The sequence below is a fragment of the Paenibacillus violae genome (genome assembly GCF_032461945.1).
GTDB classification, from domain to species: Bacteria; Bacillota; Bacilli; order Paenibacillales; family NBRC-103111; genus Paenibacillus_E; species Paenibacillus_E violae.
Map to the genome: position 1 here is coordinate 115343 of NZ_JAWCUD010000002.1, position 115343 is coordinate 230685.

General features: G+C 44.3%; 115 protein-coding genes and 5 pseudogenes (2 of these 120 running past the window's edge). 21 read left to right on the forward strand and 99 right to left on the reverse strand.

What is annotated here, in order from left to right:
• The 9 genes and pseudogenes from RQP52_RS07485 to RQP52_RS07525 form a co-directional block, all read right to left on the reverse strand.
• Positions 1–462 carry the 5' portion of a GyrI-like domain-containing protein gene (locus RQP52_RS07485; protein WP_315950567.1) on the reverse strand. 21 nt of this gene lie to the left of the window's left edge, so the window shows 462 of its 483 coding nt (coding positions 1–462); the start codon lies at positions 460–462; its stop codon lies off the left edge, out of view.
• Between the two features lie 56 nt (positions 463–518).
• Positions 519–1466: a helix-turn-helix transcriptional regulator gene (locus RQP52_RS07490; RefSeq protein WP_315950569.1), complete on the reverse strand. Its 948-nt coding sequence runs from the start codon at positions 1464–1466 to the stop codon at positions 519–521.
• 18 nt (positions 1467–1484) lie between these two features.
• Positions 1485–2867, reverse strand: coding sequence for an FAD-binding oxidoreductase (locus RQP52_RS07495; RefSeq protein WP_315950571.1), 1383 nt, complete (start codon positions 2865–2867; stop codon positions 1485–1487).
• Positions 2868–3015: 148 nt separating this feature from the next.
• A complete protein-coding gene (locus tag RQP52_RS07500; RefSeq protein ID WP_315950573.1) occupies positions 3016–3435 on the reverse strand; it encodes an HIT family protein in 420 nt (139 codons plus the stop codon).
• A gap of 123 nt (positions 3436–3558) precedes the next feature.
• On the reverse strand, positions 3559–4353 hold the full coding sequence (locus RQP52_RS07505; protein WP_315950574.1) for an SDR family NAD(P)-dependent oxidoreductase: 795 nt from the start codon (positions 4351–4353) through the stop codon (positions 3559–3561).
• 50 nt (positions 4354–4403) lie between these two features.
• Positions 4404–5435: a helix-turn-helix transcriptional regulator gene (locus RQP52_RS07510; protein ID WP_315950575.1), complete on the reverse strand. Its 1032-nt coding sequence runs from the start codon at positions 5433–5435 to the stop codon at positions 4404–4406.
• Between the two features lie 78 nt (positions 5436–5513).
• Positions 5514–6029 carry a nucleoside deaminase gene (locus tag RQP52_RS07515; RefSeq protein ID WP_315950576.1) on the reverse strand — a complete coding sequence of 172 codons (516 nt, stop codon included), beginning with the start codon at positions 6027–6029 and terminating at the stop codon, positions 5514–5516.
• 435 nt (positions 6030–6464) lie between these two features.
• A pseudogene (locus RQP52_RS07520) lies at positions 6465–6978 on the reverse strand (alcohol dehydrogenase); the annotation flags it as partial.
• 82 nt (positions 6979–7060) lie between these two features.
• Positions 7061–7999 carry an aldo/keto reductase family protein gene (locus tag RQP52_RS07525; protein ID WP_315950578.1) on the reverse strand — a complete coding sequence of 313 codons (939 nt, stop codon included), beginning with the start codon at positions 7997–7999 and terminating at the stop codon, positions 7061–7063.
• Between the two features lie 204 nt (positions 8000–8203).
• Between RQP52_RS07525 and RQP52_RS07530 the strand changes: the two genes are divergently transcribed.
• Positions 8204–8821 carry a TVP38/TMEM64 family protein gene (locus RQP52_RS07530; RefSeq protein ID WP_315950580.1) on the forward strand — a complete coding sequence of 206 codons (618 nt, stop codon included), beginning with the start codon at positions 8204–8206 and terminating at the stop codon, positions 8819–8821.
• A 62-nt stretch (positions 8822–8883) separates the two neighbouring features.
• On the opposite strand, the gene RQP52_RS07535 is transcribed toward RQP52_RS07530, so the two are convergent.
• The 3 genes from RQP52_RS07535 to RQP52_RS07545 form a co-directional block, all read right to left on the reverse strand.
• The gene (locus RQP52_RS07535) at positions 8884–9096 is read right to left on the reverse strand and encodes a helix-turn-helix domain-containing protein (RefSeq protein ID WP_315950582.1); all 213 of its coding nucleotides are present in this window, start codon (positions 9094–9096) and stop codon (positions 8884–8886) included.
• Between the two features lie 10 nt (positions 9097–9106).
• Positions 9107–9589, reverse strand: a complete 483-nt coding sequence (locus RQP52_RS07540) for a DUF2975 domain-containing protein (RefSeq protein WP_315950584.1) — start codon at positions 9587–9589, stop codon at positions 9107–9109.
• A 249-nt stretch (positions 9590–9838) separates the two neighbouring features.
• Positions 9839–11119, reverse strand: a complete 1281-nt coding sequence (locus RQP52_RS07545; protein ID WP_315950586.1) for an adenylosuccinate synthase — start codon at positions 11117–11119, stop codon at positions 9839–9841.
• A 122-nt stretch (positions 11120–11241) separates the two neighbouring features.
• On the opposite strand from RQP52_RS07545, the gene RQP52_RS07550 reads away from it, so the two are divergent.
• Positions 11242–12108 (forward strand): LysR family transcriptional regulator, encoded by an 867-nt coding sequence (locus RQP52_RS07550; protein WP_315950588.1) that lies wholly within the window; start codon positions 11242–11244, stop codon positions 12106–12108.
• A 79-nt stretch (positions 12109–12187) separates the two neighbouring features.
• Here the strand turns inward: RQP52_RS07550 and RQP52_RS07555 are convergent, their stop codons facing one another.
• A complete protein-coding gene (locus tag RQP52_RS07555) occupies positions 12188–12547 on the reverse strand; it encodes a hypothetical protein (protein ID WP_315950589.1) in 360 nt (119 codons plus the stop codon).
• A 36-nt stretch (positions 12548–12583) separates the two neighbouring features.
• A complete protein-coding gene (locus tag RQP52_RS07560) occupies positions 12584–12748 on the reverse strand; it encodes a VanZ family protein (RefSeq protein ID WP_315950590.1) in 165 nt (54 codons plus the stop codon).
• A gap of 167 nt (positions 12749–12915) precedes the next feature.
• Here RQP52_RS07560 and RQP52_RS07565 point away from each other — a divergent pair, with 167 nt between their 5' ends.
• The gene (locus RQP52_RS07565; RefSeq protein WP_315950591.1) at positions 12916–13599 is read left to right on the forward strand and encodes a FadR/GntR family transcriptional regulator; all 684 of its coding nucleotides are present in this window, start codon (positions 12916–12918) and stop codon (positions 13597–13599) included.
• 6 nt (positions 13600–13605) lie between these two features.
• Positions 13606–14859, forward strand: a complete 1254-nt coding sequence (locus RQP52_RS07570) for a CynX/NimT family MFS transporter (protein ID WP_315951478.1) — start codon at positions 13606–13608, stop codon at positions 14857–14859.
• A 104-nt stretch (positions 14860–14963) separates the two neighbouring features.
• On the opposite strand, the gene RQP52_RS07575 is transcribed toward RQP52_RS07570, so the two are convergent.
• The 8 genes from RQP52_RS07575 to RQP52_RS07605 form a co-directional block, all read right to left on the reverse strand.
• Positions 14964–16061, reverse strand: coding sequence for an FAD-dependent monooxygenase (locus tag RQP52_RS07575; RefSeq protein ID WP_315950592.1), 1098 nt, complete (start codon positions 16059–16061; stop codon positions 14964–14966).
• A gap of 186 nt (positions 16062–16247) precedes the next feature.
• A complete protein-coding gene (locus RQP52_RS07580) occupies positions 16248–17057 on the reverse strand; it encodes a VOC family protein (protein WP_315950593.1) in 810 nt (269 codons plus the stop codon).
• Between the two features lie 58 nt (positions 17058–17115).
• Positions 17116–17901 carry a DUF4362 domain-containing protein gene (locus RQP52_RS07585; RefSeq protein WP_315950594.1) on the reverse strand — a complete coding sequence of 262 codons (786 nt, stop codon included), beginning with the start codon at positions 17899–17901 and terminating at the stop codon, positions 17116–17118.
• A 161-nt stretch (positions 17902–18062) separates the two neighbouring features.
• Positions 18063–19193, reverse strand: a complete 1131-nt coding sequence (locus tag RQP52_RS07590) for an alpha-hydroxy-acid oxidizing protein (protein ID WP_315950596.1) — start codon at positions 19191–19193, stop codon at positions 18063–18065.
• A gap of 64 nt (positions 19194–19257) precedes the next feature.
• Positions 19258–20019, reverse strand: a complete 762-nt coding sequence (locus RQP52_RS36440) for a DUF4184 family protein (RefSeq protein WP_379174510.1) — start codon at positions 20017–20019, stop codon at positions 19258–19260.
• 73 nt (positions 20020–20092) lie between these two features.
• A complete protein-coding gene (locus RQP52_RS07595) occupies positions 20093–20290 on the reverse strand; it encodes a hypothetical protein (protein WP_315950597.1) in 198 nt (65 codons plus the stop codon).
• A gap of 1 nt (position 20291) precedes the next feature.
• Positions 20292–20894, reverse strand: coding sequence for a DUF5984 family protein (locus RQP52_RS07600; protein ID WP_315950598.1), 603 nt, complete (start codon positions 20892–20894; stop codon positions 20292–20294).
• Positions 20895–20983: 89 nt separating this feature from the next.
• Entirely contained in the window at positions 20984–21679 is a 696-nt protein-coding gene (locus tag RQP52_RS07605) for an RDD family protein (RefSeq protein ID WP_315950599.1), read from the reverse strand.
• A 307-nt stretch (positions 21680–21986) separates the two neighbouring features.
• Between RQP52_RS07605 and RQP52_RS07610 the strand changes: the two genes are divergently transcribed.
• Entirely contained in the window at positions 21987–23792 is a 1806-nt protein-coding gene (locus tag RQP52_RS07610; protein ID WP_315950600.1) for an SgrR family transcriptional regulator, read from the forward strand.
• Positions 23793–24388: 596 nt separating this feature from the next.
• Here the strand turns inward: RQP52_RS07610 and RQP52_RS07615 are convergent.
• Both RQP52_RS07615 and RQP52_RS07620 read right to left on the reverse strand, forming a co-directional pair.
• Positions 24389–24577, reverse strand: coding sequence for a DUF5808 domain-containing protein (locus RQP52_RS07615; protein WP_315950602.1), 189 nt, complete (start codon positions 24575–24577; stop codon positions 24389–24391).
• Positions 24578–24603: 26 nt separating this feature from the next.
• Positions 24604–25683: a DUF4037 domain-containing protein gene (locus RQP52_RS07620; RefSeq protein WP_315950604.1), complete on the reverse strand. Its 1080-nt coding sequence runs from the start codon at positions 25681–25683 to the stop codon at positions 24604–24606.
• A 200-nt stretch (positions 25684–25883) separates the two neighbouring features.
• On the opposite strand from RQP52_RS07620, the gene RQP52_RS07625 reads away from it, so the two are divergent.
• Both RQP52_RS07625 and RQP52_RS07630 read left to right on the forward strand, forming a co-directional pair.
• A complete protein-coding gene (locus RQP52_RS07625) occupies positions 25884–26090 on the forward strand; it encodes a helix-turn-helix transcriptional regulator (protein WP_315951481.1) in 207 nt (68 codons plus the stop codon).
• Positions 26087–26518 carry a hypothetical protein gene (locus tag RQP52_RS07630; RefSeq protein ID WP_315950605.1) on the forward strand — a complete coding sequence of 144 codons (432 nt, stop codon included), beginning with the start codon at positions 26087–26089 and terminating at the stop codon, positions 26516–26518. Before RQP52_RS07625 ends, RQP52_RS07630 begins: the two co-directional genes overlap by 4 nt.
• A gap of 93 nt (positions 26519–26611) precedes the next feature.
• Here RQP52_RS07630 and RQP52_RS07635 read toward each other — a convergent pair whose 3' ends face one another.
• The 27 genes from RQP52_RS07635 to RQP52_RS07765 all read right to left on the reverse strand — a co-directional run bounded on the left by RQP52_RS07635 (position 26612) and on the right by RQP52_RS07765 (position 58278).
• Positions 26612–26986 carry a YciI family protein gene (locus RQP52_RS07635; protein WP_315950606.1) on the reverse strand — a complete coding sequence of 125 codons (375 nt, stop codon included), beginning with the start codon at positions 26984–26986 and terminating at the stop codon, positions 26612–26614.
• Between the two features lie 97 nt (positions 26987–27083).
• Positions 27084–27464, reverse strand: a complete 381-nt coding sequence (locus tag RQP52_RS07640) for an NUDIX hydrolase (protein ID WP_315950607.1) — start codon at positions 27462–27464, stop codon at positions 27084–27086.
• 53 nt (positions 27465–27517) lie between these two features.
• Positions 27518–27871 carry a VOC family protein gene (locus RQP52_RS07645; protein ID WP_315950608.1) on the reverse strand — a complete coding sequence of 118 codons (354 nt, stop codon included), beginning with the start codon at positions 27869–27871 and terminating at the stop codon, positions 27518–27520.
• Positions 27872–28016: 145 nt separating this feature from the next.
• Complete coding sequence (locus RQP52_RS07650; protein ID WP_315950610.1) at positions 28017–28460, reverse strand: cell wall hydrolase; 444 nt, start codon at positions 28458–28460, stop codon at positions 28017–28019.
• 134 nt (positions 28461–28594) lie between these two features.
• Complete coding sequence (locus tag RQP52_RS07655) at positions 28595–29587, reverse strand: Gfo/Idh/MocA family protein (RefSeq protein WP_315950611.1); 993 nt, start codon at positions 29585–29587, stop codon at positions 28595–28597.
• Positions 29588–29635: 48 nt separating this feature from the next.
• A complete protein-coding gene (locus RQP52_RS07660; protein WP_315950612.1) occupies positions 29636–30709 on the reverse strand; it encodes a lactonase family protein in 1074 nt (357 codons plus the stop codon).
• A gap of 25 nt (positions 30710–30734) precedes the next feature.
• Positions 30735–31556, reverse strand: coding sequence for an SDR family NAD(P)-dependent oxidoreductase (locus RQP52_RS07665; RefSeq protein ID WP_315950613.1), 822 nt, complete (start codon positions 31554–31556; stop codon positions 30735–30737).
• A gap of 50 nt (positions 31557–31606) precedes the next feature.
• A complete protein-coding gene (locus RQP52_RS07670) occupies positions 31607–33133 on the reverse strand; it encodes an extracellular solute-binding protein (protein WP_315950614.1) in 1527 nt (508 codons plus the stop codon).
• Between the two features lie 25 nt (positions 33134–33158).
• Positions 33159–34040: a carbohydrate ABC transporter permease gene (locus RQP52_RS07675; RefSeq protein WP_315950615.1), complete on the reverse strand. Its 882-nt coding sequence runs from the start codon at positions 34038–34040 to the stop codon at positions 33159–33161.
• Positions 34040–34942, reverse strand: coding sequence for an ABC transporter permease (locus tag RQP52_RS07680; protein WP_315951482.1), 903 nt, complete (start codon positions 34940–34942; stop codon positions 34040–34042). Before RQP52_RS07680 ends, RQP52_RS07675 begins: the two co-directional genes overlap by 1 nt.
• A 350-nt stretch (positions 34943–35292) precedes the next feature.
• Entirely contained in the window at positions 35293–37632 is a 2340-nt protein-coding gene (locus tag RQP52_RS07685) for a helix-turn-helix domain-containing protein (RefSeq protein WP_315950616.1), read from the reverse strand.
• 14 nt (positions 37633–37646) lie between these two features.
• On the reverse strand, positions 37647–38042 hold the full coding sequence (locus RQP52_RS07690; RefSeq protein WP_315950617.1) for a Rieske (2Fe-2S) protein: 396 nt from the start codon (positions 38040–38042) through the stop codon (positions 37647–37649).
• Between the two features lie 17 nt (positions 38043–38059).
• Positions 38060–38422, reverse strand: a complete 363-nt coding sequence (locus RQP52_RS07695) for an amidohydrolase family protein (protein WP_315950618.1) — start codon at positions 38420–38422, stop codon at positions 38060–38062.
• Between the two features lie 14 nt (positions 38423–38436).
• Positions 38437–39117, reverse strand: a complete 681-nt coding sequence (locus RQP52_RS07700; RefSeq protein ID WP_315950619.1) for an amidohydrolase family protein — start codon at positions 39115–39117, stop codon at positions 38437–38439.
• 91 nt (positions 39118–39208) lie between these two features.
• The gene (locus RQP52_RS07705) at positions 39209–41860 is read right to left on the reverse strand and encodes a hypothetical protein (RefSeq protein WP_315950620.1); all 2652 of its coding nucleotides are present in this window, start codon (positions 41858–41860) and stop codon (positions 39209–39211) included.
• A 40-nt stretch (positions 41861–41900) separates the two neighbouring features.
• Positions 41901–42731 carry a carbohydrate ABC transporter permease gene (locus tag RQP52_RS07710; RefSeq protein WP_315950621.1) on the reverse strand — a complete coding sequence of 277 codons (831 nt, stop codon included), beginning with the start codon at positions 42729–42731 and terminating at the stop codon, positions 41901–41903.
• Positions 42732–42749: 18 nt separating this feature from the next.
• Positions 42750–43691: a carbohydrate ABC transporter permease gene (locus tag RQP52_RS07715; RefSeq protein WP_315950622.1), complete on the reverse strand. Its 942-nt coding sequence runs from the start codon at positions 43689–43691 to the stop codon at positions 42750–42752.
• 22 nt (positions 43692–43713) lie between these two features.
• The gene (locus RQP52_RS07720) at positions 43714–45093 is read right to left on the reverse strand and encodes an ABC transporter substrate-binding protein (RefSeq protein ID WP_315950623.1); all 1380 of its coding nucleotides are present in this window, start codon (positions 45091–45093) and stop codon (positions 43714–43716) included.
• A 242-nt stretch (positions 45094–45335) separates the two neighbouring features.
• A complete protein-coding gene (locus tag RQP52_RS07725) occupies positions 45336–46934 on the reverse strand; it encodes a response regulator (RefSeq protein WP_315950624.1) in 1599 nt (532 codons plus the stop codon).
• Positions 46931–48739 (reverse strand): sensor histidine kinase, encoded by a 1809-nt coding sequence (locus RQP52_RS07730; protein WP_315950625.1) that lies wholly within the window; start codon positions 48737–48739, stop codon positions 46931–46933. Before RQP52_RS07730 ends, RQP52_RS07725 begins: the two co-directional genes overlap by 4 nt.
• Positions 48740–48791: 52 nt before the next feature.
• The gene (locus tag RQP52_RS07735) at positions 48792–50174 is read right to left on the reverse strand and encodes an ABC transporter substrate-binding protein (RefSeq protein ID WP_315950626.1); all 1383 of its coding nucleotides are present in this window, start codon (positions 50172–50174) and stop codon (positions 48792–48794) included.
• Between the two features lie 44 nt (positions 50175–50218).
• The gene (locus tag RQP52_RS07740; RefSeq protein WP_315950627.1) at positions 50219–51451 is read right to left on the reverse strand and encodes a mandelate racemase/muconate lactonizing enzyme family protein; all 1233 of its coding nucleotides are present in this window, start codon (positions 51449–51451) and stop codon (positions 50219–50221) included.
• A gap of 162 nt (positions 51452–51613) precedes the next feature.
• On the reverse strand, positions 51614–53377 hold the full coding sequence (locus tag RQP52_RS07745) for a glycoside hydrolase family 2 protein (RefSeq protein ID WP_315950628.1): 1764 nt from the start codon (positions 53375–53377) through the stop codon (positions 51614–51616).
• Between the two features lie 284 nt (positions 53378–53661).
• Positions 53662–54009, reverse strand: coding sequence for a YrdB family protein (locus RQP52_RS07750; RefSeq protein ID WP_315950629.1), 348 nt, complete (start codon positions 54007–54009; stop codon positions 53662–53664).
• 211 nt (positions 54010–54220) lie between these two features.
• Positions 54221–55042, reverse strand: coding sequence for an SDR family oxidoreductase (locus tag RQP52_RS07755; RefSeq protein WP_315950630.1), 822 nt, complete (start codon positions 55040–55042; stop codon positions 54221–54223).
• Positions 55043–55474: 432 nt separating this feature from the next.
• A complete protein-coding gene (locus tag RQP52_RS07760; RefSeq protein WP_315950632.1) occupies positions 55475–56128 on the reverse strand; it encodes a response regulator transcription factor in 654 nt (217 codons plus the stop codon).
• A complete protein-coding gene (locus RQP52_RS07765) occupies positions 56125–58278 on the reverse strand; it encodes a sensor histidine kinase (protein WP_315950635.1) in 2154 nt (717 codons plus the stop codon). The genes RQP52_RS07760 and RQP52_RS07765 overlap by 4 nt, the downstream gene beginning before the upstream one ends.
• Before the next feature lie 201 nt (positions 58279–58479).
• Here RQP52_RS07765 and RQP52_RS07770 point away from each other — a divergent pair, with 201 nt between their 5' ends.
• Positions 58480–59040 (forward strand): hypothetical protein, encoded by a 561-nt coding sequence (locus RQP52_RS07770; RefSeq protein WP_315950636.1) that lies wholly within the window; start codon positions 58480–58482, stop codon positions 59038–59040.
• Between the two features lie 120 nt (positions 59041–59160).
• Here RQP52_RS07770 and RQP52_RS07775 read toward each other — a convergent pair whose 3' ends face one another.
• The 3 genes from RQP52_RS07775 to RQP52_RS07785 all read right to left on the reverse strand — a co-directional run bounded on the left by RQP52_RS07775 (position 59161) and on the right by RQP52_RS07785 (position 62254).
• Complete coding sequence (locus RQP52_RS07775; protein WP_315950637.1) at positions 59161–60945, reverse strand: copper amine oxidase N-terminal domain-containing protein; 1785 nt, start codon at positions 60943–60945, stop codon at positions 59161–59163.
• A gap of 64 nt (positions 60946–61009) precedes the next feature.
• Positions 61010–61180, reverse strand: coding sequence for a hypothetical protein (locus tag RQP52_RS07780; protein ID WP_315950639.1), 171 nt, complete (start codon positions 61178–61180; stop codon positions 61010–61012).
• Between the two features lie 231 nt (positions 61181–61411).
• Positions 61412–62254, reverse strand: a complete 843-nt coding sequence (locus RQP52_RS07785) for a metallophosphoesterase (protein WP_315950641.1) — start codon at positions 62252–62254, stop codon at positions 61412–61414.
• Positions 62255–62371: 117 nt separating this feature from the next.
• Between RQP52_RS07785 and RQP52_RS07790 the strand changes: the two genes are divergently transcribed.
• Positions 62372–63592 carry an MFS transporter gene (locus tag RQP52_RS07790; protein WP_315950643.1) on the forward strand — a complete coding sequence of 407 codons (1221 nt, stop codon included), beginning with the start codon at positions 62372–62374 and terminating at the stop codon, positions 63590–63592.
• A gap of 77 nt (positions 63593–63669) precedes the next feature.
• Positions 63670–64071, forward strand: a complete 402-nt coding sequence (locus RQP52_RS07795; RefSeq protein ID WP_315950645.1) for a VOC family protein — start codon at positions 63670–63672, stop codon at positions 64069–64071.
• A 49-nt stretch (positions 64072–64120) separates the two neighbouring features.
• On the opposite strand, the gene ytxJ is transcribed toward RQP52_RS07795, so the two are convergent.
• From ytxJ to RQP52_RS07815, 4 genes are all read right to left on the reverse strand, one after another.
• Positions 64121–64459: a bacillithiol system redox-active protein YtxJ gene (gene ytxJ, locus RQP52_RS07800; protein WP_315950647.1), complete on the reverse strand. Its 339-nt coding sequence runs from the start codon at positions 64457–64459 to the stop codon at positions 64121–64123.
• Positions 64460–64492: 33 nt separating this feature from the next.
• Entirely contained in the window at positions 64493–64972 is a 480-nt protein-coding gene (locus tag RQP52_RS07805) for a DinB family protein (protein ID WP_315950648.1), read from the reverse strand.
• 171 nt (positions 64973–65143) lie between these two features.
• A complete protein-coding gene (locus RQP52_RS07810; protein WP_315950649.1) occupies positions 65144–65704 on the reverse strand; it encodes a TetR/AcrR family transcriptional regulator in 561 nt (186 codons plus the stop codon).
• Between the two features lie 80 nt (positions 65705–65784).
• Positions 65785–66282 (reverse strand): TetR/AcrR family transcriptional regulator, encoded by a 498-nt coding sequence (locus tag RQP52_RS07815; protein WP_315950651.1) that lies wholly within the window; start codon positions 66280–66282, stop codon positions 65785–65787.
• Position 66283: 1 nt separating this feature from the next.
• Here RQP52_RS07815 and RQP52_RS07820 point away from each other — a divergent pair, with 1 nt between their 5' ends.
• The 3 genes from RQP52_RS07820 to RQP52_RS07830 all read left to right on the forward strand — a co-directional run bounded on the left by RQP52_RS07820 (position 66284) and on the right by RQP52_RS07830 (position 68609).
• Positions 66284–66958 (forward strand): MBL fold metallo-hydrolase, encoded by a 675-nt coding sequence (locus RQP52_RS07820; protein ID WP_315951485.1) that lies wholly within the window; start codon positions 66284–66286, stop codon positions 66956–66958.
• A gap of 41 nt (positions 66959–66999) precedes the next feature.
• Positions 67000–68052 (forward strand): phospho-N-acetylmuramoyl-pentapeptide-transferase, encoded by a 1053-nt coding sequence (gene mraY, locus RQP52_RS07825; protein WP_315950652.1) that lies wholly within the window; start codon positions 67000–67002, stop codon positions 68050–68052.
• 152 nt (positions 68053–68204) lie between these two features.
• Entirely contained in the window at positions 68205–68609 is a 405-nt protein-coding gene (locus tag RQP52_RS07830; protein ID WP_315950654.1) for a VOC family protein, read from the forward strand.
• A gap of 174 nt (positions 68610–68783) precedes the next feature.
• On the opposite strand, the pseudogene RQP52_RS07835 reads toward RQP52_RS07830, so the two are convergent.
• Positions 68784–69305, reverse strand: a pseudogene (locus tag RQP52_RS07835) (SMI1/KNR4 family protein); the annotation flags it as partial.
• A gap of 101 nt (positions 69306–69406) precedes the next feature.
• Positions 69407–69715 carry a hypothetical protein gene (locus tag RQP52_RS07840; protein WP_315950656.1) on the reverse strand — a complete coding sequence of 103 codons (309 nt, stop codon included), beginning with the start codon at positions 69713–69715 and terminating at the stop codon, positions 69407–69409.
• Between the two features lie 252 nt (positions 69716–69967).
• Between RQP52_RS07840 and RQP52_RS07845 the strand changes: the two genes are divergently transcribed.
• Positions 69968–71629 (forward strand): histidine kinase N-terminal 7TM domain-containing diguanylate cyclase, encoded by a 1662-nt coding sequence (locus tag RQP52_RS07845; protein ID WP_315950657.1) that lies wholly within the window; start codon positions 69968–69970, stop codon positions 71627–71629.
• Positions 71630–71991: 362 nt separating this feature from the next.
• Here the strand turns inward: RQP52_RS07845 and RQP52_RS07850 are convergent, their stop codons facing one another.
• The 4 genes from RQP52_RS07850 to RQP52_RS07865 all read right to left on the reverse strand — a co-directional run bounded on the left by RQP52_RS07850 (position 71992) and on the right by RQP52_RS07865 (position 76361).
• A complete protein-coding gene (locus tag RQP52_RS07850; protein WP_315950658.1) occupies positions 71992–73365 on the reverse strand; it encodes a TrkH family potassium uptake protein in 1374 nt (457 codons plus the stop codon).
• Between the two features lie 144 nt (positions 73366–73509).
• The gene (locus tag RQP52_RS07855) at positions 73510–74616 is read right to left on the reverse strand and encodes a glucuronyl esterase domain-containing protein (protein ID WP_315950659.1); all 1107 of its coding nucleotides are present in this window, start codon (positions 74614–74616) and stop codon (positions 73510–73512) included.
• A 275-nt stretch (positions 74617–74891) separates the two neighbouring features.
• The gene (locus RQP52_RS07860) at positions 74892–75494 is read right to left on the reverse strand and encodes a histidine phosphatase family protein (protein WP_315950660.1); all 603 of its coding nucleotides are present in this window, start codon (positions 75492–75494) and stop codon (positions 74892–74894) included.
• 162 nt (positions 75495–75656) lie between these two features.
• Positions 75657–76361 carry an SDR family NAD(P)-dependent oxidoreductase gene (locus RQP52_RS07865; protein WP_315950661.1) on the reverse strand — a complete coding sequence of 235 codons (705 nt, stop codon included), beginning with the start codon at positions 76359–76361 and terminating at the stop codon, positions 75657–75659.
• A 213-nt stretch (positions 76362–76574) separates the two neighbouring features.
• Between RQP52_RS07865 and RQP52_RS07870 the strand changes: the two genes are divergently transcribed.
• Positions 76575–77471, forward strand: a complete 897-nt coding sequence (locus RQP52_RS07870) for a LysR family transcriptional regulator (RefSeq protein WP_315950662.1) — start codon at positions 76575–76577, stop codon at positions 77469–77471.
• 149 nt (positions 77472–77620) lie between these two features.
• On the opposite strand, the gene RQP52_RS07875 is transcribed toward RQP52_RS07870, so the two are convergent.
• The 4 genes and pseudogenes from RQP52_RS07875 to RQP52_RS07890 all read right to left on the reverse strand — a co-directional run bounded on the left by RQP52_RS07875 (position 77621) and on the right by RQP52_RS07890 (position 80003).
• Positions 77621–78106 carry a DUF1572 family protein gene (locus tag RQP52_RS07875; protein WP_315950663.1) on the reverse strand — a complete coding sequence of 162 codons (486 nt, stop codon included), beginning with the start codon at positions 78104–78106 and terminating at the stop codon, positions 77621–77623.
• 38 nt (positions 78107–78144) lie between these two features.
• Positions 78145–78426 (reverse strand): annotated as a pseudogene (locus RQP52_RS07880) (aldo/keto reductase); the annotation flags it as partial.
• Positions 78427–78726: 300 nt separating this feature from the next.
• Entirely contained in the window at positions 78727–78987 is a 261-nt protein-coding gene (locus tag RQP52_RS07885; RefSeq protein WP_315950664.1) for a hypothetical protein, read from the reverse strand.
• 32 nt (positions 78988–79019) lie between these two features.
• Positions 79020–80003 carry an oxidoreductase gene (locus tag RQP52_RS07890; RefSeq protein WP_315950665.1) on the reverse strand — a complete coding sequence of 328 codons (984 nt, stop codon included), beginning with the start codon at positions 80001–80003 and terminating at the stop codon, positions 79020–79022.
• A gap of 195 nt (positions 80004–80198) precedes the next feature.
• Here RQP52_RS07890 and RQP52_RS07895 point away from each other — a divergent pair, with 195 nt between their 5' ends.
• Together RQP52_RS07895 and RQP52_RS07900 are read left to right on the forward strand one after the other, a co-directional pair.
• Positions 80199–81101 (forward strand): AraC family transcriptional regulator, encoded by a 903-nt coding sequence (locus RQP52_RS07895; protein ID WP_315950667.1) that lies wholly within the window; start codon positions 80199–80201, stop codon positions 81099–81101.
• Positions 81102–81199: 98 nt separating this feature from the next.
• On the forward strand, positions 81200–82288 hold the full coding sequence (locus RQP52_RS07900) for a M24 family metallopeptidase (RefSeq protein WP_315950668.1): 1089 nt from the start codon (positions 81200–81202) through the stop codon (positions 82286–82288).
• A 109-nt stretch (positions 82289–82397) separates the two neighbouring features.
• Here the strand turns inward: RQP52_RS07900 and RQP52_RS07905 are convergent, their stop codons facing one another.
• Positions 82398–83108 (reverse strand): SDR family NAD(P)-dependent oxidoreductase, encoded by a 711-nt coding sequence (locus RQP52_RS07905; protein ID WP_315950669.1) that lies wholly within the window; start codon positions 83106–83108, stop codon positions 82398–82400.
• Between the two features lie 104 nt (positions 83109–83212).
• Here RQP52_RS07905 and RQP52_RS07910 point away from each other — a divergent pair.
• Positions 83213–83572, forward strand: a pseudogene (locus RQP52_RS07910) (MerR family transcriptional regulator).
• 84 nt (positions 83573–83656) lie between these two features.
• Here RQP52_RS07910 and bshB2 read toward each other — a convergent pair.
• The 11 genes and pseudogenes from bshB2 to RQP52_RS07965 form a co-directional block, all read right to left on the reverse strand.
• Positions 83657–84313: a bacillithiol biosynthesis deacetylase BshB2 gene (gene bshB2, locus RQP52_RS07915; protein WP_315950671.1), complete on the reverse strand. Its 657-nt coding sequence runs from the start codon at positions 84311–84313 to the stop codon at positions 83657–83659.
• Between the two features lie 22 nt (positions 84314–84335).
• Positions 84336–84680, reverse strand: coding sequence for a YojF family protein (locus RQP52_RS07920; RefSeq protein WP_315950673.1), 345 nt, complete (start codon positions 84678–84680; stop codon positions 84336–84338).
• A 165-nt stretch (positions 84681–84845) separates the two neighbouring features.
• Positions 84846–85190 carry a hypothetical protein gene (locus tag RQP52_RS07925; RefSeq protein WP_315950674.1) on the reverse strand — a complete coding sequence of 115 codons (345 nt, stop codon included), beginning with the start codon at positions 85188–85190 and terminating at the stop codon, positions 84846–84848.
• Between the two features lie 6 nt (positions 85191–85196).
• A complete protein-coding gene (locus RQP52_RS07930) occupies positions 85197–85628 on the reverse strand; it encodes a hypothetical protein (RefSeq protein ID WP_315950675.1) in 432 nt (143 codons plus the stop codon).
• A gap of 12 nt (positions 85629–85640) precedes the next feature.
• Positions 85641–86006 (reverse strand): DUF2089 domain-containing protein, encoded by a 366-nt coding sequence (locus RQP52_RS07935; RefSeq protein WP_315950676.1) that lies wholly within the window; start codon positions 86004–86006, stop codon positions 85641–85643.
• A 231-nt stretch (positions 86007–86237) separates the two neighbouring features.
• A pseudogene (locus RQP52_RS07940) lies at positions 86238–86627 on the reverse strand (SDR family oxidoreductase); the annotation flags it as partial.
• A gap of 135 nt (positions 86628–86762) precedes the next feature.
• Positions 86763–88418, reverse strand: a complete 1656-nt coding sequence (locus tag RQP52_RS07945; protein WP_315950678.1) for a stalk domain-containing protein — start codon at positions 88416–88418, stop codon at positions 86763–86765.
• Positions 88419–88556: 138 nt separating this feature from the next.
• Complete coding sequence (locus RQP52_RS07950) at positions 88557–89285, reverse strand: PIG-L family deacetylase (protein ID WP_315950679.1); 729 nt, start codon at positions 89283–89285, stop codon at positions 88557–88559.
• Positions 89282–89593 carry a DUF1806 family protein gene (locus tag RQP52_RS07955; RefSeq protein WP_315950681.1) on the reverse strand — a complete coding sequence of 104 codons (312 nt, stop codon included), beginning with the start codon at positions 89591–89593 and terminating at the stop codon, positions 89282–89284. Before RQP52_RS07955 ends, RQP52_RS07950 begins: the two co-directional genes overlap by 4 nt.
• A gap of 99 nt (positions 89594–89692) precedes the next feature.
• Positions 89693–90862, reverse strand: coding sequence for an MFS transporter (locus RQP52_RS07960; protein ID WP_315950683.1), 1170 nt, complete (start codon positions 90860–90862; stop codon positions 89693–89695).
• A gap of 218 nt (positions 90863–91080) precedes the next feature.
• On the reverse strand, positions 91081–91239 hold the full coding sequence (locus RQP52_RS07965; RefSeq protein WP_315950685.1) for a hypothetical protein: 159 nt from the start codon (positions 91237–91239) through the stop codon (positions 91081–91083).
• A 194-nt stretch (positions 91240–91433) separates the two neighbouring features.
• Here RQP52_RS07965 and RQP52_RS07970 point away from each other — a divergent pair, with 194 nt between their 5' ends.
• Positions 91434–92318 (forward strand): AraC family transcriptional regulator, encoded by an 885-nt coding sequence (locus RQP52_RS07970; RefSeq protein WP_315950686.1) that lies wholly within the window; start codon positions 91434–91436, stop codon positions 92316–92318.
• A gap of 65 nt (positions 92319–92383) precedes the next feature.
• Here the strand turns inward: RQP52_RS07970 and RQP52_RS07975 are convergent, their stop codons facing one another.
• From RQP52_RS07975 to RQP52_RS08035, 13 genes are all read right to left on the reverse strand, one after another.
• Positions 92384–93613: an RNA polymerase sigma factor gene (locus RQP52_RS07975; RefSeq protein WP_315950687.1), complete on the reverse strand. Its 1230-nt coding sequence runs from the start codon at positions 93611–93613 to the stop codon at positions 92384–92386.
• A complete protein-coding gene (locus RQP52_RS07980; protein ID WP_315950688.1) occupies positions 93610–93960 on the reverse strand; it encodes a YciI family protein in 351 nt (116 codons plus the stop codon). The genes RQP52_RS07975 and RQP52_RS07980 overlap by 4 nt, the downstream gene beginning before the upstream one ends.
• Positions 93961–94075: 115 nt before the next feature.
• Positions 94076–94588 (reverse strand): DinB family protein, encoded by a 513-nt coding sequence (locus RQP52_RS07985; RefSeq protein ID WP_315950689.1) that lies wholly within the window; start codon positions 94586–94588, stop codon positions 94076–94078.
• Between the two features lie 214 nt (positions 94589–94802).
• Positions 94803–96992, reverse strand: coding sequence for a catalase/peroxidase HPI (katG, locus tag RQP52_RS07990; RefSeq protein WP_315950690.1), 2190 nt, complete (start codon positions 96990–96992; stop codon positions 94803–94805).
• A 276-nt stretch (positions 96993–97268) separates the two neighbouring features.
• Positions 97269–98801, reverse strand: a complete 1533-nt coding sequence (locus tag RQP52_RS07995; RefSeq protein WP_315950691.1) for a peptidase G2 autoproteolytic cleavage domain-containing protein — start codon at positions 98799–98801, stop codon at positions 97269–97271.
• Between the two features lie 348 nt (positions 98802–99149).
• Positions 99150–99905, reverse strand: coding sequence for a cyclase family protein (locus RQP52_RS08000; RefSeq protein ID WP_315950693.1), 756 nt, complete (start codon positions 99903–99905; stop codon positions 99150–99152).
• 39 nt (positions 99906–99944) lie between these two features.
• On the reverse strand, positions 99945–101189 hold the full coding sequence (locus RQP52_RS08005) for a serine hydrolase domain-containing protein (RefSeq protein ID WP_315950695.1): 1245 nt from the start codon (positions 101187–101189) through the stop codon (positions 99945–99947).
• A gap of 13 nt (positions 101190–101202) precedes the next feature.
• Entirely contained in the window at positions 101203–102069 is an 867-nt protein-coding gene (locus tag RQP52_RS08010) for a pentapeptide repeat-containing protein (RefSeq protein ID WP_315951486.1), read from the reverse strand.
• A 16-nt stretch (positions 102070–102085) separates the two neighbouring features.
• Positions 102086–102415 (reverse strand): PadR family transcriptional regulator, encoded by a 330-nt coding sequence (locus RQP52_RS08015; protein WP_157320653.1) that lies wholly within the window; start codon positions 102413–102415, stop codon positions 102086–102088.
• A 609-nt stretch (positions 102416–103024) separates the two neighbouring features.
• Positions 103025–103450, reverse strand: coding sequence for an NUDIX hydrolase (locus tag RQP52_RS08020; RefSeq protein WP_315950699.1), 426 nt, complete (start codon positions 103448–103450; stop codon positions 103025–103027).
• Between the two features lie 13 nt (positions 103451–103463).
• Positions 103464–106151 (reverse strand): phosphoenolpyruvate synthase, encoded by a 2688-nt coding sequence (locus RQP52_RS08025; RefSeq protein WP_315950700.1) that lies wholly within the window; start codon positions 106149–106151, stop codon positions 103464–103466.
• Positions 106148–106741: a TetR/AcrR family transcriptional regulator gene (locus RQP52_RS08030; RefSeq protein ID WP_315950702.1), complete on the reverse strand. Its 594-nt coding sequence runs from the start codon at positions 106739–106741 to the stop codon at positions 106148–106150. Before RQP52_RS08030 ends, RQP52_RS08025 begins: the two co-directional genes overlap by 4 nt.
• Before the next feature lie 97 nt (positions 106742–106838).
• On the reverse strand, positions 106839–107819 hold the full coding sequence (locus RQP52_RS08035; RefSeq protein ID WP_315950704.1) for an AEC family transporter: 981 nt from the start codon (positions 107817–107819) through the stop codon (positions 106839–106841).
• 172 nt (positions 107820–107991) lie between these two features.
• On the opposite strand from RQP52_RS08035, the gene RQP52_RS08040 reads away from it, so the two are divergent.
• Positions 107992–108264, forward strand: coding sequence for a hypothetical protein (locus RQP52_RS08040; protein ID WP_315950705.1), 273 nt, complete (start codon positions 107992–107994; stop codon positions 108262–108264).
• A gap of 64 nt (positions 108265–108328) precedes the next feature.
• Here the strand turns inward: RQP52_RS08040 and RQP52_RS08045 are convergent, their stop codons facing one another.
• The 5 genes from RQP52_RS08045 to RQP52_RS08065 form a co-directional block, all read right to left on the reverse strand.
• Positions 108329–109018 carry a YjgB family protein gene (locus tag RQP52_RS08045; RefSeq protein ID WP_315950706.1) on the reverse strand — a complete coding sequence of 230 codons (690 nt, stop codon included), beginning with the start codon at positions 109016–109018 and terminating at the stop codon, positions 108329–108331.
• A 131-nt stretch (positions 109019–109149) separates the two neighbouring features.
• Complete coding sequence (locus tag RQP52_RS08050) at positions 109150–110202, reverse strand: Ger(x)C family spore germination protein (protein WP_315950707.1); 1053 nt, start codon at positions 110200–110202, stop codon at positions 109150–109152.
• A complete protein-coding gene (locus RQP52_RS08055) occupies positions 110189–111268 on the reverse strand; it encodes a GerAB/ArcD/ProY family transporter (protein ID WP_315950708.1) in 1080 nt (359 codons plus the stop codon). The genes RQP52_RS08050 and RQP52_RS08055 overlap by 14 nt, the downstream gene beginning before the upstream one ends.
• Positions 111265–112578, reverse strand: coding sequence for a spore germination protein (locus RQP52_RS08060; protein ID WP_315950709.1), 1314 nt, complete (start codon positions 112576–112578; stop codon positions 111265–111267). Before RQP52_RS08060 ends, RQP52_RS08055 begins: the two co-directional genes overlap by 4 nt.
• 134 nt (positions 112579–112712) lie before the next feature.
• On the reverse strand, positions 112713–113474 hold the full coding sequence (locus tag RQP52_RS08065; protein ID WP_315950710.1) for an SDR family oxidoreductase: 762 nt from the start codon (positions 113472–113474) through the stop codon (positions 112713–112715).
• 110 nt (positions 113475–113584) lie between these two features.
• On the opposite strand from RQP52_RS08065, the gene RQP52_RS08070 reads away from it, so the two are divergent.
• On the forward strand, positions 113585–115015 hold the full coding sequence (locus RQP52_RS08070; protein WP_315950711.1) for a hypothetical protein: 1431 nt from the start codon (positions 113585–113587) through the stop codon (positions 115013–115015).
• A 21-nt stretch (positions 115016–115036) separates the two neighbouring features.
• Here the strand turns inward: RQP52_RS08070 and RQP52_RS08075 are convergent, their stop codons facing one another.
• Positions 115037–115343 carry the 3' portion of an NAD(P)H-dependent oxidoreductase gene (locus RQP52_RS08075; RefSeq protein WP_315950712.1) on the reverse strand. The gene runs 281 nt beyond the window's last position, so the window shows 307 of its 588 coding nt (coding positions 282–588); its start codon lies off the right edge, out of view; it ends in the stop codon at positions 115037–115039.

The following is a 115343-nucleotide window of genomic DNA, read 5'->3' on the forward strand; positions in this document are numbered from 1 at the left end:
CTGCAACTGTGTTTGCTCGGGATCTAAATTTCTGGCGTCATACAGCTCATAATCTCCCGTAAATGCCCTTACTTCCTCTGATTCCTTAAAATATTCCCAAATTTTCCCCCACGCCTGTGCAACCACTTCATAAACAGGGCCCTTTTCTGTTGTAAATACCAAGTATTTGCTCGCTGGCACTTCAACGGTATGGAACTTGTCCTCATCCCGCAACTTAACGCTGGCTACTTCGTGCCCGATCAGTGTGGTATACGCGCCTGTAGCATCACTTTCATAATCCGTATAGAGCGCATAGATCAAATGGGAATTGATTGTCGGGGTTTGTGACGTGATTTGACTTTGAAAATATGTTTCCCATAGTTTCGGCAATCGCCGATTTGGGCCCGCTTCCTCCGCGTTTGTTGTTCGTACTTGAACACCTGTTAGTGTTATTGCTGGTTGCTCGGATATATATGTACGCATAAATTCAACCTCGTCTCCTTGTATTTATCATCAATATACAGGGAGAACGTGGACACCTATCTGTCCAGTTTCTGATAGAGCTCCATAATTTTTCGTGCCCGATTTACCATTTCTTCGGCTACGTGGATCGGTGCTTCGACTCTGACATGTTCACCGTAACTCAGCAGCATGCTGTAAAGCCATTCATCTTCGGCGAAGCGCCCTTTTACCTGTAAGGAACCATCCTCCTGTCTTTTAACTTGTCCCGGATCGAAGGAATCCCCCACACGATGCCGAACTTTCGAATGGAATAGAAATGTCATCTCTTCCATATTCGTATTCGACCAATCCGACTCCCACGCATAGCCCTCTAGCGAAGGGGCTTGTTTTCTAACAAAGGTTTGCTCCAACACCCGCAACTCCTGTATACGAGATAATCGAAACACTCGAAATTCACTTCGAAGTGTGCAATAAGCCTGTACATACCATAGGTATCCTTTTAAAATTAATGCGGCAGGCTCGACGACTCTCTCACTTTCCATACCGTTCATGTTCAAGTACTTGAAACTAACCTTGCGTGTATGCTCAATCGCCTGCCTCAAGCTGTTCACTTTATCCCGTGCACCAGGTCCTTGCCCCCACGGATTGAAATCGAAAACAAGTCCTGTTCCCTGCTGCTCCATTTGAAGGCGATCTACTCGACTGAGCAGCGCCTTTACTTTATCCAGCAGAGTATCAAATATACGATCATCCACGGCGGTATGTATCCCTTTTACCGCCGCGACGATCGCTTCAATTTCACCGAGCGTTAAGAATTGCCGAGCCATGGCGTAAGGTTCCATGATTTCAAATCCACCGGAAATGCCTTGATAAGCCACAATTGGAATACCCGATTGATTCAGGGTCTCCATATCACGATAAATCGTCTTTGTCGAAACTTCAAAACGATCAGCCAATTCTTTGGCACTGACACGCCCGCGATTCAAAAGCAGCACCGTCATGGCCAGCAAGCGGTCAATTTTCATACGAAAAACCTCACTAGATTATTGTTTTCTTACCTTACTACCTACCGGTATACTCTGAGCAAAACGAAACACATTATGAGGATCATACTTTCGTTTCACCTGCTTCAATCTGCCTAAGTTCACACCATAATACGCCTTTGGCCAGTTTTTCATCTGCAAATCGGGAAAGTTCACATAATCCCCCTTAACAAAAGGACGTAACGCTCTGCGGAATCTTTCCACCCATTGAATATTCCGTTGCTGCTCGCGGTTATTCCTCCAGCGAGCTGACAGTTCATAAATGGTCTCCGCTTTTCGATGCGGATAGGCCGTTGCAGTAGGCGATATTCGACTCACCGCGCTTCCTGCACCACCTAAGCTTTGACTCCACACGGTAGAATTCCTATTGGGTGCTTTGGACAAAAAGTCACGAATGATTCGCACTCCTTCACGAGGCAATGGTTGAAACCCGTAAGCCCCGCTTATTTTAAATTTCGGCTCCAAATGTAAGTCCGATTCGGCAAAAAATTTAGTTGCTTCAATGAAAGGCACTGTCTTCACCAGCACTTTCACCGGATTGCCTGCACGCAAGAGCGGTCTAATCAAGCTGCGCAACTCCTCAGCACCTCCAAGTAATTGCCCGGTTGATACAATAGTACCTACCTGCTTGGCAGACACCTCGATGGTTGAGGTTAAGCGGTTCGTGACGGATGGGGCCCAACGCTGCCAAACCGGTAACACCTTCTCCAAATCGCTCCAATTCCATGTGACGCTGTATATAGAAACCTTTGAAATAGGTCTAACCCGAAACGTATAGGCTGTAGCAACGCCAAAGTTTCCTCCCCCGCCTCCTTGTGATGCCCACAACAGATCGGCATACTGCCTCCTGTTTGCCACAATGGTCTTTGCTCCATACCGCCCCGAAGCTACGACCATCTTCACTTGTTTCAAGTTATCGCACGTAAGTCCATATTTCCGGGACAAAAGTCCAATGCCGCCGCCCAGTGTAAGCCCGGCTACGCCTACGTCAGGCGCAGTCCCAGCCGGCAGCGCGACACGCTTAATCCACAGCTTTTTGTAAACACGAGCAAGTGGATTTCCCGTTTGAACAATGGCTACCCTATTTTTCCGATCAACCTTAACTTTATCCATCTCGCTCACATCGATAATAATTCCGCCATTGACAGCCGAAAACGCTTCATAGCTGTGCCGGCCGCTGCGCACTCGCAGCCGTACGCCCCGCTCGCGAGCCCATTTGACTGCGTTGATCACATCCTGAGTTCGCCTGCAAAAAACAATGACCTTTGGAAATTTGGAAAAGCGTCTATTGAACTCCATTCTGGCTGCATGGTATGTCGGATTCCCCGGAAATACGAGCCTTCCGGTTAATCGTGTACCTGCTTTTTTCCGGCTTTGGGTCATCTATTTTACACCATCCCTGTTCATGGCATATACCTTTCTCATCAGCATATGTCTATGTAGGGACACCTGTCCTAGTAACGGCAAATACCTTGTTTAAATCGTAATATTCCGAAAAATAAAAAATCCGCAATTTCTGCGGATCGAACATTTAGAGATGGCTTTTGATTTGATCAATAAGTGCCCCGTATTGTTCCTCAGTTAGAAGAAGATTTCCCGCTGGGTTCATTTCAAACATTTTTCCCCAGGTGTAGCCATCTTTATATTTCGGTACGATGTGAAAATGTACATGCGGCATTGTATCACCAAATGCACCGTAGTTAATTTTATCCGGTTGGAACGCTTTTTCAATCGCTGCTGCCACTTGCGCTACATCACGCATATAAGCGTCTTGCTTCTCCTGTGGCAGATGAAAAAACTCTGTTTCATGCTCGTTCAGCGCGACAATACAGCGCCCCCGGTACGTCTGTTCCTTAAATAAATACAAGGTTGATACACGTAACTGGCCGATTTCGATCATAAGATTGTTCAGTGCTTCGTTTTTACTGCAGTAATTGCAAATTGAACTCATGTCTGACACTCCTGTTCGATAGAAATGGAATAAAAGGATAACGATATTATACCAATCCTATATTCCCATGTATATAATTTCCATGTCTACGACAGGCTTGTCTACTTACACAGAGTTTGTTCATTAAAATATTGTCGGTACCATTCCCCCATCCATTCGGATAGGCGAGCCTTTGAACGCGGAGGCATACGGACTACAGATAAATGTAGCTAGTCTACCTATCTCTATCGGTCGTATGAACCGCTGGATTTCGGATTGCGGCAAATTCTTCGCCATAAAATCCTTCTCTTTCGCCTCGAAGGTCATCTCTTCGTTCGAATACATGCTTTCGATGATCATTTGTACATTCTCGGAGAGCGTCGGCCCGGGCATGATCGTATTCACGGTGACTTCTGATCCATTGGTCAGCTTTGACAGACTTTTGGACAACGAGAGGAGCATCGATTTGGTCATAGCGTAATGAGGCATCAATCCCGAAGGCATGATGGCTTCCTCACTTGCGATAAAGAGGACGCGCCCATAATCGCCGCTTAACATGGAAGGCAGATACAACTTCGTCAAACTGTTCGCGACAAGCACGTTCGTGCGGAAGTACTTCTCCCACTCGGCATCATCTAAATCATCATAGGACTTAATTTCGTAGATGCCCATATTATTGACCAAGATATCGACTTGGGGGAACCTCGTGAATAAAGCTTCTCTTTGCTGCGCATCTACAAGATCGGCTGCGGCACTTTTAGGCTGAGTGTTAGGAAATTTCGCCTGAATCTCCTTCACTGTAAGCTCAACCTCTTCATTGCTCCTGCCATTTATGAGAACATGAACACCTTCATTGGCAAGTTCTAAAGCAATCGCCTTACCGATTCCCTTGGTAGAGCCCGTCACTAATGCCGTTTTATTTCTTAAACCCATATCCATCTGTCTACACTCCTTATGTTGTGAATACAGATTATGATAGCTGGTTTCGTCTATTCGGTAACTAGCGAGGAACGCCAATGTTCTTGCGCAATACGCCAATTGGCGGGAGTTTCTCCTTCCCACGAACGGAAAGCCCGGTAGAATGAATTCTGATCCTCGTAGCCGACGAGAAAAGCGATCTCTTTGATCTCCAGCGACGGGTCTACCAAATAATTGAGTGCCTGCTCATGCCTGGTTTGCACCAACAACTGCTTAAAGCTTGTTCCTTCTTCTGTCAAACGTCGCTGCAAGCTGCGATCACTCATTCCCAACTCATTAGCTACGGTTTGAATGTCGATACGCCCTCGCGAAAGGCAGCGCGACAGAATCCATTTTACTTTATTGCTGATCTTACGTTTGCTCTGATGTTCATCCAAATGACGATCCAAAGTAGGAGTTAGAATCTCGAGAAGTTCTGCATTATAAGAAACAAAAGGACGTTCCAGATCACTACCGTATAGCGTAAGCCGGTTGCCAGAGGCATCTACCCGAACAGAGCAGCCGAAAAAATCTTCGAGAACTTTCGAGTTGCCTATATCATGGACGAGCTCAACAGAATGAGCTTGGAGAGGACGTCCGGTTCCTCGTCGTCCGAGTTCCAGGAGATAAGCAAGTGTAATGCCTACCAGTACCGGCGGTCCAGGCTCAACGGCATGCTGCCAATCCAGTTCGACGACAACATGTTCTCCTTCTTCACGCAAACACAAGTTTTCGGGAGGACACATTTGTTTGTAACGAGACATTCGCGTAAGAGCATCTCGGAAATCTCGGGCATGGAAGGTTGCTAAAGCGGCCGGTGGATATTGCGCTGTCTCGAATGCAGTGGCCAATTTGACGATAGACGTGGCGGCATCGCCAACAAGTTCGGCATAAGCTTGCCAGATCGCATAGTATTGGGCCGTCGTAATGACGGGGTCATTGATAATAGTCAGAGGTAGACGGGCATGCCGAGCTACTTCTTGAGGGGATATCCCTATGAAGAGCAGACTGGACCAGAACCCTGGCGCGAGCTTCACTCGATCGGCTGCAGTAACTTTCTTCATGGTTCACCTCCAGGGTGGTATGCAATGTGCGGTTTTACCTCCTATAATAAAATAGGGTTAAAATAATTACCATGACTTCTAATCATCATTATCATGTTGCCAGTGGGTATCTATATACCCTCTTTTTATAGACCACTCAGCAAGCATTTTGGTCTGACGAATCTCTAAATCCCTGTAAGGTGCTGCTTCAATAGAAATTTTGCTAAAACGGTCTTGAAAATGCGGTCCTTCTACAAACTTTCTCATCGCCCCCATGTCTCGATCATTTGCAGCCCAAACGACCCGATTAATACTGAAAGTTAACAGAATTGTGCAACTGCACATGGGACAAGGCTCACAAGTAGTGTACAGGGTATAGCTTTTTTTTAGAAATTTCTTGGTCTCAGCATCGAGCATTCTTGCTCCAGCGTTTCTAATGGCATCGACCTCAGCGTGAGCGGTTGTATCTATTAGCGTAAAGACCTTATTATGTCCCCTGCTAATCATCTTACCGTCAGAATCCACGATTACTGCTCCAATCGGATAGGTACCTGCCTCTTTGGCTTTCTCAGCTTCAAGAAATGCCTCCAATAAAAATTTACGATCATCCAGCATGAGCTAGTCCCCTTTTAAAAACAATTGTATTTTAAACTTTCGATATGCATCCAGCAATTCCTGTCTATACAATCATTCAGTAAAAAAATGAAAGGTGTGTGAAATGATGGTAATAGATATGAAGATTATCATTGCTGTGGGAATGCTATTCACAGGACTGGCTTGGCGCGGGGAGTAAGCAAATGCAATAAAAGCGCTATCTTTTGAAAAGTGGATTTCTCCTCAGGGTGTCAATTGGTACCTATTTCAACTTACAGAGGCATCGTGTGGGTTTCTGATACCAATGGAAGCCAATAATCTCTGCTCTGCACCACATCGAACGCAAACTCAAATCGTAATGAGAATCAGTCCCCATAAGTTTTATTTTTTTCTCAATTAGTAACGTGATCAAACGATTGAATGTCTCTTTCCAAGTTTCTGTCGATACTTTCTGGTTCCTCCTATAGAATCAATGGCTGCATCAGCACCCTGTCCATTCGTTAAATCCATAAGGGTCTTCTGTAAGGGGACTTCAGAGGTCTTAATGACAGAAGCGGCACCAAGACTAAGTAAAGCTTCCGTATACTTATGATTTCTCGTAACCGCAAAAATGTGCCCGATCGCAGAGCCGCACGCATTAACTACCAATACATCGTCCGGTTCTAATGCCAACTCTTCCGTACAAATAACCCATGCTGTAATTGGATTTATATATAGCTGGGCAGCAGTAAAATGATCAATGGAGCTAGGAATGGGCACGGCGAAGCCAGCTGATGTTTTAACAAATTCTTGCCACGTTCCTTCTCCCCGCAATTGAGTAAGAACCTCTAATCGGTATCAAATCAGATGGATTAATCGGTCGTGCCAACATTCGCACAAGGACTTCGTTATCCTCTGGGGGCCGTATGTTTTTATAAGCGACTTTCAACACGTCTTTAGGGCTGCTTTCAAAGCCATGCTTCTCCTCGATATCAAATAATCAATTAAAAACAAAAAGCCGGCCATTGAGGCCGGTTTCAAGTTTCTTTCATATTGTACCAAAAGTTTATTTTTTAAGCCAAAATAGCTTCAATTTTATCGAGTACATCCGATGAAAGCTCGATACCAGATGCCTTCGCATTTTCCTCTACCTGCTCTGGACGGCTTGCACCCACGAGCGCACTCGCAACATTAGGCTGTCTCAAAATCCAAGCTAATGCGAGTTGGGCTACAGAGATTCCCAGCTCCTTAGCAATGCCATTGAGCTGTCCGACTTTGGCGATTTTCTCCTCTGTGATCCCGTTTCTCATACCTTCCAGTTTGGCGGCACGGCTATCTGCAGGAATTTCGGAGATCGAAGTATACTTCCCGCTGAGAAGACCTTGCGCAAGTGGCGAGAATACGACTTGGCCGATGCCTTTCTGTTCGCCAAGCGGAATTACCTCTTTTTCGATATAGCGGTTGAACATGTTATAGACTGGTTGATTGACGACGATGCGATCAAGCAAATATTTATCTGCTACTGCTAGTGCTTCCGCCATTTGTACAGCTGTCCATTCGCTGACTCCAGCATACAAAATTTTGCCTTGTCTCACCATATCATCAATGGTGCGAAGCGTTTCCTCTACAGGAGTTTCTGGATCAAAGCGGTGGCAATAATAGATATCGACATAATCCGTATTCAGACGCTTAAGGCTGGCATGCAATTGCTCGTAAACATGCTTACGGGACAATCCCCGGTCATTGGGACCAGACCCCATAGGCCAAAACACTTTTGTCGCAAGTACATAGGAATCGCGGGAGTAACCGCTGAGCGCCTCTCCTACCACTTTCTCAGCTTCTCCACGTTCATACACATTAGCTGTATCGAAAAAGTTGATACCGAGATCGTATGCGCTGTGAATGGAATCTACTGCGTTTTTCTTTTCAACGTAACCGCCATATGTAAGCCAACTGCCTAAGCTAACCTCACTAACCTTTAGTCCCGATTTGCCTAATTTCCGGTATTTCATGTGCCCAATCCCTCCATTGTGATCTGCTGACTTGTCCCCCTAATGATAAAACACTCCGTATCCTTTTAAAAGTACTGAAATTTTATTTACATACTTTACGACAGTATAGTAAGTAAACTCTTTGAAAATGGGATGGTTGTGTTACACTAAGTATAATTAGCAAGGCAAGATGAAAGATTCAGACCAAGGGAGACACCTCACCAAATGAAGAAATGGTTGACCATCTGCATGTACCTCGTGCTCATATTCACTACTTATGTATTCAAGGACGAAATTTTGAATTGGATGCAGCATGGAGATGCGCCCGTTCTGCTTATTTTTTTGGCCGCGCTCGGTTTTATTATCGTACCTATCATCCCTTACAAAATAGTTATCGGCTTGCTCGGGTTTATGTACGGTCCATTGATGGGCGCTTTGATCAGTTGGACTGCTGCCTCAGTCGCGTCTGTCATTGTATTTTGGCTCACACGCTACTTATTTCAAAAACAGGGTCGTGCTTACTTGTCCAAGTATGAAAAGCTGGAAAAGCTCCAAGTTGCGATAGAAAAAAATCCGTTCCTGACGATTTTGCTAGCACGACTGATCCCGGTTATCCCTCAGGCTGTCGTGAATGTCATTCCTGCCATTACTTCCATTCCCGTCGTTACATTCGCCGTAGCCTCCGCATTGGGCAAAATTCCTGCAATGCTATTGTTTGCGTTCATCGGCAGCAATCTATTTGCTGGCACCAGCAAGCTCGTTTTGTCCGTCGGCGTGTATGTCCTTTTTTTGGTATCCGTCTATGTCATATACCGCGTCTGGCTCAAGAAACGATGGGTTTAAGCAACCATGTTTCAGGTAGTAAATAAGAAAACGGCGGCCCCAACGGCTGCCGTTTCTTAATTTCAGTTTTTCTCGCTTTTGTACTCCAAAATATCTCCTGGCTGACAATCCAAAGTCTTACATATCGCTTCTAATGTTGAAAAACGAACCGCTTTTGCTTTCCCATTTTTCAGGATGGAAAGATTAGCCATCGTAATTCCGACCCTCTCCGCAAGCTCCGTTACGCTCATTTTCCGTTTTGCTAACATCACATCAATATTGATGACAATCGCCATGTTATTCACCTCAGATTGTTAAATCATTTTCAGATTTTATATGAATTGCTTCCTGTAAAAGTTTTTGAAGAACTGCAGCGAAAACGGCAATCACGATAGAAGCGAAAATAATGACCCACCCGGTGACTGTGATTATTGGAGGGTCAACTCTCCTCGCAATGAGATAGTAAAGTGGCATACCTAGTAGATACAAAGCACTGATTGTAATGGCACAGTATTTTATATTCTTTAAAGCCGTTACGGATAATTCCGAGAACGCTTGGTTCTTATCAATATAACTTAACAGTTTAAAAGCCTGATACAGAGCAATGTAAAATGGTATCGCTGCCGCGTACATATCGGTTAATACGAGTGGTTTCATATAAGCGAAATCTGGATATAATCCTCCAGCAAAATTCCCGAACTTAGGCACTAAAAATATGCACAAAGCAAGAATAGGAATTCCAATAAGAATAACTGCTATCTTCAAAAAAAGTGTTGTTCCCCGTTTCATTAAGAGCACCTCGCTAATTTATTTATAAAATGACTTTATCATATAATTTATTGTTTATCAATAAATTAATATCGTTTTAAATTAAACTGTTATTGTTAGTTGGGCACAATAATATTTATAATATATGCTATTTTCCATCATCATACTGGTACTCTTGATTTTCAATCAGTTTCGGACGTGATGGCATTTTGCGTTATACCTCAACAAAGGCTGCCGACATTAATGTCGGCAGCCCTGGGCAAGATTTTTTTATATGCCTATCAGTTGTTCGCGTCTAGGCCCTACTGAAACATACTTTATTTGCACATCAATGGCAGATTCAATGAACGCGACGTATTGCTGAGCAGCGATAGGCAGCTCGTCGAAAGAACGCGCTTTTGAAATATCACATTTCCAACCCTTAAAGTGTTGCAAGATTGGCTTGGCCTTATCAATCTTGGCGCTTACTGGAAAATCGGCTGTTACTGTCCCATCTTGTAATTCATATCCAATGCAAACGGGAATCGTATCCAAGTATCCAAGCACATCAAGATTCGTCAAAGCAACTTCCGTCGCACCTTGTATCATGCAGCCATAACGAGTAGCCACAACATCGAACCAACCAACACGGCGAGGTCGACCCGTCGTTGCGCCAAACTCCCCCGCATCCCCTCCTAATCGTCGCAGTTCATCCGCTTCTGTTCCATCCAATTCGGATACAAACGGCCCTGTACCTACGCAGCTTGAATAGGATTTGACCACGGCCATGACCTTCGAAATAGCATAAGGAGGTATGCCTGCACCAACGGGAGCAAATCCCGCAAGCGTGGAAGATGATGTTGAATAAGGATAAATGCCATGATCTGGATCGCGCAGTGCTCCGAGTTGGCCCTCTAACAGTATCGACTCTCCGTTCACATAGGCCTTATGTAGCATGGTGGTCGTATCGCAAACAAATGGACGGAGTTTCTCGGCTTGCTCTAATAATTCCGCTAGCAAATCCTCTGGTTGAATCGGTTCCCGCCCATACAGGTTCTCAAGTAGGACATTCTTTGCCTCTAGTGACTGTTTTAATCGCAATAATAACCTCTCTTTATCGTACAAATCCGATACTTGAATGCCAAGCTTTGCATATTTATCCATGTAAAAAGGCGCAATTCCGCGTTTTGTCGAACCAAAGCTGCGAGCACCTAACCGTTCTTCTTCCAGCTCATCTAATAATCGGTGTACAGGAAGTACGATTTGAGCACGATCCGACACGCATAAACACGGCTCAGGAACCCCTCTTTCAAGTAACTCTTCCCGTTCTCTTGTGAAAGCATCCACATCTAACGCAACTCCAGGACCAATCACATTCATCACATTTGGATAAAAAACTCCTGAAGGGAGCATATGAAGCGCAAATTTTCCGTAATTGTTAATAATCGTATGCCCCGCGTTGCTTCCGCCTTGATATCGCACAACATAAGACGATTCTGCAGAAAGGACATCCGTCATTTTACCCTTTCCTTCATCTCCCCAATTTGCTCCTACGATTGCCGTAATCGTCAAATTCCTCGCCTCCGTCACTTGTATTGGTCAACATCAGTGATTATAATTTGTGGTAATAACATTAGTAAAATTGATATAAATAATACTCATCATAAACAGAGGTAATAGCTGTGGAATTCAATATGGAATGGTATCGAGTTTTCTATTGGACGGCTAAATTCGGCAGTTTGACGAAGGCCGCAGAAAGACTTCACATCACGCAACCAGCGGTTAGTCACACACTGAAGCAACTGGAAGCGAGCCTTGGCGGACTGCTTTTTTTTCGAACTACCAAAGGCGTAACATTAACTACTGAAGGTGAAGTGCTCTTCAAATTCGTAGAACAGGCGATCCATTTTATTGAAATTGGCGAGAAAAAAATCGCTGAAATGCAAGAACTTATGTACGGCGAAATTAACATCGGTGCAAGCGATACACTCTGCAAGCATTACCTGCTGCGGCATTTGGAACAATTCCACAAGCAGTTCCCTGACATCAAGATCCGCGTGACCAATCGAACAACACCTGAAACCATCACACTTCTGAAGGAGGGGAAAATTGACTTTGGAATCGTGAACTTACCTACGAGTGATCCTAACATTAATTTCCGTATAAGTTCTCCCCAGCAGGATTGTCTTGTCGGAAATCACGATTATGCAGCACTAGCAGAAAAACCATTCCCTCTGGAGGAGCTTCATCAATACCCTTTGCTGCTCCTTGAACCAGGAGGCAGTACACGAAATTTTCTTGACGAGTTTGCCATATCTCACGGTGTACGACTGAAGCCAGAGTTTGAATTAGGCAGCCTTGATCTTCTTGTACAGTTTGCACAAAGTGGCTTTGGTCTTACTTTTATTGTGCGCAATTATGTAACGGAAGAATTATCTTCAGGCAAACTGGTTGAAATACCTCTGACCCCTCCCGTTCCGGAGCGTCACGTTGGAATTGCTACACTTAAAGGCGTGCCGCTTTCAGCAGCTTCAAAACGCCTACTTGAATTTTTACCGTAAAATATTCTGATCCCTTAATAAACAAAGCAGTACGCTAATGCGCCTGCTTTGTTCTACGTTAACGTAATCTTAGTCAACATTACTTACGCTGAAGTAGCAGGCGCCAGCTGTCAGAACGACTCAAAGCTCTGGTGTTATTGGCTGTATTTACAGCACTAATTAACAGAAAGATCGTCACTTCCGAACCACTTCTATTGTTAACCAGCACCTTATTTGGGCTTAAGTCGCCTGCCCCGCCTCTTGCGATAAATACACCTGGGGAGGGCTCAGCCTCAATTTTGATAGCAAAAGCTTCGTTATTAAATAAAAAATTCAGGTTTTTCAAAATGAGCTTTTGGCGATTTTTTACTCGAATTACGATCTGTTGGAGGAGTACCGTTTCTCGGGCTCCCACTGCAATTGGAGCTTTTCCACCTACGATTCCGTTCAGTTGAATCAATATCTTCACCCCCAAGGAACTTGTACTTTAGCATATTCAGTTAGATCTCTTAGGGGAGGGCTTTTGGAGGAACAACCTTAAAAAACAGTATCCAAGTAGACCTCCAAAAATATTCAGGATGATATCATCGACATTAAAATTCCCCATGGAAAAAAAGACCTGCAAAAGTTCAAGAGTAAGCTCATTCCCCGTGATCTCCACTTCTCTATACCACTTCTAATAAGGATACGGAAAACAATTTAATAAATAATCGGGGTATTATTAAAGTTTTTGGTTAAATTTCATTTCATTTACGGTCTTGTCATTCCACAAACGAAGTGATATTCTGTAAAGGACCAATCATCCTACGTTTAAGAGGAGCGGACGTTATGTTGAATAAGACTAACCGACTGTCACTTGCCGAGCAGGCATCCATGCAGATCGAACAATTAATTGAGAGTGGCGTGTGGCAAGTTGGGATGAAGATTCCTACTGAGCCTGAGCTAATGGAAGAACTTCAGGTCAGTCGCAATACGTTAAGAGAAGCTATGCGTGCATTAACTCATTCAGGATTATTAAAGACAAGGCAAGGTGATGGAACTTACGTATCCTCATCCAGCGCCCTTGGCCCTGTTCTAAAAAAACGGATTCAAAGGAGTGACATATTGCAAACGCTCGAGGTTCGCCATGCACTAGAGCGTGAAGCGGCGATTCTAGCTGCTACTCGGCGAACAGAAGAAGATTTGGAGGATATTCAGCAACACATAGAGTCTTGCAAGCTTGCCGTACATAGCCGTGACGACGCAGCATATGCCATTGCAGACATAGCTTTCCACCGCTCAATCATCGCGGCTTCCCATAATCCCTTACTGATGGAACTTTATAATCATATGACCGAAGGCGTTCGCGAAACCATATCGGATGTTATGGAATTAAGCTCTCACAGTTATTATTTGCAAAATCATGAGATGCTTCTTCTCGCCATCAAACAACATGACAGTTCACAAGCTGCGGAAACCGTACGTATCTACATCGAACATTCCAAAGAACATTTTCAGCAACAGAGAGGTTAAAATATGATGAAACACTTACAACCAGCGGCTCATATAAAGAGCTCTACAAACTTGACACTAGGATGGTTAGTTGTCCTCGGTATTATTCTGGTCGCTGCCAATCAGCGGGCGCCAATTACTTCAGTTGGCCCTTTAATTAGCTATATTCGGGAATCAACCGGAATTTCAAATACGGTTGCAGGCATGTTGACGACGGTCCCTTTACTCGCATTTGCTTTCATGTCGCCATTCGCTCCCAAACTGGCAAGGCGTTATGGCACGGAGCGTGTCATTTTTAGTGCATTGATCTTTCTGTTTCTGGGAACGGTATGCCGTTCACTTCACGGTGCCGGAACATTGTTTGCAGGAACAATTTTGATTGGACTTGCAATATCCGTCTGCAATGTGCTTATACCCAGTCTCGTAAAAAGGGATTTTTCCCATCAAGTTGGGTTAATGACAGGCGTTTATTCCGTTTCTATGAATCTGTGCGGAGCACTGGCATCCGGAATCAGCATTCCCCTGGCGCGTGATGCGGGCTTCGGCTGGCAAGGTGCTTTAGTTTGTTGGTGCATGATGACGATCCTGGCCATGATTAGCTGGTTCCCCCGTCTACGCAACACGAAACCAGCAACTGCTGTAGTCACGGTTGTTGCTAATGATAAAAAGCCGAACTTGTGGCGTTCCAAGCTTGCTTGGCAAGTAACAGCCTTCATGGGTTTACAATCTATCATTTTTTACATGCTAGCTGCCTGGCTTCCGGAAATCTTGGTCAGCCGCGGGATGTCGGAAGATGTTGGCGGTTGGATGCTATCTCTTCTTCAATTTTCCATGCTGCCGTTCACACTCCTTGTACCAATCATCGCAGGACGCATGCGCAACCAGAGGCCACTGGTCCTATTAACCGCTGTGCTTTATCTGCTTGGTATAGGCGGCTTGTTTATGAACACCAATGCATTAGTACCGCTGTGTGCGATCATTATAGGCATCGCCGGGGCATTTTCATTTACGTTAGCTATGATTTTCTTCAGTCTACGAACTCGTACTGTTCAAGAAGCAGCTGAATTGTCCGGTATGGCCCAGACCGTAGGCTATATTATGGCCGCCATTGGCCCAATGCTTTTCGGTTGGCTGCATGACATCACAGGGACTTGGGATCTTCCATTAATGCTCCTAATTGTCGCCAGCTTACTAATATTTGCATTTGGTATGGGGGCTGCCCGTAACCGCTTTGTGAATTCGCAGGAGTCTGAACCGACTGAGAAATATTCCGTCTCTTGATTTTAGTTTGACGGATAAGCTCATTGATATAGAAACGGCAGCCGATCGTATGATCGGCTGCCGTTTTTTTGAATAAACTTTACCCTCCAGTTCGCTCCGTAGACCTATGCGAATGGTCCTCGCGAATTTCTTTTACGAATGGCTTCTTCCGTTCGCGGGACAAGAAAATCTACAGACATTTCCGCGGCTGCTTGCACTTCTTCGATGAAAGGACGGAAACTCTTATTGTATTCTTCGAACGCAAGTTCAAAATTTCCATGGCACTTTTGGAAAGCATCAGCCAAAGCGGCCGCCCCATCTATGGCTAGTGATCCACCCATGCCAGCAGCTGGAGAAGCGCAGAATCCAGCATCACCGACTAGCGCTACCCTGCCTTTTGTCCATGACGGCATTTTCATTTGGCACAGTTTGTCAAAGTAAAAAGTCTTAGAGTTCTTCACTTCTTCCAGTAATTCAGGCGTTCGCCAGCCTAGTCCAGAAAACTGATCCAAAATGATATTCCGCTGCTGTTCTTCGTTTCGGTAGTCGTAAGGAATTTCCTTATCTGAAGAAAAGCAGAGAACAATATCGGTTTTATTATTGTAGGCGTTCAGCATGATAGCCTTGCCCGGCTCATTGTACATCTGTGTCGTATTCTCCCGGATCAACAAGCTATTCACGATCGTGATGGAGAAATAAGTTTTCAGAAAATGCGAAAATTCAGCCTCTTCACCGAAACACAATTTTCTGACGATCGAATGAATTCCATCGCAACCGAATACAAGGTCATACGAGCGGTTTTGACCCGATTTGAAAGCTACGTCGATGCCGTTACTTTCTTCTTTCAACAAAACGATGCTATCGCCGAAAATAAACTCGACATCATCTTTGACAGCTTCGAACATGATATTCAGCAAAACATCTCGCTCAATTTCATATTCATCTTCAGAATGCTCCTCACGTAACTCCATTCTTTCAGTAACATCATCTGCATTTTTAAATTCCATCAATCCCATGTTTATATTGTTCGACTTGATTTGGTCGAGCAGCCCCATACGTTTTACAATGTCGACGGTATTTTTGCCGATATTTACTGGCGTGCCGCCTTTTTTGAGACCTTTGGAGATCTCAACAACGGTGACCTTGTACCCCATTTTTTTCATCCAGTAGGCTGTGGAGAGGCCTGCGAAACTAGCCCCACTAACTAGGATTGTTTTTTTCATATTAGTTCCTCCTGTAATCCACAATATTATTGATGACTTTTGTATAGAATAAAATAGCTTTATAAACTGAATATATACAACTGTTGCAGAGCCAAGCGTTGGAGCCAGGAGGAACAAAAGGCAACCAATCCACTTGGGCTGGCTGCCTTTTCATGTATATTATTGAACTCTCGTTCTCAGTTACTATTATGGTTGTAATCTTGAGTAAGGTAGATTTAAAAGCGTAGGTACTTCTTCTGGAAAATTTGTAAGCCTTAAATAGAAGTTGTATTCATTTATTTTAAAATTAAGCTGACGATCTTCTTTGTTTTCATCAAAATGTATACATTTTGCAGATAAGCTTATTTTGACCTTATCCATAAAATCAGAACTACTTACCCCAAAAACTACTTTCATCGTCGGAGGCAAAGCAGTCATTGCAATTGGAATCCATTTTCGTTTTTTAGAAGTAACAACCGCATGTGATGTTCCGCCTATAGCAAAAGTAAAGTTATCCGATACCTTATCAAGTTTAAAATTAAAAATTTCAACGAAAAACTTCCTAAAATCAATTACGCTATCGACTGGGAACCCGATCTCTCTAAGATACAATATTTTCAACTCACCAGAAGGAGCTAGTATTCCTTCCTTGATGTAATGATGTGTAATAATTTCTAATAAATTGCCATCTCCGTCTCTGAAGTAAACATTCATTCCAGTTTCGAAATCGTCGATAATTCTGCCATCCGGCCATTTTAGAAGGGTAACACCCCCTGCACTTTGGAGCCAATTTACAACGTTTTCGAATTCAGAATAAGGGACTTCAAAGGCAAAATGGGCTGGAGCTAGAGACTCAGCGGCTTCTATAAAAGATAATGTAAAGTATTCCGTCGGCTGAAAGGCTATTTCATTATCAGATTCGTATACAATAGGGAAACGTAATTGTCCATGATAAAATTGTTTAACGCCTTGCACGGAAACTGTATTTAATTGAAGCTGTAAGAAGTGTGTTATCATGGAATCTACGCACCTTTCTGATTTTACAATTATTAGATTGTAAAATTGTATCAATAATTTAATTCGAATTAACAATCTCAATAATTGTATTAGCTAATTCCGTCATTATTTTATTGTCCTCATTAGTTGTGCAATCTGACCAGTTATATTCACGAACCGCACCATTGATTTTAACTTTTAAATAGAAATCTGGCTTCTCCGTGCATGTTGCAAATTTCTTTTCACTTAGGAAATTGGATAACACCATTTTTTTATAGATGTTTTGCCGTTCTTCATTACTCAGCTGAAAATCACTCACACCTTCCATTTGACCATTTTTTAGGTCCTTCACCAATTTCATATCTATCGTATTAATCTCATTTGCTTGATTATCACCATATTTAAGTTGGAATTGAAACAGGTCTTGTTTCGATACGTCATATGAAAGGTTTAGAACATCGATGCTTTGAACATCACTAGAGCAACCTTTTAAGGTATATTTCATTTCTGTATTCGTTTCGGTTTTTTCAAAGTTTTCACAGGAGTATGTTGTTACTTTCCCTGCTCCAAATTTATCTTGCGTAGTATCATATTGAAGCTCGAATCTGCCATCGCGGTACTTGATGTTGTGATAAATAGGGTCGCCTTCAATCGTATAATGAGAAATACTAATAGAGACGTTTTCTTTTTCATTAACTTTTTTTACAAAGTCATCCATCTTGAAAAGATTAGAAACACTTCCGTGAATATCAACCACATCAGCATTATTTTTTAATGTTCCTTTCGGCTGGTCAATGCCTTTTATAGTTGAACAACCTGACAATATGCTTATAGCAAAGGCAAATATCATTAACTTTTTGAGCAATTTAAAACCTCCCTAAAACGTATACATTATTGACGTGCAAAACTTACATTTTGTTCCAGATAATGAGCAAGAAAATGCTTATTTCTTTTCCGGGTTATTCCATTATCCTTCCATATACTTAATGGACTCAAAAAAAGAGCTGCTTGAATGCAGCTCCTGCGCTATTGTTTGGATAATGTACTGGGAAGCAGCTCACTTAAATTTTTTAAGCCGGCCATCCCGAGATTCAAATCAAAATCGGCTACTAAATTTTCCATAAAATGTCGAGCTCCAGTTTCGCCAGCAATAGTCAGACCATAGAGATATGGACGTCCGATAAATATCATTTTTGCCCCAAGGGCCAGTGCTTTAAAAATATCCGCCCCGTATCGGATTCCGCTATCGAACATAACAGGAATGCGTGCTCCAACAACGTCCACAATGGAAGGTAATGCATCTAATGCCGCGATGGCTCCATCCAAATGTCGTCCACCATGGTTGGAAACGATAATTCCGTCTGCCCCGTAATTTATTAGCATTTTGGCGTCCTCTGAATGTAGAACCCCTTTAACTATAATTGGAAGTTTCGTGAGAGAGCGTATATAGCGAAAATCCTCAACGGATATATGTGGTTCGCTTGTCAAATAACGCATTGTTTGAGGTGTTAGTGGGAGGCCATATTTTTGCTTTACGATCGGGTCTGAGATAAAGTTCCCAAGCCCGTAATGGAACATAAACGGAGAAACGCACAATGATAAATTCTGGGCTCTCCACCCTTCCTCTGGTCGGTCAAGCGTGGGAACAATGGCGGAAAAACCGGCTCTTTCCGCGCGTAGTACTAAACTTTTTAATACGTCGCGATCTTGCCCTATAAACAAGTGAAACCAACTGCCTGGATGCGCAACGGCTACTTGTTCCAAGGAATACGAAGAAACCATGCTTTGAATAAAGGGAATACCCAAAATCGCTGCCGCCCTTGCAGATGCCACTTCCCCCATCTCGTGAAACATCGCTTGCCTTCCAATAGGAGCAAAACCAATGGGGAACGGAAACGTCTTCCCGAAAAGCCTTACCGAAAGGTCTCGATCGGCTACGTCCCTTAGTACCCTTGGAACAATTCGCCAACGTTGGAACGATTCCTGGTTTGCCCGAATAGTTGTCCCCTCGCCGGCGCCACTTGAAGCATATGAAAAAGACCGCGGATCAAGAAGCCTTCGTGCTTCCTGTTCCCATTGCTCAAACGTAATAAGCATCCGCCGTGTTTGGTTACATTCTCGAATGCGTGCCGTTTGAATGTAGCTTCCAAAATTCATGCAACCCCCTCCTCCTCCCTACTATATGATGTATCGGCAACGGGTATCCGATTTGCATCATATATTATGTCCGATGCCTCTTCATATTCCAAAATAAGGATATCAGGAGTATTCCTAAACAAAATCCGGAAATTGGCGCTACGACCAAGATTCCAATGAAATTGCCACTTGAGGCAAATATTAGCTTGCATATTGTAATGAAGACCGCGCTCATTATAGCAAAACTCCAATAATACAGCTTTTGTTTGTACGTAATAGTTGAAACCATTTTTTTATTGGATACTGTCTTAGACAGAGCTAATCCTATGACGCCAGCTGTAATCAATATCCCTATCATCGATAGAGTATATTGCAATATTTTAAAAACCGGCAGGTTCCCAACAACAATATTCTGTAAAATGATAAGATTCCGAACCATATAACCACTCTCATGCGTGAATGCATCAAGCGTTATGTGTGAGAGAAAGCCGATGATGACAGATATGATGTAAACAAACCAGTCCCGAAACGTGTACAGACCCCATGATAATAATAGATCGTACCCTCTCCGGTTAATCTCTAAGATTGATGGCAGGTGCAGGACAAGCGATTCCTTAACATAAAAGTGAAAAAGATATGCAAACAATAAACATAACGGGATCCCCTGAAGAAATAATCCCGTGAACGAGTGGCCAATCGCCTGATGCGGTTCCAAGGTGAGAAAATATTCAAAATCAGGGGCCATACTCCCCAGAACGAGGCCAGTTGTACTGAACCATCGAGGGTTGATGAATTTTAAAGGAAAAGCAAAAGCTGGGTGCGAGAAGGTAAAGGGCATCGCTTGCATACTCCTTTTTACTTATTGAAGAAGTCTAGACGTTGGAAACTTGCCTTAAATGAAGTACCGAAACACTTCCCCGCTAACTTAACGGCTCTTTAATTATTTTTACTTTAGACAATACGTCATCCCAGTCAGTCTGTTCAGGCACAGATGACAATATCTTTTCGTATTTCTTCACTTCCTCGAGGAACTCATTGTTATTTTCTTGCAACCTCTTCTTATCTATGAACACGTTTTTGATCGAATTTTCGAGCACAAACTTAATTTGAGTTTCCATATTAATTGCAAAAATTCTTTATTGAAAGCTGTAACTCACTTATGAATTTATCAAATTCAATAACGTACTCACCCTTCATAGTTTCCCATATGTATATCCCATTTTCATCCTTGTAATCCGCTATCCATCTAATATAAATTTTGTCTTTGTTCTTGAAAAAATATAGATTTGGTGGGCCGATTAGATAACCAAAATCTAGTCTCCTATCATGAATCCATTTTCTTGCTTGTAAGTATATGTTTTCGAAATCCTCGTCACTTTCGTTCCACTGATTCTCTACCCAGTCCGATAAAGACCGAAAGTACGATTCAAAATCACCAAATGTACGAATGTTATCAAAGACACTTTCAGGTATTGGGTTTAAAACATTGAGGATAATATCCGTTAAGTCCCAAAATACTCGAGCGAATTGATAATCATTGTACGGAAGATTTTTATTTAATTTGTACTGGTTAACAAACCCATCACTGTAGCGCAATAACTCTACATCACCAAAGTCAAACCAATAATAAGAGTCTGTTAATCCAAACCAATGAAGCATAAGATTATTTCCTTCGCCCCAAGGTGATATCTCAAAAGGGTTTTTAAGTACAAACTTTAACATAAGATTTTCTCCATGAGAACAGAATAGAAAATTATGGAAGGATCATTGCTGCATCCGTGTTATTTCACTCAATAATTTACCAGTAGACCTTATCGGGGCAAAAAGCTAATAATTCTAAAATAAATTATAAGAATAGCGGCTAACCAAACTAACAGTTCCCCCCACCAACTCTTTGTCCGGTGAGATACTACAACTTCCGAATCCCGATCCCATGTTGTCATGCCCAGATCATATTTCAATTGCTGAAAACCTCTCAAATGAAAGATTAGAGAGACAATCGGTAAGCCCGCCCCTTGCCCTCGCCACCATACGAGCACACTTCGTTGAAAGGCCTTTCTAAACTTCGGTTTCTGACCCGCCAAATCCCGAATGCTGATGCCAAGGATCCATTTACCGGGGGTGGTTCCCCACAACTTTAAAAGGCATGCTTCAAATGGGATGGATAGAATAAATGTCGTAATTCCCAGAAAAAATCCATCTAAACGGGTATTGAAGGAAATCGTCGGTAAAATGCTCATAAGAATACCCATTAGAAATCCTAGGATTAACATATCAAGTCCTCGTGCCCAATAGCGAGACCAGGGACGTGCAATGCTATTTGCTAATTTTACGAAATGCAGCTCTTTGAACGATTCCGCAGCATTCCATTCTTGTCCAATCCGCTTAACACTAGTAACAAGCTTCAATTCGCCTTTTTGAATCAGGTTATTCATTTCTTCCGTTGTGAAAGGGCCATTTTCCTGAAGACCCTGCTTATAAAACCATTTCTCATCGTCCTGTATCATTCGGACCCCCGTATAATTAAATTAAACCCTATGGTGCTAGGAAAAACAGAAAATTCACTACTTGTCCGACAATTTATTATGGCATTAGTTTCCCTCCCAAATAGAACATACCATATATTGGATTATTCGAGGAGATATTTGTATAAAAACTATCTGGTCTTTATGAAGCTAACCTAACTTAAGTAGTTAATTTCCATATCATTTTATAAGAAAGAAATTGTGCCGTAGTCTCAAATATCCTAAAGTGTTATACTTCAATAATCAATTATGATTTTCTGTGTTTTTAGCAACCAAAGGGGTGATCAGTATGCTGATAGCTGAACGCTATTTGACTTTATATGACCGTTTTGGCGGTGAAAACTCAAATGGCGAAGCTGTGGAGGTAACTCTGGAAGAGTTGGCAAAAGCGCTATTCTGCACGTCAAGGAACGTGAAACTTGTGCTGAAGAAATTAGAGGAAGAGTGTCTTATAAATTGGCTGCCTGGCCGCGGTCGAGGCAATCGATCCCACATCATTTTCAAGGTGCATAAAGAAAAATTCTTGCTCAACCTGGCTACGTCCAAAGCAGATCAAGGCGATTATCGCACATCGTTCGAAGTGCTCAGCATGTACGGTGAAGGAACAGAAGCCAAGATCAAGTTCATCGAATGGCTACAGGGAAGATTCGGCTATCAGAAGGAAACGGTGAGAGGTCTTACTGAATGCGATACGCTTCGTTTTCCCGTCTACCGTAGCGTCCAAACGCTCGATCCTGCTAAAGTGAATTATGCCTTCGACTCACACATCATTCGGCAAATCTTCGATCGACTAGTTACGTATGACGAGACGGTAGATCGGATAGTTCCCGGAATAGCTCATACGTGGAACGCAGATTCGAAGGCAATGGAATGGACTTTCTACTTACGTAAAGGTGTCTTGTTCCATACGGGTCGTGAACTGACCTCTCAGGATGTAGTCTTTACCTTCGAACGGCTTCGCTCTCAAAACATGCCTAACCGCTGGATGATGAGAAACCTTTTGGTTGTTGAAGCTCTAGGACCGCGTACTGTGCGTTTTGTACTCTCGCAATCCAATCGAATTTTTGACCGTTTTTTATGCTCAGCCGCTTCTTCCATCTTACCTCTGGATTTGAACGGACACATGGAAGAAGACTATTGGCGACTGCCGACGGGCACAGGACCTTTCCAGCTAATCTCCTTTTCTCCACATCGCATCGAGTTAGCTGCCAATACCTCCTTCTATGCGGGAAGACCCTTCTTGGATGACGTCGATATCATCATCATGCCGGAAGATTGCCAACAGGAGTCTACAATCGGCTTGCCCTCCGTGATACAAACTCATGACGGGGATAAGTTGGTGCAGGAAGAGAACCCAGAAGAAAATTGGCAATCTCTCGTCCGCTTGTGCGATGGCTGCACCATGCTGACATGGAACGGCAATAAAGAGGGATGGACACAGAACGAGAACTTCCGCAAAGCCGTAAGTCTCATGCTCGATCCAGTGGCTATGCAGGCCGAACTAGGCGGAGAACGCGTGCTGCCTGCTTATTTTTTGCGTCCTGAAGATAGTTTGCAATATGAGCGCAAAACTGCAACCGATTCGGAAATCTATCATGCACTGTCCCAATCCAGCTACGACGGGAGCGAGCTTCGACTTGTTGTACACGAAAAGTATGAAAGAGACGGACGATGGATTGTAACGCGCATGACTAACTTTGGCATTGCAGTCGAGCTGTTTTTGGCGAATTGGTCGCAAGTTTTAGATCCTAAAATCATATCTAGCGCTGATTTCACTATTTCGGGGATCATACTAGCCGAAGATGATGTCTGCGAGATTGACATGTATGAACATGAGGAATGCATCTCCAGTACCTATCTAACTCCTTCACTCAAATGCTGGATTCTTTCCAAGATCGACTTGGCTCTTGGCTCTGAAAGCATTCAAATCCGCAGAAGCCACATGCGCGATATCGAGACACGTCTCAGGGAAGAGTGTCATATCATTTTCCTGCATCATCGACAGCTGAATACTTATATGCATCCTTCGGTTAGAGGCGCTTCGTTCAACTCTAACGGTTGGATTGATTTTAAACAACTTTGGCTTGAAAGTTGATCAAAAGATATTCATCTGGTCCGATAACAAAAAAGCCCGCGATTTACGCGGACTTCACTCAGACATGTTCTTGGCAACCGACATCTGTCGTTCTTCCTTCTTTGGATTGCCGAACTTCCTTTAGGATCTATCTACAGCATACTTCAATATCCTAAAAGGTGCAGCAAGGAGCGACATAATACAAGCTGCCGGGACTATAATGTTATATAAGAACCGGAGTTTAGTTCCCCTTGTATCTTCATCAATATCTGATGTAACTTGCCACATCAACCGCTCAGACCATAACATAAACTTGTAAGCAGCAATTATTAGTATGACATTCATGTTTTTCTCCCTTCCCGAAACAAAAAAAACGCACTAACCCTCTTAGAGAGTTAGTGCGCGTGCTTCGCGTTTAGTTGTATTAGGTTTATTTAGAAACTGAATATCTACATTAAATGAAGATATCCTTGTAGCAATTATATCAATATTTAAATGTAGTGTCTATCAAATGTCCCCAACTCTATTGCCCGTCGCTTCACCATCCGAATGGTTATTGCATTTATTTTTCATTAATTCAATAATCCTTAAGGGCTACCTCTCGGCAGCCCTCTAAATTATGATTTCGTCACCCACACTTTGAAAATCACGAAACCAACTATAGCAAGAATAATCATCCAACTAATCGGACGAGCGAAGTTTATTGTCCAACCTAGTCCTAATCGTTTAGGAACAAAAATTGACTTATTATTTGGATTGTAGTAGAAAATCCCAAGTTTATAATGTTTACGGTCTTTATCATCCATAGTCTATGTCTCCAGTTTCATTAAGTTCATTGATCCCTTTCATTAACCAAGCGGTCGAAGAAAACTCGAAGTGGGTTTATCTCTCCAAATGTTTGTAAACGTTCGGAGATGGCACGAAAATCGGTGTTATCACTGATCTGGTCAATGCCACCAAACCCAAAGACAGCAAGCTTGCGCAGCGTTGGGTCCTCAATTTTACTCACCAGTGCTTCCGCAAAACGACCACCGCCAATAACCGAAAAAGGCCTATCATAAAAGAACTTCACCGCCGAATCAAGCGGTTCTGTCAACTGTAATTCGTTATGCATCTGCGCGACGATTTGGTAGGCTTTTGCTAACGATTGCTCTCGCTCTCTCCACTCGTTTGTGTTTTGCGCCTTTTGTAGATGAGGTAACAACTCGGATGAACAAGTAAGCTGCCGGAAGGCAGTACCGAACCATTTCGGATAAGGGGTATAGCGACGCTCGATTAGGAAACAAAGACTCATTACGTCCCGTATTAGACGAGATGCAATTAGAGCAGACCCGAGTTCATCTCCCACAAAGCCTGCTCTAGGCATCAAATGTTCCTCCTGCCCAATCCTGTTCCATACGGATGCCATTAAGAACAGCCATACATCCTTAGGATAATATATCAATTGTTGGTGAACAGTCGTTAACTCACCGATATCATCTCGGAAGATGGCCCCACCCGAAAGCTCTGCCAAAGTTTGGGATGGAATAGTCAGCCAGTCGACCAGATTCAATCCTTCAAACAATTTAGTAGGGTTGACACCAAGTCTTCTACCGAAGTAACTCGGTACCGTCGTCACGATTGTCTGATAAATATCGACGGGATAGTTATAAAACGATATCGGAACCTCATGCTGAAGTGCTGCAAGAATAGCTTCCTTTTGAGTAATATCGGACTCACGGATGAAAATTAGCACACGAGGTCCCCAATCATGATCACATGACATCGATGTATCGAATCCAAGCACTTCGCTACCAGGACCAACAAGTGCTGAAGCGTATGAAAGTGCTGGCATAGTGGACGATAGACGCGGTGCGATATAGTGCTCATGGAACAAACGGCTTAACAGAATCCCGGGGATGTGGCTACTCAATTTGTGATACTCCTTTCGGTAAGAAGTTGTCGAGGTTATATTCTAGGTAAAGTTAAATCGATTTCAACTCCGAATTTGGTATCCATTTAACATCTGTTTGTTTAGTAATTTACCAAAATGGAAAGTACGATTGACATCATTTACTACGCACAATATACTTCACTTATGGAAAGTTAACTTTCCACAAGGGGGTATACGCACTGAACAACCGCTTAGAAGAAATCCGTAAGCAACGCGGTATTAAGCAAGATGAATTAGCATTAGCTCTTGAAGTGTCAAGGCAAACTATTGGTTCGCTAGAAAACGGACGCTATAACCCATCGATCCTCTTAGCATTCAAAATTGCTCGTTATTTCAATATGAGTATTGAAGAAATCTTTATTTATGAGGAGGATGAAAGTGTATGAAAAATCCTATTTCGTATTATTTTCTTTCCTTTGCAGGCGTAGCACTATTATCAATGGGTATAATCTCCATTAAAACGATTGAAGATCCACAAGGTATACTGCGAGCGTTGCCTTATATCTGTGTGGGGCTTGGCTGTGGGATTTTCGGTCACGGTATGGGAGAAATAATTAACCGTCACCTTATGAAGAATAATCCTGCCGCAGCAAAGCAGATGGAGATTGAAAAAAATGATGAGCGTAATTTGGCAATCGCTAATCGGGCAAAAGCTAAAGCCTATGACATGATTGTTTTTCTATTTGGAGCTTTACTATTAGCTTTTGCCTTGATGGGCATAGATAAAATAACGGTATTGATACTGGCCTTTGCCTATATGTTTATCCTCGGATATAACGTTTATTACCGTGTAAAGTACTATAAAGAGATGTGAATACGACGTAATATTTACAAGTTATTTGCTGGAATAGCTTAATGAGAATAAGGAGCATCTGCGATAATAGCAGAACTACTCCTTATTTTTGCTCTAATCTCTCGATTCGAAGTAGTGGATTGGACGAATCTCAATCCCCCATCCAAATTGCTCGCCCGAAGCAACCTGTACGGTAGGATGTAAGGAAGCAATTCGGATGGCTTCCTCCATGTCTTGTGCTTCTATGAGAAAAGCGCTACCAATCATCTCCTTCGTTTCGATAAAAGGACCATCGGTTATTTTCACTTTCCCATTTGTTCTTCGCAAGCATTTCGTTTCGGATGAGAGACCTGCATCTATAACAACTTGGCCGCTATCATAGAAATTTTCCAGGTGATGCGAACATTCGCTCATAATAGTATCAATCTCATGCTTTGGGCGGGCATCCATTTTCTCGGGTTCCAAGTAACCTAAACATAGGAATTTCATTATGAAGTCTCCTCTACCATTGGATTGAAGCATTCATTCTTGCCTCTAACTAGTCGACGAACGGTATATAAATTAATCGACATACCTATAAAATATTTTAAGAAATGCCATATGGCACTCGCTTTATTGCTAACTCAAGCATGGGCAAGGTAATAAAATCAAATTTCTCAAGCTCTGTTAGAGGAATCCATGCAATTTCAATTATATCTAGGTTATCTTGATTGTCAGTATCGAGAAATAAATCTCCTCCAACTACCTCACCGATGAAACTATACTTTTTGTTTCTTTCCTTCAACAAAACTTTCAGTTGAATATCAAATCCCGTCTCTTCTCTAACTTCTCTAATGCACGCCTGTTCAGGACTTTCCCCTTCTTTAATGCCACCTCCAGGAAAATTCCAAACAATATCTCCCCGTTCAACGTATTGTTTTACCATTAGCACAACGTTGTTTTGTATAATAATGGCTTCGGCAATCAAGTTTTATAACCACCTTCTCTACCAGTGACCCTTAAAAATTTCACCATATTGCATCAATCTTCATGAGCAAGAATGTTAATAAGCTTACCAAACGGGTCGCGAACATAGAATCGTCGAACGCCCCAAGGTTCATCAATAGGCCCGTATTCTATCGGATATCCAGCTCTCTTCATGCCTTCCAAAGCAGCATCGACATCATCGACTTCAATCGATAGATCAGGCGTAGGCGTTTCTGAGCCACCCTGTGAAGCAAAGCTAATTTGAATGCTCATCTCTTCGTCTAAACCATATGTTTTAATCCAACCATGATCCATCATTACGTCAAGACCAAGTACATCCTGGTAAAAGCATTTAGCTGCCGTGATATCCTGCGTATTTATATTGGCGACGATTCGTTTAACCTTCATTTCAGACCTCCTAATCATAAAGAGCTTGTCCATTCATAGAGTATACATTCGACATGAAACAGTTAAATCTTTTTTAAGATTAACAAAATTCTCACTTTGTAACGGCAAACAAAAAGACCATCCTTGCAGGATGGCCTTGTCTAAATTAAAACGTATTATAGACATTTTCACATTCTTTGGCTGTTGGTTCATAAAAACAGTGCTTCTTCCATCGTCCTGCCAACGGTTGATTATACCAAGTTGACGGACAGGGCCCGGGATTTTCGAACGAACCTGGTCGGAAATACCATAAGGAGAATTTGCCTGGCCAATTACGCTCCCCATTCACGGACCGTTGCGCCAGACGGCGTTCTCTCTCTCGCGCGTTTTGATAGTACAAACCATGTTGCAACGCTTCGAACGCATGTGGCTGGTTAATCATTTGGGGAATGGTCCGGATTCCTTTAAAATCGGAGCAATTCGCTCTAATTCGGTTAATGCCAACATTTCCAACAAGGAGCATGCCCATTTCGCCTTCAGTCTCAGCTTCCGCTCGCAGCAACCTTGCCAACATATCAATATCCTGTTTCCTGGCTTTTACGACTGCCATTAGATCACCTCTTTATCTTTCTAAACTCATCATATTGTAGGCAAAGCGGAAGTGTTACGCCGTCAAAATATTTAGAGTGCCATTCCTCGGTCTCAAAGCGAAAAACCCACCGGAGCGGGTTCTCATTCCTTCAATCATTTGTTTTGCGATAAAGATTGAGTATGCACCAATAGTTTTACCGTAAGAATGGTATCCTCCATGTTAGGCTCTGGAACCGTCTGCTTCTGGAGACTGTCTATAAATTCATACAGCTGTTGCTCAAAACCGTAATAGGAATAATTACTTAAGTTGCCGTGATTCAGATTCCACATCAGTGTGTCTCCGCCATCCGCCAACTTGGCAAATTGGAAGCCATCCCGCTTGGGGGCAGGACGGTTGTACGCAACATGCCGGATATTGTCTACAATGACGTTCGTACCGACTCCGGTGATTTCCACCCGCTCCATCGGATATTCAATCTTTTGCAGGGATCCCGATTGGATGACACCAATAGCACCGGACTCCGCGACAAATGAAATATTGTATCCGATTTTGTGCGCATCGAGCTTAATTTGATCGACATGCAGCGATCTTATCTCGCCCAGCAAAAATCTAGCCAAATCGAGATGATGGCTCACATGATTGAACAGGAACAGCTCATGCGATGCGCTGTCCGAGCCTTGGAATTTGGACAGAAACATCGTAATCCTGCCAAATTCCTCCCTTTGGATGATTTCCTTCGCCATCATATAAGCAGTAGTAAACCGTTTGTTATAGCGTGACACCACATATTTACCCGTACGCCGCTGCAGCTCAAGGAGCCGTTCCGCCTGCTCGATCGAAAAACAAGCCGGCCTTTCCATAAACACATGAACATTAGCTTGCAGGCATTCCTCAGCAATACGGAAATGAGCGTATTCATCGTCCGTGAAGCAAATAACGGCATCCAGCAGCTCCTGCTCCAGCATTTCCCGGTAATCCGTATACGCTTTCGGAACCCGGTATCGGTTCGTAAACCGGGTCAGCTCCCCTTCATTTTCATGAGAAGCAGCGATTAAGTTGAATGGAATCCTCTTCAGGCAATCGTATACAAAATGATACATCAAGCTTCCGCATCCGATTATAGCTATTTTTACTAATGAGTCCATGCATAGGTCCTCTCATTCTTCTTGGATCAACGGCAGTTTCATACCTAATTAAAGCAGCGAAATCATCTTGATACATACCGGCATCGGCACCTTGATGCTGTGTCCGGTAGGACGCAGCGTACCGGTCTGACGGTTCAGCCTAAAAGCGACGATGTTGTCCGTATCCTGGTGCGCCGCATACAAGTAGCGACCCGTCGGGTCGATGATGAAACTTCGAGGCGCTCTGCCTAGAGTCGGCTCATGGCCTACAAGCTGGAGCATACCCGTATTAGGCTCAACCGTATAAATGACAATGCTGTTATGCCCGCGGTTCGAGCCGTAGACAAAGGTTCCGTCCGGATGGACATGAACATCGGCGCAGAAGCTCGGTCCGGCATACCCTTCCGGCAGCGTGGCATGCGTTTCCTTAAGATGAAGGATGCCTTGGTCCGAGTCATAATCATAGTTCATCAGCGTATTGCCTAGCTCATTGATTACATAAACCCAACGTTCATTGGGATGAAAGACAGCATGACGAGGCCCCGAACCCGCTGCTACAGTCATCGACGGGACGGCTGATGGAAGCAGCTTCCCGCGTTCCGCATCCAACTGATAAACCCGCAGCTGATCGGCTCCGTATTCAGCGGCAACTGCATATCGGCCGGCTGGATCAAGCGTGACCGAATGAACGCGAGGTCCCTGCTGCCGCGTCGGATGGACGCTGGAGCCGGAATGACGGATGAAATCCGTCATCGCTCCAAGACTGCCGTCCGCTTGGATCGGCAGAACACACACGCTGCCGTCGCCGAAATTACCGGCAAGCACGAATTTACCCGTCCCGTCTACAAGCAAGTGAACGGGCTTAGAACCCCCAGAGGGCTGACTGTTCATAAACGTCAGCCGTCCCTTGAGGGGATCAATGGAGAAGGAGCTGATCAGACCCTCGCCTTCAATTGTATTGGCTGCATAAAGATACCGTTTCGATGGATGGATCGCCAAGTAAGTAGGATTTATTCCAGCCGCAGCCGAACTCAAATATTCCAGTTCACCAGTAGACGGATTCATGCTATAGACATATATCCCTTCACTGCTGCCGTCAGTTTGCGTGCCGATATAAGCAAAAATCGCTGCGTGCTTATTCATAAATATTCTCCCTATTTATGCTTATTTATTTGGAGCCGGCAAGGCCAAGACCTTCCTCAAGCGGCTCAGAAACACTATCCGCCAGCTGAGCGGTCAAGCCGCCATCTACGACTAGAGCATGGCCAGTGACGAAGGAGGAATCGTCCGATGCCAGGAACAGTGCGGCCAGACCGGCTTCGCGCATCGTTCCCGGCCGCCCCAGCAGGTAGACTGCTTGTTGCCGGCGAACCTCCTCCGGATATTTTTCCAGGAAATCGATCTTCCCTTCCGTCACAATCCGACCCGGACAAATTGAATTGACCCGAATGCCGTACTTCCCGTAATCGACCGCCATCTGGCGCGTCAGATTAATGATCGCTGCCTTTGCAGCGTCATAGGAGGAGTGCCTTCTTCCCCCTAGCAGCCCGTGGACCGAAGCGGTATTAATGATGGAACCGCCTCCTGCTTTTATCATACCGGGTAGCGCGTATTTGCTGCCCAGAAATACAGCTTTTACCGAAGAGGCGAATACCCTGTCCCAATCCGCTTCCTCTTGCTCTAATACGGAATTGGTGTGCCCTCTGTAGGCGTTGTTCATCAAAATATCTAATTTGCCGAATTTCTCATATGCAAAATTAATCAGCCGCTTTAGTTCTTCACCTTTGAATACGTCCGCCTGAACATAAACGGCCGAACCACCGTTCGCATTGATGCCATCGACAACCTTCTGCCCTAAACCTTCACGTCCGCCATCGTCATTGACAATGACATGTGCTCCTTCTTCAGCGAACACCTCCGCGCTCGCTCTTCCGATGCCAGATGACGAGCCTGTGATAACGGCTACCTTGCCCTGTAATCTTGTACCCATATTGATAAGCCTCCTTAAAATTTAGAATGAATAAACCGAAGAGATTTCTCTTATTTTTTCGCAGTTTTTTCCTTGTACAAGTCATTGAGCTCCTTTAAGTGCTTCTGATACGAGGGGTCGTCTTTAAAATTTTGGACAAATTTATCAAAATCTTCAAAGCTGTTTTTGCCTATTATGACATTTGTTATCATATCGTTGATTTTTTTATTCCAATCCGCACTTTTCTCCAAGGCCGTCGGAGTGACAAGCCCAAGCGCCGGATTCGGGACGGACACGGTTGAAATAGTGTCAACCAATTTGTGGTTGTAGGCCTTCGTTTCCGGCGTCATTCCCGGCAAATCCGCTTTTACGTATTTATCATAGTAGCTCGATACCCATTGCGCCGAAGTATCGAAAGCATAGCCCTTCTTTTTACCCTCGTCTGTCTGGGTGATGTCCCCTGCTTCGTTCTCGTTGTAATCGACGCCTTTAATACCGTAAGCAACCAAATTGTACGTTTCTCTCGTGGCCGTATAGTTGTAAACTTCGAGAATTTTTTTCATTTTTTGTTCGCTAACCTTTTTATTGATCATGAAAATACCGAACGAACCCGGTGCCGCTTCCATATAAACCTTACCGTCTGGCGCTGCTGGGAACAAATAAGGCTTGATAATCGCGTTCGGATTGACCTTCTTTAAGTCATCGGAATACAAATGGCCGTCATACACGTTACTAAAACCCATACCGACTTTGCCTTGAGTCATAAAATCGCGGGTTTGGCTCGTTTGCAGCAAAGGAAGATCCGGCACCATAATGCCCGCTTTGTTCACTTTGTTCCAAAAGGCCATCGCATCCTTGATTTTGGGATTGAAGAAGCTAGGCTGCACCTGGCCGTTTTCATCCACATAATGCTGCAGACCCGCGCCAAACATCGATAAGAAATAATTAGATAACGTTGGTGTGCCTTGACCGACAAATCCGTACGTATCGTTTTTGCCGTTACCATCAGGATCATTCTTTGTAAAGGCTTCCATAACCTGATAAAACTCATCCATCGTCGTTGGCGCTTTCAATCCTAGTTTATCTAGCCAATCCTGGCGAATGAGCAGCGACTGATGCCCGTCAATGGGGCGAACACGCGGAATCCCCATGGTTTTCCCTTTAAAGGAGACATTTTTATAAATTTGCTCCGGATATGCTGCCAAATTAGGATAATCCTTGATATACGGCGTTAAGTCCCAGAATGCTCCTTGGTTTGCCGCGTTGGCAAATGCCTGCGTATTGATGTCCCAAACCAGGCTCACATCGGGTAGATCACCCGAGGCCAGCATGACGTTCAATTTGTCCTGATAATTATTGGCCGGAACGTAGGTCACATTGATTTTGACATTAAATTTCTCGTTGATTTGCTTCAAACTGTCCAGATCATTACCGGGAGCCGAGTTGTAGGTTGTGGTCAGTATATTGATCTCCGTAGGTTCCTGATTGCCCGCAGCACCGCCCGACGAATTGTTCGCTCCTTGCGGAGAGCTACAGCCAGCAAGCAGAACAACCGCCGATGCGGCTCCAAGGTACATTCTTTTTAACCATCTATTCATCTGTATGACCTCCTTAAAATTGAACTTAACCCTTCACAGAACCGACCATCATGCCTTTGGCAAAATATTTTTGCAAGAACGGATAAACGATAATAATCGGTAAGGAAGCCACAACAACTGCCGACATTTTGATCGTCTCCGGTGGCAGCATCTGATCGCTCTGCAGCATTTGCGCAACAGACGGATCGCCTACCTGTGTTGATGCTTGAATGAGCAGCACTTGCAATACGACCTGCATTGGGCGAAGCGTATCTTTGTTAATGTACAGCACCGCATTGAAATAAGTATTCCAATAAGCCACGGCGAAAAATAAGCCGAAAGCGACAAGCGCCGTTACAGAAACAGGCAGCATAATCCGGAAAAATACGCCGATGTCCGTACATCCGTCCATTTTGGCCGACTCTTCCAGCTCCTCAGGAATTTCCTGGTAAAAGCTTTTCATCAGAATGACATACCAGGCGCTGCTCAGCACCGGAAGAATAAGCGACCATATGGTATTGACCAGCCCCAACTCCTTGACCAGCAAATAGTTCGGAATCATCCCCGGATTGAACAACATGGTGAACAAAATACCAATCATGAACACCCGCTTCAGTCTGAACTTTTTGCGAGATAGGGTATACGCAAGTCCGCTTGTCAATATGAGACTGCAGGCCGTACCGACAATTGCCAGAATTGCGCTTACGCTAAGTGAGTTCAAAAAGGTCCGTGTTGACAGAATGAACTCATACGAAGCCAAGCTCCAATGTTTGGGAAAGATGACAATGGGACTGGTCTGATACTCGACAGGATCGGTAAACGAAACGAGAATAACATAAAGAAACGGCAGCAAGGTCGATAACCCAATCAGTCCAAGAATCGCATAATTAAAAAAATCAAACACACGCGAGCCCCAACGCAGTTTCATCAGTACACGCCCTCCTCTCCCAGCTTCTTAGCCGCTCGATCTGCCAATAGAACAAGAATCAAGCCAACCACCGATTTGAAAATGCCGACAGCGGTCGCAAAGCTGAATCGGCCGTTTTGAATCCCTACCCGGTACGCGTAAGTATCGAAGACATCGGCAACCTCTGTCACGGCCGAGCTGGACATCAAGTAAATATGCTCGAATCCGATATCCAGCACCTGGCCCAAACGGAGAATTAATAAGATAATCACGGTTCCTTTTATGCCCGGAATCGTCACATGCAGCATTTGCTTCCATCGGTTCGCACCGTCAATCTTTGCCGCTTCATATAGCTCGGGATTAATGCTGGCTAAAGCCGCCAAAAATATAATGGTTCCCCAACCGGTTTCTTTCCAAATCGTCTGGGCAGTCAATATGCCCCAAAAGGTTTCGGGATTCGTTAAAAAATTGATGGCCTGCCCTCCCGATTCGACGACCAGCTTATTGATAATTCCACTGCCGCTTAAGGTCAGAAAACAGATCCCCACGATAACGACCCAAGATAAAAAATGAGGCAAATAAATAGAGGTTTGCACCCATTTTTTAAAGGTCGCGTTTTTCAGCTCGTTCAGGAGCAAAGCAATAATGATAGGCATTGGAAAAAATAAGATGATATTTAGGAAGCTGATCGCTAAAGTATTGCGGAATAGCAGCCAAAAATCGGGATTGGCAAAAAAACTTTGGAAATGCTTGAATCCGACCCACTCGCTTTTGAACAAACCTAGGTAAGGAGAGTACTCGGTAAAGGCAAGTGACAGCCCCCATAACGGGATGTACTTGAAAATAAGGAAATACAACAGTCCCGGCAGCGCGAGAACATACAGATACTTTTCTTGCTTCCATGTCGGCTTCCAACTTTTCAGCCAGTTTAGAAAGCGGTTACTTGCCTGTTTCGTCTGCAGTGGCCTCTTTAAATCTTCGGCGGATACCGCGCTTCTAGGTTGATCTGGCAATACGCTCATCCTTTCTATACAATTTTGATTGTCACCTAGCCATCCATTGCTCCATGCTTACTGAATTTCCATGCCGGCAAACTGTATTCTAGGGATGGTTCCAGTAATTCTCAATAAGCCATTTGTGCATGCTCATTCTGTGACAGCCCGACCCCGCGTCACAAAACGAGTACTCGCTCTACTTAAGCAAAAACCCCCTATGCAGCGGGAGTTTATCTGATCTCCAGCTGCATAGAGGGTCGTTCAACACGGCAGCTTGGCTACCCGCGTTCCTCACGGAATTGTCCGGGAGTGATCCCTTCCATCTTTTTAAAAACACGGATAAAGTTCTGCGTATGGAGATAACCTACCTTCTCAGAAATGTCAGCGACGGGAATATCGGTTTCACAAAGCAGCTCTTTGGCCTTCTCAATCCGGATCTGTGTTAAATAATCGCTAAAGGCAACCTGTTTGAATTTTTTGAACTGCTTGCTGAGATGGGTTCGGCTGACGCCGAAATTACGCGCGCACTGATCCTGGGAAATATCTTGATGGTAATGATCGTGGATAAAAGCGGTCACTTTGTCGATAATTTGCCCGTGCTCTACAATCGTTTTATTTCGTACGAACTGCACAATTGGTGTTATCAAATGCTGGAGAAACCAACGGTTTAAATCATCCATGTTTTGAAATTTACGTAAGTAGTCGTAGGGTTCTTCCCCTTTAAATAAAGTGTCGGGTTCGATGCCGAGCAAATACATGGTGCGTATCGTCGTACCCAGGAGCTGCGTGTACGACATTTGAATCACCTTGGCAACATGGGTCGCACCGATGACATATTTCGAAAACTCATAAAGCATCCGTTCCGCTTCCTGAAGATCTCCCTGCTTCAAAGACTCCTCATAATGCCGCTCCAGCTCAATGGGGTAACGGTAACCTTCATTCGACTTGAGGAAGTCGTTATCCGGAGCAATCACTTGCTCTCCACCAACGACAAGACGTGAAGTAAGAGCCGAAAGCGCTTGCCGATACGCGAACGGAAGATTGCCGATCTCGCTCGTTCCTCCGCCGAGCCCTGCCGTTACCGGCAGCCGTAAATAATTGGCTAGTATATTTCGGAGCTCCTCAACAAATGCCCTCACAGAATTCTCCCATACCTCTAACGTTTCATGCACGGTTTGATGATCCGCTTCCACATGATGCCAGAGCAGTACAGCCATCTGATCGTTTAAACAATTGACAGTAACCCCAAGAAACGGCCGTACATTCGTTTGCACCATATCCATAATGATATTTTTCATAGCAAAAATAACTAGATCACGATCCTGCTCATAAAATTTCGCAATATCAGGACCGCTTCTGTCATAAGCCATAATAAAAACCGCAAATCGGGTTTGGTGGGGAATCCCGTACCGCACGAACAACTGTTCCAACTCGCTTTGCGTGTAATGCAAATAGTGCCCGTGCAGCATCTGTAAGACAAACGATTCCCGCAGCATAGGCAGTTGAATAGATAGTTGGTGCTGCAACTGCCTCGTTTCATGCTTTAAAGCCTGCCAGCTTTGTTTCATATAACCCATTTCGTCTTCTCCCTCATTATTGCCACCGGATGCCTCCCGGTTCAGGTAATTCATAAGATTGGCAATGGGACGGTAAATCCATTGCGTTCCGAGAAGCGTGAGCACAAACGCCAATAGAAGTACGACAGCCAAGACTATGGCTGTGATGACACCGATTCCCGCCGATTTGGCATTTAATTCTTGAGTCGGGATCAGATCGATATACTGCCAACCGGTATAGGGAGATGTTAACGTCGTAACCAGATAATCACGGTTGTTCCAATTATAATTGAGCTTATGATCGGATATATTTCTATGACGAATCGTTTGGAGCAGTTCGCTAGGAAGCGTAAAAGTGGAAGAAGCGGCAACGGTTTTTCCTTCTTGGTCGACAATCACTGTCATCTGACCCGGATACACGGTCGAGCGTTGAAGAGAATCCTGAAACAACTTCTGATCAATACGGACCAGCATTAGCCCGATTGGATTAGGCGCTTGAAGAGGCAGTTTGCATATAAAGGTAACGCCACTAGCTTCATCGTTCTCCCGGATGCGAAAAACGGTGTTGGTCCACTCTAGCTCCTTCGGAGAAACCATCGCATCGTTTAGCCTGTTGTGGTCGTACACCGGGGCAACCTTAAATAAACCGTAAGAGGAAGAAAGCAGATAGTTGTCTTTAATGTACATGGATATATCAAGAATTTGCTTATGATTATACTGAAAAGTTGAAAAAAACTGCGAAACCTGCAAGTTAAGTTCAAATTCATTGCCCTTAACGCCCCGCTGTAAAGCTTCATTTGCAAATAGAGGATGAAATAACATCTGCAAGGTGCTATCTTGCATGTTTTGTAAATCCCGGTCAATCGTGGCCGAAGTATTCTCCAGCAGTTGAACATGGGCGCGGTTGACTTCGTTCTGCAGCGTCGAAGTGGAGAAGAGATAACTGCTGATGCCTACAAGTATAGTCGGCAGGATAGAGGCAGCCAAGGTCAGCATCATCATGCGATGAAGTAATGCTGCCCGGCTGCTGAATATTCGCCTCCTGGTGAGGTTGAATCTCATGTTCCTCCTCCTTTTTAGGCATACAGAACAACATGCTCCTCTTCAACAGACACCGGGAAGGTTTCGAGACTTTCCTCCAGCGGCTCTACAGCCACATCATATTTTTTGACCAAACATTGATGAGGATTAAATAGTGATTTCCCCGTGGTGACATCAAACTCCCACCCATGCCAAGGACAGGCCAATATTTCGCCTTCCCTGCCGTATCGGTGGCTGCCAGGCATCGACGGCAGCGTCGTCCCCGTCAATCTGCCCACACACAAAGGTGCTCCCTGATGCGGACAGCTGTTGCGCAAGGCGTAATACTCCCCGTTTGCGTTAAATACGCCAATCGACCTTCCGCCAACTTGAACGATTTTTCGTTCTCCCGGCATCAATTCGGTCGCTTTACATACTACGAATCGCTCCATGATCGGCAGCCTCCTGTTTAAAGGTTGTAAAACTCCTTCGCGTTCTCATAAAAGATTCGCTGATGAAGCTCGGCCGGAAGCTTCGGAAACGCTCTTCTCGGCGAGTCGAAGTCCCAATGCGGGTAGTCGCTGGCAAACATTAGAATATGTTCGGCATCCATCGCTTCCAACATCGTTAACAAATATTTGTCGTCATCCGGTCGCTCGATTGGTTGACTCGTAATGCGCACGTGGTCTTGTAAAAATTCGCTCGGCCGCTTTTCAAGCCAAGGCACTTCATAGCGGAGTCCCTTGTATTCCGCATCCAGCCGCCACATTAATGGGGCAAGCCAGGATACGCCTCCTTCGACAAGCGCGATTTTGAATTTAGGAAACTTCACGAAAACCCCTTCGGTCAAGAAACTGACCAGATGCGCCTGGAAGGCAAGCGACAAGCACGTATGAAATTCAATGTAGCGGGTAGATGGCCCGGCGTTGGCTGATGGTTAATGCCCATTCCATCCGTACCGGGATGAATTGCCAACGGAAAGCCATATTTTTCACAGGCTTCATAGATCGGATGATACTGCTTCTGACCAAAGGGCGCCCTTGCCCCGGAATCAGTCATCACCTGTACGAAATGAGGATGGCCAGCCCATCGCTCAATCTCTTTAGCCGCTCCGATAGGGTCCTGGGTAGCGATATACAGCGAGCCTTTGAACACGCCGTCATGATTATATTTATCCAGCCATGTATCGGCAAGCCAATCGTTATAGGCAGCGGCTACTGCGGAAGCCATATCGGGGTCCGGCAGGTTGTTCAACATCGCGCGGGGCAGCAAAATCGCGTAATCGATTCCGTACTCGTCGATCAACTGCTCCCGTAAAAAGTCGGGATCGGTTCCCGCCCCTCCACCGTTTGGCGGCTTGGCATCCACACGGTTTCCCTGAATGTTGCCGTAGGCTCGCGTCAACGGACGATACCAGTCCCTCCATGGTTGTGGTAAATACTTATTCAGCTCTTCCCGAGATTTAGGGTACACATGAACATCGCAGTCAATAATGCCTTTTTTTCCCGTCGTTTGCTTTGAACTCACCTGAATCCCTCCCATTATGCGTTAAAGTAGTGCATGGATTGTGATGAAAAGCTTCGCAGCACCTTCCTGCTGCGAAGCTTGGAGATATGAATTAACGGCTTTGGACGAAATAATACGGCTGATTCGAGATGTCCTCGTTCAAGCCGGGATATAGCCGGGCTCCGCTGTCGCTTTCAACAACCTCAAAGAAGTAGAGAATGCCGAAAGGCGACTTGGTGTAAGCTGCCGGAATTTCGGCAACAAAGCTCGCACCGTCCCGACTCATTTCTGTGACAACATAATGCTCGCTTTGGTTGGCATGCCGATAATGCAGCACCACTTTCAGGCCATCGGAAGCACCCGGCAGGTCGAGCTGTACACCAAGCTTGTCGCCTTTGGTAAAATGAGACGGCGCCTCATGTACGAATAGCTGCCTGCGGTCAACAGGAGAAGCGGTCAGCACTTTCATGGCAGCCAGCAGCTTTCCGGTATCTACCGTCCGACTGGCATCTGTCCGAGCTGTCTGCAGTTGGCGTTCCATAGCCTGAATATCCGCTTCGATAGCAGACAGCCGGTCCGCCCAGTGTCCTCTAACCGCTCCAGAATTGCCAAATGCTATATCCGCCTTATATTTATCCTGCGAAATGGCAATGACCTTGACCCAATGCTCTCTGGCCAGTTTATAAAAATCCAACGCCCGTTCCAGTTGAGCCGTGTCCCCTGTTCGCTCGGACAAAGCGTAGCTTAACGCTGCCCGGAATTTGTTCGCGAAGAACTGGCCGATATGGATCAGCATGCGAGTATCCGTAACAAACCGCTTAAAATTCGGAGCTTGTGAATCTACGGCCAGCTCTACAGCTTTGGACAAATATTGAGCGGCCGTTGTCGCCATGGACTCCAGTCTATCCGCTGTTTCAAGCGGAGAATACTTCCCATGACGGAAACCTTGAATAATATCGTCGGCAAAATCGTCGATTCGATAAAATAAGGCAGTATCCAGCGGACTAGCTGCACCAAACGTTCCCGGTTTTGGCGTATCGAAGCCAAACGGCGACGGCAGGTCTGGATCGGCAATCGGCTGGTTGGTATGCATTTCTGGCCAATAAACGAAGTTCGCAGCGGACGGGCAATAGGCTGCGGTAACTAGAGGCAGGATGCGGCTCGCAAACGCAAGCGCCGATTCATAGCTGTTTGCCGCCTCGCCGAATTCGTAGCGCAAATATCTGCGCCATATGTCAGGAGTTGCTTCCGGGTTATAGAGCAGCCGTCCCCACAACCGGTACGTATATTTATACTTCTGCCAATCCCGGTTCGGCAGCTTCAGCTCTTCGGCATGATAAGGCTCCCTTCCGCCCTCCGTGCCCGAGCCTTTACGTCCCTTGAACGTCAGCGGCTCGCACAACTCGATACCTTGCGTTCCACTAAAATGAGCATGCCGTCCGTAGCCAGCAGCTAGCGCGGGGTCCCCCCACATTAAAAGCTTCTGAGTTCCTGGCCACAGCCGGAACAAAATGCCTATTTTGCGATCATCCTGCAAATAATCGGCATACCCGTACCGTGTAAAACGGCGCGACCATGCGGTAATCGCCTGCATATCCATCGTCTGGTTCTTCGGCAGAGAAAATTCGTTATCCCGGATTGCCGCCTGATGATAGCTTGGGCCCATATGCTCCGCCCAATATTTGGGCGAGATAAATATCGGCTGACGGGTGTCAAGCGCAATCTCAATCAACTCGTCATTAATGCCCTTCGCATGCATATCGATTTCGACCCTGCGGCCTATGTCCTTCGTTCCTGCCAGCGCAACGCGCCAAAATTCGTAAGCGGGCTCTGGAATACCGCCTTCATAATGTACGCGGAAAGTCAATCCGTCGATCTCAGTAAACTCGTTCAGCAGCTGGCTGATCGCATCACGACAATAAGGAGCATGATTTTTTTCATCGAGACCGGCAATCGTATAGTCCATATTCGGACTTTCCGTAAACATGTAGGAATGATTCCAAAGTCCAAGCTGAAAATGCATCCCCCGCCGTTTGGTTTCCTGGCCGATGTAATGGAGCGTTTCAAAGTTTAGCCTTCTCTCCTCTTCCGACAGTTCAAGCACTTTCACCTCGTAGCCAGGCACATCAAACAAAAACGGGTATGCAAAGCAAAAATAGTTGTCGCGTACATTCAGATCGTGGCCGTAATCATACCCCATTCCTAAAGACAGGGTGAAGCGGTTAAACCGCTGTGTCGCCAGTTCCGTCAAATAGCCATCCCAGAACGACTTATCGTAAAACCATGGCTTATCTTCCGGTTCGCAAGTGAATAAACGAGTTACGCTCCGAATCTCGTTGGCCGGCTTGTCGATAAGTGTTTTAACATCCAGCAATTCCCCAGTTATGTCACCGGTAGCATGCTGAATTCGATCCGTCAGTTCAAGAAGAGCGTACACAAGCCCGCGTCCATCTGGTGCGGTGAGTACGATTTTCCCTTTTGCGGCAAGAATCGCAAGCGATTCCGCTTCCTCCGGCAAAGCAACGCCAAGCTCACTGCTTACTGCGATGGCAGTCGGGGAATCGTTACCGGAAATAATAATTTGCACCTTGGCGGATTGCTCGGCCTTCATCTGTTCAAATGCGACAACCACTCCGCGACTTTCCAACGTGTCGATCAAGGTTTGCCTCGCCCATTGGACGGATGGCTCTGAACCTAGCGATGTTTGATGATCCTGTACAATGATGATGTCAGGCAATTTATTCGATTGATTTGTTTGTGACACGGACGATCTCCTCCAATTCGTTATATGCATGGTTAGTTGTTTATCCCTTTAAACCGGCTGTAGCAATTCCTTCAATAAAATATTTTTGCAAGCTCAAAAAGATAACAAAGATCGGCAGCAACGAGAGTACGGATGCCGCCATGATGGCGCCATAATTCGTCTGCTCCTCGGTTTGAAACTGCAGCAGGCCAAGCGGGATGGTGAATTTATCCTTGTTGCTTAAGAAGACCAGCGCATTTTCGTAATTGTTCCACGAACCGACAAACGAAAAAATAACTAGCGTAGAAACGACCGGCATGGATAACGGAAGTATGATTTTTGTAAACGTTTTAAAATGATTGCAGCCGTCCAACTTCGCAGCTTCCATCAATTCATCCGGTATCGTCGTGAAAAACTGCCGAAATAAAAAGGTGCCGAAAGCACTGAAAATACCGGGAAGCATCAACGCCCACAGGCTGTTGTACAAACCCATTAAACGATATAAAACAAATCTTGGAACCAATAGCATCTGGTGCGGAAACATCAGGGTGGCGATATACATGACGAAGGCAGGCTCTCTGCCCTTAAACTTGATTTTCGCAAAAGCATATCCCGCAAGTGCGCTTGTAATCACCTCTCCGACGACACTGACCACGGAAACCTTGACCGAGTTTAAGAAATACGTTTGAAAACGAGCGAACCATACGGTTGTATAGTTATCCCAAATAAACGTTTTAGGTATCAATCGGACCGGGAATTCGAATACTTCCGCAGTTGGCTTGAAGGATGCAGACAGCATCCAGATAAAAGGCATAACGGATAGGAGGGAAAGTAAGAGCATAACTACAGTCAAAACTGTTTTTTGCGTTAATTTAAAAGATCTCGCACTCATCTGGATCCTCCTCTCCCTCTAGTTTACATGCGAGTCTTTATTGGAAAACTTCCACTGCAGCGTCGTAAAAATGAAGACCAAGATGAACAGCACCCATCCGATCGCGTTGGCGTATCCAATCTTGTTGTACGTAAAGGCAGCTTTGTAGATATAGTAAACCAGCACTGAGGTAGAAGTACCTGGCCCTCCCTGCGTCATGACGTTCACCTGGGTGAACACCTGAAACGACCCTATAATGGAGATCACCGTTACGAAGAACAATGTTGGAGAAAGCATTGGAATCGTAATCTGAAAAAATTTGCGCAACGGGCCTGCTCCGTCGATTTCCGCCGATTCGTACAATGTACCGGGGACGCTCTGCAGCCCAGCCAGCAAAATAACGGCGTTGTACCCAACAGCCTGCCAAACGCTCATAATGATAATCGAGATTAGGGCCCACTGGGACGAAGACAGCCAGCCCGGCGGGTGTTCGATCCCAATTGAAATCAGAAACTGATTGATTGGACCGAACGTGGGCATGTACAAAATACTCCACACCACGGAAATCGCAACCATCGAAGCGATATTAGGTAAATAAAATCCTAAACGAACTAAGCTTTTAAAGAAGATTTTATCGTTTAGTACTACTGCAAGAATCAGAGCAAGGAATACAGAACACGGAACCGTAACTGCTGCGTAAACAATGGTGTTTACCAAGGATTTAATGAATACGTCGTCCGTCAACAAATTGATATAATTTTTAAATCCGATAAATTTGATTCCTTTTAAGCCGGATACCAAGTTCCACTCGCAAAAGCTAAAAATCAACGAAAGAATAATCGGAATTAATTTAAAAATCATGTAACCGATTAAATTAAGGGAAAGAAACAGCCAGCCCGCTATATTTTCATGCAGGATATCCTTACGAATCTTCTTTTTGCGTTTAGGTGCTATGAGTGAGTTCTTCTTTGCCAGTTCCATCTAGCATTCCTCCACACATCTCCTATTTCCCTGCTTTTTTGATTAACTCATCGGACTGCTTTTTCAATTTGGCTATGGTCTCCGCCGGGGTTTGATTGCCCATTAAGCAAGAAGTAATTTCCGATTTAACCATATCCATCATTTCGGCTTTTGCCGTGTTAATTGTCGTCAAATATGGGGTGAGCTTCAGCTTATTCGTAATAAATGTTTTCATGCCTGTAGGCTGATCAAAATGCGGGTAATCAAAAATGATTTTGCCTACCTTTTCATTGACAGAAGCATCCAAGGAGGGAAGATTGGCAGGCGTCATCGCTTTAGATTGAGCGAAAATTTCCGGTGCCTCCAAGCAATAAAACTTGAGGAACGTCCAGGCCGCCTCTTTATTGGGTGCACTTGCTGGTATGCTGAAATCGCTTAAATAGTACACATTGCTCAAGCTGTCTTCTTTTTTCACTTTTGGCAGATTGGCAACGCCGTACTCAAAATTGGTAAAACCATAGGACTCCTGCGAGCTGTACTTGACGATAAATGACGGCTGAATATACATCGCAGCCTTCCCCTGCATAAAAATGGCGTGAGGATTGGTATCGATCTTGAGCGCCTTGTATTCCGAAATCGGCCACGCCGATTTATCTTTCATTTCCATATCATAAAAATATTGCAAGGCGTTCAAGAAGGCAGGATTGTCCCAATTCGATTCCTGTCCGTTATTTTTATAGACATAGTTAAGACCGAGCTGTTGAATAGCGGGAAAAGCCCATTGGCCGGTGTAGTCCGGTAAGAAGCCATAGATTTTATTAGCTCCGCTGCCTGAAGTCAATTTGAGCGCTGCCGCCCTGAGATCGTCCCATGTCCAGTCATCGGTTGGATACGATATCCCGGCTTTATCAAACATGGCTTTATTGTAGTAAAGACCGTAGGTTGCCATACTGTATGGAAGTGCATAATGGTTTCCATTCACTGTTTCCAACTCATTAATGGAATCTCCGAAAATTTGCTTGTAGTCCATTTTGTCTTTTTTCAGGTACTCATCTAACGGCTCGTACATGCCACTTGTAGCCCTGACCCGCATATCGTCAACCGAGGCTTGCGGGATAACGTCGATGGCTTCACCTGAAGTCAGCAGTGAATTCGCCGTAGCCGGATTGGAATCCGCCATTTTCGTATATTTCACTTTGATATTCGGGTATTTCTTCTCAAATGCTTCGAAAAATGGCTTCATGCTATCCTCAACCGTCCAGCTGTAGACATTCAGCACGGTCTGCCCCGGCGCTGCATCGGATGACTTGGCGGCCGTGCCCGCACTTTGACTTTGGCAACCCATTGCTGCAATCGTGCTTCCGATAAGCATTAGAGGTACGAAATAACGCTTTACTCTTCTAAAAGCTGAATTTTTCAACATGCTCACTCCCCTATTCGCAAAGTTATGTGTTCATGTCTTCATTATAGAAAGCCGAAAAGGATGTTAAAATGTGATATCTAAAGGCATCCATTGTTTTATATTACAAATTAAGCCATCCAGTTAAGCTGAATCCGAAGGTACTAACTATGTAAATTTCGAGCATTGTCTTTATTCACGATCCGTTGTTTTATTTAACGCATGAGCTGCATTCATTATAAAAAAACAACCCGCATGGGGCTGTTTCACTTCTGAAAATTTCTATATTCTTGAGGCGTTAAACCGGTCACTTTTTTGAAAATTTTACTGAAATAATAGGCATCCGGATAGCCGACTTTCATGCCGATTTCATAAATCTTACTGCTGCTGTTTTTAAGCAAATGCTGAGCTTGCTCAATCCGGACGTGAATGAGAAAATCAATAAAGTTTTCATTCGTTGTTCTTTTGAACAGAGAGCTCAAGTAATTCGGGGAAATGTTATGATGCTGAGAAACTGACTTTAAGGAGATATCCTGATCGTAATGCTTCAACATATATTTCTTGGCGCGGGCTACGATATTTTTCCCGTCGTCGATATGATGCAGCAGCGAAATTACCTTGTCTTTTAGCTCCAGAATCCAGTTTCGATAATCATCCAGTGTACGAAACTGCTCTAAGCTTGCCAAAGGTGCGGTCCTATCCGAATCTTCACCCGTGAATTCCTTCTCCCAAACCGTCACCATAAAAGTCAGTGTCCAGCAGCTGCCACGCAGCGACTCCTCCGATTTGTTAAAGCGGCTGTCATCGATTTTCCTCACAAATTGGTCGAATGCTTCCGTAAGCATCTCCCCATCGAGCACGTGAAAGGCCTTCTCGATTTGTTTAAACTCCTCTTCAAAGCTAACCGTATGGCCGGCATCTAACTGCCGCTGATAATGATGAATGGTGCGCTTCAGCTCCGAAAAGCCTTGATCAAGCGCTGCACTTGCCTGGCGATAAGCCGACTTCAGCTTTCGAAGTCGGCTGCATGACCCGCTGATCCCGATTCGGCATTTGAAGTTAAAACATGTTTTTAATGCGCTCTCTACATGAACGGCTAATTTCTCGGCAGCATATTTCGTTTCAGACTCTGAACCGGCCTTGATAGAATGAATAATGGCAAACTCCATGGAATTGGTTGAGGTGACGTAAGCAGGAGGATAATTTTGCAAAACTTCTTCAATCATATTCGTGACGCCATAGGTTAGCACATACCTGTCGTCTACTCCGTATTTTTCATATAACTCCCTGTTCTCCACTCGAACTAACAAACATACCAGATTCTCAGGATGCAGCTTGATATCCAGATAATTGAATTGCACTTGAACTTCATCTTCATTGAGATAGTAGCTGAACAGCAGGTTTTGGAACAATTTTTCCCGCAACGCAGGTAAATTTCGCCTTTTGTTCCATTCGTCTGCGCGCTCTTCCTTATGCCTGCTTCGTTCGGCTTCAATCTTCCCTTTGACTTTGTTCAGCAGTTCGGCAAACGGCTCCGGTTCCATTTCCAGCTTCAATATGTAGTCCTCGGCACCGATCAGCATCGCTTCTTTTACATAATCGAAGTCGCCGTAGGAGCTTAATACGATAAATTTCGTATCCTTCAACTGCTCACGTAAAGCGGAAATAAGCTCCACTCCGTTTATTAGCGGCATCTTGATATCGGTGATGATAATATCCGGCTTTAATTGCAGGGCTAATTCCATGGCTACTTTGCCATTCTCCGCCTCTGCCACTAAATTAAACCCGTATTTCTCCCAGGGAATCATCGTTTTCAATCCAACTCTGGCCAACGTTTCGTCATCTGCAATCATTACACTGATCATAGGAGTCCTCCTGCCTCGAAATCTGCATCCACAGGAAATCGAATCGTTACAGACGTAAATTGCCCTTTTACACTTTGAATGGTGACGCCGTAAACATCCCCATATGTCAACCTCAGCCGTTCGTCAACGTTCTTAATTCCTATCCCATTGAAGCGTCTACCGTTACCCTTGTCATGTCCCTCACACATGATTTGCTCTACATCCATCCCTACCCCGTCGTCAAAAACGGTTATGACCGCCACATTCCCAGTCAGCTTCAACCGAATACGAATACAGCCGGTACCGCTTTTAGGCTCAATCCCATGGAAAATCGCGTTCTCTATAAACGGCTGTAAAATGAACTTCACGCATTTGACCTGAAGCAGCTTAGGATCGATGTCAAAATCAACTTGAAATTTGTCCGAGTATTTGACCTCTTGGATTTTGATGTAATCCTTGACGATAGCCAGTTCCTCTTCTATCGTAATCATGGCCCCGCTTTTGCTGGTGCTGTTCGCGAGCAGTCGGCCGAGTGCCTCCACCATTTCTTTAATGTTGTCCGCCTTTTGAATCATCGCCATCCAGCGGATGGAATTAAGCGTGTTATATAGAAAATGGGGATTAATTTGAGCTTGCAGCGACTGGTACTCCATATCCTTTTTCTTTGCTTGCTCCTCAACCATCCTGGAGATCAGCTCTTGAATTTTCTCGATCATATAGTTAAAACTCGAGCTTAAGAGGCCAATTTCATCCTTGCCCGTATATTCGGATTTAACGGCCAATCCGTCTTCTTTCACGCTTCGCATGACATATGCCAGCTTCTTGATCGGGTGGACGATACCGGACGCTACAAAATACCAAATAATTCCTGATAATAGGAAACAAATCAATACAATGCCAATCGTAATATTAAAAATAATTTTATTATCTTTCAGAAGCTCGCTGAGAGGAATGCTGTCCGTTAACCACCAACCGTAGCGTTCAATGTGGTAATACACCATTAGCTGCCCGTCCTTGGTAATAAACGAACCGTGGTCTCCCTGCTGCTCTCTCAATTTATCCACGCTTGGAAATAGCTTCAGCAGCATGCTTTTATCGGGATGGTAAACGATTTGCCCGTTATCATCGAGGACCACAAACTTCCCGGCTTTCTTCATATTGCTGTCTTCAAACAAGCTGTCGAACAAATCTCTTCTGATTTTAATGTAAATGACTCCAAGTTTCTCTAATGTGGCGCTATTGCGAAAGGTCTTGATCATGGAAGGACTGTACGTATTCCCTGATCCAGTTGATCCGTCTGACTCTTCGTTCAACGTACCGAATCTAAACTGGGGCTGATCCGTCTGAACCGCTTGCCGATACCAGAGCTTTTCCTTGAACTTCTTGTCGTCCGGATAAATATCGCTTGAAGCTCCGGTAAAAAGAATGATGCCGTTGTCCCCAAAAATCTGGATGGAAGCCACATTGGAAACAGCAAATGCTTGCATAGTAAAATTATTAAGCGATTGCTGCGCGCTTTGCAGATCATAATACCCTTGTATGGAAGGCGATTTGAAACTTGGAGAAAGCACCTTCTGAATATCCGAATTATAGAGAATATAATCAGCGATTTGTTCGAATTGCTTAAACTCCATACCGATGATGTTCTTGTTGTAAGCAAGATTATCCAGAAAAGACTCACTGACTTTGCGCTTCAGCAAGTCAATGGAGAAATAATAGGTGCTTACGCTAATTAAGGTTGTCGGTAATAACATAACTAACATAAACGAGATAAAAATTTTACGATGGATGCTGCTTTTTATCCCTAGCCAATCGATTAATTTCATGCCAATCACCGGATTTCTGCGCAGCAAGGTCTGAGAGCGCATTCATAAAATGCTAATTTTGCTGCTGATTTTTGGAAGCAATCCATGCGTCGGATCTCTGTTTCATATCCTTTAATGCCTCATCTACACTCCATTCTCCGAGGAATGCCTTGGTGACATCTTCGCTGACCACCTGCAATATTTCTTTCTTGGCGACCGTAATGGTTGTCTCCGGAGTCACATATCGCGTATTCGGATCTTCGAACACTTGCTTGGCTTCTCGCTCATCAACCCCGGGCGCACTGTAAATCAACTGATTGACCGATTGGATGACTTGGGGGTCAGAGAGTGCAGCCGCAGGCATCATTCCTTTCGGAGCCACCGTTTCATCGGGACGCGTCAAACAGTAAAATTGAATGAACTCAAACGCCTCCTTCGGATGTTTGCTATTTCTCGGAATACTCATGTCACTAAAGGTGATCGGGGAAACTGTAGGAGCATTAGCGTCAATTCTTGGCATCTGCACTACTCCCATTTGGAAATCATGTCTATATTCCGGAAGACGACTTCTCCAAATATTATAAATAGGCTCAATAAACATCGCGAATTTCCCTTTGAAGAACAAACTCGTCCGATTCGTCCCTATGTCAAGCTTTTGCCCAGGAAATTCGGTGAGTGGCATAATGGATTGATCTCTATTCTGCATATCGATAAATAACTGAAGGCTTTGTTTGTAGCTGGGATGATCAAAATTCGTTTCGTGATCGTTCTTATACATGCCGTTTAAGCCAAGTGTCTGAATGGCTAACGTACTCCAGCCGATGTTTGTGTCCAGCGGATAGATGACGGAGCCATATATTTTATCCGGACCCTCTCCTTTCGTCAGAAGCTTGGCAGTTTTCATAAAATCCTCCCACGTCCAATCCGCTTTAGGGTAAGGGACATGCGCTTCATCGAACAATTGTTTATTATAAAACACGGCAAATTTATTAACCCCATAAGGAACACTGTAATAATGCCCATTGATTTTGGTTAAATCGTTTATAGCTTTGCCGAAGGTCTGTTCATAATCGATATGGTTTTCTTCCAGAAAATCATCGAGAGGCAAATATAAATTATTTTTCACCCTCTCCCTAAGGTCATCCGGACTAAACTGTGCCGTGACATCAATGGATTCGCCGGAAATCAGAAAAGAATTAATTTGGGATGGAATGTTCGAGGTGCTGGGAAACTGATGGAAGATAGCTTCAATATTGGCCTGCGACTTATTAAACGCTTCGAACGCCGGTTTCATTCCCGGCTCTGCTGTCCAGTGCCAAATATCAATTTTAACCTTATGACGAGCAGCCGTCGTTTCTTGCTTATCAGCCAGCTGCTCGTCAGAGGAACATGCGGTTACGAGAAGGAACATTGTCAGAACACTTGCTGCCAGCATCATGACTGGTCTAAGGTTCATGGTCATAAACTCCCTTCCACTTTGAAAAAAAATGGTACGTACGACTATTCTTCATCCTTATACATTCGAATGATTTGATATTTGGAATCGTCAAGCGCCGGCCCCACTCCAGGGTCTTGCGGCACGGTCAAAATCCCGTTTACCGGCTCCGGGGAATAGGTAAAATAACGGTTTCGATCGGGAATGACCTGATATAAATATTCGGTAAACGGAGATAAGATCTCGGACTGCGCTGCGATAATTTGCGATGCTGCCAAAACCATATGACCGTGCGGAACTACACGAACATTAGGGTAAGAAGTTTCAACCATCTTGCAGATCGCGATCGCTTCGGAGATGCCGCCGCACCATTCCGGATCACATTGAACATAATCCAGCAGTCCTTTATTCAGATATGGCTTCAAGCTCCAACGGGTATAAAGATGCTCCCCGCCCGCCAGTACCGCCGATGGATTCGCTTGTTTGATCCTCATGTATCCTTCAAAGTCATCTGGCGACACTGGCTCTTCGATCCAAACCGGCTGGTAGTTCAGCATTTCCTTGACCATTTCGTTAACCCAAGACAACCTTAGGGTCCTGGTGGATGGATCGTCCAGCTGATCGCTTAACCGGCTTAAGTCATACATCACCTGCGCGTCCTTCGGCAACGATTGGTGAAGCGCTTCCATGATATGAAGATTGTTCTTAACTCCTGCAGCTTCTACCGGTCTGTGCGGAAGGAAGCATTTATGACGCTTGAAACCTTTGTCATACCAAGTGGTCGCCTTCTCCACCGCTTCTTGTGGTGTCTTACTGCCCATGCAACTGACGTAAGCCTCAAGCTCGGTGCGTCCGCCCAGCAGTAGCTGATGCACAGGTTTGCCGCTCGCCTTGCCCCGCAAATCCCATATGGCAATATCGATTGCGCTGAAAGCCGTAATGATTTCCCCTGTTGCGGAATGTCTGGACGTACGGTGCGAACGCCAACTATTGTCGCCGCTTAACGGATCTTTCCCTTGCTCGTACGATGACAGCGAATGTTCCGGATAGACAGCATCCCACAGGGCAGCAAACTCAATTTCGGGATCAAAAATATGACGTTTGGCAAGAAACTTGTTAAACACATGAAGCCGATTTTTGACGGCAAGAAATTGATATTGCCCGTCCAACGGTCCAGCATGCCCCGTTAATCCTCCATAGCAAACAATTTCCACGTACCTTTGCTCATTTTGCAGGTTATGATCGGCTATTTCGATGATTCTGACTTCCTGAATGGTCGTTTCAGCATCCAATGTCATAGGAAAGCGCCTCCGTTTATCCCTAAAATTTTGTTCGTCATTTTGAACCAAGTTTATCAAATTGAACTGTATTGTCAATAGTTAATTGGAATCATCCTTAGGAAATAAAAAAAGAAGCCTGCCAACAAACCGTAGCAGTGCTTCTTCAGGATATTACAACTTCTATTTCAAGTTGATTTTTTTGATTTTCTCTATCTCAATCTTCGGTTCACGCTGAATGGTTAATAACCCATTCACTTCTTGCTGCACATCGGTCAGCTGCGTATAGCAGAAGCCGCTAACATAATCCAAGTTTTTGATAGCCTGGGTAATACTTTCATAACGTGCCAAAAACTCTTCTTCATTTTTGACTTGGTTGCCGTAACCCCAACCTTCCTCGCTCTTGAACGCGATGCCGCCATATTCACTGATAATCACCGGCTGCCCCTTATAGCTATAACCGTTAGCAAAAGGATATCGATGTTTGTCATGCGGAACTTTATTGCTTAGCAGCACTTCTTGATCCTTATACCGAGCTTCGAATACTGCTCCTAGCTCCTCGTAATCATGCAGCGTTATAATATCCGATACGGTGTGCTCCCAACCGTCATTCACAATGACAGGCCGCATTTGGTCATATGATTTAGTCAAATGATAAATCGATTCAGTGAACTGCTGCTGCTTACGGTCCGTAGAGATGCTCGAAACTCCCCACGATTCATTGAACGGAACCCATGTGACAATGCTCGGATGATTATAATGCTGGCGCACAACTTCAATCCATTCCTTCGTGAACCGATGTACCGCATCATCTCCGAACTCATACGTGGATCCGAATTCCGACCATACCAAGAGTCCTTTGCGGTCGGCCCAGTACAAGAACCTAGAATCTTCCAGCTTCTGATGCTTACGAACACCGTTAAATCCGAGGGCCAATGTATTCTCGATATCTTCAATCAGAGCTTCTTCGGATGGCGGTGTAAGATGAGTATCTTCCCAATACCCTTGATCGAGCAACAGACGTTGATAATATGGATGATTATTAAGTAGTACCCGAATGCCCTTAATCTGAATGCGGCGCATGCCGAAATAGGTGTAGACCGTATCGACCGGCTGCCCGTCCTTCTTTAGAACAACTTCCACATCATACAGATTCGGATGATTAGGATGCCAAGCGTAGACTTTCCATTCACCTACATCGTTCATGACGCTTAAATCCACCTTCACAAACTTCCTATCTACATTCGTTTCGGTCGAGCGAATCAGCTTGCCATCGTATCGGACTATTGTCTGCAGCGTGACTCCTTCGAAAGATCGAACGGTGCTTCCCAGCTCATATTCGAACGAAACGGACGCTTCCTCCAGCTTCGGTGTGATCTTCGCATGGCTTACATAGTAAGCATCGACATATTCCAGCCATACGGACTGCCAGATCCCTGTCGTCTGCACATACCAGCAGCCATAGTTCTTGTCGGTCCAACGCTGCTTGCCGCGCGGCTGCATCGTACTGTTTCCATCCTCAACCCGGACGGAAATGCGGTTATTACCGCCTGCCTCCACAGCATCCGTAATATCAAAAGTAAATGCGGAATATCCACCCTCATGCGAGCCGATATAAACGCCATTCACCCAGAGCTTAGCTAAATAGTCGACAGCTTGAAAATGAAGCATGATGCGCTTATCTTTCGTCTCTTCCGGAATAGACACGATCCGTTCGTACCATACGCATGGATGGAACTTCTCCTCACCGATTCCGCTTGCTTTAGTTTCGTATGTAAAAGGAACTTGAATGGTCCGATCTGAGTTGAGATCACTGTTCCAGTTATTCCGTTCTCCTTCGAACGAATCATCAAAGCGGAAGCTCCACTCTCCATTCAACAATTGCCATTCGTCGCGGACCCATATTGGCCGCGGATAATTTTTAACATACTTATGCGTGCTGGTCATGTTCTGGTTACTCTCCTTTTAATTAACTTAATAATTAACTAAATAATAAATAAAAGAACTATTGGTGTCATTATGATAAATTGCTGGCATATTGTCAACAACAAGTTTATTAGTTAATTAACAAGTTACGGATAAAAGAGTCGAACATATGGTTATTGCTGTTATATTGAACAAGCGTTGAAGAAATTCATTTACAATGACTGTTCAAGTCCTTCAAAATTGCACCGCCAATCAGAGTTGTGATTGCACGATGAACAGCATTTCTTTTTGAGTCATAATCATCGTTACCCATCCTTCTTCTTGTGCAAGAAAATGCTCAGCAGAACCCGATTTCCGATATGAGTCACTGCGTAGATTACGGCGGTAAGAAGATGCTCTGACCAAATTAATCCGTAAGCTGCTGCTCCGACAAGCAAAAACTCGATGAAAACGATTAAGGATATTGGTAGAGAGAACCTGGCTTTTGGAGAAATAAATAGTCCCCATATGATTGCGGCTGCTAATGGAAGCAACAGCATAAGGATGAATCTCGCAAAAGTTCCACCACCAAGATGATACCCCCAGACACCCAAAGAACCGAGAAGAAACAGTTCAAGTAAGAACCGGATAACTAGATTGAATGAAACAAACATGGATATTACTCTCCTTTATAAATGAATATAACTGCTGTTTCGTTTATTAAAGTTTATTTTAAAATTATCATTTCAAGATCATATAATCCATAAATTCCCATGCGTTGAGGAAAAAAGAGAGCTCCTGTAATCTCTCAAAATTAAAATAAGGATCTTGTCAAATAGACTTTGACAAGATCCTTACTGTTTTAACTAATATTTAAGCTTCGACTCATTTATAGTTCGACGCAATCGTCTCCAGATATTGCTCGATTGGAACCGAGTTACGAAGGGCCATCAAGCCTTTTCCTGCCTCACCAACGATCGTACGGAATTGATTGCTTTCACCGGTTGCTTGAGCAGCAATAGCATCAACAATCGTTTGTGGATCATCCAGTTGATCTTCAGGGGAATTTGCCATCATATGGCTTACTTTATTTTCTAAATCATTATAAGCATCAATGTTCTCGTTTTTATTCCAGATGACGCTATGCACGAAATTATTACCCTTGGAACCGCCTTGCTCAATAAGACGAAGTTCGATGTTCAGCTGTTTGAGCTCGTAATAAAGACCTTCCGTCAAACCTTCCAAAGCAAACTTGGACATGTTGTACAGGGAACCTAGCGGTACTGCCGTGGTTACACCCATGAAAGAACTAATATTAATAAACATCCCGCCGCCTACCGCTCTGAAATGAGGCAAGAATTTACGAATGACGTTAATCGGGCCGCGGACATTCACCGCAAATTGCCAATCGATGGTACTCTCTTCGGCTAATTCCAACGCCCCGTACGATCCCATCCCTGCATTGTTTACAACAACGTCGATTTTCCCGAAGGTTGCTATCGCATCGTTTACGGCCGAGTTGACTTGGTCCACATTCGTAACGTCAAGCTTGAAGATTTTAATATTATCGTAGGTTGTAAGCTCGGTTTCCTTCTCAGGCGTACGCATCGTCGCGGCCACATTCCAGCCAAGCTTCGCAAAATGAATCGCCGTTAGTTTTCCCAATCCTGAGCTTGTTCCAGTAATAAAAATAGTTTTCTTATTCATGATTAAATCTCCTCCAAATATTATTTGCACAACTGATTTTTTTCAGTCTTCGATGAGCACTATTCTATCGAACATTCAATCTAGAAATGACAAAGCAATGGGTAGGCCTCACAACCATGCACGCTCTTACTTAGATCGAATGTTCATTCTAATAGTAACGTATGACACTATTGTTGTCAATCCAACAGTGGGTTGCACACACCGGGAATTCTTGTTAATGCCCTTCCCTTATATTCAGCTGATTTAAGTGGTGGTGAAATCAGAAAAACGTTAATTACAGACTACACAGTCTAAAATGATTAATAAATTAGTTTAAAATACTCGTCGTTATGGACACAATACCTTCTAAGTAGGAGACGACGTTTAGGCTAACGCAAAAAAGACCCCGTCGTAATGACAAAGTCTTTCTTGCTGCATGAGACACAAACAACATTACCTTTCAAAATCCGATGCATCATGAAAGTTCCTCAGCACCTTTTTGGCTTCATGACGATCTTGAACTTGAAGCTTATTTAAAATATTCGTAACATGGTTGGCGACCGTTTTCGCACTCAAATGCAGACGGGTTGCAATTTGTCCATTGGAGTAACCGTCCGCGATCAGCTCAAGCACTTCCGTCTCTCGGCCCGTCAGTTCGGAGAGTGCCGGATTTAATGGCTGTGATTGCTTCGGCATCGTAAAATAATGCATCATGCGTGAAGCGATATCGGAGCTGAATACTGCCCCGCCGCCACCTACGATTCGAATGGACTGCAGCAGTTCCATCTCCCCGGCATCTTTAAGCACATAACCTCGTGCTCCCATTTGCATGGCCATAAAAACGGACTTGTCGTCTTTTAGCATCGTTACGATGAGTATTTTTTGTTCCGGCTGCTTCTCCCTAATCATCCTCGTCGCTTCAATCCCGTTAATACCGGGCATCCGAATGTCCATAACAATGACATCAGGTAATAAGGAAAAAGCCAGCTGCACGGCTTCTTCCCCGTTCGACGCTTCCCCTATGACTTGCAAATCTTCTGTAGTTCCGATTAAGTTTCGCACGCCTCCACGAAATAGCGGATGATCGTCTGCGAGCAATATTCTCACTTTATTTCCTCCCCACGCAATAACGGCAGCAGCGCCATGACGCGCGTACCGCCCGATTCCATTCTTTCAATTAGGCATTGACCGCCGATCTCTCCCGCTCTCTCGCGAATTGAGGTCAATCCAATGCCCCCATTTACTGATGGCTTTATCGGAATAGGAATGCCCTTCCCGTTATCGATAACTTCGACTTGCAGCTCTTGCGCCGGCGTCAACCGAATATATACATCGCAAGCCTTTGCCTCAGCATGCTTTATCACGTTAACTAAAGACTCTGTTACAATACGATACGCCGCGACCTCCACCGCTGCTGGTAAAGCTGGAAGCTCTTCCAGCACGTGTAGATTCACACGAATTGGATCATGATTCCGTGTAGCTGCCATTTGCGAGGAGGTCTTTAAGATCTCGTCAATACGTGCCTCAATTGAGCCAAGCAGCCCAAATTCATCCAGCGTCGGTGGACGCAAATCGTGTACCATTGTACGGATTTCGTTAACGGTCGTTCGGATGACCTGCCTTAGCTCTCCCAGTAGTTCGATCGCCGTATCCGGACTTTTTCGAATATACTGCTCAGCAGCCGCTGCGTTAAACGCGAGCGACATCAAACGCGGAGCAAGCTCGTCGTGAAGATTTCTACGGATTTGCCTTCTCTCCTCTTCACGAGCAAGCACTAGACGTTCGCGGGATTCCTGTAAATCTTTGGCCAAAAGTTTCATTCCAGCGGTCATTTTTATATTTTTGGCGATTGGCACGGCTTGACGAAGCAAAACATCCAGCAATCTGCTGTCTTCCGAGCTGAATGCCTCTCCTGGCGAACGACTCGACAACCAGAGCGAACCTAACTCTTCACCGCTGTGAATAAGAGGAAATACGTGCAAATCGTATTTTTTTTCACCGACGGATATCGCCATCGTCTCTTGACCGTTCATTCCGATTGAGATACTGACATGCGGAAGCCGAAGCGCATCTTGAATGCTTCGAGCAACGGCATCTAGCACTTTTTCGGGCGCCATCGGTTTTATCAGACTATCTCCCAACTCGACAAGCACTGCAAACGGATCATCGTGTCTGCCTTTCATCAAGCGATTCACGATACGCTGAAGCCATTGTTTAAGCGGAGCGAAGAGAATAGCGACGATGGAGGTGGCGATCAGGGAGATGATATAGCTTTTCTCCGTACGAAACACGCTGCTTAAATATAGTACAGAAGCAGAATAGACGAGTACAATGGCAAGGGACAATACGCCGTAGACAAGAGTCCGATTGACGAGTGGATCGATATCCCATAAACGATGACGAAGGACGGCAAATGCGAGCGTCAAAGGAATAATGGAGACAAAAATATGTAAAGCGATGGTTAAATACATATAAGATATCGGGCTGAAAGCCGCATCTGAAACAAAAAAGGCACCTATTCCGAAAAAACCAAGAAACGAAATGGTAACGCCATAGACAACCCATTTCGTCTGCTGCTTCTGCTCAGAATTAGAAACCTTCCTATATCGATAAATTTGCGAATAAATCATACTGCCGATGGCAGTTAAATAATACAAAAACCTCGCAGTTGAGGACCATTGTTGCAAATCGATACCGGTATCCGGAAATAGAAAGCTGGCAATCTGTAGTAAGCTAAACGGGATCCAAACGAAGAGTGTCCAGAATGGTGTTAACTTTCCGCTCGGAAATAATAAGAAAAACAAAAATAACGTTAACCATCCGATCGTACTGATGGCATCCGGCCACCTCTGCAGCGCCTTGCTCCCTTCAGATGCAATATAGACGAGCGAGGGAAACGTAGTACCATACGCAACGAGCGCAAGCATAGCAAGCTTGCCCATCATCTCACGCCTGCTCTTCCAGAGTATGATACCGGCGCCCGTATAAAAGAGAAAGGCAAGACCGCTGTCTATCGCGACCAAAGCCGCTGCATAGGAATCAACCGTTAAACCGTACTTATTCAGAACTTCTAAGGTTGTCGGCGGAACTGGAGCCGATCGACCGCATGACTGCAGGATGCATTGATCGCGCAACGTTTCATAATAGCCTGAAATACTGCTTATGAAGAAAATAACAAAAATGGCACTAATCGCAACCATAAGCACCTGCAATAGCCGCTCCATTTGACTACTCAGTTTCATTCTTAAGAGTCTCATCTCTCCTCCTAAATGACCAATGAAAGCTATATGGAAATTATAACCGTTGCCTCTGAATCTGTATATGACTTGCGGCTTGCTTCCCGGATCTACCCATAAATCTTCCTGTCTTTACTAGGTAGGGGTTACTCTCGTTGGCAGGAACAATCATTTGGTACAATTCGTAACAAGGAAGTCAATAAATATTGGAGGTTGGTCAAAATGACTGTAGACAAAGTTGTGAAATCACTCGGATTTTTTTGTTTCATAGCAGGCATTGTTCGAATTGGAATGACACCATCGTCGCTCATCTGGGGAGATGACAGTACGCCGGAAGTAATTTGCGGGTTTATCGCTTGTATCCTGATGGCAATAAGTTCTATCGGACTATATATGGCACAATCTAAGGAGACCGGCGTTTTGGGATTTATTTCTAGTTTGCTTATCATGATCGGTAATTTGCTTGTTGCCTCTAACTTTTACGGTTTGTTTGCATACGGCGAATATGCGAAAAAAGGGCAGCTGTTCGTTGATATCACAGGTGCTTTCTCCGGCATGGGGATGCTGCTTGGAACTATTATCCTAATGATTGTTACTTACAGAGCTAAAGTATTTCCACGTTGGACGGTTATCCTTTTTATTCTCATGCTCATATCGTTCGGTATGCCCGGGCTTGAGAAATGGTTTGCGTTCTTCTGGGGCTTGGTGTATGTAGGAATGGGCTATATGATATGGACAGGAAATTTTTACACTAAGGTGAATACAAAGGAATTAACCGCATAATTACTAGCAAGGTACTCTGGCCGTGAGGTCAGAGTTTTTTTTGCATATTAGGAAGGCTTAACTGTACTGCATGCAAAAAGACTGCCCTTCGGCAGCCTAATCGCATGTTTGAATCACGATTTAAGGTATCTTAACGTTGAGTTCAGCGAGATAATTGGTTGTAGATACTCCTATTGGAGGACCGAATTCGAATTCAACTGACGCTGCATATTTGCCGGTAGAATCACTAATCTGTAAGGAAATTGGCGCATGCCCTTCTGGTACCCATCTCGCAGTAGCCTTGTAACGTCCAATTGGTATTTGATCAATACCCGCTCCATTTGAAACCGGACCTCCGCGTTTCGTTATCGTTTGACCGCTACTACCATCGAGCAGTGGACCGACGGGTGTCAGCGTGATTTCCAGATCGCTCATATCAAACTCCGGCAGCGAATCGTCCGATGATGTAAAATTCGGATACATATAAATCAGTCCATTAAATTTGCTCCAGGTAAAATTGCGGACGGCTCCAGTACTTCCCGAAAACGGAAGATCCTTATCAGCGTCTAAGTGGAAAGTGTAATCCATTTCGTTAAAGGACTTAGTTACATCAGCACCCATATGCCATGATGTAGCTACCTGAGGCAGCTCGATCCGATAGTGTCCTGATTCATCAGTAACCCCAAGAATATTGCTGTCGTAAAGCATTGTGTTATCGGCGAAAACAACAATATCAGAGAGAGGCTGCCCTTTTGCGTCACGCACATACCCTTTAACGACATACGGCTCAGCCACCTCTACCACTGGATCAGGGATTGGAGCAGGGGAAGGCACCGGAGTTGGTGTTGGTGTTGGTGGCTTTGAAGCCTCATCAGCTTCATCAATCCGAACTGTTGCCTCGTTACCATTTCTGGAGTACGACACCTTGTACCCACTGTTTTCCGCTACAAATCTAAGCGGGACTAAGGTGCTCCCATTCACGATTTGAGCAGGGACATCCAAGCTCACGTTTTTTCCATTCACGACTGCGGTGGTACTGTTAATTGTCAATTCAATCGTAAGTCCATCTTTGATTCCGATCGCTTTTTGGGACCCTTCAGTTTCTTTCCACTGAACCACGAAACCAAGCGTTTCAAATAATTTACGGAATGGAACGAGTGTTGAACCATCTTTCAGTACGGTACTGACTTGATCAAACTGAATCTCTTGACCATTAAAAAGCACGTGAATTAACGGACTATCTGGAGTTGGAGCTGGAGTTGGAGCTGGAGTTGGAGTTGGGGTTGGGGTCTGAGGTGTGGGTACAGGTTGCGGTGTCGGGCTTGAAGAGCTAGTACCCTCCCCTGTTGTCATTGGACTTTTATATTTTATCGGTTTGGAAACGACGGTACCTTGCGGAGTCAAGATTTCTAAGACATAATATTGCGTTTCCTTGATCGTGCCGTTATCGCTGGCGTAGAGGTCTAAGTTAAGCTCTCCTTCGAATTCACCCACGGGCTCTTTAATATCCTTACGAAATCCTGGGTTAATGATGATGCTTTCATGTGATGTACCGCTTGACGATGTAACGGTTTTATCCTGCATAATGCCGAGCAGCCACCCCGTTGTTACATGGTTGGTTCTCCATACCCCTTGGTAATTATCCTTGCCATATGCATCCGTGGAACGTAATACGACGGAATTAATAACCGTATTCTGAGCTAGATTCAGCCGCAGCTTGAAGTGACCATCTTTGTTGCCTTCAGGTGTAAAATCAGCTGCACCTACGATATCAGATGACGTATCAAGCAGACTGAACTCCTTAATCTGCACGCCTGCAGGAGGCGTCTCTCCAAAAGCACCGGCGATACTACCGAACCCCAAACAGCCCGCCAGTAAAAATGTGATGGCTGAAGTTTGTTTTCGCTTGTTGAACTTCAATGTCATAGATTCAATTCTCTCCCTTTGTAATTTACTTGTATTTATTCAAATACTTCCAGTAAACGGCTCTTTACGCCTCTGGTCTCGCTTCTGGTTTGGCTGCCAATATCACTCCCGGTTTTGTGGTTTTCATTGCCTCTGGTTTTGCTTCCGGCTTTGCACTAACCGTTGCGGGAACAGCCATTGATGCAAGAATGGCAGCCCCTAAAATCCATTTCAATCCTTTGTTCACATTGATCATCTTTATTACCTCCAACTATTGAGTTTGCTTGCTGGATTTATCATACAACACGTGTAATTCACTTATCTTGAGGCACAGTTGGGAAATGTTTGGGATAAATTCGGGAAATACCTAGGAAGATTTTCGGGAATCATAAATCACTTACCTAATAACCTCGTCTTACAACCTGCTAAATAAAAAAGCGTTCACTCGGTAGAGTAAACGCCTCATTTTTTGGAATCTTTATTAAGCTCACATTCGGCCGGGTGTTACGCTGGAGAGAGTAACCTGGTTGCCTTGAAGGGTGAGCGACGCATTGTAATACCCCCTCCCGCATGCAGAACTGTTGCATCGGCAGTTGTAGGCTCCGGAACAGCCGCAAACATAGAATCTCGTTTTAGTAAATCCCGTATAAATGGTGGAGGTATTTTCAAAGAACGTGTGCGCATGATGCGTAAAAATGCCGAGCACTTTATCCCGGACGCTTGCGGGAATCGCATTGAAGAAATGCCCCGTCTCCTCTGCGCTCAGCACATGTGAGGAGTCCACCGTAATGCCGTTCACACGTAGCGGCCAGTGACAATCGATCAAGTAGTAATAGTTAGCGCTAAGCGATTTTAGTAGGGATATGCTGTCATAACTGAACTTGCCCGGTGCATTATCAAGCCAGACATACTTTACTCTGCTACCCGTTCCTGGAAAATTCGTCATCCCAAGCACCGGATTCAAATATTTCCGGAATTGCTCCCGCGTATCGTCCTCCCAATTACCGATGGATGCCTTGTAGGGAATGCTGGTCCCGAGCGCGCTCGACACAGCATCCTTGAACGCCTGGTAATCGCTGTCCGCCTGAGTGCCTTTCGACCCATGCTTGTTATCTCCGCCAAAAATAACAAACCTCGTACTGCCGGGACGAACGGCTTTAGGCAGTATGCTTTTAAAAATACTCAGGCTGTTCGAATAGCCGACATGACAGTCACCAATGATCGAAAAATTGACGGTCTGGGCAGCTGTAGTTTTGTGGTTTGGCCAAAGGACCTGACCAGGAAACGAATACAGACGGGGCTTAGACTTGCGGACTTCCCCTGCTCTCATAAATAAATCACCCTTTCGGAGACGCCATAAGCAAAATAATATGGTTATAGACTTCTTTTTTGAGTAAGGCATATAATACAATTTATGAGTTAGTAGTCGAAAGGATGTGTCATACAATTGGCCTCAGCAAGCAGTTCAATTCAGCAAATTCCCTATTATAAGAACTATTGGGTATCCCGGATGTTATCCTCAATTGCCTTTCAGATGCTGTCTGTAGCAATCGGTTGGCAAATGTATGAGTTGACCCATGATGCCTTCAGTCTCGGTCTTGTTGGACTAGCCCAATTTCTCCCCATGGTTCTGTTGACCTTGGTCGTTGGGCATTTCGCAGACCGCTATGACCGGCGATATATTGTTTTTCTCTGCCAAATCGTAGAGGGCCTTATCGCCTTACTGCTTTTATCAGGTAGTCTTACAAATTCGTTAGGTCAGCATCATATCTTACTAATGGCAGCCGTTCTAGGAGCCTGCCGCGCATTCGAAGGTCCTTCCTCCTCGGCTTTATTGCCTCAATTAGTACCAAAGGAATTCCTTCAACAAGCGATATCCTGGAACACCTCGGTCGGACAATTATCGCAGATACTTGGACCATCGATGGGGGGATTACTTTATTGGGCAGGCTCATCTTTCGTTTATACGGCTGCGTCGCTAGCCCTTTTAACCGCGGGTGTCCTAACCTTCTTCATCCGTTCAACGCCTATAGTGCGCAAATCCGAGCCGGTATCTCTACGTTCCCTCTTCTCTGGCATCATGTTTGTTTACCGCCAACCGATCATCCTTGGGACGATATCACTTGACCTTTTTGCTGTACTGTTGGGTGGTGCAACCGCTTTATTACCAATATTTTCACAGGATATTCTACATACGGGACCGTGGGGACTAGGATTAATGAGGACCTCACCAGCCATCGGTGCTTTGTTAATGTCGATAGTCTTGGTCTATTATCCACTGAAGAAAGCTGTTGGCTACATTCTGTTTGCAGCCCTCGCCGTCTTTGGATTAGCGACTATGCTTTTCGCCGTTTCGAGCCATTTATTCATTTCCCTTGTGGCATTATTCTTCATCGGTGCTTCAGATGTGATTAGCGTCATCATTCGGTCATCTCTCGTACAACTACAAACTCCGGATGAAATGCGGGGGCGGGTCAATGCCGTTAACTCCCTTTTTATCGGTACTTCTAATCAGTTGGGAGAGTTTGAGTCGGGGACTTTAGCCGGATTTATTGGAGCAGTTCCAGCCGTATTCGTCGGTGGTCTCGGTACGATTGCAATCGCTGGTCTCTGGATGTTTCTATTCCCATCACTTCGAAAAATGCGGACTTTATCCGAGCCGTCGTAAATGTTTCAATTCGCTTCTACTGCCAGAAATAGAGTATAGTAGGAGTAGTTGAAAATATATTCCAGGAGGCTATAACCATGTCACAAGACATTTGGATTAACTTGCCGGTCAAAGATGTTAAGAGGTCAACCGCCTTTTTTAATGAGATTGGATTCCAAGCAGTGAGTATGGGGAACGAGAGAGCCAAGCTTTCTGTAGGCCAAACAACGATATTGCTGTTCCCGGATGGAGTTTTTGAGCAATTTACAGGTTCAAAAGTCGCAGATACTTCCCAAAACGCAGAAGTCATATTTTCTATTGGCGCTAACAGCAGAGAAGAAGTAGATGCCTTTATTCAAAAAGTAGAGTTTGCCGGAGGAAGTATCTTTGGGAAGCCAAGTGAAACGGACGGTTGGATGTACGGCGCAGGCTTTGCCGACTTGGACGGTCACCGCTGGAACCTGTTGTACATGGATGAGAGCAAAATGCCTAAACGCTAATAGGAAACACCGGTCACCTGATTAAGGTCACCGGTGTTTTTTGTCTCTTTTAATCTAGTACGGCCGACATATGTGCTTTCGTTACGGACCAGTGGGAGGTAGCCCAGTACTTGGCTTTATCCTTGATATAGATCATTTGCGGTGATTCATGTTTCACGCTCAGATCGTCAGCGATCTGGTTGGATACCGGACGGGATTGAATCACTTTAACAAGTGTGTAATCGATATCCGGGTTCGGATTATTTGTTAAATACTCTTCGTATTCCTTTAACGCATTCGCGCTAACAGGGCAAGTCGTACTATGCTTTAAAATAACTTGTCCGCGTTCAGATGATTTCATAAATAATTCATTCCATTCTTCCAGTGTAGATATTTCTCTCCAAACCATAGAAAGTCATCTCCTCTTATAAAAAAGAAATAATTACTTTTGTTGCAGTACTTGCAGCATTGCCGCTACAACGCCGTTATGATTAGATAAGTGTGCCGCGGTTGTAAGAACAAGCTCTCCGAAATTTTCAGCCTTTTTAAAGTTTTCAGGTACTGACTCTTCTAATCTGTCTTTCGTGGAATTATAGAGATGCTCGCGTTGTTGTTTCAATAATTCAATCATTGTATCCCAGTCAGGCATCTGTTTTTGTTGATCTTGACTCCAATCGATTGCCTTTGTTCCATAGTCGAACAGGTCATAGTAGAGATCAGGCACGACTTTGAGCGTGGGCTGTTGGGCAAGTGCAAATACATGAAATTCAGTAACTCGAAGCACATGGCCTAAATGCCAATAAAGGCTTGTGTTGAAACCATCTGGGATGGTTTTCCTTTGATCTTCAGGACATTTAGCTAGCAATTTCAAAAAATTGTCATGCTCAACATTATAAAGGTGAAATACAAATTCTTTTCTCATATATAGTCTCTCCCTTAAGTTAGCATTTTTATTAACAGTAATATTTTTTCACAGTTTCGATTACACTACTTCATGACCTTCCTTATTTACTCACTTGCGACGCTGAGCCTCACCACCTTTCGAATTTTAACTTACTAGTAGATAAGTTTTACGTGATAATAAAACCGCCTTTTATGATTTAACTAGACGGTTAATTTGTGTCTGAACGAGCGATAACACATCTTTGCCTAATGCTCGCTTATATTGCAAAGCACCTTTTAAACATGACAGTACAGTATAGACTACAGCTTCAATATCTTTGGATTGGTTTGCCGGTTTAGTTCCTTGTTCATCCGTTAAAATAGTTGTTATTACCTTAATTTCAAATTCACTTAATTCCTGTACCTTTACTCGTATAACATCTGGCAAGGATGCAAAATCAGATTGTAGAGAAGAAATAGGACATATTTCGTCGCTGGACAAGGGTGCGTACTGTCTTTCAAAATATAGCATCAACTTCTCTTCGACAGTCATTACAGAGCTCTTAATCAGCTTCAAGAACTGTTCCAAATTCTCTTGCACCTTCCCCATTAGGGCTAAGCCTAAATCCTCCTTCTTTTCAAAATGATAATGAATGCTTGCCTTAGTTACACCTAGTTGCTTGGATAAATCGTCGTAACTGATAGCAACATAACCTTTTTCTCGAATAAGCTGCAGCGCCAGGTCAACAATTTGTGTTTTTCTGTTCTTCATATCTGTATATTACTTACTAGTAGGTAAAAAGTCAACTAAAAAAAGCTGTTTATCAGCTCAACTCCTCTTTCGCATGTTCACTATCTTAACTCGATAGCCTGATATCCTCCAATGACTAGTACAGAGACTCTCCTCGCTACTTCCTCTTGATTCATTAAAACGTTGCCAGAAGCCCATTGAATTTCACCTTCATTTATCATGTTTGCAAAAACAGGCACATAAAGTGGTACGACCAAACCAATATAGCTGCTGCGGCATTTTATTTTCGGTTGTTTATAAAAATAGCATGCACATGAAACGAGCTGTTTTATATTATCCTGATCGAATTTCACAGTACCTGATGTATATTCCACTATAGCAGCTGAAGCTGAGTCTCCAATCATGTAGTCCAATAACTCGTACATATCATTGAAATGCGCATAGAATGTAGCACGATTCACCTGTGCTCTTTGGGAAATATCCGCTATTCTTATTTTTTCGAAATCCTTTTCAGAAACTAACTGCAAAAAAGCGTTGATTAGTGACTGCTTAGTTTGTGTATTTCGTACATTCAATACTTTAGTCCCCATTTTCATCATGATGACGATCTGTCCGACTGTTTTGTTCGACATAAAGGAGTCGATACTGATTGACACTGGTATGCCTGGATCTGCCCCGGGAATCCTTGAGCTTATCCAGCGAGCGGGCATTAGACAACGACTAAGCACCATCCTTTTAACCCATCAAGATATTGATCATATCGGAGGCCTCCCAACCTTTAAAGCGGATATTCCGGGGCTTCTAGTTTATGCACATGAAAAGGATCAGGCAGTTATAAATGGGAAGCAGCCGATGGTAAAAGTACAACTGGAAAGACTAGCCGGTCTGTTGGCTACACTTCCAAAGAAGACGCAAAGCGATTTTAAAGCAGCTTTCGTTAAGCCAACGAGTGCAAATGTTAATCGTATAAAGGTAGACGGAGAAACACTGCCATTTGCTGGTGGGATCAAAATGATTCACACGCCAGGCCATACACCTGGGCATGTCTGTTTCTATCATCTGCCCAGTAAGACGTTAGTCGCGGGAGATGCTATGGTGATCGAAAATGGAGAACTCAAAGGCCCCGTTGAAGCCTTAACACCGGATTTGAGAACTGCGCTTCAATCATTGAAGAAGTTCAAGATGTATGACATTGAAAATGTCATCTGCTACCATGGTGGGCGATTACGCGGCAATATCAGAGAGAGGATTGCTGCTTTGACGGACAGGATATAGAAAAGAATCAGGCAGCCGCTTATTGTCGGATACACATAAATATGAAAAAAAAGCATTCTAATCTTCTCTTTTTTGGCTTTGAATCTTTGTGTAAAGTTGGTATAGATTCATATCTGATTTTTCAAGGGAAAGGGGCTTTCAGATTGCTGGGGATATTCGGAATATCGGGTCTTTCTTTTTTGCTTGTAGCGTTATTTACACCACTTCTCATTTGGGGGCTTCGAACCTTGAAGCTTACTCAACCCATTCGCTCTCAGCTTCCTCCTGACCATCAAGCTAAGCAAGGGACACCGCTGATGGCTGGCCTCATTTTGCTTATCGGTGTGGCAACTTCCTTACAATTTCACCCTGCACCATTGATGCTTTTTTTGAGCGTTACATTTCTCTTATTCAGTTCAGTCGGGTTTATGGATGACTTCAAAAAGGCAGCGAAGCAAGATCCATCGGGCATTTCGGGACGGACAAAATTAGTGTTTCAATTCGCATTTACCGGAATTTTACTGGTCACTTTGTTCAGTTCCTTTAATCTGACAAGCGAAATATCTTTGTTCAGTGGTTACCAACTGCACTTGCCCGTTTATGCGTACATAATTATCATGTCATTTTTTGTGGTTGGATCTGCAAATGCTATTAACTTTACTGACGGTTTAGACGGGCTATTGATTAATGTTGCAATACCCACTTATTTTTTCTTTTTTCTAATCTCAAACAAACAGGAAGTACAAATATTTTCCCTCGTCATGATAAGCTGTCTGCTTGGATTATTTTTCTATAATATTTACCCGGCCAAAGCGTTTATGGGGGATACCGGATCGCTTGCTATTGGAGGCTCCCTCTCCTTCTTAGCAATAATTGAAAAGGTAGAGTTATTAATTCCAATCCTGTTTTCGGTTTATCTAGCTGAACAATTCTCAGTCATCTTGCAAGTCTGGTACTATAAACGCACGAAATTGCGACTATTTAAAATGGCACCTATTCATTATCATTTCAGTTTGAAATATGGCTGGAGCGAGAATAAGATCGTCATGATATTTGGGTTCATTTCTTGGATGTCTGCTCTTATCTGTTGGTTTATTTGGAAATATGCACTATAAATGTTTAAACGCTACTGACATACTGTTGTCAGTAGCGTTTTTATATAATCGGAATAAGTAACCGAAAGGAGTGGAAGATAGATGCGAAGTCTTTTAACACAAAAAGATGTGATGCAGTTTTGTATCATTTATTATAGGAAGGGTGGTATTTCATGAATTTTGCTTCTGTACGCATCATTACCGACGGCGTGGATCGTCTTGTTGAGTTCTATGAGAAAGTTTTGGGTGTCTCTGCGGAGCGCCCCGCACCTGTCTTTGCCGAATTTGTTATGCCATCATGCACACTGGCGATCGGCCACTCCCAGACAGTGCAACTGTTCGGCGCTGGTTCCGCCGTGGCGGCCGACAATCGCACCGTCATCCTCGAGTTTCACGTCCACAATGTCGATGCCGAATACGAACGCTTGAAGCCGTTTGTCGTCGAGTGGGTAAAAGAACCAACCACGATGCCGTGGGGGAACCGTGCTGTGCTGTTTCGCGATCCCGACGGTAACCTGATTAATCTCTTCACACCGGTGACCGAGGATGCGATCAAACGGTTCAGCGGTAGGCTTTGACGAACAGTTAAAGTTGAATGAGGTGAAATTTCGTAGTTAGTTATTTTACTGACAGCTTTATAGTAAGAGACCATAACATCGAGCTATGGTCTCTTTTTTTGTCTAACTTCTTCTTTATTTATGTTCGAAGAATATATAAACCTTTAGAGTAGACTTAGCTATCATCCTACATTAATCATATGTTTGATCATTGACTAGTCCCCTAATAAAAGTTTCAAAATCTTTCGCCAGAAACGTAATATGATAATTACCCTCTTGATCTACGTGCACTACTTCCGGCTCTCCGTCTTTGCCGCACTTTCGATAATCAAGCATGATTACATCGTGACCAGCAGACGGACAATCGCAAATTACTATGCCAATAGCTGGATATTGCCATTCATCAATCATAAATTGACTCCCGAGATTTCCGCATAACGAGTAATTTTTGGTTCGACCGATACCCATAATACCTGTAATTGCAATGTGGTCTTCCGCCCATGATGTAGGACTCGTAGTGGGAAAACAAGTATTTTTCGGTATTCCACCATTCTGTAATTTCATTAGACTTACATAAGAAGTCGGTAATTTGTAATTCAATTCGTTTTCGATTGATTTAATAAGTTCGTCTGATGGATAATCTTCCACATAGGCTTTTAATGCATAGTCACTTTTCTCCCAAAAGTCGGCAAGATTAAAATTCATAAAATATTCCATGGCAAGGTATACCCCCAGTTTTTGAGAACCTAAGTTAATTTAATAACCAGCTGCCTAAATGCTTCACAATTTAACAAGTATTCATCCTCTAATCCAATTTCCTAATCAAATAAGAACCAAACTAAAAGCAACACAATAACCAACAGCAAATGAAAAAGTGGAATGGCCGAAATGAGTAACATTCCTTGCTTTCGCTTGACGATCGCGAGAATCAAACACACCAAATACGTAATCAAATACAGGCTGGACACGATTACAAATGCGTATACGACAAATAATAACAGGGCGCTATCGCCTTCCGACCGAACCCCAGCTATCTGCATGATGTTTGCAATCATCAAGAAAGTATAAGGCAGCAATGCAAGTCCGCCTATGACAAGGAATATGATGCTTAACGCTTTTTTGTTCATAATGATGCTCCTCTCTTCCCTTTCCCTATCACGATTTCAACCTCGCTTCATCCTTTTATTCCAAAAATTATTATATCACAGCACAACACAATGAAATGAGAAAACTGTCAAAGCCAGAGAGCGTTTATACCACTTTAGGTAACGAAAAGTTGGGATATTCTCACTTATATAATATATTCGTAAAATGAAGCAGGACTTTTGGCCCAAAGCTAGTAATTATAAGAATATTATTATTACTTTAGAGGGTGTAAAATGGATTTTTTGTCGTTTATTGACTTAACTTTGTTTTTACTTTTGTTTGCATTATTTGTCTATGTATTTGCTTCCGTTACAATCACGATTTTGCACAAAGTTTATTTAACATTCCATTTTTGTATGATGTTCTGGCCTATCTGCCAATTTGCCATTAGAGCGGTGGACACTCCCAAAGTTCAATTATTTTATTTAAAACTATCTTTTATCGACATGTGCTTGATTGCCGTCGGTTGGCTTCTTTTCACTATATTTCTCACTGGACATGCACAATTTCTGAGAAAAAAAATATCAATATTGCTTTTTGTTCCGGCTCTATTCGTAGCAATCTGCGTCATTGCCAATCCAAATGGTAAGTTCGTTCTACCTTTGCAAGGTAATTACATCCACAGGTCTTATGGACTCCTTTTTTGGTATCTCATTACGGTCTTAATTGGCTATATTGCCGTTTCGTTATATCTTATGAGTCGAGCATTACTATCCGACAAGGCACCACGTATCAAAACGCAGGTCAAGCAAGTGTTTAAAGGAATTACGGTAATGACCGTTTTCATATTATTAGATATTTTCTTTAATGTTGTCCTTAATTTACCTTTACCCGCCATTCCAGGGTTGACATCATTAGGCATATTACTTTCTGTCATTTTCTTTGTTATAGCCATTCATCGCGATAAAGCATTTGATATTGTGAAAATAGCTCATCAAGATATTATAGACACAATAGATCATGGGATTCTGGTACTCGATGATAATGAAGTAGTTGTGGAAATAAATCGCGCTCTACTTCCTCATATTGACTTCCGAATAGGATCCCTTTTTGATATGGCCAATCTTCTCTCTAAAGGGCAATCTAGGAGCAATATTCACTTGTTCCTTCAAACGTATCAAAAGCACCCTTTGAAGAGAACGCAGATCGAAATGAAGTTCCATAATGGAAAACATGTCAATATTCAAACGGCACCTATCAGCGTTGATAATGAAATAGTGGGACGAGTTATCACATTTCAAGATGTGAGTGAACTTTATCGTCTTATTCATGAAACGAATTTTCAGAACGAAATCCTGCAAGAACGCAACCAATCATTAATTATCAAACAAGATGAACTCTCTCTAACAAACCGGAAACTTGAAAAGATGGCCATAACGGATGGTCTGACAGGTATTTATAATCGCCTTTACCTGACACAAAAGTTAGAGAAAGAAGTAGTGAATAATATCAAACACCAAATCCCGTTCTCAGTAATTTTATTAGATATCGACTATTTTAAGTTCATCAACGACAGTTACGGCCATTTAGTCGGTGATCAAATGATAATTAGCACAGTGACAGCAATCCAACAAACCCTACGGCAAACGGATATTTTGGCTCGTTATGGCGGGGAGGAATTTATCATCTATTTACCGCGAACGGGTCAATTACAGGCAAATCTCTTAGCTGAGCGAGTCAAATCCACCGTTGAATCCAATAAGATGATCGTTAAAAATTCACCTCAATCTTTATCGATTACAATCAGTATCGGATTACTAACGATTAATAATTTCACTATGGAAAGTCTAAGAAGTCCTCATACATATTTAAACGAATTGCTTGAATCTGTAGATAAAGCTTTGTATAAAGCAAAAGAAGAAGGCCGAAATCGGATCGTCAGTGTTGTAAGATAAAAAAAGATTGAACTAACGTTCACCCATTAGTTCAATCTTTTTTTGCTTTCATATCATTCCTCTCCAAGCTCGTGCACGTTCTTTCATTTCCTCTACAAAAGATCGCTTATAGTTCTAATACCCAAGTAAGGTGTAAAACTTATCTCATTATTTCTTACAATCGAATAAATGGATACAATCTTTAAAGCGACTTTTTCTCGAATCGTTAATCAGAGGGCTTTCCATGTGCTACAAGTCCGTTTTTATTAACCAATAATCATTAGCATCCCATTTAATAATCTTTATAGATACACCAACAGTTTGGCGGCAAATATGTTTTAACGTGCAAAAAACCAGCAAACAAAAGTTTGCTGGTTTCTTCTCTATCCCGTCATGATCCGTTCGACTGGATAACGATATTTGGGGTCGTCTTGCTTGCCCCGAAGAAAGAAGAAGCAAGTGGTTAAGCCAATTCTTCCGAGAAACATGAGCACCATAAGGAGACATTGAGAGAACATGCCAAGATCCGGCGTAACGCCAAGAGATAAGCCCACAGTGCCAAAGGCAGAGCATACCTCCAATATAATCGCGATTAGCGGCAGTTCATGATTCACATTGCAGATGGCAATAACCGATATCACGCATAGTACAGTGGCGAGAAGAAAAATGGCGAGTGCTTTCAGAATATCTTCCTGATGCACCTCTCTTCGGAATAACTTGATGGAGCGATAGCCTCTCGAGAACTGATAAATGAAAAGCATATTTAAAGCAAACGTTGTGGTACGGATTCCTCCGCCTACGGAATTGGGAGATCCCCCGATAAACATATATAAACTCATTAAGAGAAGTGTTGGTACGGATAAATGATTAATGTCCATCGTTGTAAGCCCTGCGCTTCTCGTTGTTGCAGTTTGGAAAAAAGCATAGAAAAACCTTTCCATCAAAGGCATGTCTTTTAAAAAATGATCGCTCTCAAATAGCAGCATAAGGATCGTCCCGAGCACAAGAAGAAATCCATAAGTAACTGTCGTTATTTTTGTAAAAAGCGAAAAGCGAAAGATCTCTTTAGACCTTGTTCTAAGATGGGTGATAAACGCCTTTCCTTCAATTAACACGGGAAAACCAATAGCTCCGAAAATGATCAATGCAACTGTAAGCAACTGTACAAAGTAATCGTTCGCATACGGAATCAGCGATTGTCCGGTAATATCCATACCGGCATTCGTCGTTGCGCTGACTGAGGCAAATAAGCCCTGAAGAAACGCATCCTGCCATCGATCATAATACGCTAAGAAACGGATCCCGAAAATAAGTCCCCCAATAAGCTCTGTAAGAAGGGTAATCACTAATATTTCTCTCATCATATGTACGAGACCTGACATTTCAAACCGATTATTATCTGCCATGATGAGACGGCGCTGGCTTAATCCGATTCGTCGGTCAAACAGGAGCCAAAAAAAAGTGCTCATCGCCATAATACCGATTCCCCCAAATTGCAAAACCAGCATGATGACAAAATAACCGAAGACGCTGTAGGTTTCTGCAACATTAAATACGGCAAGTCCCGTATCGCTTGCAACACTTACTGCGGTAAAGACTGTTTGGAAGAAAGAAACATGAACGCCAGGCTTTTGTACAGCAGGGATACTAAATAATACAATGGAAATTATCATGGCCAAAAAATAATAACCAGTAATCACTTGGGCGGGTGATCGTTTTTCTATCCAATTTCTTAATCTGGACCGTCCAGAGCGCATGTTCCTCCTCCTTAATCACTTGTTGACGCAGAATAGTACTACCATTTTTTGCCCAAATATCATAGGTATTATTCTTCTCATCAACAATTAACCGCGGCGTCTGCTCCCTTATCGTGATAAATGCATCATCAGTCCACATTCATGCTAAAGTGTTCTATCTGCAAAATCCATAAAGCACTTCCAGTCATAGCGAGTAATGTCGTGTTTTCCTTCTCTGAGATGATAGCCCACTCTCTCGCTGCACACAGGAGAATTCATAGGCGGCATCTGGTCAGTATCTAAAGCGCTGAATCCATAAAGCGTATAGACCGGTTGCGCAAGAAGTAAACCTAAAAACTCGGATTCAGGATCAGCCCAATTGTCTTCTGAAGCGCTGGCTACATAGAGATGACGGGGGGCAATGAGCGATAGCAATAGATGTTGATCTATCGGCAGTTCATCTTCCCGTTCATTAAACTTCTTATAGTTATCGTTAAACCAATGCAGATTTCCACGGTTAATGTTCAAGAGCCTCTCTCCTGTCTTGCCTCGCGAAATGGCTGCTCCCGAACAGCCGGAATCATTGCTGACAACTAAGGCGAATCGCTCATCCAACGCACCCGCCCACAAGCAGGCTTTACCGCTTCTGGAATAACCGACAATGGCTACCCGCTCTGAATCAATACGGGAATCCGTCTCCAAATAGTCCATGACACGGCTCGAGCCCCATGCCCATGCGGACATAGCTCCCCAGGCATCCGGCGATCGTGAATGATCTGGCGAATCGAATACACCGTGGACCCCATTCTGATAGCCTTCATCATAAAAATCCGGGTCCAAATCTTCCACATGGTAGGAAACAGCCGCATAACCTCGGGAAACAATATCCTTCACCGGCCAATAAGCCGAACATTCCTCTACTTCCACTTCTGACACACGTTGACCTTTGATTGCCGCGTAGATAAAAGCAGGTACCCTTGACTCGGTTACTGGGATATAGAGCTGTAAACGAATAAGTCCTTCGCCGCCTAGCCCTGTAAATTTGATATCGATCTGTTTATGTACAACTGTTCCCTGCATAACCAGCCTTTCCATCACGACATGAAATCGTAAGGAATCGGGACGGCCAACCGGCTCTCTTCCATACACATATTCACGATATAATTCGATAATTTCAGGACGTCTGAAACTTCTCCAATCTTCAACAGTCTTAACACGACGGCCATTGCTGCTTTCAAAAAGCTCTGGTAGTGATCTTTTTCTCTCCTCCATCCGATTCCTCCCCCTCGTATTTATTTCTTCGCTTCAGCAGTTAAAATCTTGATTTAACCTTATTACGGATCCACTTCGTATGAATTAGGGGGCTATTTCATTTTTATAGGTTATTAATTCCATCTTTTTCTAAGTGTGATTGCAGGTGACGTAATCGAAGGTTTATTGGGAGTGAAAGAACAAGGTTACGAATTAGGCTCTGCCGCGGCAAATCCTCGTTTAGAGAAAGTCGTAGGAAGTCGTTCATGTTTCCTCCTCTTTCCTTGCAACAGTGTCTAACAAGATAAATGAGTAATGTTAGCAAACTCAAATAATTTAAATTCTTTACCAACACAACTAATTCTAGTTATAGAGCATTCTGCAATCAAATTGCTTTGTTCATTTATAAAATTGGAGTGTGTATGATTAAGCTCATCTTGAGAGAATTCATTTAACAAAAAGTCTGTTATCAATCCGCCGTGAGTAACAATAACGATACTTTCACATGGAAATTCAACTGATAATTCTATTAAGCATGAAGATAATCGTTCGCCTGCTCTCCTTGCAGAATCACCGATAGGTGGCAAAAAGTCTCTTTCCCTCGTACATTGGTTCCACATATCTACAAATTCTTCAAAGGTTTGTCCTGGCAGGTCCCCCCAATTAGCACGCTCTCGTAAGCGAATATCCTCGACAAATGGTATTTTGGCTGCCTTTCCGATAATCTGAGCTGTTTGTTTTGCTCTTTTTAGCGGACTGCTGAATATTCTTGATATGGGAAATTTATTTAGATATCTTGCTGTAACATGCGCTTGCTCTAAACCTTCAACTGAGATGGAGACATCACCAGCATCCTTTTCTTTAATCGCGTGTCTAACAAGGTAAAAATCAGTGCTCATTTTATCACTCCACCAGGGACCATTTTGATGTCAGTCTAATTAGTCAATTATCTAATTAGATTATAAAACAATTCTAGATCATCAAAAAGATACAAAGGGTTTATTTTGCCCGTTAATTCAAAAAACGGCAGCCATTTGCTGGCTGCCTACTTCTTTTGATAATTAATCCATATATTGCTCGTCTGACTCATTTAAAGCTGCAAACAAAATTTTCTCTGCGACCATTTCAGGAGTATCTTTTGGAGAAGAAGAACCTTGTTGTTGCTGCTCATGAGCCCCTAGAGCGTTCTTGCCAAAATCCGTTGCGGTTGAGCGCGGATAAACGGTTATTAGACGGATATGATCTGAGGCTAACTCATCTCGTGCTGTATCGGAAATCATGTTCAAAGCAGCTTTGGTTGCAGCATAAGCACCCAATCCAGCAATATGCATCTTGGATACCACAGAGCTTATATTGATGATCATACCTCCCCCTTGCCTTCGCATGACAGGGATCGCAGATTGCATAGCTGCTATCGGTCCTAGTACATTGAGTTCGAAGATCTTGCGGAAGTCATCAGGATTTAGGTCAGCAACCTTGCCAACTGCAGCTTGTCCTACGTTATTGATGACCACATCCAGGCGGCCAAAGTGGAGCACCGTTTCCTCGATGGCTCGTTGTACTTGCCTGGGATCACTCACGTCAGCAGGCATAGCGACAGCATCAATACCCTGGTTCTGTAATTCCTTGGCGAGATGATTTAGTACATCGGCAGATCGGGCTACTAGTGCTAATTTAGCACCGGCAGCAGCAAATTGTCTTACTGTGCCTAAGCCGATACCAGCAGATGCTCCAGTTATAAAAACGACCTTGTTACGAATTTCCATAATAAATATTCCTTTCTTGTAGGAGATTAGCCTAACCGCTTCTGTGAAGAAACCGATCCAGCAGTCCTGAAAATGAAATCAATGCATGATATCAGCAAGCTTCAAAGTGCTTTGCTCTTTTCATCTCTAATGTTACAGTTGAAGAACTTGATACGGAAGTTCAAATAAGTTAGCATGGTATCAACTATTGGTTTATGCAAAAGGGGTCATAGAATGCTAGAACAATTGAATACATTTATTCAGGTCGTAGAGTCCGGTAGCTTTTCAAAAGCAGCTGAAAAACTTTTTATTTCTCCTACCGCTGTGATGAAGCAAATGAATCTATTGGAAAAACATGTAGGCATGCCTCTTTTGATCCGCACTAATCATGGAATTGAACTGACCAAAGCCGGAAAATCCTTTATCAAGGATGCGACATTTATGGTGCAGTATTTCGAAGAAGCTTTGCTGCGAATGCGTCAATTCGTACAAGCAAATCAACTTGTAATTCGCGTGGGAACCTCTATGCTTAATCCCTGCAAGGTTTTGCTGGATATGTGGAATGAAGTCAGCAACCAATTCCCGCAATTCAAAATCAATATCGTGCATTTTGAGGATGATTCACATACACTCCCAACCACTTATCGTACTATCGGCAAAAACTATGATTTCATCGTAGGGCCTATCCATACAGAGAATTTAAAGGAATATTTCCAAGTACTTGAGTTGGGAACTAATCGTTTTTGCTTTGCTTTATCTCGAAACCATCGGCTGGCTTCTAAAAAAACAATATCTGTGAATGATTTGTATGGAGAGGAATTGGCTGTAGTAAATGGTGGAGGTAGCGCAGTAATTGATGAAATTCGTGATTTTATGATAAAGAATCACCCTAAAATCCGAATTAAAGATATTCCGCGTCTATATGATATTGATATTTTTAATCGATGTGAGGAAAGTGGTGTTGTCTTACTAACTTTAGATGTATGGGCAGATATTCATCCGTCCCTAGTAACAATTCCTAGCGACTTGGACTTCGCAATCCCCTATGGCTTGATGTATCCCTTATATCCTTCTGAGGATGCCAATCAGTTTTTAGAAATCATTAAGGAAATACGATCTCAGCAGAATTAACCGGTACATAGTCTACCACATTGTCTGTAAGTCCAATAGATGAAAAAAGACTGCCGAATGGCAGCCTTAGTAAGAGGTACACTTGCGCAGAGCTTCTCCAATGACAATGAATTGGGCTATAGCGGAGACTCCCTCTTTTCAAATCTCACTTAAATCCGTTTCTTCTTTGGAACAGTTGTTGTCAAATAATCTTCATCTTTCAATATCTTCGCAATATATAAAATCTGCCCCATGTGTTCCGAGAAATGAGTTGCACTCTGAATAAAAATCTCTAAGTTGGTTTGTTCACGATTACCTGTTTTTTGAGTTTGCAATAATCCTTCGTTATCCATTGCCATTAATGTCTCTTTAACTTCATGAAATGAAGTCTTAATATTCTCGATTAAATCATTTTTCGATATAAAATGCACTTCAAACTCCCCATCACGGTCTCTCGTGAACGGTATCTTATTCATTCCTTTGCCAATACGATCGTTTATATTGCCGCTAATGTGAACGATTAAATTCGAAATACTATTACTTGACTCGTTAGGACGCCAATTTACTTGTTCATCGTTTAGCTGCTCCAAAACCAAAACGATCCTTCGCTCAATGACCTCAAATCTGTCATTTAACATGTTTTTTATCTCTTTCATATAAACACCTCATTTGAGATTATAGTAAGATACACTTCTTAAATGTTCACATATGACATATTGGCCTTAGTATAACGTTCACCAGCAGTGATGCCTATTGGCGCGACTTCATTAATCTGCCTTAACTCATCTTGTGTTAGTACAATATCTGCGGCAGCAGCGTTTTCCTCCAGGTATGAAATCCGACGAGTTCCGGGAATCGGGACACACCCCTGAGCGATCGTCCAAGCCAATGCCAACTGTGAGGGTTTGACCCCTCTTGCATCAGCAATCTGAGTTAAAGCTTCAACGATACGCATATTAGATGCCAGGTTTTCGCCGCTAAGTCGAGGATCCGTTTTGCGAAAGTCCGTTTGATGAAGTTGGTCCGTCTATTAAAAGGTAGGATTACATATCAATTCACAAGTACTAATACTTTTGTTATGTTGAAATGCTCATCTCTACTATACATTGAAACTAGCAATCATTCATAATACAGATATGAGATGTTGTGCATCTAATAAAATGATAGCTAGAATTTCATCATCCCGTATTTTGTTATAAAGGTAAAAATAATGTGCCAAGCATCGTAATTACAGCGAGTACTAAGACCCCCCAATAGACACTGTGAAGAGCAATTGTCAAACCGCCGGGATTTGATGCGTTTTCGAAGAGTCTAATACTTGGTTAATCGAATTTATCGAAACGGCATTTCCCAACGGATTATCAGAGCTTAATACAAATCTTTTAAATCTAAAGTTCAATATTCCACCTAACAAAGCAGCGCCGACTGAGCTACCTAATAGACGCATGAACATATTCGAAGCAGTAGTGAATCCTCCCATTTCACCGACAATGCTAGGCATAGCGGTTGAAATAATCGTCATTTCAATCGCAGCCATAAACATGGATATAACTATAGTCATTTGCAAGCTTATTCAGGCTTGATTTTTGAGCCAGTGAGCTGCTCGCTAAGCTGCCATAGGCGGCCAGCGGCAACAGGATCGATGGCGCGTGGTCGTACGCCAAATCTTTCCATTGATTCATCGTTCGGTAACAAAGGGGCAATCTCGCAATTGACACAATAAACGCCTCCCAAGCCTTCCAATCGAGGACTAGTCGCACACCATACGCTTGTTGCCGCACCCTGCTGTGGAGTTTTCCGATCTGCACCTTCAGGGTCGATAATTGGCTTACCGTTTTCATCAAAAAGTTTAACAGCATCCAATTCCGTCTGTGACAAATGTCTCTGCAAATCCGTTGCAATGCCACCTGGATGGACCGAGAAAGCTCGTACGCCTTGACGTTGCCCAATCGAGTCTAGTGCCACAGCGAACAAAGCGTTTGCGCTTTTCGCCTGACCATAAGCAGCCCAAGGATGGTATTCCCGATGTTCGAAATGAGGATCATCAAAGTCAACTTCACCTCTGATATAGCCATAAGAAGATAGGGCTACAACACGCGCTCCTTCCGCGCGAACCAGCGCCGGCCAAAGACGTACGGTCAGCTGAAAATGTCCAAGATGATTAGCTGCAAACTGGGATTCATTGCCGCGTTCGTCACGAGCTAGCGGCGCAGCCATGACGCCAGCATTGTTGACAAGAATGTGCAGCTTGTCAAAATGTCTAAGGAAACGATCTGCAAAAGCATCGATGGATGCGGGGTGAAGCAAATCCATGACCTCTATAAGGACATCCGGCATTTCAGCGAGAGCAGCCTTAGCCTTATTTATATCTCGAGCGGGCACGATAACTTTGGCCCCTGCGGAGTGGAATGCACGAACGGTTTCTAACCCGATGCCGGAATAGCCTCCAGTAACCACAATGATTTTACCAGTTAAATCGATCCCTTGGATGACCTCGGCTGCTGTTGATGTTGCTCCAAAACCGGAGCTAATAGGAGTTTGCTTCGTTGCCATAAGGATATCTCCTCCGTTTGTTGTTTTAGCATGAAAGCCTTGGCTTCAGCTTCTACATTATGCAACGGATTTAGGACCGATCGGTATAAACATTCATCTCAATTGATTGCCTATTCCTATCACATCCATTGCAGTTGAAAGTGACTGTATATTATGATTGGAACAACTATCGGGTATGTTAAGGAGGATGAGATTATGGATCGCCAACTCGAACTGCGTGAACATATTGTTAATCTTATAGAACGTCATTCACGACAAAATAACGGCTCGCACCCCACTTCGATTCCATCTTTGATTCTCTTTCGTCAAGATAAAAGGACAACCCCCACTCACGGGGTACATGACCGCTCAATTTGTTTTGTTTTTCAAGGTAAAAAGGAAGTCACGTTAGCTCAGGAACTCTATCGCTATGAGTCAGCTGAATATATTGCCGCCTCCGTCGATTTGCCAGTAATCAGCCAAGTTATCGAAGCTTCCCCAGAAGCTCCCTATCTCGCGCTCAAGCTGAAATTTACACCAGAACAAATACTCGAGGTCATTCAGGAGTCCAAAATCCAGACACATCCGGAAGAACACGCAAAGCGAGGTTTATTTGTCGGAAAAATGGAAGAGGCATTATTGGATGCTGTTAAACGATTCGTGCAATTGCTGGATCACCCGGAAGAGATCCCCTTACTTGCGCCGCTCATTACAAAAGAAATTCTGTTTCGCGTTATACAAGGAAATCACGGGATCGCATTGGAACAGATCGTCAAGGATGGGAGCGGTGCATACCGAATCATCCATGCCATCGACCATATCAAACAAAATTTTGAAAAACCATTGCGTATCGATGATCTTGCGGAAATAGCCAATATGAGCGTTCCCTCGTTGTATCGACATTTTAAAGATATAACCGCAATGAGCCCAATTCAATTTCAAAAACACCTGCGATTGCAAGCGGCTCGAAGCCTTTTATTAAGCGAACCTACTAAGGCTGCTGAAGTCGCATTCCGGGTAGGTTACGAGAGCCCTTCTCATTTTAGCCGAGAATATACTAGAATGTTCGGTCTCTCGCCTATTCAAGATATCAAACGTCTGCGAACGTTGAATGTGTGACAACCTTGTCACCCGACGCTTATTGACATTATAATGAGTTCATTATGTGAAAATTAACCCAGTGTCAGTAAACGCCGAAAGGACGATTGATGAATTTCATGAATACTCGAATTGAACAACTAGTTGCTTATATGGATCAGCGAGCGATTGATGCTGTGCTGATTACGATGCCGAAACATGTGTATTATTTGACCGGGTTTGCGAGCGACCCACATGAACGTTTTCTCGGTTTGCTAATCCCACGCGGCGCTGAACCGCTGCTAATCGTACCGGCTCTGGATCTTGAAGCAGCGCAAGCCGCATCGACCGTAAAGGCAATCCATACTCATACGGACACCGATAATCCCTATGAAATTCTCAGCAAGCTTCTGCCATCCGGCATTCGAACGCTGGGACTGGAGAAGGACTATATGACGGTTAGCCGGTTCGAGGCAATAAGCCAAGCGGTCGGTGCAGCCGTCTATGCCGATATTGACGAGCCGCTGCGCGAGATGCGCGTCATTAAAACTCCGGATGAAGTTATTCGCATGAAGCATGCGGTACGGATCATTGAGGATGTGCTACAAGCCGGCATCGCTCAAGTGAAACCAGGCGTTACCGAAATTGAACTTGTGGCGGAGCTGGAGTACCAGATGAAGAAGCTCGGTGCGAGCGGACCTTCCTTCTCGACGATGGTACTGGCGGGTGAGAAATCTGCGATGCCGCACGGCGTTCCGGGTTCACGGGCCGTCCGCGAAGGAGAGCTGCTTTTATTCGACCTCGGCGTCTATGCAGACGGATATGCATCCGATATTACGCGAACGTTCGCGGTTGGCGATATATCGGAAGAACAAGCGAAAATTTATCAAACGGTGCTGCAGGCGAACCTGCTGGCCATTGAAGCGACTCACCCCGGCGCTACGCTCGCCAGCTTGGACCAGGCGGCGCGCGATCACATCACAGTCGCCGGTTACGGGACGTATTTCATGCATCGACTCGGGCACGGTCTTGGTATGGATGTGCACGAATATCCGTCCGTACACGGCCAAAACCAAGAGCTGCTGCGCAGCGGCATGGTCTTCACGATTGAGCCGGGCATCTACGTTCCGGGCGTCGGCGGTGTGCGGATTGAAGATGATGTGCTCGTCACGGACAGCGGCGTCGAGGTGTTAACCTCTTTCCCTAAGGGACTTACCGTCATAGGGTAATGTTTCAAACATAGGCAGGTGATGCCGGCTTGTGTATCTTGTGTGCAATAAAAAACTCTTGTCCGCCATGTAAAGGCAGCAAGAGTTTTTTACTTTCAATGGCTGACAGTTACCAGGCGTAAATGCCCTTCTCATCCAAGAATTCGGCATTATGACGTTTGCCATCTGTCGCATAACCCACAATAATCGCAGCAGCAGCTTCTTTCGATTTACCACCTGCGGCATTGCCGTTAAGATCTGTTGATGTGAACCCAGGCGTTACCGCGAATACTTGCGCTCTGCTGTTTCTAACTTCGTAAGCCATTGAAAGTGTCATGGCATTGTTGGCCGTTTTCGATGAGTTATAATCGAATGCATTTAAAGTAAACTCAGCATTTTGCATATGGTCCAGTGAAGCCATATCGGTCGATACATTGACGACTGTACCTTCGTTATCTTTGATTAAAGGGAATAACCGCTGGTTCAAACGAAAGGTCCCGAAAAAGTTAACTTCGAACGCATTCCTCAGATCTTCCTCTTTGGTTTCCATAAAAGAGCGGGAAAAAGCGCCTGGCATACCTGCGTTATTGATCAGAAGCTTCAATTCCGGATAACGCTTGTTGATCGTATCGGCTGCAATTTCGATGGTTTTCAAGTCTCGCATGTCAATTTGCACAAATTCTACGTCCAACCCCATGGAAGTTAGCTCGGAAACAGCTGCTTCACCGCGTTCGACACTACGTGCTCCAAGGATGACTTTCCAGCCTGCTTCGCCTAATTGCTTAACGATTTCAATTCCGATTCCTTTATTTGCTCCAGTCACTAAAGCGATCTTTTTCATGCGAATCCTTCTTTCTTTCATTTGAATTTTATTAACTATTTAAAAGTTACTATGCTACACTATGTGTAGGTCAACAATTAATTTTTCATAAAAAGAGGGTATGTATGTTAACGATTGGAGAAGTGGCAAAGAAAGTCGGAATCAATATTGGAGCGATCCGATTTTACGAAAGAAAGGGACTGTTGCAACCTGCGGCCCGAAACGAGTAGAATAACCGTCTCTACACGGAAAATGATCTGAACTGGCTAATTTTTATCAAATGCCTTCGCGAAACGGGGATGAGTGTGGAGGACATCAAAACGTATTATGACAAAGTGAACGAAGGAACTTCAACCCTGCCGGAGCGAATCAAACTAATTGAAGATCAGAAGAAAAAGCTGTTAAATGATATTGCGGAGAAAGAAGCGCAACTCGTTCATTTGGAAGAAAAGTTGAAGCGCTATTATCGCGGGGAAAATTATTAATATCGTATGTAACTATTCACCCGTTAAAGAACTAAAGACAGCCGACTTGTGCCGACTGCCTTCATCTCTTCATTCAACTATGTTTTATGAGAATCGATACGTCCAGAATCGTTCCGTTCCGAAGCGTGCCAAAATTTCAGGATCGGATAATTTCTTGTTACCTAATAATTCTGCGGCTTGGAATTGAGACTTATGGGATTGAATAGAAGCCATCTTCTGTTCCAAAAAGCTTTTTACATCATGAACGATATCGGGTTTACCAATTTCTTGTTCATGATTTTTGGCGAATGCCATACAATGCACAGTTGGCCTTCGGTCGGCATGCATTCTGCCAATGGTTCGGATTACCGCCGCTCCGCATGCTTCGTGATCCGGGTGAACACTTAGGGTCGGGTGGAAAGTAATGACTAAAGAAGGATTAAGCTCTTTGATAAGTTCTTCGATGCTTCCATCCAACTTGGCTTTATCCTCGAACTCGATCATTTTATCGTGAAAGCCGAGCATCCTGAGATCCTGGATGCCAATGGCGCGGCAAGAAGCTTCAAGCTCCTGTTTGCGAATGACAGGCAATGTGACCCGATTGGCGAAAGGCGGTATGCCCATATTGCGGCCCATTTCGCCTAAAGTTAAACAAGCGTAAGTGACTTCTGATCCTTGGCTAAGATGCATGGCAAGCGTTCCTGACGCGCTGAATGCTTCATCGTCCGGATGTGGAAGTACAACTAGAATGTGTCGTTCCATGTATGTTCAATCCTCCTTTAACTTAGAACGGTTCCCGGCTTAATTGCAGCGCCACGACAAGTTTTCCCGCCGTATCATGCCCCGCAAGGATAAGCCTTTCGGAATCCGTTTCTTCATAGTGAGTAAGCCCTTCGGAATAAACCCAACCTTGCTCCGTTTTCAAGCCGATGCGATAAGGTCCATTGCCCGAAATCGAGCCGTGAGAATAACGAATAACAGCGTTCGAAATAAAGGTCGCGGCCGGATGTTTCGTAGAATCCAGATGCGCGGCATAAGCCCCCGTTGTCATCTCGAGATGAATATATAAATCCTGATTAATAAGGATATCGATAAACTGCTGGACTTTCGTCTTGTCGATAAGCTGCATATACTTCCCTCCAATTGCCTTAAATAGATATCGTGCTTCGAAGAAGTTTATCCGATATGACATTATTTTAGCATATCTTGCCTGCGAAACCATATCGACAAGAGAATGAAGACATAAAAAAAATGCCACATCCTATGCGGCATTCATTGATTTTAAAAAACTCGCTTACAGTTTAATCAACACTTCCGTGCCGTCCTGAGCTTTGACATCGACCAGAACCGTCCCTTTGTAACGCTGCAGCTCCTTGATGAGCTGTCTAATGGCTTGCTTCGTATTTCGGTTTTGGAGAATCGACAACACCAGTTCGATCCCGAACCGACTGCTGTCCACTTCGAAATCATGCTTCCGATTCAATTGCCCTTCCGAATCTCCCCCGAATTTGTTCAAACAATCCTTCAATATGCGGTGAATTAAATTGGAAGTCAGAATACCGCTCCCCATGTGCAGGACTGTATAAGGGACAGGAATCGTAAAAGCGTGCTCCTTACTCTTAACCTTCACAATCATCATGACCTGTCACTCAATCACGACGGTGACGGTGTCTGATACACCGGAGCGGATGTCAATGATTTGCCCGTCGAGCTCGTTCTCTATGGCATCGATTAGAAGGTCGATATCGATATCCTTCACATACTTCGCAGCCTGCGGAATATTGGACGCGATGCTGTGCCCCGCTGCGAGTACAGCTTTCACTAGTTTAATCGGCAAATTGATGTTCACATTATCATTTTCGTGAGAAGTTACCCTTATTTTCAATGTCTTATCTAAATAACCACCGGAAGTCGATGACAGTTTCTTCGAAACGTTGGGTTTCCCTAGCATCTGCACGGTATGCGAAGTAGGAGCCGTTTGTTTCTCCTTAAGTGCGTCAATCAACTCAGAAGCCTTGACCGAATCAATTTTACCCTCCTGCATCATGGACAACACTTTGCTGATTTCTTCTTTCATCGTTATTCCTCCTTATTCATCCTTCAGCATTTTGACCGCTTCATCCGCAGTGATTTCGCCGTTCTCCAGCATGGCAATGACCTTCTTCTCATCGACTTCTGGCTTCTTCCGCGTATCGTATCCGAGGGCTGAAATGATATCATTGAGCTTACCGCGCACCGTCGGGTAAGATATTCCGAGCTCTTTCTCCACTTCCTTAATGTTGCCCCTGTTCACTAAAAAGGTAATCACAAAATGGAGTTGTTCGGGCGAGAGTAGAGCCAGATTGGATAATTCAAATGTGTTCTCTATGGTTGTCCGGCAATGTCCGCATTCCAGCTTGACGGCGTGCAAATGATGGTCGCATACAGGACACTGTGTGATGATGGGATATTTCATACTCGGCCCCTTTCTTTTTCTAAATTATAATTCATTAAGTTTAAAATGTAAATCAATAATTATTAATAATTACAAGCATAAAATTAATTTTATTAATTTTATCATTAAATATATTGAATATCAGAAATCGCAGAATTCGATTGAAAACAAATAATCCGAGTATTGCTCAGAAGCAAGCAATACTCGGATTCAAAGATAAACCTTTTTATATAAAATTTCTGAGGAACTTCCTCAGAAGCCGGCCGTCCAACCTGCGTCCGCAGCGATAACTGCACCGTTAACAAAACTTGATTCGTCAGATGCGAGGAATAGAGCTACTTGCGCAATTTCTTCCGGTTGACCAGCGCGCGGGATGACACCTTGGGTAACCTTTGTTCGAGAAGCACCGAACTCGTTCACGTTAGTCATGGTTGAAGCGATGTTTGTAATCGTCGCCCCTGGCGCAATCGCGTTGCAACGAATCCCTTTTTGAGCATACATAAAACCGGTATTTTTCGTAATCCCGATAACAGCATGCTTAGAAGCCGTATAGGCAACGCCTGCATGAGCACCACTAAAACCGCCTGTTGAAGCTGTGTTGATGATGACGCCTTTTCCTTTTTCGAGGAAGATGGGAAGAGCTTGCATGACAGATACCTTCAAATTTTTTTTGAACACGGGGTTTCAGAAAAACATTTGAGCTTCTGCTAATTCCTTCGCATATACTTGCCAATCCTTCATGTTTTATCCAAGTGTAGGATGAATAATTTGCCAACACTAATAAGTAATTGTAATCACTTTTGTCGTATCGTCAAACTTCACTTTTGCTCCCAGCACTTCAGACATCAGGCGCACGGGTATCAATGTAGTACCATTATAGAGTTTCGCCGGTGTCTGCGTTTCCCGCTCCTGATTTCCATCTGCATACGCAGCTTTATTGGTAAAGAAGGTAATGGTTTTACCTTTTTTCGTGTAAATAGCCGCTTGCTTGGACTCGTCCCAGCTAACTGAAGCACCAAGGGCCCCAGCCAGATCCCTGACCCACAAGTAAGAAGATCCATCGATAATAACCGGCTCCATGCGGGCAGTCAGCTTAATCCCATCGAGTGTAAAGGCACTTTCCTGGAGTTTAAATGTAACAACGTGCGGTACATCCCCAGTCATTTGCAATTGTTTGATATAAAGCTCCGAGTCCTCATGCAGCTTTTGCTTGCCAACAGATGGAGCAGGTTCCGTTTGAAAGCTCCAGTCCTTGTCCAAAGTTTTTGCTTGACCGTTGTCCATGAACGATACTTTGACATGAGCGGTGTAGCGCGAATCCGGAAGCAAGGGTTTCGTCGGGATCAGCATAACGGCATTATCCAACTCTTTATCGCTGTTGGGCGTATCGTGTAAGATGCTGATCGCTTTTCCTTCACTGTCCACTAGAGAAGCTTCATCCAGCATGATGTTTGTTACGTTCTGGCCGGAGATCACAGCCAACAACGGATAACCTACTGGATAGCTGGCAGCACCGCGATGAATTTGTAGCGGGTCAGGAGACTCATGTCCATTAAAATCAATTGGAACATAGCGGTCGCCAGGTGCCGGTGATACGATCATCTGTGTTGATGCTTGCTGTTTGAAGCCAAAATCCATGACCACATAGCTGCCTTCGCGGTCAATCCCAATTTCGGTCGCTTCCGGCATGAGAAATGGAATGCGATGGTAAGGTGCATCAAACAAGCTGTCAATCGCGTCAGTTATATTGCTCCACCCGTAGGATGCATCCTCCCCCATCCCCAAGCCGGTATAATTGACATACCGAGCGCGCTGCGTCAGAGTTTCTCCGATGTAGCCTGCTTTGGCGTTGTCTTCGACATGGAGAGAAACTTTTTGAGCGTCCACTTGATTATTATGCAAGTAAGAAGCATGGAGTTGAGCGGCTTGCGACAGTTCCTGGCTCCAATGCAGTGGCTGAAGACCAAATAATTTTCGGTAATCATTTACGGCGTTCAGCCCTTTTTGTTGCTCGGCTGTGGGAGATGCTGTCACTGAAGTGTCAGCTTTTTTGGCAATGATAAACGTCCAGCTTTCCGACATTGGATGATAGCCGGACATATTGATGAACAGATCTACATGATGTTCGCCAGGTTTCAAATCTACTTGCGGCAAGTATGTATAGCTATTTGCATCTTGATCCCAAGTTCCCTTGACCTCTTGGTTATCCAACAGCATTTGGAAAGAAACGTTTTCGACTTTGAAAGTCGTAGTGACAAATGTAAATCCAATCTCAGGGCGTGAAATTCCTACGGTTAATTCCGGGAATCGCTTATATTGGAAAGACGATGAATCAGCGAAAGCTCTACCATTCGGGACAAAACTGACAATCAAACAGAAAGCTAACAGAAATGAAAATAATCTAACGGGGAAAAAACTGGACTTGAATTGCATAACTCCTCCTGGACAACTGAAATGTAATCAGACAGCTTGGATGCTGAATGCTTACACTTAATTCAACAGAAGCAAGTAATTTCCTGCTATATTTACAATTCAATCCTATTTCCTCCTGAAGAGTTGACCCTTCAATACTCAGATTTCTATACGACGACCAAACAAATCATGTTGATTCAATACCGTAAAAGCCCTATCCGCTTTCAAAAAATATTCATAGTTACCGAATCTCGCTTTTGCTTCTTGGTCGGGCAGCCATACCCATTCGTCTATTTCAGTCTGGCACCGGTGGTCACGAAACGCGGCAAGCTTGGCATCCAGGTGCGCATGCACATCAATTTTGACGACATCTTTACGGGCATACCCATATCGTTCCGGACGCTCCATCACATCGCCGAACGTAATAAAATACAAGGATCCCCGTTGGCCGGTTTTTTCAAAAGCAGCTGTCGTCGCTTTCCCAATGGCACAATGATCGGGATGACCACCCAGCTTCTCATGAAAAGTAAGCACGACATCAGGGTCAATTTCTTGGATAATAGCTGCAATGCGTGATGTCAAACTATCCTCATCGACAAACTCAACGGTCTTATCGCGGATATCCAAAAATTGCAACTGCCGTATTCCCAAGCTATCGCAGGCATTCCGTAGTTCTATTTCACGAGCAGCTGCCATCGTTTCACGATTGAGGTAAGGCGGATTGCCCATACGTCGTCCCATTTCTCCGCGCGTTGCGCTTACTAGTGTAATGTCAACCTGTTCACTGGCGTACTTGGCGAGAGTACCTCCACAAATAAATGACTCGTCGTCGGGATGAGCAAACACCGCTAATAGCTTTTTCGATGGTGTATTTTGTGGCTTGTTCATTCTGGAAACGGCTCCTTTCCTACATGCAGGGCAACATTCATCCGACCTCTGTCATCATAACCAGCCAATAAAAGACGACCATTTGCATCAATCTCATAATGCGTTAGCGCTTCCATTCGAAGCCATCCATGCCCGTCAAATCGGAGAGCGGCACGAAATGGACCTTCCCCCGCTACAAACGCATGGGTAACCTTGACCTTGAAATTGCGTACGAATACAAAAGACGTTGCTTCACTGTGAATATAAACATCAGTACCAATGAAAGCTTGAAGCTCTTTTTCTACGTTTGATCGGTTTATTTTGATCATTGCTTTGACTCTCTTTTCTGAAAATATTTAAAATGCTATTTCTAGATAATCGTATCACAGCTCATTATTTAAATAAAATACAGACGCCAGTTTTGTATCTCAAACAGACGCTTCCATTTCCAGTTGATCCCCATCGTTCGGCTCATAATAATACCAAAACAACGCCACTGCTGCAATACAGATGATAGAACAGACCATAAATCCTGAGCGAATACCAAACCAGCCGGCGTACAGTCCGCCTAACAACGAACCTAATGTGCGACTGATGGCGTTCATCGTCAAAGAATTCATCATTTGACCGCTTGCTTTCAACTCTTTGGGCACATGTGTGCTCACGTACTCAGCCAGACATAAGTAAAAGAGCATGAACGTCCCGCCATGCAGCACCCACGTCGCCAGATAAACGGCTGGACTTAGCGAACCGCTGAACAGCAACCATCGTACGGCAAGAATAATCCCGGAGCAGAGCAATATCTTAAAGATCCCAAACCTCCGGTAAAGCGGCTGAAAAAACAGCATAAATGGAAACTGGCTGATCGAACCGATACTGACCCCAATGCCAATCAGCGCTGTGCTCATTCCCTGCTCTTTACTATAAACGGCTTGAAATGTCGTAAAAAAGCCCAGCGTACAGTTTACCACGAGCGTGTATAAGTAAATCAGAACAAGCTTTCTGCTGGTGAACAGCTGTTTCAGTTGTACCTTCGCCTTGTGCTGATGGCCTTCCACCTTAGGGATGCCCCAAGCCAGCAGAAAGGCAACGAACACGAGCCCGGAGAACAAAGGGAACATATAATGCAGATTACGGTCCAGCAGCCAGCCGGCTATAACCGCCATCAAAGCATAACCGACGGATCCCGCTGTGCGGATGCGGGAAAAATTAAATCCCGACTTGCGGGAAATCTCCAGCGTAATCGTGTCGCCCAGCGGGTTAATCACGCATTGGACGGCCCCGAACACTACTGTGCACGCAAATAACACCCAGAATTGACTGCCTGCCGCCGGTAACGTCCAGACGAGAATTGAGGTAAGCAACAGCGCTATAAGCAGCAGACGGTTTTTCGATACCGCTCTGTCGGCGGCCAATCCCCATCGCGGTTGAGCGATCATTGCGGTAATCGCTCCCGCTGTCGAGAGCAAACCAATCTGAAAATGATCAAGATTGATATCGTTGTAATAGATCGGAATATAATTGCTGAAAGCGCCTAGCGCCATAAAGACAAGCGAGTAATACATAGACATGTACACATAGGTTGTTTTTCTTGCCATCTGATTTTCGCCTTCCTCATATGTAGTCGAAATTGCCGTTACATGGTAGTTGCCGTGCTTTTATAGTAACATCTTACAGATTCAAACGCGTGCCAGGCAGCTGCTTCATATATCATTTTATTTGGCAATTCTTGTTCCTGAAATACTAGATTCATATGATTTTCTAGTGTGTCCCTAATGCCACAAATCGTTTTATGAATGGAATCTATGTAAGGCAATTAATCTTTTAACAACTCCTGCGCTTTTTCACTGCCTTCATGAATGACTAACATCGCCTCGTCTTCAGGTACCTGATAGCATTCTCTCAATATATCTTTGATTCCATCCAGTAACTCGCTGTATTCGTCCTCTTTTAGAGTCGATAAAGGGAAAGTCATTCTATATCCACCTCCGTAGGATGTGATTCATAATCTTTGCAAGCAACATTGCCACCAAGAATGGCTACAACGTATAATTAAAAGGTATCGACATTCCTATCATAGCTTATTTTTCGGCTAAAATAGTTATCTTCTTCCGTCACAAAATAGCACTCAATTGATATTTTGAAAAGCTGGCTGGATGGTGATCATCATTGAAAAACACAAAACAAATGGATGAACGTGCACAAGTATTTCATGTCCTTAACAACCGGGGAATAAGACTTAAATATAGGGCCGTGTCCTACGAGTGTCCTCCGTTAACTTACCATTATCATAAAGGGATCGAAGTCTTATTTGTCCATCAAGGAAAGGGGACCTTGACCCTTAACCGCAAGATTTACAATTTAGAGGCTGGCTGTGTAGTGATTTTACAACCCTTCCAGCTGCATCGCATTCAATTTGATGCCAATCCTCAAAATCCATATGTACGAACGGTTCTAACCTTTGAACCCTCAATCGTTGCACCTCATCTCAAAAACTTTACTGTCCTGTCTCGCTTTTTTGATCAGGTATGGAAGGAACAAATGTCCAATCAGGTGTTCCGCGAGGATCGGGATTCTACGTATATGTTAGGCATTCTGGAACGATTCAACGAATTGGTTACGGGGTGGAACGAAAAGGGTGAAGACCACGAGACGGCGTCGATGTTGATTCTCAACATTTTAGACTATCTTAGCTCACTGCACATTGGAGGTTTTGGAGGGGTAGCACGTCCAGATAGCCATGCCGAAAAAATAATGAATTGGGTCGAAGAACATTTTACGGAGCCTTTTGACTTGATTGAATTAGCAAAGGAACTGCATCTCTCCAAAAATCATGTATCGCGGTTATTTCGGACCGAAACAGGGGGAAGTATCACCGAATATGTCATTGCACGTAGAGTAAGACAGGCTTGTTGGTTATTGAAAACGGAATCAAAATCTATTGAACAGATTGGTTCATTGGTTGGCATACCTAATTTTCCTTATTTTTGTCGGATTTTTAAAAAGATCACAGGCTTTACGCCCATTCAGTATCGTAAAAGCCAGTTAAATTAAAACAACAGGGAGCAGTTGCCATTGCGGCAATCTACTCCCTGTTTTCATTTCCACCGTACAATCAACTAACATTCGTTAGATTGTTTCTCCAGAAATGCTCGAATGGATGGATCCGTGCACAGTCCTATGGCCCGGCTGTATAGGGCACGAGCCTCATCGTACCTCTGCATCCTTTTGAACAAATGAGCGCGCAGCGCCCAATATGGCTGATAGCTCTTAACCGCTTCTGCCGGTATATCATCCAACAGCGCCTTTCCCGCCTCTGCGTCGAACGCTTCAGCAACCGCTGCTGCCCGACCTACGATTGCGCCAATCGTTGGAGCAATGCTAACCAGCCCCTCGTACAGCAGAGCAATCTCTTCCCACTCTGTACGGTTCGTCCAAGCTCGCTGAGCATGCACCGATTGTATTGCCGCCTCAAGCTGGAACCGCCCGATGCGATTTCCATGTGCGGCCATACGGAGGCAATGCTCAGCCTCTTCGATCATTCCGATCGACCAGCTTGAATGATCCTGATCGGATATTGGAACATAGTGCCCGGTCTCATCGCGGCGTGCATAACGGCGCGCTTCGCAGTGCAGCATTAGGGCAAGCAATCCCAGTGCTTCGGGTTCCCCTGGCATGAATCGTACAATCAGTCTCCCCAGGAATATCGCTTCTTCGGCAAGCCCCTTCCTGCGAGGATCAACGCCAGCTATATCCTCCCAACCGCTTCCATAAGCTGCATAGACAGCTTCAAGTACGGCTCCAAGGCGCTCCGGCCATTCATCCTCACCGGGCAAATCAAATTTGATTTCATCATTCTTTATTTTTGCTTTAGCACGAGTGAGCCGCTGCCCCATCGTTGCCGGTTTAACGATAAAAGCTGAAGCAATGCGGGCCGCGTCAAGGCCAAGTACGGACTGAAGCATAAGCGGCGTGCGAACAGCAGGATCGATTTCCGGATGTGCGCAAATAAACAGCATCTTCAGCCGTTCATCCTGGAAATTCATCTCGATTTCGACACGGTGACTAGCCTCTTCTGCTATGGATAGTAAGGCATGCTCGGCGCCGGCTTGCACGCGGGCATGCCGGGTGCCATCGATCAACCGGCGCTTCGCAGCCGTAAGCAGCCATGCTTCGGGTTTGTCCGGCACTCCGCTCGTTGGCCATTTCTCCAACGCGGACAGAAACGCGTCCGCAAGCGCATCCTCCGCTGCCGCCAGATCACGAAAGCGGACAGCCAGGAAGGCAACCAGACGGCCGTAGGATTCCCTGGCCGTCTGTTCGATGATTGGGTGAGCTTGCCCGCTCATTTTGAAATCGGTTTGAGGTTGGGACGAACCTCAACCGAGCTGCCAGGGCAACGTGCCGCCCATTCCAATGCGTGATCCATATCCGGCACGTCAATGATGATCAAACCGCCGATTTGCTCCTTCGTTTCCGTGATCGGACCATCCTGAACAAGCAATTCGCCGCCTTTGCGGCTGAGCGTGGTCCCCGTCTCCGGTGACTGGAGACCTGCGCTGCTTACAACAATGCCGGATTCGCGCAAAGCTGTAACATAATGAGCCCAGCTTGCCGCATAAGCCTCCTTGTGTATCGGGTCGGTTCGTTTGGCGAAATCCTCTGTTGTTTCATACATGATCAGTGTGTAATTCATCGTTACTGCTCCTCTCAACGTTCATATTGGAATAGCTTCATGCCGCCTTCACAATAATGACGAGCCAATTCACTGAATTTCTACATCAAACAAAAAAAATTATTATATCGGGCTGTCAGATCCCTGACTCCGCCAGTTTCTCGTCCAGGATTTCTTTTTGCCGCAGATGGTGCCTACTGTGCATACCAACCATTTCAAACCAATCACGGGCGTTTAGCCAACCGAACCAGCCATGGCGAACCTTGCATGCCGGATTCGCTTCCTCTATTCGGGTTGCCCAATAGGCCAACATCACTTGAACTTGCTCCAGTCCGGCTAAGATTTCATCCTTACTTTCGGGATTTCTTGTCTCATTGGGCGGTTGGTCAAGTTTCACACGGATATTGGGCCACTCTTTTTCTGCAATCGCTTTCATTCCGTCTTCTGTTCTACCTTCTGACTCTTCCCTTGTTGCCTTCGTGCATGTTTCAATATGCCCGATATATTCTTTCGCCACTTCGATCACATGAATATACATTTGCCCGATTGACCATACGTCTTCCTCGCTTTTATATCGCAGCTGCTCTATCGAATACTTGTCCAGATTCTCCATGTATTGTTCGATAATAGCCGCACAATTGTTCAACATCAAATCCTCTCCCCACTAATCCAAGTTATTTACAGCAACCGCTAATAACGGATAAGCCCACGTATAACTCTATTCACATTTTTTTACAATCTACTTGGATCATACGAATTGACCGTTCTATTGTCAATGGCTGCCGTCAAGTTGAAGTGTATTTTAAAATAAAAAAAAGACCCAACCAAGTTATTAGAAAACTTGGTTGAATCTTTTTAACTCCTTACTGATTGTTAGTTAGCTCATAACGATCTGCATTCATTACTTTTACCCAAGCTGATATAAATTCACGTACAAACTTTTCTTTGTTATCATCTTGAGCGTAAACTTCAGCAATGGCACGTAGAATAGAGTTTGAGCCGAATACGAGATCAACGATCGTCGCCGTGCGCACGACTTTACCTGTCTGACGATCAGATCCTTCGTAAATGCCACCGCTAACAGGCTTCCACTGCACTCTCATATCAAGCAAATTAACAAAGAAGTCGTTCGTCAGTTTGCCTACTTGCTCGGTGAACACGCCATGTTTTGTCCCATCGAAGTTTGTACCCAGAACACGCATACCGCCTACAAGCGCAGTCATTTCTGGCGCAGTAAGGTTAAGCAGATGTGCCTTGTCTATAAGGAGTTCTGCAGCATTTACACTGTAATTCTTCTTCTGGTAGTTGCGGAAACCATCGGCCACCGGCTCTAGTACGGCAAAGCTTTCTACATCCGTTTGTTCTTGAGTGGCATCGCCGCGGCCAGCAGTGAAAGGAACCGTAACATCATAACCTGCATCCCGTGCAGCTTTTTCAACGGCAGCGCTACCACCTAGTACAATCAGATCAGCCAAACTTACTTTCTTATCAAGTTCAACCTGAATCGATTCCAGAATAGCAAGTACTTTATTAAGTTGTGTAGGCTGATTCACTTCCCAATCCTTCTGAGGAGCCAGTCGAATACGGGAACCATTCGCACCGCCGCGCATATCCGTCCCCCGGAAAGTGCTTGCCGAAGCCCACGCCGTTGTAATCAGTTCGCTGATTGTAAGACCGGAGTTTAGGATCTTTGTTTTAAGATCTTCCACTTCCGCATCCGTTAATTTGGTATTTACAGCATCTACAGGATCTTGCCAGATCAGTACTTCTTCAGGAACTTCCGGACCTAGGTATCTTACACGAGGACCCATGTCTCTGTGTGTAAGTTTGAACCACGCGCGAGCAAAAGCATCTGCAAATTCTTCCGGATTCTCATGGTAACGGCGAGAAATCTTCTCGTATGCCGGATCCTCACGCAATGCTAAATCCGCTGTCGTCATGATCGTCGGAACGCGAATGGACGAATCTTCCGCATCCGGTGCGAGGTGCTCTTTATCAGGATTTATCGGAGCCCACTGATAAGCGCCTGCCGGGCTTTTCGTAAGCTGCCATTCATATCCAAAGAGCATATCAAAGAAGCCATTGTCCCACTGCGTCGGATTCGCAGTCCAAGCACCTTCAATACCGCTGGTAATCGTGTCACGACCTCTACCGGAACCGTGCGTATTGATCCAACCTAAGCCCAGCGCTTCAACTGGAGCACCTTCCGGTTCTGCACCCACATGCGCAGCATCTCCTGCACCATGTGCCTTGCCAAATGTATGGCCGCCGGCTACGAGCGCGACGGTTTCTTCATCATTCATTCCCATGCGCTTGAACGTTTCGCGAATGTCGCGTGCACTTGCAAGTGGATCTGGTTTACCGTTCGGGCCCTCTGGATTTACATAGATAAGACCCATCTGAACAGCAGCAAGCGGATTCTCAAGCTCGCGATCACCAGTGTAACGTTTATCCCCTAACCATTCTGTCTCGACACCCCAGTAGATATCTTCTTCCGGATGCCACACGTCCACTCGGCCGCCACCGAAACCAAAGGTCTTGCCCCCCATAGATTCAATTGCGACATTACCTGTTAAAACGAATAAATCCGCCCACGAGATCTTATTGCCATACTTTTGCTTAATGGGCCAAAGCAGTCGACGGGCTTTATCGAGGTTTCCATTGTCTGGCCAGCTATTCAGAGGAGCAAACCGCTGGTTTCCGGTTCCGGCACCGCCGCGACCGTCACCTGTACGGTATGTACCTGCAGCATGCCAAGCCATACGTATGAAAAATGGACCATAATGTCCATAGTCAGCAGGCCACCAATCTTGACTATCAGTCATTAGACTTTTAAGATCCTGCTTAAGCGCTTGATAATCTAACTTTGCAAACTCTTCTGCGTAATTAAAATCCGCACCCATCGGGTTGGATTTCTGATCATGTTGATGAAGTATGTACAAGTTGAGCTGATTGGGCCACCAGTTTCTATTCGTCGTACCGCTTGATTTGTGACTAGTTGCGCTGCCGTGTGGAAACGGACATTTGCCTTCGCTACCGGAAGTCAAATCCATAGTATCACCCCTACAATAATTAATTTTAAATAATAATTGTTCTAAATACAGTTATAAAGCTAATTGGAATAAAAATCAACTTTTTTTTGCCAATCGATCCCTATTCTTGTCCTAATTCATACATATGAAGCAATACTGAAAATTAGTATCTCATCACGAGCTCGTTAGCTTACTTTCCAGACGAAAGTATTCGCCTAGAAAGTGCAAAAAAGCTGCAGCACCTTGTCCACAGCTTAGGAATTTTAGATCCAAATCCGAAAGACAATCCTTTACGTTTCATCCCAACTGAACAGGTTGTACCAATACTAATATTTGATTGGGTCCCGTGCGCTTCATAACCCGATATCCTACAGTTGAAGAGGTAGCAATCCCTTCATCATTAGGCTTACAATATCCCTTTGGAAGGCATGTCCCGTCATCTCGAACAAGAATTTGTCCTAATAAGCCCACGGCGACCCATTCCAACCTCTGCGACCTTGCTTTGTAGCTTTGCGCAGCATTATAGTTGGGATTAATCCGCGGACGGGTTTCCATATGTTCGGGAATGATGACTTTTCCTTTTTTATCAACCACTGCTGGTACGAGAACATTTTGCAGTAGGACCCTGCCCCATTCATCGGTCATAAATTTGTCCTTCCATCTCAGTTCACCGCTATTTGCCAGGAAAGAAGGATTTGCACTCGTTATGCCTAACAAAAAATGATCATTCGATTTCGCTTTTCGTATTCGATCGCCGTCTCCATCCAAAGTCACCATGTATCCAACATCGATAGGCTGACCATCCATGGTTTCAAACATCTCGGCGAAGTCAGCACCGCCTCCAAACCAACCGACATCCGCAAAACCCTTCCCATTATTTATGCCTGAACCAATGATTTTGGCCGCCAAATTGTTTCCGGTTCCATCATCATTAAGTCCATTGGCTAAAAACCAGGAGAAATCACTGTCCGCTTTGCCGGTTGTTCCCATAATATGGGCACCTATATGTCCATTAGTGCTTGTCTGTATTCCTTCCGAATGGGAAGCCGTACCACTGGACGTTGTTAGTATCCCCTCTGCGTGAGAATTTAGTCCACTGGCTATCGTACCCGCACCTTCAGCATGGGAGACAGGTCCACTGGCTAGTGTACCATTTCCTTCGGCATGTGACGCAACACCGCTTGCTATTGTAGAGCTTCCTTCCGCATGCGATGCTTCTCCGCTCGCCGTAGTTCCTTCTCCTTCTGCATGGGAAGCCACTTCACTGGCTGTTGTACCTTGACCTTCCGCGTGTGAGGCAATTCCACTCGCTGTTGTCGTAAAACCTTCTGCATGCGATGATCTTCCACTGGCTGTCGTTAACCGTCCTTCTGAATGTGAAGCTAATCCCCTGGCTGTTGTATTAAATCCTTCCGCATGAGACGCATCCCCAATGGCTCTAGCGATTTGTCCTTCTGCATGTCCAGCGAAGCCGCTGGCTGTTGACTCCGCACCTTCGGCATGGGAACCATCCCCACTTGCAATGACAACTACCCCTTCGGCGTGTGCAGCCAAGCCACTAGCTATATTTCCAAGACCTTCTGCATGGGAAGAATTTCCGCTTGCCAGATTAGGGAAAGGCCTGCCGATAGAATCCACACCTCCACCTTCTACATGAGAGGCTCTTCCACTCGCTGTATTCCCTTCACCTTCCGCATGCGCATTTATCCCATCGACCGTTGTTTTGGTTTGCGTTCCCTCCGTGTGGGAGGCCGAGCCATAGGCAACTGTTTTGCATCCCTCGGCATGGGAAGCGAACCCGATCGATTTCGTGGATGAACCCTCGGCCAATGAACACGGTCCTATAGATTGTGTATGACAACCAGGAACAAACGCCGGACCCTGGGGACCTTGTGGTCCACGAGGCCCTCGAAATCCACGAGGCCCTTGAGGTCCTGCTGGCCCTGGAGGACAGGGGCGGCATTTATTTTTTTCTTTATCTTTATTTGACATAAGCCACCTCCAAAAACTACTAAATAATACATTCTATTTTCTAGCAGCAAAGGACGCATCCATCACTTGCAGGTGGCGACTAGTGGAATTTCTCGAATCTCTTGTCTATCTTTCAAAAAATAATAGACCCACAGCAGTAGCTGAGGGTCTTACTAAAACGCGCGGTGCTAACACACGGCACGGCATTTATTCAAAAATTGCAACAGGCCTTGCCCAACCGGCACTTGCACGCTCGATCTTCATTGGAAAGCAGGAAACTTTGAAACCATATGGCTTCGGCAGTTGATCCAGGTTTGCAAGTTTTTCGATCTGGCAATACTCCCTATCTTTACCTAAATAGTGGGCTGCCCACAGGACACCGTCTCTTGGATTGTTTCGGTAATCCTCGGCTTGCAGGTTCAATGGAATATCCCAGCCCCAGCCATCCGTCCCAACAACCTTTATTCCACATTCGAGCAGCCAAAGTGTCGCTTCAGCTGAGACACCAGCATGCAGGAACGCATAATGCTCGTGGTACAATCGTTTATCTGCATCACTACGGATGAGCACAATATCGAATGGTTTTAAAGTATAGTTGATCCTCTTCAACTCTGCGATGAAATCATCTTTCGTGATTTCATAACCCGGAGGTTTACTGCTGAAATCAAGCAGCACGCCATCTGAGTAAAACCACTCCAATGGAAGCTCGTCAATTGTTCTAGCGGGTTTGCCTTCTGATGTGGGCCAGTAATGCCAAGGTGCGTCAACGTGTGTCCCCGAATGCGTATTTAAGGTAACTGTCTCTGTGGCCCATGCCTTCTTTTCCGGAAAATTCTCAGGTGCGAGCCCGAGCGCTGCAGCTGCCTGGACTGCTCCCTCTTCATGGGTGGAATAATCAATTTTAGCTGGGAGTGGTTCACGAATTTGGGGACTGATAGGAACGCTTAAATCAATAAGTTTCACAATAATTTACACCTCACATTGTTCAATGAAAATAAAATATCAATCCTCGATGGCCTGATATACCGTGGTCCAGAAATCGTGGATAACCCTCGCCGAATCCGGAGTCGACATGCCAACCTGAGTAAGCAGGATTCCGGTAAGTTGGTTGACTGGATCGGCGTAGGTCGAGGTGCCGCTTCCGCCGTCCCAGCCGAATTGACCGATTGGCGCGTAGTCACCCCGATAGGTGCGCACCGCCATCCCAAATCCCCAGCCACCATGCTGCCCTTGGCCGAATGACAAATGAACGTTGTTGGTCGCCATGGCGTTTCGGACGGCTTGTTGCTCAGGTGTGAGTCGATTGGTGGTCATCAACTGGACGGCAGGCCGGGATAAAATCCGTTCGGTCCCGTGTTTCCCTTGATTCAGCAGCATCTGGAAGTAAGCGTGAAAATCGTCGACGGTGGAAGTCAGTCCACCACCGCCACCCTGGAACGCCGGATCTTGGCTGTAGCGTCCCCCTTTGGCTTCGTCCCACACGTTGAACTCGCCAGTTTGTGGATTCGGCGCGTAAAGAGGCGGCATCCGGTCGATCTTATTGGCAGGCACATGAAAGCCGGTATCTTTCATACCTAGCGGGTCAAAAATGCGTTCGCGCAGAAACGTCTCAAACGTCTGACCCGTGACCCTGGCGACGAGCACGCCGAGCAGATCGTTGCTGATGTGGTACTGCCAGCGCTCTCCGGGCTGATACATCAATGGAAGCGTACCAAGGCGGCGCATCCACTCATCCGGTTCGGGCATCGGCGTCGGCAGATCGGGCGTGAGCCCCTGCTCGAAGATCGCACTGAGAATCGGAGTACCGAGCAGCGTAATATCCATGCCGAGCCCGAATGTGGAGGTCAGCAAATCCCTTACCGTGATCGGCCGCCTCGCCGGCACCGTATCGTCCAGCGGGCCGTCAACGCGTTTCAGCACCCTTCGGTTGGCAAGTTCAGGCAGCCAGGCATCTACCGGATCATCCAGCCGCAGCCTGCACTCGTCGAGCAGGATCATCACTGGCGCGACTGCAACCGGCTTGGAAGTGGACGCCATCCGGAAAATCGTGTCCCGGGTCATCGGTGCGCCACCGTCATGGCGCATCGTACCGAGCGCTTCGACGTGTGTTTCACCATTCCGGCTGACCAGAGCAACGAGGCCGGGAATCTTCCCGGAGTCAACATGCCGTGCCAGCACATCGTGCAATCTATTCAGCCCTGCTTTGGAGAAGCCGCTGTTACTTTGTCCCGTTATGATCTTGTTCATTTGATTTCCCTCCTTATCGAATTGTAACCTTGGATACATCGGCTCCCATACCTTTGAGCACCGCATAGGTCAACTTATCCATCGTTGCCTCGTCAAAGATAACGGTTTTGATCATTCGATAGTATTTATTCGTGAGAGTAAACCCGGGCTGGAATGAAACATTGTTAAATGTAGCGCCCCTGAATGAGACTTCAGTTAAAGCGGCTTTGTCAAACTTAACGCCGATAAACGTCTGACCATCAAAACGCTGCCGGGTGAGATCCGTGTATTTGAAATCAACTCCCTCAAATCGACAGCCTTCAAAAATCGTCTTTCGAAGATCGGTCATTGACAACGTCACGTCAATCAGTCTGACACCCGTGAATTTGGCACCGTCAAGCCCCGACTTGTTGAAATTCGTACGGACAAGAATCGTCTTATCAAAACTTGCATTTGACAGATCAAGCGCAGACAGACTGCAGTCCGTCAAATTCGCGCCGTCAAAATTAGCTTCACGAACGTCACTGGCCTTAAACGAACTGCCCGTCAAATCTGCTCCGGAGAAGTCGGAACCGTGCAGCGAGCTGCCTTTAAACTGTCCTTTATGAGCCGTAACGCCTGCAAAATCGCTTTCCGACAAGTTGCTTCCATTAAAGTTTGTCAGCACTTGCCGTTCCAGCGAACGGGAGAGGTTGGCGACCTCCAGAATCGTTTGCTCGATGTCGCCGATACTTTCAATGGTCATCGCAAACGCTGTTTCATCGTCCTTGCCATCCGCTTTGAGTTCACGGTATCGTTCTTGCAAATCGGTATGCAGGTCGTCTTTTAATTCGGAGACACTTTTTACACCATCGTATGGAGTAAAAACGCTGTTCAGATAATCCGTCAATTTGGGATTCATCATATTAAATCTCTCCTCATACTAAGTTTTCTAAAACGCGTTTGGCATACTCCCAGTTGCTTTTGTTGCGATCGTAAGTGTTCTTGCCCTTTTCCGTTATCCTAAAATATTTACGCCGTCCGCCCTGTGACTCATCGCCCCAATACCACTCGATGTCACCGTCTGCTTCTAGCCGCCGGAAGCTGGAATACATCGTGGCTTCCTTCAGTTCATATTCGCCGCTTGAACGCTCGGCGATCAGCTTGACAATCTCGTAACCGTAACGATCAGCTTCGGACAAGAGCCGTAAAATCATCGTATCCGTATGTCCGCGTAACAGGTCGGATGTGATCTTGTTCTCGCTCATACAATCACCTCCATGACTGTATAATAAAACATATTACTATGTCTGTCAAGGTACTATTTTGATTACACTACAAATGTCCCTTCGTTATACGAACTGAATGTCACATTACGAAAAAAAGGCCACCGGATAAATCCCGGATGGCCTATTCTTCGCTTATAGAAGCTGCCAGTATGGGTAACCGGCGACTCAATTAAATCTGTAAAGCTCTGCGCAGCATGGCATTAACCGTAGCCACGTCCATTCCGATTCCAGGGCCAGTCGGCGCATAGATGACGCCGTTTTTGATTTCAATGAGTCAATATTCCGCAGTAGCCTCTCTGAATCGGCAGCGACTACCGCGCTAGCTAACTGTTCCGATGCCGGCGTCCACTGTCGTTGCCTTCATGAGACGACCTTCCTTTCTGCATGGTGCGTTTGAATAAAATGATCATAGCATCGTATGGAGTAACCGAATACAATCATCAGAAAGCTAATTGTATACGCTTACAATATTGGTGTTTTCAGCAGTCAATAATCATTAGATAACATCGGATAATCATTATAAGGCTTTTTTTTTAGTCAAAAAAAGAGACCCACAGCACTTGGCTGCGGATCACATTTCTATTGGGTTTAACAATCCTTAAGTGGAATAGAGAATTCAACATAAAATGGATGATGTTCTTCATTCAAGCAATATTCAATTCGTTGTCTGAAATTCCCCCACGTTACCATCTCTAATGCTGTTTCAATTGGAAAAAATCCCACTTCTAAAGACTCGGCTGTAGTGGTTAATTCTCCTCCGGTTGGTCTTCCTAAAAATAACGTGTTACAAATACTAGCGTTTACATTTTGAAAAACGCCACAAAACTTGGTTATCTCAATATCGATTCCGCTCTCTTCCTTTGTTTCCCTTATTGCCGCATCCTTCAGGGATTCACCCTCTTCAACTTGGCCTCCCGGCATTTCCCATCCTCGTCTAGGTCCTTTTATCAATAGAATTTCGTTGCGTTCATTTATGACAATGGTTGCTGCTGATACTATATGTTTTGGAACCATTTGATTAACCTCCTCAGTCAAGTTTCATGAAATCGTTTCGCTCCAGCACCAGTACATAGCCGCGAGTTCCGTCCAACCGAATTCGGTCTCCATCGCGAATGAGAGTCGTCGCTCCATCGATGCCAACAACCGCCGGCAGCCCATATTCCCTGGCTACTACGGCGCCATGTGTCATCAAACCGCCGACCTCCATAACCAGCCCGACGGCGGAATGGAACAGAGGCGTCCAGCCTGGGTCCGTAAATGGGGCGATCATAATCTCCCCCTTGTTCAGCTTCGCCTCCTCAGGCCGCAGCACCACACGAGCGATGCCCTCGATGACACCGGCGGATACCGGTGTTCCGACGAAGGCGCCCTCGGGAGCATCCTGCAATTTACGCCGGCCGATAACGATTTCTCCCTCGCTCGTCATCAACCTTGGTGGCTTCATGCCCCGGAATCGCTTCAGTTCCTCCATCCGCTGCTCGAGCAGCGCCGCAACACCGGATGGACGTTCGCCTTCAGCCAGTTTCAGCAGCTCGTCGAGAGACAAATAAAATACATCATCCGCCCGCTGTAGCACACCCTTCTTGACCAGCGAGTTCCCTTCGTTAAGTAATCCTTTGCGCACAAGGTAGAAATGCTGCATCATTAAATATTTGGGATGCTCCCGCAGCCCCATCAACCCTCTGAACACGCTCACTAGCCGTGACATGAGCTTCGCCTTCAACCTGCCAAAAGGTTGAGCACGCAGCCGATTTAACAGGTCGTTAGCCGCAGCCTCTGCCTGTAGAGCGCCTTCGGCGAACTTGGCACGATGCTCCCCAGGCTCCATGCTCCGCATATGGCTGCCAATTGAGGGCAGCAGCGTGCTTGGATCCTCACACCACCGGGGGCGCGTAATGTCGATTTCACCAGGGCACCTCATGCCGTAAAGTTTCATGAACCGATCCCATTGCTCACCGAATACACTGCCGCCTTCTACCTGTTGCAGCTTTTCCCTAAATAGAAGCGGATCGCCGTGCAGGATCAGGTCTGTCACTTGCGGGTAGGGTCTAGCCGCATCCGCTAAATCGCCGATCATGAGTCCCATCTCACTCGTAATGTTACCTGACAATCCTCGGTTCAGCACATGGATGACCTCGGAATCGCCCAACCATTTCATGGACAGTGCATTCACCAAACGCGACGAAACAATTCCAGCCAGCGGATAAGGGATCAACTGTGGGAAAATGGTCAATAACAGCGAACCTATATGCTCCTGAATTCGGACTATCCGCTCTGGACCATATACTCTGGAAAGCTGATTTTCTCCCTTATGGATCGATGCCTCGATGTACGCATTAACCTCAGGATGTGCATCGGAAACAGGAGCATAGAGCAGCTTGCGCAACACTTTCAGCAGCACAGGACGAATAAAGCCGATAACGCCTTTTCTCACGCCAGGGGCTGAAGGCAGATGTTGAACGAACGATTCCTGCTTCACAATCTCCGCCACGCCAAGGCCCATCATTTCGTCGATGTTGGACAATACCTTCGGCAAAATAACACGGGCCTGCTTCAGCGTCAACAGCTTTGTAATATCTACATAGACCCTTCCTCCAACCGCCGTCGTATGCTCGTTCATCTCCCGAATGCCCGTTTTCCCGAAAGGAAACAGCGTTCGAAGCACAGACAAGCCCATAGGCTTCATTGCATCCGTCATCATCTGCTGATGGCCGAAGGATAAGAGCAAGTGCGGACTTTCCCCCGGCGGAATGCTCAACTCCGGCAGCGGATACAACGAGGTGATCGGTCGGCTCTGAACGATGTAGAAGTTTCCTTGCGCAAAGCACCATTCGATGTCCTGCTCTGAGCCGTAATACCGCTTAATTTTCTCGCCGATAGCTGCTAACTCCAGGATCCGCGCATCATCCAACGCCTGCATGACCTGCTCTGCCTCCGGCAGTTCCTTCGTCACGGTGCCCCCCTCCGCCAATGCGAAGATAGCGAGCTTCTTGCGGGAGACCGTCTTCGTGGACAGCTTCCCAGACCGCACCTGATAGAGGTCAGCGGAGACAAGCCCGGACACAAGCGCCTCTCCTAAACCGAAGCTCGCGTCAATCGACACCGTGTTTCGGCTACCCGTAATCGGATCGGCGGTGAACATGATGCCGGACACCTCCGGGAAAACCATGCGTTGTACGACGACGGATAGCTGTACAGCACGGTGATCGAAGCCGTTGCGAGCCCTGTACGATATCGCCCGATCGGTGAATAATGATGCCCAGCACTTGCGTACGGCGTGTAGCAGCGCTTCTTCCCCTCGCACATTCAGGTACGTATCCTGCTGACCGGCGAAAGAAGCAGACGGCAGATCCTCTGCCGTGGCACTCGATCGCACAGCATAGGCTTGATCCGCTCCGGTCTGCTGCCAAGCCTGAACAATGGAGGTCCGAATGTCATCAGGAACCGGCATGCTTACCAGATGCTCACGAATGGACTGCCCGAGCACCGTAATTTCCCCTAGCTGATCCGCCTCAACGCCATTTAATTGTTGGAAAAATTCATCCATAACCTCACTTTGCTTCAGAAAAGTAAGGTAAGCATCTGTGGTGACACAAAAGCCTGCGGGGATGGGGAAACCCGCCTTCGTCATTTCCCCCAAATTCGCGCCCTTGCCTCCTACGAGTGGAAGACTGCTTCTATCCAATTGGTTAAAATCAAGCACATAATCGTTCATGGGTGCTCGCTCCTCCCTTTGCATGAGTCTGTGCGAAGACCGTGCATAAACAGACCAAACAATGTTTCGCCCATCTCTACCATCGTAACTCCGTACTTGGCGGCCACATCCGGGCGGGCCATGCGTTCAATGCTTTCCAGCATGATCGCGGTTAACAGTTTGGGATTAACGTTTCGGATATGCCCTTCCTGCATGGCTCGCCCGAGCAGCTGTTCGATGAATATGAGCTGAGCACTGCGAAATGCCTCCAGTTTAGCCCATAATTCGGGGATATAGGTTTGGATATCGTTTAAAAATAACGGATGCAGCTTGGCAAGTTCTCCCCTGATCCCCATAAATACGCGCTCGAAAATATCAAGTGGATGATCTGAAGACTGCATTTGCTCCTTCACAAGAAGTGTAATCGCTTTCAAAACAGATTCCAGCACAGCTTCGGCAATCTCTTCTTTTCCGTTAAAATGCAAATACAGCGTCTTCTTGCTCATCCCAAGACGTGTCGCCAGCACGCTTAGCGTTACGCCGCGATAACCATTGGCATTAAACAGATCCGCTGCCTCCTGAACGATACGCAACCGGATCGAATCATCCATACGTACGATTCCTCCTATCCGCAATGGAAACCAATTTTGCTTTTCTGGTTTCCATTGTACCTAACAGGATTACAAATCGCAAGCAGAAAAGCTCCGCTCAGAATCCGGCTGACCAATAGATCAGCACAGGAAGATATAGAAAGCTAGCTGCCGTCGTCATCGCTACGTTGACAGAAACAAGTTCCTTATCGCCTCCGTATTTCTCCATAAGCACGACAGAATTAATAGCGGAAGGCATGGATGACTGAACGAATAAAACGGAGGCTTCAAGACCATGAAGTCCAAGCATTTTTATGGTTAGCAAAGATAAAAGCGGCACACCTACAATTCGCATGATGATCGAAATCCAAAGTTCGCGTCGCATGCTCGCGCGCCAGTTTGTTTTTTTGAGCTGCATACCCAGCATAAGCAAAACGATGGCAGCATAAGCCCCGCCAATCAGCTCCAAACCGGCATGCAAGCTTTTGGGCAGCGGAATTTTGAATATATACAGGACTAGTCCTATAACAGCAGCATAAATCAGTGGGTTCTGCAGCATTTTGGCACCGGCTTGCCGCGGACTAAAGGAACTCCGCGAGGCAATGTACATACCAAGTGTATTCACAAGGACGATATGTAGGATAACATTCGTGACGCCAATGGCGAAGCCAGCATTGCCAAATGCAAGAAGCAGCAAAGGCAACCCGTAATTATTCGAATTGGCAAAGATCGTCGTCAGTTCCATTGCCCGTAATGATGGAGCATTAAATCGAAATAATTTTCCAACAGCAAGGGAAGCCGCCCAACAGAGAACAGTCTGAATAACGGTAAATATGGCAATATGAGCAAAAGAGGAGCTATTTAACTCGCTGCTCGATACGGCACTTACAATCAGGCATGGTGAAAGCACAAACAAACTTAAGTCTGCCAGCACCTTCGTATCGGGTGACTTAAATTTTTGATACAGATAACCGAGAAAACAAGCCAGCAGAATGGGTACACTTACGGTCCCAAACAAAGATACATAACTGCTAATGACAATGACCTCCTTTGGTCGAGCTATTTCTGAACGACTTTGATTGGTTAATTCATACATCATATATCCAAATTATTTATTGGTCTAATATATAATTAAAATTAACTTTATAGGTAAAAGTAATAAATTAGTCATTTCCAAAAATTTCTTCTCAAGGTGTTTCAAATATATCCCAACTGGTTTACAGATGAATTATAGCAATCAAATAAATCATACCGTAGGGAGAGTGTACAATATGAGTTCATTCAAAACAAAATTGATTCTGCTTCTTGCAAGTTCGAGTTTAATGGTTCCGAGTGTCATTAGTGCTGCAACTGAGACGGCAGATACGCCCCCCTATACTTACAGTAATGGTTTTATCCAAACGTATGTACATGGTACTTATGTTCCGGGCTATTATTTAAATGTTGATGATAATACGGTAGCAGCCTATATCCCCGGAGGGGTAGGATTAGTTGCCGTCGATAAGGATGCTGTTTTGCCGGAAGGTTCCAGATTCTTAGAATAGGATAGCGTCGAGTCTCAGAAAAATAAAAAAACAAAGGGGCGAACCGAGCCCCTTTGTTTTTTATTTAGCCTGCCATGTTATTGACCGAATGTTTGGTATCAAACACGGAAATATGGTCTACTTTCCCACTTGATTTAGGAATAATAAATTTTAATTGAAACATATCGGATGCTTTATAAATATAAATCGTGTCATCCCCGTTTACTTTTGTATCCGATGGCTTTCCTAGCGCTTGTTCAATTTGGTTCAACGTTAAGGTTTGCAGTTTTGGATCGCTGGAACGAATATCTATAATTTGATCGCCTTTATTGAAGCCAATGACTGCATTTTTCTTAGAGTAGGTCGCATATATACTGCTCGCCACGACATCTGTATGATCCGCTTTCCCCCAAGCTTTCTCCACGTCATCAATAAGTTTAGTTTCTGCGGCAAACTCAATACCCGCCACCTTGCCTGACTTCGCTAATTCAAGCATATCTTTAATTTGCTTAGTCACCGATGTCGTTTCTGACGATACAGGTGTTACATTCACGTTACCACTAGGCGTAGATGCCGGCTTGGAAGAAACCGCCGGTGTTGCGCTAGGTGTAGCTGAAGGTGTTGATGTAGCTTCTACAACTGGACTAGGAGATGAGCTAGCTATTGGATCAGCAGCACTCGCTGCTGGTTTTTCATTTGATGTGCATGCCGTGAACACCAGCATACTTGCTATTAACATTGGATAAACCGCTGCTTTTTTACGATAAATTTTCATAAGTTGCCTTCTCTCTTGAAAGTTTGAATCACTACAAATATTCAGACGATAGAAGGATTAAAATTGTTGCAAAAAAATATGGCATGGAGCAACTTATGTAAGGCTAACTTGCAAACGGCTGGCGAAGTCATTTATTCCATTTTGACATGGACCTGAAAATTTACTTTTAATTTAGGATAATAGTCTTCTCTCCAGTTTTTTAATTCATCATAAGGAATTTGATTCCGGAAGTGTTGGCCAAATCCGAATATATCTGTTTTGTTTTTTTGGGCTTGTTCAAACAAATTGTAAAATCGCTTTTCAACTAGCTTCTCTAGCTCTCTTTGGATCTGATCATTCGTTGCGCCTTCTTTTTTTTCTAAGACTTCTATTTTTAAAGATAAATCACTCGATACCATCAGATCGTCAGCTTTCTTTGACGATTTTATTTGTAATGAACTATTTTTCACCATGATGCTGGCATAACCCAGACTCTCAACCTTTCCTTTAGCAGGTTGGTTTTGAAACAAATTCACGAATTGATTTTCACTCGGACTAATTTGATCGATTATCTTTCCGTTTTTCAATACCGCGGATCCCTCAAAGCTTAATAATGTATCTTTTCCAGCATTAACAACCGGAATGGCGATATCTTTTGTATATGAGAATAAGCTCCGATAAACTTCCCAAATACGTGTAGTCGAGATCTCCGGTGCCCAATCGGCCCCTTTATGAAAATAGTCAATGACAGAGGTTGCGTGCGCATCAAGTTTTTCATTAATAGATGAAAACATTTTCTCTATGTTTTCATCTGTTATAGCTAGTAAAGCTACTGGAGGTATTTCTTTAGATTTCATTAAAAACTTAATTACTTCACTGACATCCTCTTTTTCCTTTGTCAAATTGTTTTGAATGATAATTAAACGTACCTGTTTGTAGTACAAGGCATCTTCCGTATTTGTTTTCAGTTGTTCCAAAATGCTAGAAACGTTTGTACCTTTCTGAGTTATCGTTCTTGATAATTTACTGCCTTTCTCCGTAATTGGTATATACAATGTCACTTTGTATTGATTATCGTTTTCCTTGCGAATCCCAATAATTAAAGGAATGTCGCGCTTATCTATTTCTTTAACATCCCAGCATCCGACAAGAAGGGTTAGAGACATAAGAACAAAAGCACTCATATAATATCTATTTTTTTTCATGGTCCAACCTCCCCCCACCGGCAAAAACACCATAGATAAAAATGGTAAATGGAAGAATAACGATTAAAAGTGCATTAGCTCCTGCACTCCATAAGGCAAATTTTTCTATCAAGTCCAAATTCGGAATTGAGATAGCCAATAGGAATGCGGTAAGTGAAAAGACGTAAATCCAATAAGAGGCTTTTTTCTTTTGCCAATTGAATAATTTCTGTATGATTTGGCTAATCATCCATAGTAATACCGCATTTAATATAATGGTGAACCCGACCATTGACATACCAAAAAACATGGTTTGCTGATTGAATACAAACCAATTCATATCAACGGAATCCGCGGCTTCTTTGGCAGGAAAAAAAAAGGTGTCGACCGTTTCTTGCCCAAAGATAAAAAGGGGAATATACACAACAGTTAGATAGAAGCAGATCACGTAAGCCCATGCCCCAAAAAGTTGACCGGTCGTTAAATTGGTTCTGGATGGTACAAATCCTAGAAATAAAGACGAAAATCCCAAAAGATAGAGAAAATTTATATTCGGCACAAAATCAAGAGATGGCGGTAAAATTGGAAAAGCGTTCTTAAAATCAAAATTCACAAACGAGGTAATAATAACAAAGGCCACCATAATATTAACGATTAAAAAAATAAAAACGGAAGAACGTAATATCGTGCCTAAACCTTTTATAGCTGTATACGTTGAAATGACGAGGAGAAGAATCATGATAGCCCAAATAGGTGTCCGAATTAAAAAAATCGACGCAATGACTTCAGCATGGTGCCGAAAACTCATCGCAATCAGCGCCGTTAAATTGAGTGCATAGGGGATTAAAAATATGAATGCTACCCATCTTCCCATTTTCAAAAAAATATCAATCATATCTTTTTGAGGGAAATAATCTAATCCTTTCTTGCAGATCATGATTAAGATCAGTTGTAGCAATCCATAGGAAAGAACTACTCCCCAATGACCGGATTTCGTTAATTTATATATGAGACTAGGATACTGTAAATAACCGAATCCCATATGCATGATGATAAAAACTAAACCTATCTGTAACCTTGAAGTCAATTTGAGTCGCCCTTTCCTTTTATGCGAAAAGTCATATACGGAATATCACATGACGTTAAACTCGCCAAATATATGCATACAAAAGTTAAACCGGCAAATACTCCAAGAATACCGTAGACAGATGCCAAGATTAAAATGGGGTACTTTAATGCACGAATGTACAAGGAATTTTGCACGCCTACAACCGATGAACTTGCTATCAGCATCGCGGTAATTACAATAACCAATAGATTACTGACTAATTTCGCTTCCACCATTGCCTGGCCAAGTATGATTCCTCCAACCATGGTAATCGCAGGACCAACGCTTTTCGGGAGTCTCACAATTGCTTCAATGATTAAGTCAACGATCACGACCATTGTAAGAGTTTCAATGATAGGTGTTAATGGAATGCCTTCTCTACTTTCAGAGATAAACAAGGCGAGATCGACTTTTAAAACATCAGGGTTAACGGACGTTAAGGCAACATATAACGCAGGAAGTATAAGTGTTGCCAATGCTCCCAGTCCCCTTAATACTCGAATCATTACTGACAACCCATTAGGGAAATTTCGGTCGTTTACTGTACTCAACATATCCAGAAAGAGATGAGGAAAAACAAGTGCGAAGGGATAATTATCTAAAAAAAGAACAATTCTGTTCTTTTTTAACGATTCAATGGCTTGATTCGGAATTTCCGTTGAGAATAAATAACTAACGGGATTGAACTTGCGCTGACCAAAATGCTTATTGAGGTCATTAATCGTTTCGATATCCGATTCAATTTCTTTTAAATGTCGATCTACTTTTTCAATAAGTGCATTAGGTGCTTTTCCTTTAATATACAGCATTGAAATTCTTCGTTTAGCCAGTTCTCCAACAAGATAAGAATTATGGCACAAACGTTCCGTGCTCAGCCACTTTCTAAGTAACCCTACGTTTATATCAATATCTTCACCAAAAGCATCCATAGGACCAAGAATGATACTTTCATTTTTGGGCTGATCAATACTTCGGCTTAGGTTGCGGCTGACTGGTTCCAGAACGGCATTGCGCTCCTTATCGGACAAAAGTACTAATTTGCCTTCTACAACTGCTTTAATCATTTGATCCGTATCAACGTCAAGTTGATCACTGAGGTTCGTGAATAATTCATGTACGGTTGATGACATTTTCGCCATTTGCCGAATATACAAATTTGATTTCGTGAAATCTATGAGCGTTTTATACCCTATAAGAAATAGGGCTGTTTGATCAAATTGCTCTTCCTGAATGAATAAATCATCGTGATCAGCGAATATGGATTTAATTTCCTGAACCGAATTAAGCATAAATTAAACCCCTAATGTTAGACATGGTCATAGTTTGAGCGGTGATTGGAACTTTTATGCAAAATAAAGGCTTAGGCGTTTCATGAAAATCTCACAGAAAAGACAGCCGATAATCGGCTGCCTCGTGGTCTCTTTCACTCAATCATACTTCTTGTAGCATTCCAAAGTGCTTCAGTAGCCTTGTCAATGTCGTCTCGTGACATGCGTAAACGAGCGATCGCGCTGCCGTATGAAATTTCCTGCTTACCTTCGTTCAAGCCTTCGAAGATTCCATTAGCAAAAGCATCCAGCGGTTCCCCGGTTGTATGCAACCCCGCCCCACCTAAATTTGTATTAACCGCGGGAGGTGCAACCTCAATGACTTCAATAGATGTATCCGACAACTGTTGTCTCAAACTCATCGAAAATGAATGAAGCGCCGCTTTCGTAGCCGAATAGATAGGAGCAATCGCGAAAGGCGTAAAAGCAAGTCCTGAAGTAACGTTAATAATTGCCGCCTTTTCTTTGGAAGCAAAAAACGGTACAAATAGTAAGGCTAGATGGATCGGCGCATCCAAATTACTGGTGATTTCTTTGTTGAAGTAGCCCCAGTTATTCCTTGCATCTACTTTTAAAACGTTAAATCGCTGTTGTATCCCAGCATTGTTCACAAGCACATTAACTTCAGGGTAGTTCGATGTTACCCAATCAAATAAAGCTAAGCGATCGGATTCGTTATCCAAATCACATACACGAGTAATAAGACCAGGGATCTGTTCTTTTGCTTGTTGTAGGGCATCCTCACGTCTTCCGCAGACAATCACTTGATTGCCTAACTTGGCGAATCGCTCAGCGAAAGCTAATCCAATTCCTCCGCTTCCGCCTGTAATAAGTACCACATTGCCTGACAACTTCATCCTAATACCTCTTTCATTGTTTAAATTCAAGTCTTTTCAGACCACATTTTGTATTTTCACCCTAATTAGGGAATATTACCTATCATAATTTGAAATGTGGGGGTTTAGAAGTGGAGAACCGTGTAGCGTTAACCGAAAAAAGAATGCAAGTGGCATTGCACCAATTTATCTTCCCTTTTTCCATCAATCTAAATTCTCAAAATCAGTTTAAGGAACAATTGCTCAAAGATGAATTTATTCCATTTTTTATTGGCGAGACAAAGCAAGAGGATAGGTATTATGGAGCCGAATACAAGGTGTCTCACCGGGAAATGGAGCGATATTATCTTCCTTTCACAAGCAGCTTCTTATTTCCACATGAGGAGGATAATGAAAAGGGGTTTAGGCGTTATTCCAAACAGCTGAATATCGTATGCTCCCTTCACTCGCCATATTACAATTTAGCTTTTACAATTCATTCAATTGACGTTATATTTTGTCCTTTTGATCTTGGATTCATTACGATTCGCACGGAACTAAAATGCGAGGAGGTCAACTATTCGTTGGCACTTGAATTCGCGAAGCGATTTCGAGTACTTCAAAATATGAATAAGCAAGATGACGAATCCTACATTCAATATAACGATCTGACCTTTAAAGAAAGTGAATCGTTTATTTTTCATATCCTAGGGCCAAATACCTCGGCGTTCCTAGACCATGGACGGTTGGACAAGGTCTACTTTGAGAAACTGCCATTCTTTCTTGATGAATGCATGTATGTGGCATGTTTTTACTCGCTGGTAGAAGACTCAGAAATTTCTTTAGTAGATATTTATCGAGCTGCACGCATCGACGGGTTGAATAAAGAAGGTAAACCTTTTATCGGCGCAACAAATTTGAACTATATAAAATCATACAGCGAGCTGCATGCTTATGACAGGTGGGGGCCGGATACTTACTTTATTACGGATGAAAATGCCTTTTCTTGTATCACCAAACAATCTCATGCTGTCGCGGTTAAAATAGCCAATAAAATGTACGGTGAGTATTATTATGGACTACTGCTTAATTTGTTTCACAAAATCGTGCTTCTCAAAATTTCCAACCAATACTCACAAGTTCGTTTGGAGCAGAACCAGGGTAAAATTGAAGAACTGATTCGTTCCATTACTGATTTTTCTGCCAAATATTATTTTATTGAAGTCGTTTCCCAGTCCCAAGGAAAAGAAATCTTCCTTCAGCTGCGCAAATTCTATGGGAATGATGAGCTGTTTGTTGAAGTTAAACGGACTCTCAACGATCTATTTGAATATCAGTCCAATTATACGAATAAACGTGCCAGTTATTTGCTTCGCATTTTAACAATCTATACGGTAATAAGTGGCATATACGGAATGAATCAAGTGATTGAAGATTTAAAAGGTCCTATTTCCTGGAGAAAAATGCAAGATTATTCGGTTTTTCAGTATTTTGCTTTAATCGTAGCTCTCTCAGGAATCCTAATCGGAATTAGTCTGGCCGTTGATTCTCTGCGGCAATTAATAAAAAAACGCAAATATTAAAACTGCGGCAGTCATTTAAGGTTAACGTTCCACTGTTTTGAAATAGTCATAAACCTTTTCTAATTTCTGCTGCTGTTTACCTCGTGGACTCTCCATACTCCCAAATTCAAAAAACTTAACCTTTTTAATTCCTACATAGTTAAAGAGTGCTTTTTTCATCAAAACTTTGTGAGCGTTATTCAGCCAATACAGCGGATATAAGACCGGTCCCTTCATACTTGAAATACACACCACCGACTTCCCTTTCAGAAGCCCTTCCGGCAGCATCCCTCCCTTATCCTTATAGGCAAAACCGGAAGAAAACATCTGGTCGATATAACCCATAAGC

Bases quoted from the DNA above. Each gene is read 5' to 3' on its own strand.
- RQP52_RS07490 (WP_315950569.1), bottom strand. From the start codon at position 1,466: ATGAAAATTGACCGCTTGCTGGCCATGACGGTGCTGCTTTTGAATCGC.
- RQP52_RS07495 (WP_315950571.1), bottom strand. From the start codon at position 2,867: ATGACCCAAAGCCGGAAAAAAGCAGGTACACGATTAACCGGAAGGCTC.
- RQP52_RS07500 (WP_315950573.1), bottom strand. From the start codon at position 3,435: ATGAGTTCAATTTGCAATTACTGCAGTAAAAACGAAGCACTGAACAAT.
- RQP52_RS07505 (WP_315950574.1), bottom strand. From the start codon at position 4,353: ATGGATATGGGTTTAAGAAATAAAACGGCATTAGTGACGGGCTCTACC.
- RQP52_RS07510 (WP_315950575.1), bottom strand. From the start codon at position 5,435: ATGAAGAAAGTTACTGCAGCCGATCGAGTGAAGCTCGCGCCAGGGTTC.
- RQP52_RS07515 (WP_315950576.1), bottom strand. From the start codon at position 6,029: ATGCTGGATGATCGTAAATTTTTATTGGAGGCATTTCTTGAAGCTGAG.
- RQP52_RS07525 (WP_315950578.1), bottom strand. From the start codon at position 7,999: ATGAAATACCGGAAATTAGGCAAATCGGGACTAAAGGTTAGTGAGGTT.
- RQP52_RS07530 (WP_315950580.1), top strand. From the start codon at position 8,204: ATGAAGAAATGGTTGACCATCTGCATGTACCTCGTGCTCATATTCACT.
- RQP52_RS07535 (WP_315950582.1), bottom strand. From the start codon at position 9,096: ATGGCGATTGTCATCAATATTGATGTGATGTTAGCAAAACGGAAAATG.
- RQP52_RS07540 (WP_315950584.1), bottom strand. From the start codon at position 9,589: ATGAAACGGGGAACAACACTTTTTTTGAAGATAGCAGTTATTCTTATT.
- RQP52_RS07550 (WP_315950588.1), top strand. From the start codon at position 11,242: ATGGAATGGTATCGAGTTTTCTATTGGACGGCTAAATTCGGCAGTTTG.
- RQP52_RS07565 (WP_315950591.1), top strand. From the start codon at position 12,916: ATGTTGAATAAGACTAACCGACTGTCACTTGCCGAGCAGGCATCCATG.
- RQP52_RS07570 (WP_315951478.1), top strand. From the start codon at position 13,606: ATGAAACACTTACAACCAGCGGCTCATATAAAGAGCTCTACAAACTTG.
- RQP52_RS07575 (WP_315950592.1), bottom strand. From the start codon at position 16,061: ATGAAAAAAACAATCCTAGTTAGTGGGGCTAGTTTCGCAGGCCTCTCC.
- RQP52_RS07580 (WP_315950593.1), bottom strand. From the start codon at position 17,057: ATGATAACACACTTCTTACAGCTTCAATTAAATACAGTTTCCGTGCAA.
- RQP52_RS07590 (WP_315950596.1), bottom strand. From the start codon at position 19,193: ATGAATTTTGGAAGCTACATTCAAACGGCACGCATTCGAGAATGTAAC.
- RQP52_RS36440 (WP_379174510.1), bottom strand. From the start codon at position 20,019: ATGCAAGCGATGCCCTTTACCTTCTCGCACCCAGCTTTTGCTTTTCCT.
- RQP52_RS07595 (WP_315950597.1), bottom strand. From the start codon at position 20,290: ATGGAAACTCAAATTAAGTTTGTGCTCGAAAATTCGATCAAAAACGTG.
- RQP52_RS07600 (WP_315950598.1), bottom strand. From the start codon at position 20,894: ATGTTAAAGTTTGTACTTAAAAACCCTTTTGAGATATCACCTTGGGGC.
- RQP52_RS07605 (WP_315950599.1), bottom strand. From the start codon at position 21,679: ATGATACAGGACGATGAGAAATGGTTTTATAAGCAGGGTCTTCAGGAA.
- RQP52_RS07610 (WP_315950600.1), top strand. From the start codon at position 21,987: ATGCTGATAGCTGAACGCTATTTGACTTTATATGACCGTTTTGGCGGT.
- RQP52_RS07615 (WP_315950602.1), bottom strand. From the start codon at position 24,577: ATGGATGATAAAGACCGTAAACATTATAAACTTGGGATTTTCTACTAC.
- RQP52_RS07630 (WP_315950605.1), top strand. From the start codon at position 26,087: ATGAAAAATCCTATTTCGTATTATTTTCTTTCCTTTGCAGGCGTAGCA.
- RQP52_RS07635 (WP_315950606.1), bottom strand. From the start codon at position 26,986: ATGAAATTCCTATGTTTAGGTTACTTGGAACCCGAGAAAATGGATGCC.
- RQP52_RS07645 (WP_315950608.1), bottom strand. From the start codon at position 27,871: ATGAAGGTTAAACGAATCGTCGCCAATATAAATACGCAGGATATCACG.
- RQP52_RS07650 (WP_315950610.1), bottom strand. From the start codon at position 28,460: ATGGCAGTCGTAAAAGCCAGGAAACAGGATATTGATATGTTGGCAAGG.
- RQP52_RS07655 (WP_315950611.1), bottom strand. From the start codon at position 29,587: ATGGACTCATTAGTAAAAATAGCTATAATCGGATGCGGAAGCTTGATG.
- RQP52_RS07660 (WP_315950612.1), bottom strand. From the start codon at position 30,709: ATGAATAAGCACGCAGCGATTTTTGCTTATATCGGCACGCAAACTGAC.
- RQP52_RS07665 (WP_315950613.1), bottom strand. From the start codon at position 31,556: ATGGGTACAAGATTACAGGGCAAGGTAGCCGTTATCACAGGCTCGTCA.
- RQP52_RS07670 (WP_315950614.1), bottom strand. From the start codon at position 33,133: ATGAATAGATGGTTAAAAAGAATGTACCTTGGAGCCGCATCGGCGGTT.
- RQP52_RS07675 (WP_315950615.1), bottom strand. From the start codon at position 34,040: ATGAAACTGCGTTGGGGCTCGCGTGTGTTTGATTTTTTTAATTATGCG.
- RQP52_RS07685 (WP_315950616.1), bottom strand. From the start codon at position 37,632: ATGAGATTCAACCTCACCAGGAGGCGAATATTCAGCAGCCGGGCAGCA.
- RQP52_RS07690 (WP_315950617.1), bottom strand. From the start codon at position 38,042: ATGGAGCGATTCGTAGTATGTAAAGCGACCGAATTGATGCCGGGAGAA.
- RQP52_RS07710 (WP_315950621.1), bottom strand. From the start codon at position 42,731: ATGAGTGCGAGATCTTTTAAATTAACGCAAAAAACAGTTTTGACTGTA.
- RQP52_RS07715 (WP_315950622.1), bottom strand. From the start codon at position 43,691: ATGGAACTGGCAAAGAAGAACTCACTCATAGCACCTAAACGCAAAAAG.
- RQP52_RS07720 (WP_315950623.1), bottom strand. From the start codon at position 45,093: ATGTTGAAAAATTCAGCTTTTAGAAGAGTAAAGCGTTATTTCGTACCT.
- RQP52_RS07725 (WP_315950624.1), bottom strand. From the start codon at position 46,934: ATGATCAGTGTAATGATTGCAGATGACGAAACGTTGGCCAGAGTTGGA.
- RQP52_RS07730 (WP_315950625.1), bottom strand. From the start codon at position 48,739: ATGAAATTAATCGATTGGCTAGGGATAAAAAGCAGCATCCATCGTAAA.
- RQP52_RS07735 (WP_315950626.1), bottom strand. From the start codon at position 50,174: ATGAACCTTAGACCAGTCATGATGCTGGCAGCAAGTGTTCTGACAATG.
- RQP52_RS07740 (WP_315950627.1), bottom strand. From the start codon at position 51,451: ATGACATTGGATGCTGAAACGACCATTCAGGAAGTCAGAATCATCGAA.
- RQP52_RS07745 (WP_315950628.1), bottom strand. From the start codon at position 53,377: ATGACCAGCACGCATAAGTATGTTAAAAATTATCCGCGGCCAATATGG.
- RQP52_RS07750 (WP_315950629.1), bottom strand. From the start codon at position 54,009: ATGTTTGTTTCATTCAATCTAGTTATCCGGTTCTTACTTGAACTGTTT.
- RQP52_RS07755 (WP_315950630.1), bottom strand. From the start codon at position 55,042: ATGAATAAGAAAACTATTTTTATTACTGGAACAAGCTCAGGATTGGGA.
- RQP52_RS07765 (WP_315950635.1), bottom strand. From the start codon at position 58,278: ATGAGACTCTTAAGAATGAAACTGAGTAGTCAAATGGAGCGGCTATTG.
- RQP52_RS07770 (WP_315950636.1), top strand. From the start codon at position 58,480: ATGACTGTAGACAAAGTTGTGAAATCACTCGGATTTTTTTGTTTCATA.
- RQP52_RS07775 (WP_315950637.1), bottom strand. From the start codon at position 60,945: ATGACATTGAAGTTCAACAAGCGAAAACAAACTTCAGCCATCACATTT.
- RQP52_RS07780 (WP_315950639.1), bottom strand. From the start codon at position 61,180: ATGATCAATGTGAACAAAGGATTGAAATGGATTTTAGGGGCTGCCATT.
- RQP52_RS07785 (WP_315950641.1), bottom strand. From the start codon at position 62,254: ATGAGAGCAGGGGAAGTCCGCAAGTCTAAGCCCCGTCTGTATTCGTTT.
- RQP52_RS07795 (WP_315950645.1), top strand. From the start codon at position 63,670: ATGTCACAAGACATTTGGATTAACTTGCCGGTCAAAGATGTTAAGAGG.
- ytxJ (WP_315950647.1), bottom strand. From the start codon at position 64,459: ATGGTTTGGAGAGAAATATCTACACTGGAAGAATGGAATGAATTATTT.
- RQP52_RS07805 (WP_315950648.1), bottom strand. From the start codon at position 64,972: ATGAGAAAAGAATTTGTATTTCACCTTTATAATGTTGAGCATGACAAT.
- RQP52_RS07810 (WP_315950649.1), bottom strand. From the start codon at position 65,704: ATGAAGAACAGAAAAACACAAATTGTTGACCTGGCGCTGCAGCTTATT.
- RQP52_RS07815 (WP_315950651.1), bottom strand. From the start codon at position 66,282: ATGATGAAAATGGGGACTAAAGTATTGAATGTACGAAATACACAAACT.
- RQP52_RS07820 (WP_315951485.1), top strand. From the start codon at position 66,284: ATGACGATCTGTCCGACTGTTTTGTTCGACATAAAGGAGTCGATACTG.
- mraY (WP_315950652.1), top strand. From the start codon at position 67,000: ATGAAAAAAAAGCATTCTAATCTTCTCTTTTTTGGCTTTGAATCTTTG.
- RQP52_RS07830 (WP_315950654.1), top strand. From the start codon at position 68,205: ATGAATTTTGCTTCTGTACGCATCATTACCGACGGCGTGGATCGTCTT.
- RQP52_RS07840 (WP_315950656.1), bottom strand. From the start codon at position 69,715: ATGAACAAAAAAGCGTTAAGCATCATATTCCTTGTCATAGGCGGACTT.
- RQP52_RS07845 (WP_315950657.1), top strand. From the start codon at position 69,968: ATGGATTTTTTGTCGTTTATTGACTTAACTTTGTTTTTACTTTTGTTT.
- RQP52_RS07850 (WP_315950658.1), bottom strand. From the start codon at position 73,365: ATGCGCTCTGGACGGTCCAGATTAAGAAATTGGATAGAAAAACGATCA.
- RQP52_RS07855 (WP_315950659.1), bottom strand. From the start codon at position 74,616: ATGGAGGAGAGAAAAAGATCACTACCAGAGCTTTTTGAAAGCAGCAAT.
- RQP52_RS07860 (WP_315950660.1), bottom strand. From the start codon at position 75,494: ATGAGCACTGATTTTTACCTTGTTAGACACGCGATTAAAGAAAAGGAT.
- RQP52_RS07865 (WP_315950661.1), bottom strand. From the start codon at position 76,361: ATGGAAATTCGTAACAAGGTCGTTTTTATAACTGGAGCATCTGCTGGT.
- RQP52_RS07870 (WP_315950662.1), top strand. From the start codon at position 76,575: ATGCTAGAACAATTGAATACATTTATTCAGGTCGTAGAGTCCGGTAGC.
- RQP52_RS07875 (WP_315950663.1), bottom strand. From the start codon at position 78,106: ATGAAAGAGATAAAAAACATGTTAAATGACAGATTTGAGGTCATTGAG.
- RQP52_RS07885 (WP_315950664.1), bottom strand. From the start codon at position 78,987: ATGGCTGCGATTGAAATGACGATTATTTCAACCGCTATGCCTAGCATT.
- RQP52_RS07890 (WP_315950665.1), bottom strand. From the start codon at position 80,003: ATGGCAACGAAGCAAACTCCTATTAGCTCCGGTTTTGGAGCAACATCA.
- RQP52_RS07895 (WP_315950667.1), top strand. From the start codon at position 80,199: ATGGATCGCCAACTCGAACTGCGTGAACATATTGTTAATCTTATAGAA.
- RQP52_RS07900 (WP_315950668.1), top strand. From the start codon at position 81,200: ATGAATACTCGAATTGAACAACTAGTTGCTTATATGGATCAGCGAGCG.
- RQP52_RS07905 (WP_315950669.1), bottom strand. From the start codon at position 83,108: ATGAAAAAGATCGCTTTAGTGACTGGAGCAAATAAAGGAATCGGAATT.
- bshB2 (WP_315950671.1), bottom strand. From the start codon at position 84,313: ATGGAACGACACATTCTAGTTGTACTTCCACATCCGGACGATGAAGCA.
- RQP52_RS07920 (WP_315950673.1), bottom strand. From the start codon at position 84,680: ATGCAGCTTATCGACAAGACGAAAGTCCAGCAGTTTATCGATATCCTT.
- RQP52_RS07925 (WP_315950674.1), bottom strand. From the start codon at position 85,190: ATGATGATTGTGAAGGTTAAGAGTAAGGAGCACGCTTTTACGATTCCT.
- RQP52_RS07930 (WP_315950675.1), bottom strand. From the start codon at position 85,628: ATGAAAGAAGAAATCAGCAAAGTGTTGTCCATGATGCAGGAGGGTAAA.
- RQP52_RS07935 (WP_315950676.1), bottom strand. From the start codon at position 86,006: ATGAAATATCCCATCATCACACAGTGTCCTGTATGCGACCATCATTTG.
- RQP52_RS07945 (WP_315950678.1), bottom strand. From the start codon at position 88,418: ATGCAATTCAAGTCCAGTTTTTTCCCCGTTAGATTATTTTCATTTCTG.
- RQP52_RS07950 (WP_315950679.1), bottom strand. From the start codon at position 89,285: ATGAACAAGCCACAAAATACACCATCGAAAAAGCTATTAGCGGTGTTT.
- RQP52_RS07955 (WP_315950681.1), bottom strand. From the start codon at position 89,593: ATGATCAAAATAAACCGATCAAACGTAGAAAAAGAGCTTCAAGCTTTC.
- RQP52_RS07960 (WP_315950683.1), bottom strand. From the start codon at position 90,862: ATGGCAAGAAAAACAACCTATGTGTACATGTCTATGTATTACTCGCTT.
- RQP52_RS07965 (WP_315950685.1), bottom strand. From the start codon at position 91,239: ATGACTTTCCCTTTATCGACTCTAAAAGAGGACGAATACAGCGAGTTA.
- RQP52_RS07975 (WP_315950687.1), bottom strand. From the start codon at position 93,613: ATGAGCGGGCAAGCTCACCCAATCATCGAACAGACGGCCAGGGAATCC.
- RQP52_RS07980 (WP_315950688.1), bottom strand. From the start codon at position 93,960: ATGAATTACACACTGATCATGTATGAAACAACAGAGGATTTCGCCAAA.
- RQP52_RS07985 (WP_315950689.1), bottom strand. From the start codon at position 94,588: ATGTTGAACAATTGTGCGGCTATTATCGAACAATACATGGAGAATCTG.
- katG (WP_315950690.1), bottom strand. From the start codon at position 96,992: ATGGATTTGACTTCCGGTAGCGAAGGCAAATGTCCGTTTCCACACGGC.
- RQP52_RS08005 (WP_315950695.1), bottom strand. From the start codon at position 101,189: ATGAACAAGATCATAACGGGACAAAGTAACAGCGGCTTCTCCAAAGCA.
- RQP52_RS08010 (WP_315951486.1), bottom strand. From the start codon at position 102,069: ATGAATCCCAAATTGACGGATTATCTGAACAGCGTTTTTACTCCATAC.
- RQP52_RS08015 (WP_157320653.1), bottom strand. From the start codon at position 102,415: ATGAGCGAGAACAAGATCACATCCGACCTGTTACGCGGACATACGGAT.
- RQP52_RS08020 (WP_315950699.1), bottom strand. From the start codon at position 103,450: ATGGTTCCAAAACATATAGTATCAGCAGCAACCATTGTCATAAATGAA.
- RQP52_RS08025 (WP_315950700.1), bottom strand. From the start codon at position 106,151: ATGAACGATTATGTGCTTGATTTTAACCAATTGGATAGAAGCAGTCTT.
- RQP52_RS08030 (WP_315950702.1), bottom strand. From the start codon at position 106,741: ATGGATGATTCGATCCGGTTGCGTATCGTTCAGGAGGCAGCGGATCTG.
- RQP52_RS08035 (WP_315950704.1), bottom strand. From the start codon at position 107,819: ATGATGTATGAATTAACCAATCAAAGTCGTTCAGAAATAGCTCGACCA.
- RQP52_RS08040 (WP_315950705.1), top strand. From the start codon at position 107,992: ATGAGTTCATTCAAAACAAAATTGATTCTGCTTCTTGCAAGTTCGAGT.
- RQP52_RS08045 (WP_315950706.1), bottom strand. From the start codon at position 109,018: ATGAAAATTTATCGTAAAAAAGCAGCGGTTTATCCAATGTTAATAGCA.
- RQP52_RS08050 (WP_315950707.1), bottom strand. From the start codon at position 110,202: ATGAAAAAAAATAGATATTATATGAGTGCTTTTGTTCTTATGTCTCTA.
- RQP52_RS08060 (WP_315950709.1), bottom strand. From the start codon at position 112,578: ATGCTTAATTCGGTTCAGGAAATTAAATCCATATTCGCTGATCACGAT.
- RQP52_RS08065 (WP_315950710.1), bottom strand. From the start codon at position 113,474: ATGAAGTTGTCAGGCAATGTGGTACTTATTACAGGCGGAAGCGGAGGA.